The organism is Armatimonadota bacterium (assembly GCA_016223145.1).
Lineage (GTDB): Bacteria > Armatimonadota > Fimbriimonadia > Fimbriimonadales > Fimbriimonadaceae > Nitrosymbiomonas.
In genome coordinates, this window is sequence record JACRPN010000022.1 from 57672 (window position 1) to 151777 (window position 94106).

87 protein-coding genes and 1 tRNA gene (1 of these 88 only partly in view) are annotated in these 94106 nt (G+C 62.2%); 44 read left to right on the forward strand and 44 right to left on the reverse strand.

All coding sequences use genetic code 11. The features are described 5' to 3' along the window. The 4 genes in view from HZC36_16285 to HZC36_16300 are tightly spaced (each overlapping or abutting the next) and all read left to right on the forward strand, a layout consistent with a single transcriptional unit that may run on beyond the window. On the forward strand, nucleotides 1–521 hold the final stretch of the coding sequence (locus HZC36_16285; protein MBI5708544.1) for a hypothetical protein. The gene continues 790 nt to the left of window position 1, outside the view; the window shows 521 of its 1311 coding nt (coding positions 791–1311); its start codon lies off the left edge, out of view; the stop codon is at nucleotides 519–521. Beyond that, the gene (locus HZC36_16290) at nucleotides 521–2023 is read left to right on the forward strand and encodes a proteasome accessory factor PafA2 family protein (GenBank protein ID MBI5708545.1); all 1503 of its coding nucleotides are present in this window, start codon (nucleotides 521–523) and stop codon (nucleotides 2021–2023) included. The genes HZC36_16285 and HZC36_16290 overlap by 1 nt, the downstream gene beginning before the upstream one ends. Continuing rightward, a complete protein-coding gene (locus tag HZC36_16295; protein ID MBI5708546.1) occupies nucleotides 2020–2208 on the forward strand; it encodes a ubiquitin-like protein UBact in 189 nt (62 codons plus the stop codon). The genes HZC36_16290 and HZC36_16295 overlap by 4 nt, the downstream gene beginning before the upstream one ends. Beyond that, on the forward strand, nucleotides 2205–2960 hold the full coding sequence (locus HZC36_16300; protein ID MBI5708547.1) for a proteasome subunit alpha: 756 nt from the start codon (nucleotides 2205–2207) through the stop codon (nucleotides 2958–2960). Before HZC36_16295 ends, HZC36_16300 begins: the two co-directional genes overlap by 4 nt. 6 nt (nucleotides 2961–2966) lie before the next feature. Here the strand turns inward: HZC36_16300 and ftsY are convergent, their stop codons facing one another. Next, nucleotides 2967–3836 (reverse strand): signal recognition particle-docking protein FtsY, encoded by an 870-nt coding sequence (gene ftsY / locus HZC36_16305; GenBank protein ID MBI5708548.1) that lies wholly within the window; start codon nucleotides 3834–3836, stop codon nucleotides 2967–2969. A 226-nt stretch (nucleotides 3837–4062) separates the two neighbouring features. Between ftsY and tgt the strand changes: the two genes are divergently transcribed. Further along, nucleotides 4063–5232, forward strand: coding sequence for a tRNA guanosine(34) transglycosylase Tgt (gene tgt, locus HZC36_16310; protein MBI5708549.1), 1170 nt, complete (start codon nucleotides 4063–4065; stop codon nucleotides 5230–5232). Between the two features lie 17 nt (nucleotides 5233–5249). On the opposite strand, the gene HZC36_16315 is transcribed toward tgt, so the two are convergent. Further along, a complete protein-coding gene (locus tag HZC36_16315) occupies nucleotides 5250–5672 on the reverse strand; it encodes a hypothetical protein (GenBank protein ID MBI5708550.1) in 423 nt (140 codons plus the stop codon). Between the two features lie 50 nt (nucleotides 5673–5722). Between HZC36_16315 and HZC36_16320 the strand changes: the two genes are divergently transcribed. The 6 genes from HZC36_16320 to HZC36_16345 all read left to right on the forward strand — a co-directional run bounded on the left by HZC36_16320 (nucleotide 5723) and on the right by HZC36_16345 (nucleotide 12503). Beyond that, a complete protein-coding gene (locus HZC36_16320; protein MBI5708551.1) occupies nucleotides 5723–7453 on the forward strand; it encodes a DUF1957 domain-containing protein in 1731 nt (576 codons plus the stop codon). A 12-nt stretch (nucleotides 7454–7465) separates the two neighbouring features. Continuing rightward, nucleotides 7466–8446, forward strand: a complete 981-nt coding sequence (locus HZC36_16325) for a hypothetical protein (GenBank protein MBI5708552.1) — start codon at nucleotides 7466–7468, stop codon at nucleotides 8444–8446. A gap of 209 nt (nucleotides 8447–8655) precedes the next feature. Continuing rightward, a complete protein-coding gene (locus tag HZC36_16330; GenBank protein MBI5708553.1) occupies nucleotides 8656–9249 on the forward strand; it encodes a sigma-70 family RNA polymerase sigma factor in 594 nt (197 codons plus the stop codon). After that, a complete protein-coding gene (locus HZC36_16335; GenBank protein ID MBI5708554.1) occupies nucleotides 9239–9685 on the forward strand; it encodes a zf-HC2 domain-containing protein in 447 nt (148 codons plus the stop codon). Before HZC36_16330 ends, HZC36_16335 begins: the two co-directional genes overlap by 11 nt. A 50-nt stretch (nucleotides 9686–9735) precedes the next feature. Further along, entirely contained in the window at nucleotides 9736–10887 is a 1152-nt protein-coding gene (locus tag HZC36_16340) for a hypothetical protein (protein ID MBI5708555.1), read from the forward strand. A 23-nt stretch (nucleotides 10888–10910) separates the two neighbouring features. After that, nucleotides 10911–12503, forward strand: coding sequence for a trypsin-like peptidase domain-containing protein (locus HZC36_16345; GenBank protein MBI5708556.1), 1593 nt, complete (start codon nucleotides 10911–10913; stop codon nucleotides 12501–12503). Nucleotides 12504–12550: 47 nt separating this feature from the next. On the opposite strand, the gene HZC36_16350 is transcribed toward HZC36_16345, so the two are convergent. After that, nucleotides 12551–13045: a transcriptional repressor gene (locus HZC36_16350; GenBank protein ID MBI5708557.1), complete on the reverse strand. Its 495-nt coding sequence runs from the start codon at nucleotides 13043–13045 to the stop codon at nucleotides 12551–12553. 201 nt (nucleotides 13046–13246) lie between these two features. Here HZC36_16350 and HZC36_16355 point away from each other — a divergent pair, with 201 nt between their 5' ends. Beyond that, on the forward strand, nucleotides 13247–13441 hold the full coding sequence (locus tag HZC36_16355) for a hypothetical protein (GenBank protein MBI5708558.1): 195 nt from the start codon (nucleotides 13247–13249) through the stop codon (nucleotides 13439–13441). A 100-nt stretch (nucleotides 13442–13541) separates the two neighbouring features. Beyond that, entirely contained in the window at nucleotides 13542–15005 is a 1464-nt protein-coding gene (locus tag HZC36_16360) for a DUF1800 domain-containing protein (protein ID MBI5708559.1), read from the forward strand. A 61-nt stretch (nucleotides 15006–15066) separates the two neighbouring features. Here HZC36_16360 and HZC36_16365 read toward each other — a convergent pair whose 3' ends face one another. From HZC36_16365 to gcvT, 14 genes are all read right to left on the reverse strand, one after another. After that, entirely contained in the window at nucleotides 15067–17547 is a 2481-nt protein-coding gene (locus tag HZC36_16365) for a polyribonucleotide nucleotidyltransferase (protein ID MBI5708560.1), read from the reverse strand. A 111-nt stretch (nucleotides 17548–17658) separates the two neighbouring features. Next, complete coding sequence (gene rpsO, locus HZC36_16370) at nucleotides 17659–17940, reverse strand: 30S ribosomal protein S15 (protein MBI5708561.1); 282 nt, start codon at nucleotides 17938–17940, stop codon at nucleotides 17659–17661. Nucleotides 17941–18530: 590 nt separating this feature from the next. After that, nucleotides 18531–19046 carry a hypothetical protein gene (locus HZC36_16375; GenBank protein MBI5708562.1) on the reverse strand — a complete coding sequence of 172 codons (516 nt, stop codon included), beginning with the start codon at nucleotides 19044–19046 and terminating at the stop codon, nucleotides 18531–18533. Next, complete coding sequence (locus HZC36_16380; protein ID MBI5708563.1) at nucleotides 19043–19645, reverse strand: lytic transglycosylase domain-containing protein; 603 nt, start codon at nucleotides 19643–19645, stop codon at nucleotides 19043–19045. The genes HZC36_16375 and HZC36_16380 overlap by 4 nt, the downstream gene beginning before the upstream one ends. Before the next feature lie 10 nt (nucleotides 19646–19655). Further along, complete coding sequence (locus HZC36_16385; GenBank protein MBI5708564.1) at nucleotides 19656–20075, reverse strand: flagellar FliJ family protein; 420 nt, start codon at nucleotides 20073–20075, stop codon at nucleotides 19656–19658. Beyond that, a complete protein-coding gene (locus tag HZC36_16390; GenBank protein ID MBI5708565.1) occupies nucleotides 20062–21405 on the reverse strand; it encodes a FliI/YscN family ATPase in 1344 nt (447 codons plus the stop codon). Before HZC36_16390 ends, HZC36_16385 begins: the two co-directional genes overlap by 14 nt. After that, nucleotides 21405–22073 carry a hypothetical protein gene (locus tag HZC36_16395; GenBank protein ID MBI5708566.1) on the reverse strand — a complete coding sequence of 223 codons (669 nt, stop codon included), beginning with the start codon at nucleotides 22071–22073 and terminating at the stop codon, nucleotides 21405–21407. Before HZC36_16395 ends, HZC36_16390 begins: the two co-directional genes overlap by 1 nt. Next, nucleotides 22066–23079, reverse strand: coding sequence for a flagellar motor switch protein FliG (gene fliG, locus HZC36_16400; protein MBI5708567.1), 1014 nt, complete (start codon nucleotides 23077–23079; stop codon nucleotides 22066–22068). Before fliG ends, HZC36_16395 begins: the two co-directional genes overlap by 8 nt. Continuing rightward, the gene (locus tag HZC36_16405; GenBank protein MBI5708568.1) at nucleotides 23076–24680 is read right to left on the reverse strand and encodes a hypothetical protein; all 1605 of its coding nucleotides are present in this window, start codon (nucleotides 24678–24680) and stop codon (nucleotides 23076–23078) included. Before HZC36_16405 ends, fliG begins: the two co-directional genes overlap by 4 nt. 186 nt (nucleotides 24681–24866) lie before the next feature. Next, on the reverse strand, nucleotides 24867–25157 hold the full coding sequence (fliE, locus tag HZC36_16410) for a flagellar hook-basal body complex protein FliE (protein MBI5708569.1): 291 nt from the start codon (nucleotides 25155–25157) through the stop codon (nucleotides 24867–24869). A 14-nt stretch (nucleotides 25158–25171) separates the two neighbouring features. Then, nucleotides 25172–25381 (reverse strand): hypothetical protein, encoded by a 210-nt coding sequence (locus tag HZC36_16415; GenBank protein ID MBI5708570.1) that lies wholly within the window; start codon nucleotides 25379–25381, stop codon nucleotides 25172–25174. Between the two features lie 8 nt (nucleotides 25382–25389). Next, a complete protein-coding gene (gene flgC / locus HZC36_16420) occupies nucleotides 25390–25782 on the reverse strand; it encodes a flagellar basal body rod protein FlgC (protein MBI5708571.1) in 393 nt (130 codons plus the stop codon). Beyond that, nucleotides 25782–26186 carry a hypothetical protein gene (locus tag HZC36_16425; GenBank protein ID MBI5708572.1) on the reverse strand — a complete coding sequence of 135 codons (405 nt, stop codon included), beginning with the start codon at nucleotides 26184–26186 and terminating at the stop codon, nucleotides 25782–25784. The genes flgC and HZC36_16425 overlap by 1 nt, the downstream gene beginning before the upstream one ends. Nucleotides 26187–26270: 84 nt before the next feature. Then, entirely contained in the window at nucleotides 26271–27359 is a 1089-nt protein-coding gene (gene gcvT / locus HZC36_16430; GenBank protein MBI5708573.1) for a glycine cleavage system aminomethyltransferase GcvT, read from the reverse strand. Between the two features lie 441 nt (nucleotides 27360–27800). On the opposite strand from gcvT, the gene HZC36_16435 reads away from it, so the two are divergent. Both HZC36_16435 and HZC36_16440 read left to right on the forward strand, forming a co-directional pair. Beyond that, on the forward strand, nucleotides 27801–28700 hold the full coding sequence (locus HZC36_16435) for a phosphoribosylaminoimidazolesuccinocarboxamide synthase (protein MBI5708574.1): 900 nt from the start codon (nucleotides 27801–27803) through the stop codon (nucleotides 28698–28700). Nucleotides 28701–28707: 7 nt separating this feature from the next. Further along, nucleotides 28708–29979 (forward strand): hypothetical protein, encoded by a 1272-nt coding sequence (locus HZC36_16440; GenBank protein MBI5708575.1) that lies wholly within the window; start codon nucleotides 28708–28710, stop codon nucleotides 29977–29979. 478 nt (nucleotides 29980–30457) lie between these two features. On the opposite strand, the gene HZC36_16445 is transcribed toward HZC36_16440, so the two are convergent. From HZC36_16445 to HZC36_16460, 4 genes are all read right to left on the reverse strand, one after another. Beyond that, entirely contained in the window at nucleotides 30458–31135 is a 678-nt protein-coding gene (locus HZC36_16445) for a flagellar brake domain-containing protein (protein MBI5708576.1), read from the reverse strand. A 37-nt stretch (nucleotides 31136–31172) separates the two neighbouring features. Then, the gene (locus tag HZC36_16450) at nucleotides 31173–32714 is read right to left on the reverse strand and encodes a tetratricopeptide repeat protein (GenBank protein ID MBI5708577.1); all 1542 of its coding nucleotides are present in this window, start codon (nucleotides 32712–32714) and stop codon (nucleotides 31173–31175) included. 1 nt (nucleotide 32715) lies between these two features. Beyond that, entirely contained in the window at nucleotides 32716–34020 is a 1305-nt protein-coding gene (locus tag HZC36_16455; protein ID MBI5708578.1) for a tetratricopeptide repeat protein, read from the reverse strand. Nucleotides 34021–34092: 72 nt separating this feature from the next. After that, the gene (locus HZC36_16460) at nucleotides 34093–34557 is read right to left on the reverse strand and encodes a hypothetical protein (protein ID MBI5708579.1); all 465 of its coding nucleotides are present in this window, start codon (nucleotides 34555–34557) and stop codon (nucleotides 34093–34095) included. Between the two features lie 185 nt (nucleotides 34558–34742). Here HZC36_16460 and HZC36_16465 point away from each other — a divergent pair, with 185 nt between their 5' ends. Further along, nucleotides 34743–35519 carry an SDR family oxidoreductase gene (locus HZC36_16465; protein ID MBI5708580.1) on the forward strand — a complete coding sequence of 259 codons (777 nt, stop codon included), beginning with the start codon at nucleotides 34743–34745 and terminating at the stop codon, nucleotides 35517–35519. A gap of 474 nt (nucleotides 35520–35993) precedes the next feature. On the opposite strand, the gene HZC36_16470 is transcribed toward HZC36_16465, so the two are convergent. The 6 genes from HZC36_16470 to HZC36_16495 all read right to left on the reverse strand — a co-directional run bounded on the left by HZC36_16470 (nucleotide 35994) and on the right by HZC36_16495 (nucleotide 40452). Then, nucleotides 35994–37244: a Glu/Leu/Phe/Val dehydrogenase gene (locus HZC36_16470; GenBank protein MBI5708581.1), complete on the reverse strand. Its 1251-nt coding sequence runs from the start codon at nucleotides 37242–37244 to the stop codon at nucleotides 35994–35996. 18 nt (nucleotides 37245–37262) lie between these two features. Further along, on the reverse strand, nucleotides 37263–37742 hold the full coding sequence (locus HZC36_16475) for a hypothetical protein (GenBank protein MBI5708582.1): 480 nt from the start codon (nucleotides 37740–37742) through the stop codon (nucleotides 37263–37265). After that, the gene (locus HZC36_16480; GenBank protein ID MBI5708583.1) at nucleotides 37739–38425 is read right to left on the reverse strand and encodes a rod shape-determining protein MreC; all 687 of its coding nucleotides are present in this window, start codon (nucleotides 38423–38425) and stop codon (nucleotides 37739–37741) included. Before HZC36_16480 ends, HZC36_16475 begins: the two co-directional genes overlap by 4 nt. A gap of 116 nt (nucleotides 38426–38541) precedes the next feature. Continuing rightward, the gene (locus HZC36_16485; protein MBI5708584.1) at nucleotides 38542–39582 is read right to left on the reverse strand and encodes a rod shape-determining protein; all 1041 of its coding nucleotides are present in this window, start codon (nucleotides 39580–39582) and stop codon (nucleotides 38542–38544) included. Between the two features lie 16 nt (nucleotides 39583–39598). Continuing rightward, nucleotides 39599–39865 (reverse strand): DUF370 domain-containing protein, encoded by a 267-nt coding sequence (locus tag HZC36_16490; GenBank protein MBI5708585.1) that lies wholly within the window; start codon nucleotides 39863–39865, stop codon nucleotides 39599–39601. A 149-nt stretch (nucleotides 39866–40014) separates the two neighbouring features. Then, nucleotides 40015–40452 (reverse strand): hypothetical protein, encoded by a 438-nt coding sequence (locus HZC36_16495; GenBank protein ID MBI5708586.1) that lies wholly within the window; start codon nucleotides 40450–40452, stop codon nucleotides 40015–40017. Nucleotides 40453–40756: 304 nt separating this feature from the next. Here HZC36_16495 and HZC36_16500 point away from each other — a divergent pair, with 304 nt between their 5' ends. From HZC36_16500 to HZC36_16530, 7 genes are all read left to right on the forward strand, one after another. Continuing rightward, nucleotides 40757–42385, forward strand: a complete 1629-nt coding sequence (locus HZC36_16500) for a CTP synthase (GenBank protein ID MBI5708587.1) — start codon at nucleotides 40757–40759, stop codon at nucleotides 42383–42385. A gap of 183 nt (nucleotides 42386–42568) precedes the next feature. After that, the gene (gene pyrR / locus HZC36_16505) at nucleotides 42569–43102 is read left to right on the forward strand and encodes a bifunctional pyr operon transcriptional regulator/uracil phosphoribosyltransferase PyrR (GenBank protein MBI5708588.1); all 534 of its coding nucleotides are present in this window, start codon (nucleotides 42569–42571) and stop codon (nucleotides 43100–43102) included. Continuing rightward, nucleotides 43099–44082 carry an aspartate carbamoyltransferase catalytic subunit gene (locus HZC36_16510; GenBank protein MBI5708589.1) on the forward strand — a complete coding sequence of 328 codons (984 nt, stop codon included), beginning with the start codon at nucleotides 43099–43101 and terminating at the stop codon, nucleotides 44080–44082. Before pyrR ends, HZC36_16510 begins: the two co-directional genes overlap by 4 nt. After that, nucleotides 44079–45401 (forward strand): dihydroorotase, encoded by a 1323-nt coding sequence (locus HZC36_16515; protein ID MBI5708590.1) that lies wholly within the window; start codon nucleotides 44079–44081, stop codon nucleotides 45399–45401. The genes HZC36_16510 and HZC36_16515 overlap by 4 nt, the downstream gene beginning before the upstream one ends. Nucleotides 45402–45550: 149 nt before the next feature. Next, nucleotides 45551–46333 (forward strand): hypothetical protein, encoded by a 783-nt coding sequence (locus HZC36_16520; GenBank protein ID MBI5708591.1) that lies wholly within the window; start codon nucleotides 45551–45553, stop codon nucleotides 46331–46333. 2 nt (nucleotides 46334–46335) lie between these two features. Further along, on the forward strand, nucleotides 46336–47148 hold the full coding sequence (gene lgt / locus HZC36_16525) for a prolipoprotein diacylglyceryl transferase (GenBank protein MBI5708592.1): 813 nt from the start codon (nucleotides 46336–46338) through the stop codon (nucleotides 47146–47148). Nucleotides 47149–47190: 42 nt separating this feature from the next. After that, nucleotides 47191–47436 (forward strand): hypothetical protein, encoded by a 246-nt coding sequence (locus HZC36_16530; protein ID MBI5708593.1) that lies wholly within the window; start codon nucleotides 47191–47193, stop codon nucleotides 47434–47436. Between the two features lie 4 nt (nucleotides 47437–47440). On the opposite strand, the gene HZC36_16535 is transcribed toward HZC36_16530, so the two are convergent. From HZC36_16535 to HZC36_16545, 3 genes are all read right to left on the reverse strand, one after another. Then, nucleotides 47441–47623: a hypothetical protein gene (locus HZC36_16535; GenBank protein ID MBI5708594.1), complete on the reverse strand. Its 183-nt coding sequence runs from the start codon at nucleotides 47621–47623 to the stop codon at nucleotides 47441–47443. Between the two features lie 603 nt (nucleotides 47624–48226). Then, nucleotides 48227–49174, reverse strand: a complete 948-nt coding sequence (locus HZC36_16540) for a hypothetical protein (protein MBI5708595.1) — start codon at nucleotides 49172–49174, stop codon at nucleotides 48227–48229. Further along, nucleotides 49150–49491 carry a hypothetical protein gene (locus HZC36_16545; GenBank protein MBI5708596.1) on the reverse strand — a complete coding sequence of 114 codons (342 nt, stop codon included), beginning with the start codon at nucleotides 49489–49491 and terminating at the stop codon, nucleotides 49150–49152. The genes HZC36_16540 and HZC36_16545 overlap by 25 nt, the downstream gene beginning before the upstream one ends. A 141-nt stretch (nucleotides 49492–49632) precedes the next feature. Here HZC36_16545 and asnS point away from each other — a divergent pair, with 141 nt between their 5' ends. From asnS to HZC36_16590, 9 genes are all read left to right on the forward strand, one after another. Then, nucleotides 49633–51021, forward strand: a complete 1389-nt coding sequence (asnS, locus tag HZC36_16550; GenBank protein MBI5708597.1) for an asparagine--tRNA ligase — start codon at nucleotides 49633–49635, stop codon at nucleotides 51019–51021. A gap of 1 nt (nucleotide 51022) precedes the next feature. After that, a complete protein-coding gene (locus HZC36_16555) occupies nucleotides 51023–52945 on the forward strand; it encodes an ABC transporter ATP-binding protein (protein ID MBI5708598.1) in 1923 nt (640 codons plus the stop codon). A 99-nt stretch (nucleotides 52946–53044) separates the two neighbouring features. After that, the gene (locus HZC36_16560) at nucleotides 53045–53902 is read left to right on the forward strand and encodes an ABC transporter ATP-binding protein (GenBank protein ID MBI5708599.1); all 858 of its coding nucleotides are present in this window, start codon (nucleotides 53045–53047) and stop codon (nucleotides 53900–53902) included. A gap of 204 nt (nucleotides 53903–54106) precedes the next feature. Continuing rightward, nucleotides 54107–55648, forward strand: a complete 1542-nt coding sequence (locus HZC36_16565; GenBank protein MBI5708600.1) for a hypothetical protein — start codon at nucleotides 54107–54109, stop codon at nucleotides 55646–55648. A gap of 26 nt (nucleotides 55649–55674) precedes the next feature. Then, on the forward strand, nucleotides 55675–57216 hold the full coding sequence (purH, locus tag HZC36_16570) for a bifunctional phosphoribosylaminoimidazolecarboxamide formyltransferase/IMP cyclohydrolase (protein ID MBI5708601.1): 1542 nt from the start codon (nucleotides 55675–55677) through the stop codon (nucleotides 57214–57216). Between the two features lie 246 nt (nucleotides 57217–57462). Beyond that, nucleotides 57463–58416 (forward strand): UbiA family prenyltransferase, encoded by a 954-nt coding sequence (locus HZC36_16575; GenBank protein MBI5708602.1) that lies wholly within the window; start codon nucleotides 57463–57465, stop codon nucleotides 58414–58416. 9 nt (nucleotides 58417–58425) lie between these two features. After that, complete coding sequence (locus HZC36_16580; GenBank protein ID MBI5708603.1) at nucleotides 58426–58950, forward strand: hypothetical protein; 525 nt, start codon at nucleotides 58426–58428, stop codon at nucleotides 58948–58950. Next, nucleotides 58947–60353 carry an FAD-dependent oxidoreductase gene (locus tag HZC36_16585; GenBank protein MBI5708604.1) on the forward strand — a complete coding sequence of 469 codons (1407 nt, stop codon included), beginning with the start codon at nucleotides 58947–58949 and terminating at the stop codon, nucleotides 60351–60353. Before HZC36_16580 ends, HZC36_16585 begins: the two co-directional genes overlap by 4 nt. Beyond that, a complete protein-coding gene (locus HZC36_16590; GenBank protein MBI5708605.1) occupies nucleotides 60350–62011 on the forward strand; it encodes an amidohydrolase in 1662 nt (553 codons plus the stop codon). Before HZC36_16585 ends, HZC36_16590 begins: the two co-directional genes overlap by 4 nt. A gap of 179 nt (nucleotides 62012–62190) precedes the next feature. Here the strand turns inward: HZC36_16590 and HZC36_16595 are convergent, their stop codons facing one another. Further along, nucleotides 62191–63120, reverse strand: a complete 930-nt coding sequence (locus HZC36_16595) for an SDR family oxidoreductase (GenBank protein ID MBI5708606.1) — start codon at nucleotides 63118–63120, stop codon at nucleotides 62191–62193. Nucleotides 63121–63360: 240 nt separating this feature from the next. Here HZC36_16595 and HZC36_16600 point away from each other — a divergent pair, with 240 nt between their 5' ends. After that, on the forward strand, nucleotides 63361–64017 hold the full coding sequence (locus tag HZC36_16600) for a hypothetical protein (GenBank protein ID MBI5708607.1): 657 nt from the start codon (nucleotides 63361–63363) through the stop codon (nucleotides 64015–64017). Nucleotides 64018–64023: 6 nt separating this feature from the next. On the opposite strand, the gene HZC36_16605 is transcribed toward HZC36_16600, so the two are convergent. Beyond that, a tRNA-Gln gene (locus tag HZC36_16605) sits at nucleotides 64024–64099 on the reverse strand. A 189-nt stretch (nucleotides 64100–64288) separates the two neighbouring features. On the opposite strand from HZC36_16605, the gene HZC36_16610 reads away from it, so the two are divergent. Then, nucleotides 64289–64765 carry an MGMT family protein gene (locus tag HZC36_16610; protein MBI5708608.1) on the forward strand — a complete coding sequence of 159 codons (477 nt, stop codon included), beginning with the start codon at nucleotides 64289–64291 and terminating at the stop codon, nucleotides 64763–64765. Nucleotides 64766–64794: 29 nt separating this feature from the next. Here HZC36_16610 and HZC36_16615 read toward each other — a convergent pair whose 3' ends face one another. The 5 genes from HZC36_16615 to HZC36_16635 all read right to left on the reverse strand — a co-directional run bounded on the left by HZC36_16615 (nucleotide 64795) and on the right by HZC36_16635 (nucleotide 70196). Beyond that, complete coding sequence (locus tag HZC36_16615; GenBank protein MBI5708609.1) at nucleotides 64795–65820, reverse strand: hypothetical protein; 1026 nt, start codon at nucleotides 65818–65820, stop codon at nucleotides 64795–64797. 9 nt (nucleotides 65821–65829) lie between these two features. Next, entirely contained in the window at nucleotides 65830–66357 is a 528-nt protein-coding gene (locus HZC36_16620) for a DUF1697 domain-containing protein (protein ID MBI5708610.1), read from the reverse strand. Nucleotides 66358–66374: 17 nt separating this feature from the next. After that, the gene (locus HZC36_16625) at nucleotides 66375–66860 is read right to left on the reverse strand and encodes a DinB family protein (protein MBI5708611.1); all 486 of its coding nucleotides are present in this window, start codon (nucleotides 66858–66860) and stop codon (nucleotides 66375–66377) included. A gap of 267 nt (nucleotides 66861–67127) precedes the next feature. After that, nucleotides 67128–68894, reverse strand: a complete 1767-nt coding sequence (locus HZC36_16630; protein MBI5708612.1) for a glutamine--tRNA ligase/YqeY domain fusion protein — start codon at nucleotides 68892–68894, stop codon at nucleotides 67128–67130. Nucleotides 68895–69380: 486 nt separating this feature from the next. Then, the gene (locus tag HZC36_16635; GenBank protein MBI5708613.1) at nucleotides 69381–70196 is read right to left on the reverse strand and encodes a PEP-CTERM sorting domain-containing protein; all 816 of its coding nucleotides are present in this window, start codon (nucleotides 70194–70196) and stop codon (nucleotides 69381–69383) included. A gap of 342 nt (nucleotides 70197–70538) precedes the next feature. Between HZC36_16635 and HZC36_16640 the strand changes: the two genes are divergently transcribed. From HZC36_16640 to HZC36_16650, 3 genes are all read left to right on the forward strand, one after another. Further along, the gene (locus HZC36_16640; GenBank protein MBI5708614.1) at nucleotides 70539–71213 is read left to right on the forward strand and encodes a TlpA family protein disulfide reductase; all 675 of its coding nucleotides are present in this window, start codon (nucleotides 70539–70541) and stop codon (nucleotides 71211–71213) included. Between the two features lie 154 nt (nucleotides 71214–71367). Continuing rightward, nucleotides 71368–72486, forward strand: coding sequence for a cellulase family glycosylhydrolase (locus tag HZC36_16645; GenBank protein MBI5708615.1), 1119 nt, complete (start codon nucleotides 71368–71370; stop codon nucleotides 72484–72486). A gap of 113 nt (nucleotides 72487–72599) precedes the next feature. After that, on the forward strand, nucleotides 72600–74084 hold the full coding sequence (locus HZC36_16650) for a FecR domain-containing protein (GenBank protein MBI5708616.1): 1485 nt from the start codon (nucleotides 72600–72602) through the stop codon (nucleotides 74082–74084). A 114-nt stretch (nucleotides 74085–74198) separates the two neighbouring features. Here HZC36_16650 and HZC36_16655 read toward each other — a convergent pair whose 3' ends face one another. The 3 genes from HZC36_16655 to HZC36_16665 are packed head-to-tail and all read right to left on the reverse strand — an operon-like array spanning nucleotide 74199 to nucleotide 77687. After that, nucleotides 74199–75275 (reverse strand): hypothetical protein, encoded by a 1077-nt coding sequence (locus HZC36_16655; protein ID MBI5708617.1) that lies wholly within the window; start codon nucleotides 75273–75275, stop codon nucleotides 74199–74201. Between the two features lie 9 nt (nucleotides 75276–75284). Further along, on the reverse strand, nucleotides 75285–76970 hold the full coding sequence (locus HZC36_16660; protein MBI5708618.1) for a DUF4838 domain-containing protein: 1686 nt from the start codon (nucleotides 76968–76970) through the stop codon (nucleotides 75285–75287). 21 nt (nucleotides 76971–76991) lie between these two features. After that, nucleotides 76992–77687, reverse strand: coding sequence for a DUF1080 domain-containing protein (locus HZC36_16665; GenBank protein MBI5708619.1), 696 nt, complete (start codon nucleotides 77685–77687; stop codon nucleotides 76992–76994). Nucleotides 77688–77782: 95 nt separating this feature from the next. Here HZC36_16665 and HZC36_16670 point away from each other — a divergent pair, with 95 nt between their 5' ends. The 3 genes from HZC36_16670 (at nucleotide 77783) to HZC36_16680 (ending at nucleotide 82416) form a co-directional block, all read left to right on the forward strand. After that, nucleotides 77783–80038 (forward strand): FdhF/YdeP family oxidoreductase, encoded by a 2256-nt coding sequence (locus tag HZC36_16670; GenBank protein MBI5708620.1) that lies wholly within the window; start codon nucleotides 77783–77785, stop codon nucleotides 80036–80038. Between the two features lie 945 nt (nucleotides 80039–80983). Beyond that, on the forward strand, nucleotides 80984–81292 hold the full coding sequence (locus tag HZC36_16675; GenBank protein ID MBI5708621.1) for a hypothetical protein: 309 nt from the start codon (nucleotides 80984–80986) through the stop codon (nucleotides 81290–81292). Nucleotides 81293–81324: 32 nt separating this feature from the next. Beyond that, on the forward strand, nucleotides 81325–82416 hold the full coding sequence (locus tag HZC36_16680; GenBank protein ID MBI5708622.1) for an esterase: 1092 nt from the start codon (nucleotides 81325–81327) through the stop codon (nucleotides 82414–82416). Between the two features lie 86 nt (nucleotides 82417–82502). On the opposite strand, the gene HZC36_16685 is transcribed toward HZC36_16680, so the two are convergent. Beyond that, on the reverse strand, nucleotides 82503–83045 hold the full coding sequence (locus HZC36_16685) for a DUF3291 domain-containing protein (GenBank protein ID MBI5708623.1): 543 nt from the start codon (nucleotides 83043–83045) through the stop codon (nucleotides 82503–82505). Nucleotides 83046–83214: 169 nt separating this feature from the next. Between HZC36_16685 and HZC36_16690 the strand changes: the two genes are divergently transcribed. After that, nucleotides 83215–85644, forward strand: a complete 2430-nt coding sequence (locus HZC36_16690) for a glycoside hydrolase family 127 protein (GenBank protein MBI5708624.1) — start codon at nucleotides 83215–83217, stop codon at nucleotides 85642–85644. 187 nt (nucleotides 85645–85831) lie between these two features. On the opposite strand, the gene HZC36_16695 is transcribed toward HZC36_16690, so the two are convergent. Both HZC36_16695 and HZC36_16700 read right to left on the reverse strand, forming a co-directional pair. Next, nucleotides 85832–86431, reverse strand: a complete 600-nt coding sequence (locus tag HZC36_16695) for a UbiX family flavin prenyltransferase (GenBank protein ID MBI5708625.1) — start codon at nucleotides 86429–86431, stop codon at nucleotides 85832–85834. A 261-nt stretch (nucleotides 86432–86692) separates the two neighbouring features. Continuing rightward, on the reverse strand, nucleotides 86693–87688 hold the full coding sequence (locus HZC36_16700) for an NAD-dependent epimerase/dehydratase family protein (GenBank protein MBI5708626.1): 996 nt from the start codon (nucleotides 87686–87688) through the stop codon (nucleotides 86693–86695). Between the two features lie 482 nt (nucleotides 87689–88170). Here HZC36_16700 and gyrA point away from each other — a divergent pair, with 482 nt between their 5' ends. From gyrA to HZC36_16715, 3 genes are all read left to right on the forward strand, one after another. Next, complete coding sequence (gyrA, locus tag HZC36_16705) at nucleotides 88171–90642, forward strand: DNA gyrase subunit A (protein ID MBI5708627.1); 2472 nt, start codon at nucleotides 88171–88173, stop codon at nucleotides 90640–90642. Nucleotides 90643–90645: 3 nt separating this feature from the next. Beyond that, nucleotides 90646–91035, forward strand: coding sequence for a fluoride efflux transporter CrcB (gene crcB, locus HZC36_16710; protein ID MBI5708628.1), 390 nt, complete (start codon nucleotides 90646–90648; stop codon nucleotides 91033–91035). 248 nt (nucleotides 91036–91283) lie between these two features. After that, nucleotides 91284–91571: a hypothetical protein gene (locus HZC36_16715; protein ID MBI5708629.1), complete on the forward strand. Its 288-nt coding sequence runs from the start codon at nucleotides 91284–91286 to the stop codon at nucleotides 91569–91571. Between the two features lie 105 nt (nucleotides 91572–91676). Here the strand turns inward: HZC36_16715 and HZC36_16720 are convergent, their stop codons facing one another. Beyond that, nucleotides 91677–93971, reverse strand: a complete 2295-nt coding sequence (locus HZC36_16720) for a glycoside hydrolase family 9 protein (protein MBI5708630.1) — start codon at nucleotides 93969–93971, stop codon at nucleotides 91677–91679. Nucleotides 93972–94106: the final 135 nt, after the last annotated feature.

Sequence of the window (94106 nt, forward strand, 5' to 3'; positions counted from 1 at the left end):
TCAATTTCGCGGCCAAGGTCTCGCCTCCAAACGGCACGATTGGCGCCCCGGGCACCTTCACGGTCCGCCAGGTGGACCCCCGCGATCTGAGCGGCATTGCCGAGATCACGGCGATCCAGGGTATCTGGCGGTTGTGGTTCGATCCGGTGCACCCAAACAAGGGTTACATTCTAAATCCGCAAGCATTCGAAGCCCTTTGTCTTCCGACAACCGAAGATGACGGCATCCAGGAGCTCATTCTGGTGGCCAGAAACTCAAGCGGTGAGATCACAGACCTCTATTTTGGAGAAATTGACTATACGAACAAACTGAACATGCACTTTTCCGCATGGCCGATTGAGAACATAGACGATGGCTCAGATGACAACCGAATAGATGGCACGGTCAGCGGCCTCGTCTATAGAGCCGGCATTCAGGACCCAACAGACAAGGACATTCGATCAGGAACGATCACGATCACGTCTGGAACGCCCCCTGCGACGTTCCCCTCGATATCGACGTTCCTCGTCGTTCGTCTGTAATGCGGCCGATCCTCGCCGGCATCGAGACGGAGTACGGGCTCGAAGTCGAAGGCCAAGGGGCCGAGGATCAGATCGAAAACGCGAAAGCGCTTGTCCGGAGTTTTCCGGGCAAGCGCTTTTCTGGTTGGGACTACACCTATGAGAGCCCACGGGCCGATCTGCGCGGCTTCCAGGTTGGGCAACTGGCCATCGATCCTCAGGACGCGGCATTCGACGTCGGCAAGGACCATGGACCCTCGGCCGACGTCAGGGCGGACCAGGTGCTGCCGAACGGCGCGCGCTTTTATAACGACCATGGCCACCCGGAATGGTCTTCGCCCGAGTGCTGGACGCTCAAAGAGCTGGTTCTTCAGGACCTTGCCGGGGAGCAGGCTGCCATCCAAGCGGCCCGCGCCTACGGCGAAGCCAGTGGGCGAGAAGTACGGCTCTACAAGAACAACACCGACTTCCACGGCGCCTCGTTCGGCTGCCACGAGAGCTACCTCGTGCCGCGCAGGCACCGGTTCGAGGACCTCTATGCGGCGGTGATGCCGGTGCTGCTCGCCAGGACCCTGCTGTGCGGGGCTGGAAAGGTGGGATCAGAATCCGGGGGCAAGTGCGACTTCCAGCTCAGCCAGCGCGCCGACTTCATGTCGGTGGACGCGAGCGTGGACACCCTCTTCTGCCGCCCGGTCTTCAACACGCGCGACGAGCCCCACGCCGACGCCGCCCAGTGGCAGCGGCTGCATGTGATCTCGGGCGATGCCAACATGATGCCGACTTGCACGGCTCGAAAGGTCTGCCTGGTCAAGCTGGCCCTCTGGCTCTTGGACCTGGGCGAAGCGCCGCAATGGAAGATCAGGAACCCCGCTCGGGCGTTCCAAGAGGTCAGCCGTGACCTCACAGGTGCATGTCGTATTGAGCTCGAAGGCGGCAGTTGGACCACGGCCATAGAGATTCTGGAGAGCCTCTTCGCTGCGTTCGAGCGGTTCTATTTGGTGGGACACGACGCGAGGACAGTCTGGTCAGAAGAAGCAGCCCCTATCGTCTCCGAATCGAGAAAACTTCTCGACGCCCTTCAGAGCGATCAGACACAGCTTGTGCGATCCGTCGATTGGGCCGCGAAGAAGGCGATGCTGGAGGAGTACATGGAGGTCGAGCGTCTGACCTGGAAATCCAGGGACCTTCGCGCCTACGATCTGGCCTATCACCTTCTCGACTCCGACGAGGGGCTCTATTTCGCCTTGTTGCAGATGGGCCGCGTGGACCCAAGGCCGAGCCACGAGTCGGTGTTGGAACGGCTGGAGCGCTGCCACGAACCCTCGCGCGCCTTTGTGCGCGGCCAGGCCGTGACGGCGTTTCCAGAAGAACTAAGGGGCATCTCCTGGGGGGCCTTGAGCTTCGAGATGCAAGACGGCAGCCGCGAGGCGGTGACACTTTCGCCGGGACGGAGCTATTCTTGGGACCTGAAGGACTGCAGCGACGTAAAGAGCTTTATCGACGCTCTGAAGGAACAGCCATGATCATCCGATCCGACGACAGACTCCGAAGGGAAGTGGTGCCACAGCCCGGCCCCAAACACGGGGACGATTCGGGCCCGAGCAAGCCCGATGTCCGCAAACCGGGCGGCGAGAACGAGCTGCTGAAGCGCATGAAGCGGGTTGATCCGGACCGCGCCAAGAAGTACCGCCAAAGGTCGGGACAATGAACGCTCGCCCTTCCAGTTTTGCCGAGCTTGTGGGGTTTCCTGCCGGCACTTCCGCTGTGGGCGAGGGGGTCCAAGATACTCACGCCACGACGGTGCTTGCCCTCCGCTTCGACCAAGGGGTTGTGATGCTCGCCGACAGGAGAGCGACGGCAGGGAACTTGGTGATGTTCGACAACGCCGAGAAAATCCTCTCGCTCGACGACTCGACGCTCATTGCGATCAGCGGATCGTTCGCGCGGTCCGTCGAGATCGGCAGGTTCCTGAAGCACTCACTGAAGTACTACCGGCGTGTGACGCTTGGCGAACTCTCGTTGCAGGGCAAGCTGCAGGAGATTTCGAGGTCTCTGGTTTCCAATCTTGAAATGGCGATGTCCGGCATCGGGCTATTCCTGCCGATCGTCGCCGCTTACGACGCCTCGGCCGATAGCTTCGGCCTCTATTTCTTCGATGGCATGGGCGCCCGGTTTGAAAACCACGAATATGCCTGCGCGGGTTCGGGGTCTGAGCGGATTCGCGGCGTGTTCGAGTATCTCTCACGCGCCAAGGGCCCATGGGACTCGCGGCCCCTCGCCGACGTGCTTAAGGACGGCATGACGATGCTCGACATCGCAGCCGATCTCGACTCGGCTACGGGCGGATTCTCAAAAATCCTTCCTGCCGTCAAGGTGCTGGATCGAACGGGGACCTCGCAGCCGTCGGAAGAGGAGATCCGGGCCCTCGCCGAGTCGGTGCTTTCTGGGCAGAAGGGATAGTAGGGCCTACTCGAAAAGCTGCGCCGCGAACTGGTCCGGTTTGAAGTCCCTCAGATCTTCGGCTTTCTCTCCCACTCCGATCAGCTTGATGGGCACTCTGAACCGCTCGTAGACTCCGATGAGCGCCCCGCCGCGAGCGGTTCCGTCGAGCTTGGTGAGGACCAGACCCGTGACCCCAGCGTGCTTGATGAACTCCTCCGCCTGGCGGATGGCATTCTGGCCGGTATTCGCGTCGAGCACGAGAAGCGTCTCGTCAGGCTTGCGTCCAAGCGCCTTCTCGGTGACGCGGGCGATCTTCTGGACCTCCGACATCAGGTTGGTCTTGCTGTGCTGGCGGCCGGCTGTGTCGGCGAGCACAAAGTCCACATTGCGGCTCTTTGCGGCGTTCACGGCGTCAAAAACGACCGCACCGGAATCGGCGCCCGGCTGGCTGCGCACAATCTCGACGCCGACCTTGTCGGCCCAGATCTCAAGCTGATCGATGGCTGCTGCTCGGAACGTGTCGCCCGCTGCGAGCAGAACGGAAAAGCCCTTCTTTCTCAGCACCTGCGCGAGCTTTCCGATCGTGGTGGTCTTGCCGACCCCGTTCACACCCACGAAGAGGTAGACCGTGGGCCCTTCGTCGGCGACGATCAAGCCCCGCTCCTCCTGACGAAAGCGATCGGCGATGGCTTTTTGGAGGCGAGCTTTCATCGCGTGGGGGTCGGTGATTTTCTCCTCGCGCACGAACCGTCGCAGCTCCTCCAAAATCGACCGGGCGGTGCCGATGTGCGTGTCGGCCTGTAGCAGCGCCTCCTCAAGCTCCTCATAGAGCTGGTCGTCGATGACGCCCCGGCCAAACAGCCGGTCGACTTTCTGCATGAAGGACTTGAACATGGGATAGGAGAGGGTGAATGGTGGAGCGAGAACGGTGGTTGGTGAACCGTGGAACAGGGGTCACGTGCGTGGCTCAGGCCACCCAGATTGTCGACTGACTGTCATTGTGAAGCCTGGGGTTCCGAGAATGCAGGACACTACGCTCTTGACATGAACCATCTGCTGCTCACAGCGTTCCCGTGGCACCGAACACCGAACACCTCCCAACACGGTCCACAATATGCCCGTGGCCGCGCTTCGCTTCGAACTCGTCTCCCAATGTCCGCATACGGGTGCGCGGCGGGGAAGGCTGCACACCGCCCACGGGGTCATCGAGACCCCCGCCTTCATGCCCGTAGGCACCCAGGGGTCGGTGAAGACGGTCGGCAGTGATGACCTCGAGGCGCTCGGTTTTGGGCTGGTTCTCTCCAACACCTATCACCTCGGGCTCCGGCCCGGCGCGGATCTGGTGCAGCAGTTTGGCGGCCTCCACAAGTTCATGAGCTGGCCCGGAGCGATCCTCACGGATTCCGGGGGCTATCAGGTGATGAGCCTGTCGCAGATGCGCCAGATCGGCGAGGAGGGTGTTCGGTTCAAATCGCACCTCGACGGCTCGGAGATGTTCCTGTCGCCGGAGCGGTCGATCGAGATCCAGATGCAGCTTGGCGTGGACATCATGATGGCGCTGGATGTTTGCCCGCCGTACCCTTGCTCGCGCGAGGAGGCGGCCGAAGCGATGGAGCGCACGCACCGGTGGGCGTCGAGGAACCTGGGGGCTAGGGACAAAGGGACGGAGGCACGAGGGGACGGGAGAACGGAGGGTGGGTCCCTCTATCCCTTCGTCCCTCCGTCCCTTTGTCCGGCACTTTTCGGCATCGTACAGGGGGGCGTCCACGAGGACCTGCGCAGGGAATCGGCGCAGTTCATTTCGAGCTTGCCGTTCGATGGCGTGGCGATCGGGGGCGTCAGTGTGGGCGAACCCACCGAAATGCAGCGGCCGGTGGTGGAGTTCACCGCGCCGCTCCTGCCCGCGGAGAAGCCAAGGTATCTGATGGGGGTCGGCCACCCACAGGACATTCTGCACGCGGTCGCTTGCGGCGTTGACCTCTTCGACTGCGTACTCCCCACGCGGATGGCACGGCACCACTCGCTCTACACCCTTCAAGGGCGTGTGAACGCGCTCAACGCCAAGTGGGCCGACCACGACGGGCCGTTCGACGCGGCAAGCGTGTTTCCAGCAACCGAGCGGTATTCGGCGGCGTACCTGCGGCACCTGTTCAAGGCCGGCGAGCCGTTGGGGCCACGCCTGGCAACCCTTCACAATCTGGCGTTCTATGCTCGCTTGATGGAGGATATCCGCTTGGCGATTGAGTCGGGGGGATGGGACGCTCTGAGGTTGAAGTACTCCGAAGCGTAGAAAGCACCACAACCCCGTCAGTTCTTGACCAAATCGAACTTCCAAACGTCGCCGAAGCGGTCGGGGACCTCGGCGTGGAGCCGCGTCCCCGAGACCACTTCGAACTTCGCAGCCGCCGTCCAAGAGGCGCTCTCCGAGGTGCACTCCAGGTTCACCAAGATCGAGCCACCCCTCAGGTCTCCCTCGCCCGTGACCGAGCACTCCAGCAAAGCTGTACCCAACGTTCCGCGCACCTCCAGCTTGCCATCGGAGGAAGACTCGACGGTGATGCTTGCAGAACGAACCGGATTGTTCGCGGTCGGGGCATCCTCAAAGCTCCATGTTCCCAGGAAGGCCGCAGGTTCGATGGCTTTCCCAGAGGCAGCGTCTGGCCCGCTGCTGCCGCAGCCGACTGCCAGGACCAGGAACAGAAGCACCAGCGCCTTCACGGGAGCCATCATGCCTGCAGTATACGGTCCCTCGGGCTGCCCACCTGCCACAATGAACCCAGATGTCTCTCGGACGCGTGCTGCTTTGCCTTCACTCCCACATGCCCTATGTGCTCTCGCATGGCAAGTCGCCACACGGCACCGATTGGCTCATGGAGTCCGCCGCCGAGTGCTATTTGCCCATCTTGCGCGCGCTCAAGCGGCTGCACAACGAGGGAATCCGGCCCCGCTGGACCATCAACATGACCCCGATCCTCGCCGAGCAGCTCGCCGACCCGAGCTTTGCCGATGAGTTCGAGGGCTACTGCCAATCCAAGATTGACTTCGCGATCGAGGATCAGCGCCGGTTCGAGCTTGAGGGCCCGCTGTGGATGCTGGGGTTGGCGGCGATGTGGCAACGCTTCTATACGCGCGAGCTCGTCGAGTTCAAGCACGAATGGAACAGAAACATCATCGAGGCGTTCAAGTACTTCCAGGATGAGGGCTGCATCGAGGTCATCACGTGTTGCGCGACGCACGGCTATTTGCCCCTCCTAAGCACCGAGGAGTCCGTCCATGCCCAGGTCAAGCTGGGAGTCGACAACTACAAGAAGCACTTTGGCAAGCAGCCGAGGGGCATCTGGCTCCCCGAATGCGCGTACCGGCCTGGGTACGACTGGAAGTCGCCGGTGGAGGAAGGGCCGGAGGGACAAGGGGATGGAGGGACGGGAACGCCGTGGCCGAGGCGCGGGATCGAGGAGTTCCTCAAGGAAGAGGGCATCGAGTATTTCTTCGTCGATTCTCACATGATCCGCGGTGGCGCGCCTCTGGGAACCTATCAGAACCAGTTTCCACAGCTCGCCGAGCTCTTTGCGCGCAGTTCCAAGTTCTTCGCTCCCCCGCCGGAGGAGCGCAGCGAGTACGAGCACTATTCGCTGCCGAACGGCGTGACCTGCTTCGCCCGCGACCCGCAGACGACCGTCAAGGTGTGGTCCGGCGAGCACGGCTACCCGGGTGACCCGCACTACCTGGAGTTTCACAAGCAGCTCTATCCCGGAAGGCTGCGCTATTGGGAGATCAGCGAAGACAAGCGAGACCTTGGAAAGAAGGGCCCGTACGACCCCTGGAAGGCGTTCGAGAACATCGGAAACCACGCCGATGACTTCGTTCGCACCCTTAAATCCGCCTTGGCCCACTATCGCGGAGAGCACAACCGCGAGGGCACGATCGTCGCGATGTACGACACTGAACTCTTTGGGCACTGGTGGTTCGAGGGCCCGGAGTTCCTCTACGAGGTGGCGAAGCGGCTAGCGCACGACTCCGATCTGAGACCGGTTAGCGGTGGCGACGTGCTGGATGAGGAGCCCGCACGGCATGTGATCACCCTGCCGGAGGGGTCATGGGGCGAGGGCGGCTATCACTACGTCTGGCTGAACAACGACAACTTCTGGACCTGGAAACGCCTATATCCCGCTCAGAGAAAGATGGTTGAGCTTGCCGGGGTGAAGGCTGAGGGGTCGCTTGCGGAAGTGATCCAGCAAGCGGGAAGAGAGCTTCTGCTTGCCGAGGCTTCGGACTGGCAGTTCCTGATCTCGACCTTTGCCGCAAGGGACTATTCCGAGGTACGGTTCGTCGACCACATCGAGCGGTTCGAGCGCCTTGCGGGCATCGCGGAGGCGCTGAAACTGGGCGCGGATATGACGCCGGCTGATGCGGAGTTCCTGAAGGACTGCCAAGTCAAGGACGCCCCGTATCAGGATCTCGACGCCTCGTTGTGGCGCGCGACGAAGCCTTTGGCGGCCGGAGCCGTCTAAGCCAGGGAAGGGATGATCAAAGCCATGCGGATTCCGTCGAGACGTATCTGGGGTGCGGTGCTTGCGGCCGGGAGCATCTTGCTTCTGGCGGGTTGTTCGGGGACGAAAGAGCGGGACCCTGGCAAGGAGCCTGCTTCGGGAGGCCCGGACGCGGCAGCCGGCGGCGAGCCCAAAGCTTGGCCGGGGGTTCCTCCCGCCAAGGGAAAGGACCCCGAGCCAAAGCCGCTGGTGCCAGGAATGCCGGGACCCACCGCGCCGATGGGCAAGGTCACGATCCCGGAATCCGCCTCGAAGGGCTGGAAACCGTCGGCCATGGCTCCCAAAGAGCTGGCTCGGAAGGTAAGCGGCGCCATCGCGAGCCTAACCGACACCCAATGCACTGCGCGCGTCTTCATCAAGACCCCGGCGGGCCAGGCGCGGGCGGGCGCGATCCACAAGATTCAGGACGGCAAGCATTTCCGGCTGGACTACTTTAACCCCAAGGGCCTGCCGGAGAACGCTCGCGGCTTTATCCTGGCCAATGGGACCCAAAAACGCCAGATTACGCTCAAAGGCGATCCGAAGGTCGTCGAACTGAACAGGCCGTTTGCCGACAGCAAGCTCAAGCCCTCGGAGATCGTGCAGCGCTGGCCGCTGGACTTTTCCCGCATCATGCTGCTTTCTCTCACCGATAATGTCGATCCCTGGTCGCCGCTGATCGAGGGACTGGCCAAGGGTGAGGGCGGCTACAAGACCTCCATCGAGCAGCGCACGATGCAATACCAGGGCAGGACCGTCAACAGCTACCGCGTGCTCGCCAAGCGAACCGATTCCCAGGCCAAGAAGCTTGGCGCCTGCGAACTGGAGATGGTCATCGACGCCAGGCGGTTCCTCCCAGTAACCATCCGCGTGAAGTCAAAGGACAAAGCCGGAAAGGACTGGGACCAGCAATGGTCCGCGATCTGGGATTTCAAGAAGAAGTTCGTCAAGAAAGACTTCGAAGCGATCCAGTAGGGGCGGTTGAGAACAATGTAGCCCAGGCGTCCCGCCTGGGCAATCCGCGTTCAGCGATTGTCAAGCCAGGGCGCCAAGGCACCATTTTGCATGTGCCGCAGTAGGGCCAATTCACGTCTCTTTTGCGAGACCTGAGCTAAACTGGACGAACGTTGGGACCATTGGGAACCCGCGTTGCAGATTGCTCCGTACTGTTTGGCAGAGTCAACATGAACACGGAATCCATCACACTGAAGGCGGGATCGTTGCCGCGCACTCGGGAGAACTTCGAATCTCTGATGCGCGCCACGTTTCGACAGTCCTACGGTCTGGCCTATCGTCTGACCGGGAATGCCGCCGAGGCTGAGGACCTGGTTCAAGAGACCTTTGTCCGGGCATTTCGCTTCTTCGCTCGCTACAACGAGGAGCTCCCGTTCGCGAATTGGGTCTACCGCATCATGTGCAACGCCCACATCGACAGTGTCCGGCGCAGGGGAAGGCTTCAGACCACCAGCCTCGAGCAGCCGGTCGTGGGCGGAACGGCCACGATCGAGGTCCCGGATGCCGAGTCCTCGCCGGATCGCGAGCTTTTGGAGCGCGCCATGCCGGACCACATCCAGCAGAGCCTCGCGGAAATGAATCCGGAGTTCAGGATGGCCGTGCTTCTTGCCGATGTGGAAGGTATGGCCTACGACGAAATTGCCGATGTGATGAAGACCAGTGTCGGCACGGTGCGCTCGCGCATTCATCGTGGTCGAAAGCAGCTGCGGTCGTTTCTCATTCGTCGAAAGCCGAGGCTTTATGGAGAGCGCCATGACCTGTAGAGCCGTTCAGCAGCGCCTCGGGTCCTACGTCGATGGCGAACTCGCTGCCGCGGAGACCCGCTCGATTCGCAGCCACCTGGCCTCGTGCCCGGAGTGCCGCGCCGCGCTTGATGAGCAGAACGTCAGCAAGCTCTTTGTGGCGAACCTCTCGGCCCCCGAGCCTTCAGCAGATTTTGAGGAGCGCCTGGTTGGGAAGGTGATGGGCACAGGCAAGCAGAAAACGTTTCGCTGGCAGCCTGCGCTCGCCGTCGTGGCGATGGCCGCGGCCCTGCTCGTGTTCACCTTCCAATACCGCGAGAGCCTCCAGCGCCAAACCGAGGCCAAGCGGATGCTCGAGCGCCAGAACTTCGAGGTGGCGCGGCATCAGTCGGATATACAGAGGGGCGACCCCTTGATGGGCGGCTCCGGGCTGATCCTCGTGGGCCGCGCCGAATAGGCACCATCGCCATGAGACTTCACGCGTCCTTACGGTCCCGTTGGATTGGCATGCTTGCGCTCACGCTTGCAGCAGGTTCGTCCAGCGGCGCGCTTGAGCCGAGGGAAGCTCATCCGCAAGCGGCCGGATCAGATAAGGCCAAGCTCGTCCTCCAACGCTTTTTGGAGCGCAGCCGGACGGTGGCGATGACCTCGATCATCGAGCAGCCGATGCAGCCCGGCTCCAAACAGACCATGCAGCTCAAGATCGTGCAGGACGAGAAGGGCCGCCGCCGCACGACGGTACTCCAGCCGCTGAGCATGCAGAACATCACATCGGTGGCGGACGGCAAGAAGTGGGTGAACTACTACCCGGACGAGCGCAAGATGGTCGTCCAAGACGCGCCATCCCCGTCTAAGTGGGAGACCTCCACCGCCCGCATGGAGTTGGCCTCCAAGAACTACCGCTTCGAGATCGAGCAGAGCCCGGAGATCGCCGGGCAGCGGGTCACGACGGTGGTGGCGACGCCCAGATCGCCGGAGATGCCGGTGCGGCGCTTCAGCATTGAGCTCTCGCGCTACGTGCTGATGCGATTGGAGACCCAGGCGCCCAACGAATCTCAGCGGACCCTTTTTGACGTCAAGGCAATTGACTTCGACCCTCAGATCGCCTCCGGGTTCTTTGAGATCAAGCCGCTCGGCGACGTGAACGTCGTCCGGGTGGAGGCGCCGGCCCCTCTCGCGCCCGGAACCGACGCCAAGGCCCTGCTCGGGTTTCAACCCGTGATTCCCAAGGTCCTGCCGTTCGGATTCGCGTGCAGGACCCCCGAAGTCACGGGAGAAGAATCCCACCGAATGCTGGCCATTCAGCTCAGCGATGGGCTGGCAACCGCCACGGTGTACCAATTCCTCGCGACGATGGGGTCGGTGCGGGAAGGCTCTCTGGAGCGGCAGATCTCTGGAATTCGGATTCGCGTGATGAGCGATCTGCCCTTTGAAGTGGGCCGCAGGTTGCTGGACACCTTCCTCAAGGAAGCCGGTAAGGCCATGGGTCCCGGTCTGGAACTCTCTGCGCCCGGCCGTGCGTTGAAGCTCTCAGAATCGCGAGCCCGAAGCGAAACGGCGAAGCGGAACGGCGGCTTCAAAGACGAGCCCGAAGATCCGCTCGACCCCGTGGTCTTGGCCTTCATGAGCGCCATCGCTTCGACTTGCGAAAACCTCTAGAAGTACGAAGGAGAAACACCAACATGAGCAACCATTCCCCATTCAAGGGAAGAAAACCCTACCTTTGGCTCGCCGGTGGAATGGCGCTTGGCGCCCTCTTGATGGCGGCGATCCAAACCGGCAATGTCTTGCCGAACGCCTGGGCCCAGCGCCCCGCCAAGCTGCGCAATGTCGCCCACATCGACACCGCGGGCCTCGACACCCTCAAGTCTCTCGATAGCGCGTTTTCGGCCGTCTCGGAGTACGCCCTGCAAAGCACCGTGCAGATCCGGTCGGAGAACGCCTCCTCCCGGGGACCCAGCGGCCGCCTGTCCAACCTGACGCGGGGTGAAGGCTCAGGGGTCATTTACCGTTCGGACGGCTATATCATCACCAACGACCACGTGGTCAATGGCTTTGAAAAGGTGACCGTGCTTCTCGCGGACGGCAAGGAATATAAGGCCAAGGTGTTGACGGCGGAGGATTCCGACATCGCTGTTCTGAAGATCGACGCGACGGGCCTTCCTGCGCTTGAGTTCGCCGATAGCGGCGCGGTGAAGCCGGGACAATACGCCCTGGCACTCGGTTCGCCTTTTGGCTTGGAGAACACCGTCACGATCGGCCACATTTCGGCCATCGGCCGCCCCAGCGCGGTGCCGGACGGCCGGACCTCCAACGGCGCGCGGTTTTATCCCGACATGATCCAAACCGATGCCGCAATCAACATGGGCAACTCCGGCGGGCCACTGGTGAATGTGGACGGCCAGGTGATCGGCATCAACACAGCCATCTTCAGCCGCACGGGCGACAGCGTTGGGATTGGATTCGCCATCCCCGCGAACCAGGCTCGATTGATCGCCGATACGCTGATCTCCAAAGGCAAAATCACCCGCGGGTTCCTCGGCTTGGTGCCTGAGAACCTCAAGGAGTTCCAGAAGAAGGAGCTTGGTCTGGCCGGCGGCGCGATCGTGGGTCCCTATGGCGACGTTCCCTCAAGCCCTGCGAAAGACGCGGGGATCAAGCCCGGGGACGTGATCGTACGGATCGGGTCCGTCAACGTTCGCAACCAGATGGACCTACGCAACGCGATGCTTCGCTATGGGCCGGGCGAGACCGTGGACATCGAGTTTGTCCGAGGCGGGAAGCACGAGACCGTCAGGGTAAAGCTCGGCGAGCCGCCGAAGCCGGTGGCGCAGCAGGCTCCCCAGAATTCGCCGTTCAATGGCGACGGCCGAAACTTCAACTTCGAAGACTTGCCCAAGGAGTTTCGCGACTTCCAGAAGCGGTTTGGCAATGGAGGCGACGACAACCAGGACGTGGCGCCACTCAAGTCGGGTCCCGCCCGGCTTGGCGTCTCGGTCGATGCCACCAACAAGACCCTGCGTCAGCAGTACCGCATCCCAGATTCGGTGGCCGGTGCGGTGGTGACGGTAGTGGAGCCCGGGTCGGTCGCTGACCGGCTGGGTATCAAGGCCGGCGACGTGATCACGAAGCTCGGCGACAAGACGATCAAGGGTGCCGAGGACCTCGTGTCGGCGATGAAGGACGTGAAGTGGGGCGACAGCCGGCATCTATCTTTCACTCGCTATGGCGAGGGATCGATGGTGCAGCAATCCCGCGACATCACCTTCCGCTAGGCGCGATGGCCGGAAGGACACGGGGCCGCGAACGAAGTTCGCGGCCCCTACCCATTTCTGCAGTGCGAGCAGACGCCCAGCACTTCGACCCTCAGCGTCTCGCAAGTGAAACCCGCTTCGGCGGCCTGGGCCGGAAGCGCCTTGGACACCAGGGCGATCAGTGGAAGCTCCTCGACGCAGCCGCATTCCCTGCACACCAGGTGTTCGCAGCTTCCTTGGTGCCCTTCGGCCCGGCAGGCGTAGTAGCCGTCCACCACGCCCAGACGGTGGACCAGGCCCGCCTCCATGAGCGCCTGCAGCACCCGATACACCGTCACGACGTCCACCCTTTCGCCGGCCGCGACAATCTGGGCGTGGATCTCGTAGGCTGTAAGCGCGCCGTTGGTGCGACTGAGCGCCCGGATCACCTGGACGCGCGGGGCCGTGACGCGGAGCCCCGCCTGCCGGAGCTGGGCAACCGCCCGGGCTTCGAAGTGCTGGGCTAGCGCCTCGTCTGCGAGGTTACATTCAGGACGGTTTTCCGATCTCTGCGCGCGCGTCATGAGTTCACAGTATTCTAGTCGAACCTTGCCGGTTCAACCTTGCATACGCCGATCGCGGCGCTTCAAAACAGGTCTGGAGTCCCTCTTTTTTCAGGAAAGCGAAAATCTTAGTTCAAATGAACCTGGTTTTGTGTTATCCTGATACCGTGACATTTGCGGGGTTGGACCGCAAGTGTCGTGAACCTTGTTTGGAGGGATAAGATGAAGTTTTACAACCTGAAAACTAGATCTCATGTGGACGTGCCGGAATCGGCCGTCAAGAAGACGAAAATGGTCCGCAAGACCAAGTCTGGCCAGCAGGTGCGCTATGCCCTTACGGCCGATCATCAGGGCAGCAAGCTCTTCAAGTTCGTGAACGAAGCGACCTTCAAGTCCACGAACGTTCCCGAGGCGTAAGCCAAGGAGAACACGCTTTTGGGGCCAAACCCTTGCCGGGTTTGGCCCCTTGCTTTTGAGTCTTTGTGAACGAAAGGCGCCTTGGTCCGTCTTCTCGGATATGGCGGAAAGGACAGAAAGAGAGAAGGTCGCCCACCTGCTCAGGCGCTTTGGCCTGGGCGCCAGCGAGGCCGAGGTCGACTACTACGGAAACGGCGGGCTGAAGCGCGCCATCGACCGGCTGCTCGACTATGAAAGTGTGGACGAGCACTTCCCGGCGACGCTGGAGCACTTTCAGCAGCCCGACAAGAAGATCTTCAACGTGCGCGGCATCCAAGCCTGGTGGGTCACGCGCCTGCTCATGACCCGGCGGCCGCTCCAGGAGAAAATGACCCTCTTCTGGCACGACCACTTCGCCACCAGCGCCAGCAAGGTCAACGCCCCGCTGATGATGTATCAGCAAAACGAACTGCTGCGGCGGAACGCGACGGGCAGCTTCAAGACGCTGCTCTTGGAAGCCAGCAAAGACCCCGCGATGCTGTTTTGGCTGGACAACCAGTTCAACGTGCGCGGAAAGGCCAACGAGAACTTCGCCCGGGAGATCATGGAGCTTTTCACCTTGGGCATCGGCAACTACACCGAAAAGGACATCCAGGAGTCGGCGAGGGCCTTTACGGGCTGGACGATCCTGCGGCGCAGGCCCACCGAAGCCAACGAGCAGGACCCCTACAGGCAGGCGGACTTCCTTTATCGTCCGATGCTGCACGACAACGGCGAGAAGAGGTTCCTTGGAAAGAGCGGCGACTTCTCGGGCGAGGACATCATCGATATCCTCTGCGATCAAGCGCGAACCGCCTACTACATCACAGAGAAGATCTGGGAGTGGTTCGCCTATCCGAAGCCCGAGCTGAGCCTGATAAACCGGCTCGCCGGCAACTTTCGGAAGACGGGCCTCGACGTCAAGAAGCTTTTGCGCGACATCATGGAGTCGGAGGAGTTCTATTCTGAGAAGGCGTTCCGCGCCGTCTATAAGAACCCCGTGGACTTTTGCGTGGCGACGGTACGCCAACTGGGCCTCGGCGAGACAGCCGCCGCAAACGTGAGCCCGCCCCCCAAAGAGGGCGAGACCCCGAACCCCCGGGGGCAGGCGTTCCGCCTGATGGCCCAGGCCACGAGCCTCGGGATGAACGGCATGGGAATGGACCTGCTGTTCCCGCCAGACGTCGCCGGTTGGGATGGCGGAGCGGCATGGATCACGTCGGCGACGATGGTCGAGCGCATTCAGTGGGCCGACACCCTCTTCGACACCGCTCCGCCGGCACAGCCCCGAGTGAAGGGCGTGCGCGCGCCGGTCCGGCTCCGTTACCCTGCGATGACCCTCTTTGGGAATGACCCCACGCCTGAGGGCGTTGCCAAGAAGCTGGTATCGGTTTTTGACGTCCAGCTCTCCCAGAAGAAGATGGGCGAGCTTGCGGAGGCGGCAAGGAGCGTTTGTGGCGCGAGGGTAACTCAGCAAAACGCCAACGCCACGGCGGTCAAGGTCTGCCGGTTGATCTTCGGCTCTCCGGAGTTCCAGATGGCCTAACTGCAACAAGAAGGTGGGGCGTCGCAACTTGCGACGCCCCACCTTTATTGAAGCGAAGGCCCTATCGCCTCGGGCGGAAGCGGGTGTTCAAGCCGTCTTCCTCTTCGCGGTCCTTCTTCGGAAACGCGCTGGGGACTTCCGGCGCCTGAACGGCGGCCCGGTCCTCGACGTCTCGCTCGCGGGGCTCTCGCGGCTCGCGCTGCTCGCGGGGTTCGTCTCCGGGGCGCGGCTCGCGGTCTCGATCCCTGTCGCGATAGCCACCTCGGTCGCCGCCGCGGTCACGATCTCGGTAGCCGCCACGATCGCCGCCGCGATCGCGATCTCGATAGCCGCCTCGGTCTCCGCCACGGCCGCCATCGCGACCGCCGCGTCCACCTCGGTCGCCGCCGCGTCCGCCGCCGCCCATTCCAGGGGGAGGAGGCGTCGCGCCCTCGTTGTCCTCAAGTCCGGGCAGGGTCTGGGCGATGCCAAGCGCCGTGAAGTTCACTCGGCCCATGCTGTCGATCTCGTGGACCCGAACGCTCAACTCGTCGCCGATGTTGACGGCATCCTCGGGGCGTCGGATTGGCTTTGTGGTCAGGTGCTCAAGCGGCACCATGCCTTCTCGGCCAGGCACAAACTCAACCATCGCGCCACGGCCCATGAGCCTGGAGACCTTGCCTCGGAACTCCATGCCCACCGAAACCTCGTTGGTGAGCGATTTGATCTGGTTGATTAAGCCCGTTTCTGCGACTTCGTCGGCCACCGCGATGAGCACGCGGCCGTCCTGCTGCACGTCGATCTGCGCGCTGTACTCGTTGGTCAGCTTGCGAATCGTCGCGCCTCCTGGTCCGATCAGCGCGCCGATCTTCTCGGGGTTGATGTTGATTGTGATGACGCGTGGGGCGCTTGGCGCCATTTCGGATCGAGGCGCCGGGATTTCAGCCTCGATCACGTCGAGGATCTTCATCCGCGCCCGCTGAGCCTGCGAAAGGGCGTCGGCAAGCACCTTGTCCGGGATGCCCGTCAGCTTGGTGTCGAGCTGCAGTGCGGTGATGCCGTCGCGGGTTCCCGCGACCTTGAAGTCCATGTCACCGCAGAAGTCCTCCATGCCCTGGATGTCCGTGAGCACCTTGAACTTCTTGCCGTCCGACATGAGGCCCATCGCGATGCCGGCCACGGGGGCCTTGATGGCGATGCCCGCGTCCATGAGCGCGAGCGTCGAGCCGCACACCGAAGCCATCGAGGTGGAACCGTTCGATTCGAGCACTTCGCTCACGAGCAAGAGGGTGTACGGGAACTCGGGATCGTCGACCGGCACCACAGGGCGCAATGCGCGCTCGGCGAGGGCGCCATGCCCGACCTCCCGACGGCCCACGCCGCGCAAGGGACGCACTTCACCCACCGAATACGGCGGGAAGTTGTAGAAGTGCATGTAACGCTTGTCTTCGTTCTCGTCCAGCGTGTCCATGGTCTGGGCATCACCGGGCAGGCCAAGGGTGAGCACGGTGAGAACCTGAGTCTGGCCACGAGTGAAAAGGCCGGAGCCGTGGACGCGCGGCAGGAGTCCCGCCACGGCTTCCAGGTTGCGGATGTCCTCGGGGCCGCGCCCGTCGGGGCGCATGTCCTTGTCGATGATCAGCCGTCGGACGGTCTTCTTGACGACGTAGTCCGCAGCCTCGTGAAGTTGCTTCAGCATCTCGGGCTGCTCGGCGTAAACTTCGGCGTAGCGCTTGGCGATCTCAGAAACCACCTCGTCGAGCGCGCTCTCCCGACTCGACTTGTCGGGATTGATGAGTGCCTTCTCGATTTCGTCGCGGCACTCTTTGTCGATCCGAGTTGTGAGCTCTTCGGCGACCGCGTAGAGAGTGACTTCGCGCTTGGGCTTGGCGGCGGTCTTGGCGAACTTCTCGAACTCCAGGCAGATCGTGCGGATGGCATCCTGGCCGAACTTCAGCGCGGCAGCCATCTCCTTTTCGGTGAGCTCGCTCGCGCCGGCTTCCACCATCGAAATGGCGTCCTTGTGGCCCGCGACGACGAGGTCGAGGTCCGACTCTTTGATTTCGGCAAGCGACGGGAAGAGGATGAATTTGCCGTCGATGCGGCCGACTCGGACGCCGGCGATCGGAGCGTTGAAGGGGATGTCGGAGATCGTTAGGGCAGCGCCGGCGGCGCAGAGCGCCAGCACGTCGGTCGGGTGGCCCTCGTCGAACGCGAGGGGCATCGCGATGACCTGAACGTCGTTGCGCAGCCCCTTAGGGAACTGGGGCCGGATTGGCCGATCGATCAGGCGGGAAACGAGGATCGCCTTGTCGGAGGGTCTTCCGCCTCGCTTCTGGAATCCGCCGGGGATCCTGCCGGCGGCGTACTTGCGCTCTTCGTAGTCGCAGGTCAAGGGGAGAAAATCGATGCCCTCTCGGGGCTTGGCCGACATGGTCGCCGATGCGAGAACGACGGATTCGCCCATGCCGAGCAGAACGGAGCCGCCGGCTTGCTTCGCCACGCGGCCTGTTTCGATGCTGAGGGTCTTGCCCCCAACCTCGAACTCATGTGAATGTATCATGTTGCCTCCATTGCACGGACATCCTGTCCATGCGCCCTATGAGCCACGGGCTCACGGGCCGTGTTCAAAAAAGGAGATGCACACCCCAAAAAGCAGGGTGCCACCCCGGAGTTAGCGAGGCTTGACTTCGCGGATGCCGAGGCGCTTGATGAGTTCGCGGTAGGCGACCACATCGTTGGCCCGCATATAGGCCTCCAGGCGTCGGCGCTTGCCGATGAGGAGGGTCAGACCGCGCAGCGAGTGGAAATCTTTGGGATTTCGCTTCAGGTGCTCCGTGATCTGGGTGATGCGAGCTTGCATGACGGCGATTTGTACGGTCGTGGAACCTGTATCCCCTGTCTCCAGGGCATAATCGCCGATTACTTTTTGCTTGACTGCTTTATCCAGCGGCATCTTTGAGAGATTGGCCTCCAAGGGTCTTCCGGGCCAGAGGAGTTTGCCGCTCTAAGCAGCGTCCCGGGGGGCGCTCCGTACAACGGCACACGGCTCAGGCCTTTCGGGCACCAATGATACCACAGGTGAAGTGGGAATAGCGAGTTATGGCGTAGCCCCTCCCTTGGCTTTGACGCAGTCGAAACTGAGGGAGGGGTTGGGGAGGGGAGACGGGCCTTCACCTTTGGTCTCAAGCGGGAAGGCAGAGAGCTGGGTGGCGCGGGCACGGAACCCGCGGCTACGCATCCCCTTTGCCAGCTTCCTCTTTGCGCGCGGGCACGGAACCCGCGGCTACGCATCCCCTTTGCCATCGGCCTCCTTGCGCGCGGGCACGGAACCCGTGGCTACGCATCCCCTTTGCCATCGGCCTCCTTGCGAGCGGGCACGGAACCCGTGGCTACGCATCCCCTTTGCCATCGGCCTCCTTGTGCGCGGGCACGGAACCCGCGGCTACGCATCGGCTACGCATCCCCTTTGCCAGCTTCCTCCTTGCGCGCGGGCACGGAACCCGCGGCTACGCATCCCCTTTGCCAGCAGGGCCAGGAATACGGTTACGAGCGCTCGGACTTGGCTGCGATCTTCGCGTCCTCGACCCCGCGCTTCTGCAGCAGGATTGAGAGCTTCGAGGCGCGATCAGGCGGCAGCAGGGCAAGAATCTCTCCAACTTGTTTTGGGGACATTGCGGCGAACTGCCGGGCAAGCTCTTCATCCTTCCAGGTCCTTACCATGGGCGCAATCACGGCCGCGTCGAGTCCTTTCCAGACCCTCGCCAGGCTCTTCTCACCGGCGAGAGGGTCGATTTCGGGCTCGACGGGTGTTGGAGCTTTGGGCTTTTCCACGTCCTTGCTTGCCACTTCGGCGGTCTTCTCGGGTTCTGCGGCAGATTCTGCAGTCGGCTTTTCGTCGTCTTTGGTGACTCTGGCCGGGTCGGCGTCGGTGGCATACCCCTTGGCAGCTTGGCCTGCCTTCTTGGCCGGCGATAGGCCAGGAATATCCACGATTCCGGCTCTTGCGCCGATCACAAACATGCCCGCAAGGACAATCACGACGATGATGAGCAGCTTCATCGGTTCGGTCTCCGTTGGTTGTAGAGGTCGAGCACCTTCTGCACATAGGCCCGGGTCTCGCTATAGGGCGGGATTCCGCCGTGCTTCTGAACGGCGCCGGGCCCGGCGTTGTAGGCCGCCAGCACCAGCGAGAGGTCGCCATTGAACCGGCCCATGAGCTGGCTCAGGTACTTTGCGCCCCCGTTCAGGTTCTGGGCGGCGTCAAAGGGGTTGGTAACCCCAAGCGAAGCAGCCGTGGCGGGCATCAGTTGCGTCAGCCCCAGAGCGCCTGCCCGCGATCGTGCGTTCACGTCGTAGCCGCTTTCCGCTTGTACGATCGAGTGGAGCAACGCCGGATCGATGTTGTTCTGGTTCGCGGCGTCTTCGATGAGCGGCATGAGGGTGGCCAGTTCCGGGCTCAACCGTACGCCTTGAGCCGTCGGATCGAATGGCCTGGCAGAGCTGTTGTCGCCGCCGATGCTGCCTGCAAGCGGTGCGGGCATACGCGAGCCGGCAAGCGGCTCGGAGCCTTTATCGGGGCAGACTTCCCGCAATCGGGCGCGAAGCTCCTCGATCCTGGCGCGAACGCCCTCAGGTCCCTTGAGTCTCATCTCGATCATCGTTTTGCTCCTAGGCGGCTCGCTTCAGCACGGCCCACTCGTCGAGGGTTCTTTGCTCGTGGCGATTGGACTCGGCCTCCCAATCGGCAACTTCCTTCTCGCGCAGCTTGACCAGGGTCTCCAATTCCTGCTTGCGGTCGAGCCATTGCTGCCGGGCGGCCTCCTCTTCCTGGGCCAGCGTCTCGTTGGCGATCGCCTGAATCCGCTCTTGCTCGTCGATCACCTCCAGTCGTTCCTGCAAGTGTTTGCGAGCCGCAAGGGTGTCGGCTGGAAAGAAGAGCACTTCCTTTCGCGAGTCCTTGATCCTCTGAATCTCCGACTCTCCCGCGATTCGAGCGGCGCGCGCTTCGAGGAACCCCTCTTGAGCCGCCTCCTCGACCTTCACGCGGAAGTCGAGGACCCTCTGCAATCGAAAGCTAAACTTCTTCATGGGCGATCGCCTCGAGGACAGAGACCGTGTCCTCAAACGGGGTGGGCTCGGCGCGGCTCTGCCTCAAGTAAGCGTTGATGAGGTCCCACTTGGCGAGGGCCTTGTCGGCGATGGGCTTGGCTCCGGTCTTGTAAGCGCCGATGCTGACCAGGTCCTCCACGTCCTCATAGGCGCCAATGAGCTCGCGAACCGTGCGGGCGGCTTCGACATGCTCCGGGCTCGCCACCATCGGCATGAGTCGGCTCAGGCTGTGGCGGATGTCCACCGGCGGGTAGTGCCCTGCGCCGGCGAGCTTGCGGCTGAGGAAGACGTGTCCATCGAGGATCGAGCGGGCGGCGTCGGCGATCGGCTCGTTGGTGTCGTCGCCTTCGACCAGGATCGTGTACAGCGCCGTGATCGAGCCCTTGTCGCTGCGGCCCGCTCGCTCCATGAGCTTAGGAAGGAGCGCGAAGACGCTGGGTGTATAGCCCTTTGTGCTCGGCGGCTCGCCGATGGCGAGGCCCACCTCCCGCTGAGCCATGGCGAAGCGTGTGACCGAGTCCATCATCAGCATCACGTTCAGGCCCTGGTCGCGGAACGACTCGGCTATGGCGGTCGCGGTGAACGCCGCCTTGATGCGGACGAGCGCGGGCTGGTCCGAGGTCGCGCAAATCACGACCGATCGCGCAAGGCCCTCTTCGCCAAGGTCATTGAGGATGAATTCGTTAAGCTCGCGGCCCCGCTCGCCGACGAGTGCCACGACGTTCACGTCCGCCGAACTGCTCCGCGCGATCATGCCGAGCAAAGTGCTCTTGCCCACGCCCGATCCTGCAAAAATGCCGACACGCTGGCCCTCGCCTAGGGTCAGCATGCCGTCGAGGACGCGCACGCCGGTGACAAGCGGCTTATCAATCATTTGGCGCGTCACGGCGTTCGGCGCGGCGTTCTGGACGGGGTAGCTCCCGCTCGATAAAACCGGTCCCATGCCATCCATAGGCTCGCCCAGGCCGTCCAGAATTCGCCCCAACAGGCCCGGGCCGGTGGGGACTTTGAGGCAGGAATCGGTCGCTTGAACGTAAGCGCCCGCCCGAACTCCGGCGATGTCTCCCAGCGGCATGAGAAGAGTCTTGTCGTTTCGGAAGCCGACGACCTCGGCGGCGATGGGCTCGGCTTGGCCCGTGTCGATCAGGCAGAGATCGCCCGTCCGGGAGGCAGGGCCGTTGGACTCGATGACCAGCCCCACCACCTGGGAGACGCGGCCGTACACTCGATAAGGCTTGGCTCTTGCCAGGCGCGCCTCAGCCTTGCGAAAGCTAGGGGCAGGTTTGGCTGCGGCATCGAGGACCTGCACTATGCTGCCTCCTTGATCGCGCTCATCGTGAGCTCGAATTTCGTCCGCAAACGAGCGTCGATGGCGCCGGCGTCGGATTCGATCACACAGCCGCCCTCGATGGAAGGGTCGGAGGTGATTTCCAGTCGCTCGACAGTCGGCGCAAGCGAGAGCAGCTCAAGCTCGTGCTCCCTGACAACTTCAGCCTGAAAGGGGTTGATGCGTATCCGCACCTTGTCGGCAAGCGCGATCTCCCTGAGGGCCTCACGAACGATCGGAAGCACTGCCTCGGGGCGGATATCGAGCTCTTGCCGCACGACCTGGCTCGCGATGACGACGGCGAGTTCGGAGAGCTTCTGTTCCGACCGCTCATACCATTCCTCCATCGCGCGTTCCACCTGGTTCGAGGACTCCTTCAGGGCATTCCCGAAGCTTTCGATGTGCATCCGGCAGCGTTCGGCGACGTCGCGATAGCCGGTTGCCTGGCCCTCGAGAAAGCCCTCGTCATAGCCCTTTTGCCGGCCCTCCTCGACGGCAGCCAGACGCGCCTGTTCGAGCCAGGCAGCGGTTCGGCCAAGCCGCGAATTGCGCGCACCGCCGGCGGCTTCCACCGCGATGGCGGCGACGTCTTGAAGGTGGCTCGCGAAGGGGCTGGCCGAGCTTTCGGTTCGGATAGCCCGCCTAGACAAGCACTTCCTCCTCGCCATTGCGCCCAATCACGACTTCTCCGGCCTCTTCCAGCCTTCGGATGACGCTCACGATCTTCTGCTGAGCCTCCTCGACCACCCGTAGCCGCACCGGGCCCATGAACTCCATGTCCTCCTTGAGCATTGCCACCGCGCGCTCGGACATGTTGCGGAAGATCTTTTCTTGGACCTCCGGGTTGACGCCTTTCAGCGCTGTGGCGAGGTCTTTCATGTCGACCTCCTTCAGGATCTGCTGCACCGCGCGATCGTCGAGTTGGACGACGTCTTCAAAGACGAACATCATGTTGCGGACCTTGTCAGCCAGTTCTGGGTTGCTCTCCGCGAGCGAGTCCATGATGAGGCGCTCGGTGCCTCGGTCGACTCTGTTGAGCAGGTCGACGAGCGCCTTCGGGCCGCCTGCCTGGGCCATTTCCTGGTCCACGATGCTGGACACTTTCTTTTCCAGCACGCCCTCCACTTGGCGAATGACCTCAGGAGGCGTTTGATCCATACTCGCGATCCGCCCGGCAACGTCGGCCCTCAGGTCGTGCGGCAGCCGCCCGATGATCGCGGCGGCCGAGCCTAGCGGCATGTAGGCTAGAATCAGCGCGATGGTCTGGGGGTGCTCGTCCTGGATGAAGCTGAGGACTTGCGCCGGGTCGGCCTTCTTGAGGAACTCAAACGGCGTGACCTGCATCGCGTTGACGATGCGGAGCATGATCTCGCCTGCCTTGTCCTCGCCGAACGCCGCCATCAGCGCCGAACGCGCGTTGTCGATGCCGCCCTCGGCGATGAAATCCTGCGCGATAGCAAGCTCATAAAACTCGTTGATGATCCCTTCGCGCTGTTCCGGGGTGACGCGGTCCAGCCGCGCGACCTCCAGCGAGAGCGCTTCGATCTGGTCGTCGGGGAAGTTGCGGAGGATGGGGCCGGCAAGTTCGGGGCCGATGACCATCAGCATGATGGCGGCCTTCTGGCGGGCCGAAAGCTCTTCGCGGCGCTGCCTCATCGCCCGTCCTCCAGGAGCCAGCTTTTGAGCAGCATCGCGACGACGCCAGGCTTTTCATGGGACATCTTCTTGATCTGTTCGAGGGGGACGTTGAGCCGGTCCACGATGGAGCCCACTTCGACCTCGTCCTGGAGCTGTGCCTCCTGGATGCGCGCCAGAGCTTCATTGCCCGCCGGAGTTCCACCGCTCGTTGGTGCGGTTCCAGGCGTTCCGGCGGCAAGCGCCAATTGCCCGCCCGCGATCCGTCCGCCAGGCAGCGCCTGAACGACCACGTTCGTCGAGGACTTGGCGGCCTTTCCCAGCGCCTTGAGCACCAGGAACGCCACCGCGACGAGCGCCACGATCGGCAGGAGCGAGAATATCTGCTGCATCCGGTCGGAGGTGGCCGCCGCGTCTCCCGCCTTCTTCAGGTCCTCGGCGGCCTTTTTGTCGAAGGCGGTAGAGATCACGTTTGACGTGAACTTGTCGGCGCTGGCGCCCGCCTTCATGGGGGCGATGTAGGAGTCCAGGAACTTCTGCACGTCGCCGGCCTTGACCGATTTGGCTTCCGAATTTACGAACGCGCTCAGCGCCATGCTAAGCACCTTTCCCTTGGCGGGCGTTCGCTCCTCGTGGATCATCCCGTTGCCGAATTCTTCGTGCTTGATCTCTCCTGTGTAGCCAACGTCCTTGCCGGTGGTTGAGGAGCCTGCCGACCCCGCGGCCTTGTCCGGCGCCATGGTTTCCTTTTGCAGGGCCGTCGTGACGGGGTTCTCGCTGGCGATGGGCGTGTCTTTCTTGATGGAGGTCACGTCCATGTCCATCTCAATGCGGCAGGTCAGCAGCGTATTGCCGGGGCCGAAAGCGCGGTCCAGCGCCCCCTGAAGCTCTCTCTTGACACGTTTGGCCTCAGCATATTCGGCATCTCCCTTGGTGGCAAAGCCTCCGAGCTTGCCGGCCTCGTCCTCTCCGTCATACAGGGTCTGGCCGTCTTGATTGACAACCGTGATGTTCCGCATCGTGAGGCCGGTCGCCGAGCGCGAGACCATCTGCGCGATCGACTTTGCCTGCTCCGGACCGAGTTCGGCGCCGGTTTTTTGGGTGACAAAGACGCTGGCAGTTGCGGGCTCGTCTTCCGAAGCGAAGCTCGACTTCTTGGCTGGACTCAGGAACACTCGGGCCGCGGCCACGCCGGACATCTTTTCGATGGTCTTCGCAAGCTCGCCTTGGTTGATAGCCGCAAGGCGTGCCTCCTCGACACCCTGTGAGATACCTAACCCCATCTTGTCAAGGTTCTCCGCGCCGAGGTGGCCCGAGGTCGGGGACGCCCCATTCTGGGCCAAAGTGGCCTGGGCCTGGGCGACTTTGTCGCTGGGGACGCGCACGTTTCCCGCGAGATCATAGTCCACCTCGATGCCCAGTCGCTGGACCTCTTGCACGACCCTTCCGAGCTCCGACGGGGTCAGTCCGCCATAAAGCAGCGCCATCTTGGGCCGACTGGCAAACATGAAGGTGCCCGCAAGCAAGATCACGAGAAAGGCCGAGCCGAAGATCGAGACGACCTTCTGCGTTCGGTCCGCCGTTTCCCACCAAGTTCGAATGCGTAAGAAGATTCCGCCCATTCGCCGTCCTTAGCGTCCGGAGGGTTTCAGAGGGTCGAAAGAAGGCAAAGGCCCTAGGCTTTAGGCTTTAGGTGTTCAGGTGTTCAGGTGTTCAGGTTTTCGGGTTTTCGGGACGATATCCCAATGCCTCAATACCCAGTGCCTCAATACCCAGTGCCCTAATGCCTAATGCCTAACTCCCAACGCCTACACCTGCATCCGTGAGATCTCCTGATAGGCTTCCAGCACCTTGTTCCTCACCTGCTGGGTGAGGTTCAGGGCCAGGCTGGCCTGTTCGAGGGCGATCTTCACATCGGCGATGTCGGCATTTCGACCCGTCTGAAAGTCGGTCAATTTTTCGGCAGCGTTGAGCTGCGATTGGTTGACCTCCCTCAAGACGTCCATCAAAGTGCCTGCGAAGTCCTCGTCATTGCCGATAGAACCTGGCTTTTGAGTCAGGCCCGGAAGTGAAGTTGGGTTAAGTCCCTGAATGCGCATTGCTCGATTCCTCGTCAGCGGTTGGAGACGCCGCTGTGGGCGCGCCAGGCGTGTCCGGGCAGGTCGGGTCTTGCCGGAGGGACCTTGTTGTCGAGGGTGACGGCGGGTGGCTGCCAGATCGGCGCCTCGGTTTCCTCGGGGGTTGTCACGAAGTCCACGAATTGTCTTCGCCTTAGGAGCATCCGATTCCAGACTTGAGATGAAACGACGTTGCGATAGGGCATGGGGTTCCTTAGAGCTTTCCGATATTCAGGGCGCTGCGCACCATGCTCTTGGCGCTATTGAAGGCGGCGATGTTCGCCTCGTAGGCGCGGCTGGCCGAGATCATGTTCACCATTTCGATGACGGGCTCCACGTTGCTATAGAGCACGTTGCCTTCGCCGTCGGCCAAGGGGTTTCCTGGCTCGTAGACCGATCTGGGGGGAGAGTTGTCGGTGACGATCCCCGAGACTTCGACGCCGTTGTCTGCGGCGCGAAGCAGGGCATCTTGCCGTTTGTAGGGTTCTCGTCCGTTGGCCTTGACGCTGTTGGCGTTCGCTATGTTGGACGAGATCACGTCCATGCGGATGCGCTGCGCCTTGAGTCCGGACGCGCTGGCCCTCATGGCTGAAGAGAGGTTCTGCATCATCTACCCTCCCGTATAACGTTTCGCAGGCCCGAGATATGACTGGAGGCAAAATCGGTTAGGGCCTGATAGCGCAATTCGGTCTCGGACATCGCCAGCACTTCGCGCTCCAGCTCTGGCGGCTCGCCATTGCCCGATTCCGCGCTCCCGAGCCCGGTTCCATAAAGTCGCCGCCGGAGCTCCTGGACTCGCTGGGGACCTTTCAGCTTGGTTTCGAGCACCAATTCGAAGCTCGCGTCCTTGCGATGGTAGCCCGGCGTATTGACGTTGGCCAGGTTCTCGGCAAGGAGCGCGTGACGCTCGGCCGTGAGACGCATGGAGGTCTGCAGCCGGTCGAGTTGCGGTCCAAACAGTTCTTTGAGCAGCGGCACTTTGCTTTCCCCGTACCGCGCATCCGTTCGCATCGAAACTCGGGCTCGATCCTTAAGCCCGAGGGTCCGGGTTGTATTCCGGCCCATCAGTGGTATCGGCAGATTCACGGGGGTTCTTCAGGCCTTGAGGAAGCGCTTGTTCACGAGTTCTCCCGGCTCCATGGCGCCTCGGATTTCGATGGCGCAGGGCGTTCCCAGGGGAATCGAGGCATCGATGAGCGCGAAGGCGATCGCGCATTCGAGGGTAGGGGAATAAACGCCGCTGGTGACTTCGCCGGCGGATCGGCCGTCGACGAACACCGGCATGCCGGGTGTGAGAAGCCGCTTTGAAGCGAGCTTCACTCCATGGATCTTTCTCGGGACGCCTTCGTTTCGCGCCTTGTTGATCAACTCCGAGCCGATGAACGCCTTGGTCTTGGAGATCACCCATCCGAGGCCGGCGGCGATGGGGGAGAGGGTGTCGCTAAGCTCGTGGCCATAAAGCGGAAGACCCGCCTCCACGCGCAGCGCATCGCGCGAGCCCAGTCCGCAAGGCACGACTCCGGCGGCGAGGAGCGCATCCCAGAGTTCGGAGGCTCGATCGGTAGGGCAGATGAGCTCAAATCCGTCTTCGCCCGTGTATCCCGAACGTGGCGCGAAGCACGGCACTCCGGCGATGGAGACCTCATTCAATCCAAAAAGCGGCGCATCGAGCAGGGCCTGAGGGCCGTCCGAAAGCCCTGCGACGATCTGGGCTGCTTTGGGGCCTTGCACGGCGATCATCGCGGTGGCATCGGTCTCGTCGGTGATCTCCACGCCGAACCCCCCGGCCTGGTTCTGCTGCTTCATCCAGGCGACGTCCTTGGCGTGGTTTGCTGCGTTGACGACCATGCGGAAGGTGGTTTGGTCGACGCGGTAGACGATGATGTCGTCGACGATCCCGCCGTTCGGATTGGGGAGCATGGAGTATTGGCCGCGCCCGTCCTCCAGCTTTGAGACGTCGTTCGTGGTGATCCACTCCAGGAACTCAAGGGTCCGTACGCCGCGGAACCAAAGCCGTGCCATGTGGCTGACGTCGAACATGCCGGCGCCCTCGCGCACGGCCTTGGTCTCGGCGATGATGCCGGAGTATTGGACCGGCATGTCGTAGCCGGCGAACTCCACCATCCTTCCGCCGAGGGCGACATGCGACGCATGAAGAGGGGTTTTGAGGACGGTCTCTGGCATGATCTGAGTTTACTGGGTCGGGGCCGGAGGGGGTGAGGGTGGTGAGAGCAGTGAGGGTTGTGAGAGTGGTGAGAATGGTGAGAATGGTGGGAATGGTGAGGGAGGGCGGGGTTGTCGTATGGGATGGACGGCGGGGTTGGCGGATCGGATGGAGGGCGGGGTTTACCCCGCCTTTTCAGGGAAAGCGGGCCTATTGCTATTGACAAAGTGAGTTGGCATCCGTAGTTGGCGTGTGTGCCCCGGAAATGTCGCCTTAATCTGTCAATAGCCATCAGCCCGCGTCCAGGAAACCCGCGCAACACAAAGGCCGAACCCCGATAGACGTCTCTTCCGCGTTCGGCCCCGAGCCGAGTCCCTTCAAAGCACAATGAGGAGAGCGCCTCCAGAGCCGCCTTGCCTTGCCGCCGTCCAGGCCCGAAACAAAAGCTCCATAATCAAGGCGTGCCTGCACTCCTGACCACCTCGCTGCCCAATCTCCCGGCTCCGCGAAAGGGCAAAGTCCGCGAAGTCTACGACCTGGGCGACTCTCTGCTGATCGTGGCGACCGACCGCATCTCCGCCTTCGACGTGGTGATGGCGAACGGCATCCCGGACAAGGGGCGCATCCTGAACCAAATGAGCGCCTTCTGGTTCGAAAAGTTCGCCGAGGTGTGCCCCAACCACGTGATCAGCACCGACGATGCTCAGATTGCCGAGCGGGTGCCCGGACTGGGACCCGACTTTGCCGGCCGCTGCACGCTCGCCAAGAAGGCAGAGCCCCTTCCTATCGAGTGCGTGGCCCGCGGCTATATCGCCGGGTCGCTTTTCAAGGAGTATGTGAGCGATGGTCCTGGCGTTCACGGCCTGAGCCTGCCGGAGGGTCTGATCAACAGCGCCAAGCTGCCCGAACCGATCTTCACACCAGCCACCAAGGCCGAAACGGGCCACGATTTGAACCTCAGCTTTGCGGGGGCGTGCAATATCGTGGGCCCTGAAGTTGCCGAACAAGCCAGGGATTTCACACTTGAGCTTTATCGCCGCGCCTCGATCCATGCAGCCTCGAAAGGCATCTTGCTGGCGGACACCAAGTTCGAATTTGGGTTCGTGGATGGCGAGTTGACCTGGATCGATGAGGCGCTCACGCCCGATAGCAGTCGGTTTTGGCCCGCGGAGACCTATGAGCCGGGCCGCTCGCAGCCCAGCTACGACAAACAGTTCGTGCGCGATTATCTGGAGACCCTCGACTGGGACAAGCGCCCGCCGGGTCCGACGCTGCCCGAAGATGTGGTGGCGAAGACCCGCGCCAAATATCTGGAGGCCTTTCACGTTTTGACGGGGAGGGAGCTTCGCGGCGCCGGATAACGCCCCCATGGTCGCGCTCTACAACCTGCTGTTTTTCCTGGCGACGCCGATTTGGCTTCCCTGGATGCTGTGGCGGTCATCCCGTCGAAAGGAGAAGCCGAACTGGGCCGAGCGCTTTGGGCGGTACGCTCTCCGGCCTCATCCCGAGAAAAAGAGGATCTGGGTTCATGCTGTGAGCGTCGGCGAAGTGGTCGCCGCGATGCCGATTCTCGCCGAGTTCCGCAAGCTTAAGCCGGACCACGAAGTGGTCCTGAGCGTGACCACCAGCAGCGGACACCAGACTGCTCGAGAGCGGGCCTCCGAGCTCTACGACCATTTGGTGTATTTCCCCATCGACTTCCCCAAGTTCCAGCTCCGGGCGATGGCGAGCGTCCGGCCGAAGGTCGTCGCGGTGATGGAAACCGAGCTTTGGATGAATTTCCTTTGGGCGGCCAAAGCGCTGGGAGCGAAGACCCTGCTGCTCAACGGACGCATCAGCGACCGGAGCTTTCCACGAGCAAGAAAGGTGCGCCAACTTTACGCGGCCCTGCTGGGTTTCGTGGACCGTTGCCTGATGCAGACTCAAGGCGACGCGGAGCGCATCACGGCTCTGGGAGCGGGGAAGGCCGAAGTGTTTGGCAACTGCAAGTTCGATCAGGCGCCGGGAGGCTCGGGTGCGACCCCGGTCGATCCGGCGGTGTTGGGGGCCGAGCGCGCGGATCTGCCGGTGGTTGTGGTGGGTTCGACGCGCGGCGAAGACGAGGAGGCGTTCGTCATCGAGGCGCTGAGGACGTTTGCGGGGACACTGCCATCAGTCGACAGCCGGATCAGGATCGTGTGGGCGCCACGGCACTTGGAGCGTGCCGACGCCCTGGCCAGGGCGATGGAAGATGCTTTCGGGAGAGTTGCTCGGCGTTCTGCAGGTGCTTCTGGGAACCCGCTTCTCTTGGACACTTATGGGGAGTTGGCGGGCTTCTATGAAATCGCAGAGATCGCGATCGTGGGAGGCGGCTTCGGGGACTACGGCGGCCAGAACCTGATCCAGGCGCTGGCGCACGGGGTTCCCGTGCTGCATGGGCCGCACATGCAGAACTTCCGCGAGGCAGCAGAAGCCGCTCAGGAAGCTGGAGCCTCGATAGTCTGCGCCACTCCGGAATCGCTCAGCCTGATGCTGAAGGCGCTGCTGCACGATCCCGCCAAGCGCGAGGAGATGGGCCGGGCGGCGAGGGCGTTGGTGGAGTCCTCCTCCGGCGCAAGCAAGAGGTATGCCGAGGCCATCGCTGAGGCGTGCGAGCCCTAAGCGGCCAGCCCCCTCCCCTCATCCCTTCGCCGACTCGCCGGCTCGCCGACTCAGCGGCTCATCCCCTCCAACTCCCCGCTCACCCGCGGGGAGAAGTGGGTCCTTGGGCCTACCTCCTCGGTGTTCGTTGAGCCTGACGCGGCCAGGCGGCGGGCCTGTAGAAACTTCTAGGAACCCGGGGTGGGGCAAAGTCGTTTAACAATGTGACGCATATCCTCCTTCCCCAGCCGGCGCGCTCAGCCCACGAGGCGCCGGCGACCCAAGGACCCTCGCTCACCCACTCGGCGAGGGTTTCTTTTTTTGAGATGGTGGCCCATGAGCAGTGAGTTGTTGAAGGCGGAAGGTGCGAGCAAAGTCGCACTGTATGCCGAGACAGCCGGTCTCCACCTTCCACCCCCTCCTTCCCGACGAGCCGGGACCTGGAAGCATTTACGAACCAAAACGAGGAGGGGGCGAATTCGCCCTTCGCCTTTCGTCTTCAGGCGCTACGGCTAGAGCTTCCGGCAAGTGCGGCCGTCACCCGGTCCAGATCGATCGACTCTTCAAAGCACAGGCGCAATTCGCTGCGCGGCCTGCCCATGGGGTCGGGGTGGACGTCTAGGACCCATGCGGCAATCGGGTACTGAGGCCAAGGCATCTGAACCGCCACGCGCTCGCCTCGGGCGAATCGGTCGTCCGCAAGGGCCTTCGCGCCATGTTCCGAAAGGTCGACCAGGTCGGCCGCGCGCCCTTCGACTTCGATCTTGGCCCCCTCGAGAGCAGTCGATCTCCGCGCGTTCCTGCGCTCCACCCGCTGCCAACTCTCCGGCCGCTCGATCTCCAGGTAATGGGTCTCGATCTGTCGGGCGAGGATGATGCTCCGAAACCGGACGATCCCTCCGCCCTGGGGCGCCTGCACGAGCAGAGCCTCGTCGACGCGCAAGGGGATATAGGCGTCCCTTTGGAGCGGCGAGGCGATGAGCCAGCCCTTGGGTGTTTCGGCGATGATTCGCGAACGATAGGTGCTTTCGCCCGTGGTGATCCGGAGCAGGCTCTGATTGCCTAAGACCAGACGCCGCTTCTTCTGGCCGGTAAGTCGGTGAAAAGCGTAGGCGGCGAGGGCGGAGGCTGCAAAGAGCCCCGCAAGTTCCAAAACCGTGGTTGTTATGCCGCTCATCGAGTTCACCGTTTTCCGGCGAGTCCGATCGAGGCAGCTATGGGGCGGTCTGCTCGGCTTCGAGGGCCTTGCGCGCGTCCTTCAACTGCCGCAACGCTTCTCCCAGCGTGATCGAGGCTTGAGCCATGTCATCCTCGGACGCGGTTTGCAGAAGCGTTGTCAGCTCGCTTGTTGATTGACGCAGCAACTTCAGTGCCAATCCGAACCGATCGTGCGAACGCTGGTTAGCAGCCGGGGCCGTCAGGGCCTCCCAGACTCCGAGCGCTGCCACTGCCCGGCGCTCGATGTCGGCCACCGCGAGTTTGACGGCGGAATCTTTGGGATTGGACTTGGCGAGGGGAAGCTGAATCCGGATTTCAGATCCAAGGCCCTCGATGAAAATGGGGAAGATGCCGGAAGCCAGCCGATAACGGGCGAGCATCGCCGTCTCCGAGGGGGTGGGGTCGGCCTGGGCCGCGGCCTCCCAATCGGCCTTTCCCCCTGAGCCGTTGCCCTCGAACATCTTGGCCAGCCCGCGCTGCCAAAAGGCCTCCGAATTGGGGCTCTTGTCGAGCGCCTTGCTGAAGTGTTCGATCGCGAACGAGAAGCGGAGCTGCTTGAGCTGGAGTTCTCCCAGAAGAAGCCGCGTTTCAAAGGCGTCCGGGTCGTGGGCGACGGCCTCATTGAGTTCCGTTAGCGCTTCGTCCGGCTTTCCTGCACCCAGCCAGGCTCTGGCAGCAAGGACGTGGAGTTCGGGTCTTTCGGGAAAGAGCAGGGCCGCCCGCCGCGCTTCATGGGCGGCTTCGAGGTGGCGCCCAAGTTGCGCGCATACCTGGATCAGCGCCTGCCTGCGTTCGACGTTCAAAGGCTCCGCGTCGACCGCGTCGCGCAGCATGTCGATCGCTTGCGGCCCTTTGCCGCCGGCGAGCAGCTTCATGGCGTCCTGAATCACCTGGTTGTTGGGCGCCGGCTTGACGTTGGGTTTGTCTCCGTCTGGCGGCTTCACACCCGGCTCGGCATCGGGCTGGCGCACCGTCAGTTTGGGTGGGAGGTCTTTGAAGGCAGAGCCGTTCAGGAGCTGGCTCCAGGTCCGCGCGAGGGATTCCGCCACCATCTCCCCGTTGAACTGGCCACCCACCGCGCCGGTCATCTGCCGGTCGTCCCGCCAAATCTCCCGTCTCCCGTTCAGAAGCCTGGCGGACGCGAGGACCACTTCGCCTTCACGCCACGCCGTCACGAGCAATACGTAATCGCAGCGAAGCTTGTTGCGCGCGTCTTGGAGCAGATTCAAGGACGGATTTTGGGCAACCTCTTTGATCTTGCCCTCCTCGATCGCCGCGCGGATCATGGGGTCGCTGAGGGCCCAAACCACCGCAAAGACTCGCCCTTCCTGGTGGATCTCGTTCGCCAGCATATTCACGCTCGGCAGGTCGAGCAACCCGGGTTCCCAGTCTCGGCCGGGCGCGCGGTTGAAGACGCGCTTGAAGATGTCCGCCCGGGCCGCCTTCTCGATGGGAATCTGGGCGATGAGCACACCCGGAACGGCCTGGCAGAGTGCGCAAGCCAGGGCGAGAGCCAGGGCGACGCCTAACGGTTTCACGTTAGTCCGACCCCTTCAGTACTTGAAGCGCGGCTTTGCAGGCGTCGAGCGCCGACTGCGTTCCGGCGCTGCCCTTCCCAGATTTGATGGCGCCTTCAAGGGCCGAGATGGCGCGAGTGTAGGCGCTGATCGCATCGGCGGTCTGGCCGAGGTTTTGATAGCACTGAGCCAGCCGCTGGTTGGTACGTCCGGGGTCTGCGCCAGCTTTCAGGGCGCCTTGGAAATTGCGCGCCGCGCCCTGATAGTCCCCCAACTGAAACTGCCGAAGGCCCGTGCGGAACAGCGTGTCCGCCGTCATGGAGTCATTGCCGCCCGTCGATCCTCCCGAGTTGCCCTGTCCGCCTGAGCCGCTCACATTGATCTCATAGACGGCAGGCTTTCCGGTGCTGCTCGACCCTCCACGAGCGTTCCCTCCACCAACCACCGGATCGGGCCCGTCGGGCTGGCTATCGCCACCGCTGTTACCGCCGCCGGGGTTGGAATTCGCGCCTCCGCCCCCTCCTCCGCCTTGATTCGGCCGAGTCCCTTGATCGGTGCCCCTGCCAATGCCTGCGTCCGGCCGGATGCCGATGCCCAACGGGGGGACCGAGCTGTTGTCGCCGATTCCAGGGGGGGAGTCTCCAGGGTTGGTGAGGGGTCCCGGCGCAGCGCCTCCGCCGGTTCCGGGGGCGCCCGCCCCACCCGGTGCCTGAGCGCCGTCACTGGGGTTTGCGGTTCCTGGAGACGCGCCGGCCGCGTTCGGGTCGGCAGGGTTCTGGATAGGTGGCGAACTGTTTACGGGAGTTTGGGAGTCGGTGCCGCCTTTGCCGCTATTGGAGGCGACCTCTCCTCCTGGGTTGAGAAAGCCGGCGAGGGCAATGCCCACGGAAACGACCAAGACCGTCGCGGCGAGCGCCCCGATGATGGCGGTCCTGCGGTCCGGGGCGGGCGGCGCCGTCTGGAGTTTTGCCGCGATCAGACTGCGCAAGTGGGTGACCTTGATCTTGTCGAGCGCGGAGTCAGGCTTCAGGCTCACAACACGCTCAAAAAGCTCGAGCGCTTCGGCCAACTGGCCCTCGTGCTCCCGGCACATTGCCTTGAGCGAGAGAGCGGCGACCGAACCCGGGTCCTCCTCCAGCACCGCTTCGGCGATGAGGCAGGCCTCCATCACCTTTCCATCGTTGAACTTGCGGTATCCCTCCGCGACCAAACCGGCCTGATCGGTCTGCGCTTGGTCGATGGCCGCCTTTTCCAGCTCTTTGCCGCAACTCTTGCAAAAGTGGCTGTCGATGCTGTTTTTCGTGTTGCAGTGTGTGCAGGTCACCATGGGTGTTGGGCCCTCGTTCGCCTCCGAACTCCGACGGTAATGGCGCCGGGCCGTTTCTCAAGACGGGTCTATCTACCTAAGTACGTTCGAGGAAATTCTACCAGAGCAGGTTCGGGGGCACCCCCGATGGGTCTCGCGCCAATAGACTTCGCTCAGTCCTCTAAACGGATAGACGCGAAAAGACCGTGTCAACTTCTTGAGTGCTTGCACAAAAATGTGTTGAGCCCCCTGCTTGCTGTGCCCGCCAGACTGCCCGATCTCCTCGAACGTCCAGCCCTCCAGCCGCTTGTGAAGCACGTCCATTTGCCGGTCCGTGAGTCTGGCCTTGGCAAATACGGCTTCGCACTCTCGGCGAAGAAGCGGCTCGTCGCCCCGGGACAGAACGTGGTGGGCGTAAAGCGGCTCGCGAATGTCTGCTAGTTTTTGCTTGATTCGGATGCCCCTTTCGGAGTAGAAAGGGCGAGTGTCGTCGCGCTCGCAGAGGCTGAGAAGGGCGTCGGCCAGAAACGAAAGGTCCTCACAGGTCATAGCAATCACTCGTCTACTATATAGTAGATATTCGTCTACTATATTGTAGAAGAGGGGACCGGGTTTGTCAACCAACGCCCGCGAGGATTCGCGCTTTTTGCCGTTGCCTCGTCTTGGTTCGCAAACGAGGAAGAGTCTGGAATGCAAGGAGACGAGGGGATGAGGGGTGGGCTCCCGCCAAGTATCATTTCCCCATGGACTTCGGGATCTCCGGGCGCGTGGCGATGGTCGCGGCGGCAAGCAAGGGCATCGGGCTCGCCGTCGCCAAGGAACTGGCACAGGAAGGCTGTCGCGTCTCCATCTGCGCCCGGAATCAGGAAGCTCTCGGAGCGGCGTGCGAGGCGATTGGCGGCGCGCGGGGCTATCTGTGCGACGTCAGCCGAGCCGAGGACCTCGAGCGTTGGTATGAAGGCACCAAAGCTGAACTGGGCACTCCCGAAATCCTGGTGACCAACACCGGCGGCCCACCCGCGGGGGCGCCCTCCGAGACTTCGGACGACGAGTGGCAAGCGGGCTTCGACAGCACTCTGATGAACGTCGTGCGCCTGGTGCGGCTGGCTTCGCCCGGCATGATCGAGCGCGGCTGGGGGCGGTTCGTCCACCTCACGTCACTCTTTGCGAAGGAGCCTTCGTCGCTGCTGGCGATCTCGAGCACGCTCCGCTCGGGGCTGATGGCGCTCACCCGCCTGCAGGCCACCGAGCTCGCGCCGAAAGGCATCACGGTCAACGCCGTCCTGCCAGGGCACACGCTGACGGACCGGCAGGTTCATTTGGCGGAGATTAGGGCGGGGCTACTGGGTGTCACGGCCGAGGAGGCGCTGAAACTTCAGGCGGAGGCTGCCCCGGTCATGCGCCTTGGCAATCCCGACGAGATCGCCGCGGCAGTGGCGTTCCTGTGCTCCGATCGCGCCGGCTTCATCACCGGCGCCAACCTCCTTGTCGACGGCGGGATTGTCAAGGGGTTGGGGTAGGGAATGGAGCACCCAGACCCTGTAGGCAAAGCGTCTCGACTGGGTTGCTCAGCTTCAGAACCTCGGGTAGGGCTTTGGGAGTGCGCTGGCTTGCCAGCGCTTTGTCCCCGTAAACGCCGCGGCCAGTCCCTTTGGCACGGCAATTCACAATGGTTGCGCCCCGCAATCGCCCAGAACGTTCGGCAGACCCGCCGCCCTGTACGGGGGTGGCTCAATGCGCAAGTCCGTGAAACCTTTTGGCCGAGACACCTTGTGCTTTCAGCCGGTTCATGTCAAGGCTGCAAACAGGTCGCCCCAACAGGGCCTGTCTGGTGTGGTTGCCGCGGAACCAGTGCTTCGCCCTTCGCTTCAGCAGGTCAGCCTGTTGGCCCTCCAAGAGGGTTTGGTTCGCACTCCAGGCGAAGTCACAGGGTCTCCCACCCCAACCCCTCCCTCATTTTCGACTTCGGCAAAAACAAGGGAGGGGCTCGGAGCTTACGGGAAGATGCCGCGGGTGACCGTGGCGTCGGCAACGCGCTTGACGCCGATGATCAGCGCCGCCGTGCGCATGTCGGTCTTGTGCTGGCGCATCGTCGCCTCGACATGCTGGAACGAGTTCACCATCAGCTTGTCCAGCTTGACGTTGACTTCGGTTTCCTCCCAGAAGAAGTTCTGAAGGTCCTGGACCCACTCGAAGTAGCTCACGACCACACCGCCTGCGTTGGCCAGGATGTCCGGCACCACCATCACGCCCTTGTCGGCGAAAATGAGGTCGGCGTCGGGAGTGGTCGGGCCGTTCGCGCCCTCGACGATCAGCTTGGCCTTGATCTTGTCGGCGTTGTCCTTGGTGATCTGGGCGGCAATGGCGCATGGCATCAAGATGTCGCAGGGCAGTTCCAGCAGCTCCAGGTTCGAGACCGGCTCGGCGTCGGTGTAGTTCCTAAGTCCGCCGTCGCGGTTGGCGAAGCGGTCGTGTAGCTCGCGCGCCGGCAGGCCCTTGGGGTTGTAGATGCCGCCGGTCGCGTCGCTCAGTCCAACCACCGTCGCCCCGCGATCCTCGGCGATCATCGCAGCGATCGCGCCGACGTTGCCAAACCCTTGCACCACCACCTTCGCTCCGTCGAAGTTGAAGTTCATTTGCCTGGCAGCTTCGCACGCGGTGACGACGACCCCGCGGCCCGTGGCCTCATGCCGTCCCTCGGATCCGCCCAGTTCGACGGGCTTTCCGGTCACGATGCCCGGCATGGTGTGCCCGGCTGCCATGGAATAGGTGTCCATGAACCAGGCCATCACCTGGGCGTTGGTGCCGATGTCGGGCGCTGGGATATCTTGGCGCTCGCCGACGACGATGTTGATTTCGGTGGCAAAGCGGCGGGTCAGCTTCTCCAACTCGCGCTTGGAAAGCCTTCGCGTGTCCACCTTGACGGAGCCCTTTGCCCCGCCATAAGGAATATTGGCGACGGCGCACTTCCAGGTCATCCACATGGCCAGCGCGGTCGTTTCGTGCACGTCCACGTCCGGGTGAAAGCGGATGCCACCCTTGCTGGGGCCCCGGCTAACGTTGTGCTGCACTCGATAGCCCTCGAAGACCTGGACGCTGCCGTCGTCCATGACAACGGGGAAGTTGACGATAAGCTGCCTCTTTGGCCGGGAAAGAACTTCGTGAAGGCCTTCGTCGAGGTCGAGGTGCTTGGCGGCAATCTCTAGCTGCTTGCGCGCCATATCGAGAACGTGCTTGTGGCTCATAGCAGGGTCCTGAAGGGGCTAACGACGGAGTTCCGGCAGCCATCGCCCAAGCAGGAGCGATAGGGGAACCACGAGAACACCGTTGGTCACCGCAGACCCTATTGTAGCTCCCAGGAAGCCAAGGATATTGGCCGGCGGAGCAAGGAACATCAGCACGACCTGGGCAAAAAGCGTGGCGACAAAACCGGTCATGGCGGCGAGCGCCCATCCGGTCTCGAGTCGCAGTTCTCGCAGCGAGCCCACCAGGAACCCGGCGCTGGTCCTGCTGATGACGTAATGCGTCAGGTTGGCGCCCGCCACCGCGCCCTGGCAAAGCCCGGCGAAGAAACCGAACCAAGTCGCTCCGGGCCGGGTCAGATGGGGCCCGGCCGCGGCGATCGCAACCACCATGAAGTCGGGCTGAACGCCAAAGACGGAAAGACGATAGGCGAGCGCGAACTGCAGCCCCGTGGCCACCCAGAGCACGGCAACGAGCAAGAGTGTGGCGCCAGGTCTCATTTGAGCACGTAGACCGAACGCACCTCGCCAAGCACGACGTGCGGAAACACCTGGCACCGCCGGGAACCGGTCTCCGGGTCATCGTTGATTTGGGCGATTTTGCCGATCGGAATCCCAGGCGGCACGCGGTCCGAGTAGCCCGAGGTCACCACCTCGTCGCCCACCTGCACGGTGGCACGCATATCCAGGTAATCGAGCAAGACGGCTCGCGGAGACTCCCCGATGGCCAGCCCGACGGGCGGCGGGTCTCGCTGCACCATCGCGCCAATCCGAAGCCTTGGAGACGAGATCAGGAGCACTTGGCACTTTCCTCGCTCGACGGTTTGGACCCGCCCCACCAACCCCTCGGACGTCACCACGGGCTGTTCGGCCTTGACGCCTTGGTCTGAGCCCACGTTCAGGGTGATCCGGTTTTCCAACGGTGCGTAGCCGATGACGCCGGCTGCGACGCGCTCGCGGCCGGGGATTTTCGGAAGCGCTAGAAGTCGCCTGAGGCGGTCGTTTTCGTCCACCATCAGCTCGACCCTGGCGTTGTATTGGGCGGCGGCTTGCGCCAGGTCGTGCAGCCGTCGGTTCTCTCGGGTCAGTGCGCCGGCCCGGAACACGCCTGCCGTGAAATCCGAGGCCCCGTTCGCCATGGCCGTGAGTCCGTTGCTGAGCGGTGAAACCGCTGCGCGAACCATCCGGGAAGGGAAGTCCACCTCGCCTGCAGATCGAGCAGAAGTTTGAACTCGGCCCAGAACGGCCCCCGCCGCGCAGAGCAGCACCAACAAGATCCAGTCCTTTGCTTGATGCCTGCCTACCTTCTCGATGACTTCTCCAACATCCGTCGAATCTGGGGTTTCTCGTGCATGGCCTCCACGACCTTGCCCGTGCCCAGGGCGACGCAGCTAAGCGGGTCTTCGGCGATGTGGACGGGCATGCCCGTTTCCTGCGAGATGAGTCGGTCTATTCCTCGCAGGAGGGCGCCACCCCCCGCGACGACGATTCCGTTGTTCATGGCGTCGGCGGCGAGTTCGGGCGGGGTGGCTTCGAGGGTCAACTTGACGGCCTCGACGATGGCGGTCAGGGGCTCGGCGATGGCCACGCGCACCTCGTCGCTGGTGACGATGGCGCTCTTGGGCAGCCCGGTGACCAGATCGCGGCCTTTGATCGTCATTTGAAGCTCTTGGCCGAGCGGGAAGGCGCTTCCGATCTCCAGCTTGATCTGCTCGGCGGTGCGGTCTCCAATGAAGAGGTTGTAGGCGCGGCGCACATAGGCGGCGATGGCCTCGTCGATCTCGTCCCCAGCGATGCGGATCGACCGCGAATGGACGATGCCTGCCAGTGAGATCACGGCGACTTCGGTGGTTCCGCCTCCGATGTCCACGACCATCGACCCGATCGGCTCCTCGATGGGAAGGCCCGCGCCGATCGCCGCCGCCATCGGTTCCTCGATGACATAGGCCCTAGACGCGCCGGCGCGCTCGGCAGCCTGGATGACGGCGAGGCGCTCGACTTCGGTGACGCCGCTGGGAATGCCCACCACGACGGTCTGCCACACGAGTCCGCGACGCGAGACCTTGCTGATAAAGCGCCTGAGCATCATTTCAGTCTGGTCATAGTCGGCGATGACGCCGTCCTTGAGCGGGCGCACGGCCACGATGTTGGCCGGGGTCCGTCCCAGCATCCTCTTGGCCTCTTCGCCAACCTCCAGAACTTCGCCGGTGTCCTTGTTGATCGCGACCACGCTGGGCTCGCGTAGGACGACGCCTCGGCCGGCCACGTGCACAAGCGTGTTGGCGGTGCCGAGATCAATGCCTATATCTCGGGAAAACCGGCCCACGATCTGCTGCCAGATCGTCAGGTGTCCGTTGCTAATCTTCATCGCCGACCAACTCGCCGGTCATCAACCGCTTGGCGAGCGTTTCCTGGGAGATTGCGGAGAGAATGACGGCGGCTTCGGTGGTGAAGATAATGGACTTGGTCCGCCGGCCTTGGGTGGCGTCGATGAGATTGTTCGACTTTCGAAGCGTTTGCACCAGCCGGCGCATCGGGGCCGACTCGCTGGAAACGAGCGCGACGATCTTATCGGTCATCACGTAGTTGTAGAAGCCTACGTTGAGCACGGTGGGCTGAGGCATGGGCAGTTCTTGCGCGGGTCCCCGCGACTGACCCATGCATTATGGCTGATCCGGGTCCCGCTCCTGCCCCAATTGCCCCAATGCGAGGGGGCAACAGAAAAGGGGTGCAATCCAAGCGGATTGCACCCCTTTCGATTGGAGTCGAAGGACTATTCCTTGGGACCAGCTTTACCGCCACCGCCGCCACGAGCGCCACCGCCGCCTCCGCCGGGGCCGACCATCGCCGGGCCGCCGCTTGCAAAGGCTCGGCCCTTGGCGCCTTGGAGCGCTTGAGGCGGAGGACCGAACGAGCCGGCGCCTGGGCCAAATCCGCCGCGCGGGCCACCGGGACCACCGGCGCCGCCCGGAACGCTGGGAGCACCGCTGCCCAATCCACGCTGGGCGCCGCCCGCCACGGCTCCGCCGCCACCGCTCAAGGCGTTTGCGAAGGTGACCGACCCAGCGGGAAATTCAGGGGCCTTTGTCTCGACCGCTTCGGGTTCTGCCGGGGTAAGGGGCGTGGGCTTCATAGCGAAGCAGACTCCGGCGGCGATTAGGGCCAAAACCAGCGATACGATCGTGACGATCCAGTCCATTTGACTCTTCATATCAAGAATCCTCGTTTGCGTAGCTTTTGACGATACCCGACGTGGGGAGGTTACACGGGTTGCCCGGCAAGGAATTGACCCGCCCCCTTCTCTTCATCCCCTCATCCCTTCATCCCATCACCTCCCCCTCCACCTCGGCCGCGCCAAGAACAAGGAGGGGGCCGCAGACGCCAATTTGCTGCTATTGACCGTACAAGGCAGGGGGCCGAATGCCGTATAATCCCTAAAACCCCCTGGTTGAGAAAGACTGGGCGTCGTTGTGCCTGATGGTGGCGTCTGTATCGGCGGGGAGTTTCCAGAGGTTATCGTGGGCCAGACCAAGTACGTATTCGTCACCGGGGGAGTCGTCAGTTCGATCGGCAAGGGCATCACATCCGCCAGCCTGGGAAGGCTGCTGCGGAACCGTGGGTTCACCATCGCCCCGATGAAGCTCGACCCCTATATCAACGTCGACGCCGGCACAATGAACCCGTTCCAGCACGGAGAGGTTTTCGTGACCGAAGACGGCGCTGAGACCGACCTCGACCTTGGCCACTACGAGCGCTTCATCGACGTGGCCTGCACCGCAGGGTCCTCGGTGACTACAGGCAAAATCTACTCCAAGGTCATCGAGGCCGAACGGCGCGGCGACTATCTCGGCGCGACCGTCCAGGTGATCCCCCACGTCACCAACGCCATCAAGCAGAGCATTGTCCGAGTTGGCAAAGAGATGGAGGCGGACCTGGTGCTCGCCGAAATCGCCGGCACGGTCGGCGACATCGAGAGCTTGCCTTTCCTCGAGGCAATCCGGCAAATGCGCAAGGACGTGGGCCACGAGAACACCCTTTTTGTCCACGTGACCTTGGTGCCCCAAGTGGGGCCCTGGCACGAAATCAAGACCAAGCCCACGCAGCACAGCGTCATCAAGCTTCGCGAAATCGGCATCACGCCCGACCTCCTCGTTTGCCGAACCGAAGAGCCGCTTTCCAAGGACGTCAAAGAGAAGATCAGCCTGTTCTGCGACGTGCCCGAGCGGGCGGTGATCGAATCGCTCGATGCGCAGACGATCTACGAAGTGCCGCTGAACTACGAAGCTGCCGGCATGGGCGAGTACGTGGTGGAGAGGCTGGGCCTGGAGAAGCGGGATTGCGCCCTCGGCGAATGGGAGCGCCTGGTTCACACAATCAAGGAACCCGTGGGAGCGTGCCGAATTGTGGCGGTCGGGAAATACACGAGCAACGGGGATGCCTACAAGTCCATCAGCGAGTCGCTGGTTCACGCCGGGATCTCCAACAACTGCAAGGTGACCGTCGATTGGGTCGAAAGCGATTCACTTGAGAACGGGACAAACCCTTCCAATATCCTCGAGGGCGCCGATGGCCTGATCGTCGCGCCGGGATTCGGCAAGCGCGGCATCGAGGGCAAGATCGAGGCGCTCCGTTACGCTCGTGAGAACGGCATCCCGTTCCTCGGCATTTGCTTGGGCCTTCAAATGGCGGTCATCGAATTCGCCAGGAACGTCTGCGGCCTCGAGGGCGCGAATTCCGAAGAGATGGACGACAACCCGCCCTATCCCGTCATCCACCTGCTGCCCGAGCAGAAGGGCGTCACCGACAAGGGCGCGACCATGCGCCTTGGGTCTTGGCCCTGCAACGTGGTCGCCGGCACTTTGGCGCACCGCCTCTACGGCAATAGCCGCATTACCGAGCGCCACCGCCACCGTTATGAGGTCAACAACGACTTCCGAGAGCTGCTGGTCGAGAAGGGAATGGTCATTTCAGGCGTTTCGCCGGATTACCGGCTGGTCGAAATGATCGAGCTGCCGGACCACCCGTTCTTCATCGGCACGCAGGCGCACCCCGAGTTCAAGTCCCGCCCGAACCGTCCGCACCCGCTCTTCACCGGCCTGGTGGAAGCCGCCCTCAAAAAAAAGGCGAAGGTTAGCGTCGCGTAGGGGAAAGGCATTAGGCGTTAGGCATTAGGGGACGGTCTGACCAGTCCAACATGTGGACAAGTCAGACAAGTCGGACAGGTCAGACTGGACAGTTCACACCCCGCACCCCACGCCCCGCATCCCAAACTCCAACCCCCCCACGCCCTGCACCCTTCGCCCTCCCTTGGGCATAATGACTGCCGTATGGGCGCCGTCATCCTGGATGCAGCCGACATGCGGAGAACCCTGGGCCGCATGGCTCACGAGATTCTCGAAGCCAACCAGGGGGCCGAAAGCCTGGCGGTTATCGGGATCCTTCGCAGGGGTTGGCCCCTTGCCAAACGCCTTGCTTTCGCCATGGGCCAGATTGAGGGTGTGGCGATCCCCAGCGGCAAACTCAGCGTCGCCAGCCACCGCGACGACAGGCCCAAGAGCGAGGAGGACGACACCGAAATTCCGTTCGAGGTCACCGGCAAAAACGTTATCCTCGTCGACGAGGTGATGTTCACGGGGCGTACGGCCCGCGCGGCTCTCGAGGCGCTGTTTGCCTTCGGGCGGCCCGCGACTGTCCGACTTGCAGTCCTCGTGGATCGTGGGCACCGCCAACTGCCGATCCAGCCCGATTTCTGTGGCAAAGAGGTGGCGACCTCGCCCGGCGACCACATCCGCGTCCACTTTGCCGAATACGATGGCGAGGACGCCGTCATCCTTGAAGAGTCCGTAGGGAGCCCCGCATGACCCAGACACGAAACCTCCTCGGCATCCGGCATCTTGAGCCGTGCGACATCGAAACGTTGGTCGACCTCGGGCGCGAGATGAAGACCCGCGTGCTGGCGGGGTCGAATACCCTGCCCGATCTCAGCGGCAACGTCGTGGGGATGCTCTTCTTCGAGAACTCCACGCGCACCCGGGTGAGCTTTGAGCAGGCCGCGCACTACCTGAAGATGAAGACCGCCAGCTTTGCTGCCACCGGCAGCTCCATGAGCAAGGGCGAAACACTGAAGGACACCATCCTTACCCTTCGCTATGAACGGCTCAACGGCCTCGTCATGCGACACAAAATGAGTGGTACGCCTGTGCTTGCGGCCAAGTACTTCGGCGGACCGGTCCTGAACGCCGGCGACGGCGAGCACGAGCACCCCACCCAGGCCCTCGCCGACGCGCTCACGGTCATGGAGCGCCTTGGCACATTGAGCGGGCTCCGCGTAGCGATCGTCGGCGATGTTCTGCACTCTAGAGTCGCCCGGTCCAACGCCTGGCTTTTTTCGAAAATGGGCAGCGAGGTTCGATTTGTGGGACCCAGAACCCTGCTGCCCAACCACACCGCCAAGCTCCCGGGCGCGATCTACTACGACCTTGCGGCGGGCATCGAAGAGGCCGACGTGGTGATTTGCCTCCGGCTTCAGAAAGAGCGCATGGAGGGCGCGTTCATTAGCTCGGTCGGCGAGTACGCCAAGCTCTATCAGATCAACCGCGCGACCCTGGCCTATGCCTCAAAGGACTGCATGGTCATGCACCCCGGGCCCATCAACCGAGGGATCGAGCTCGACGACATGGCGGCCGATGGTGAGCGCTCGGTGATCACCTCTCAGGTTGAAAACGGCGTCTTTGTGAGGATGGCGGGCCTCTACTGGGCGTTTGGGGGCGAGCCGTTCTCCAAGCGGTCCAAAGCCCCGAAAAAGGCAGAAGTCAAGTCGAAAGGAAAGGTGAAGGAGTGAAGGCGCTTCTCAAGAACGGACGGATTCTCGACCCATCACAGGACCTGGACATGGTCGGCAACCTGGTGATCGAGGATGACCAGGTGGTGGCCTATGGCCCCGACCTCAAGGTCAAGGACGTGGACGAGGTCTACGACTGCACCGGGCTTTGGATTGCCCCTGGGCTCGTCGATCCGCATGTTCATTTCTGCGAGCCGGGCAAAGAGCACAAGGAGACTATCTCCACGGGCACCCAAGCCGCCGCGGCGGGTGGCTTTACCACGGTCTGCATGATGCCGAACACCGAGCCGCCGCTCGACAATCCGGCGCTGGTGGACTTCATCCTGGACCGCGCGGCCTCGCCCGAGGCGGGCGGCGTGTTCGTCGCGCCCGTGGGCGCCTTGACGCGCGGGCTTCTGGGGCGCGAGATCGCTGACTATGCTGCTCTCAAACGGGCGGGCATCGTCGCAGCCAGCGACGAGGGCTTCCCGACCCAGGACTCCAATGTGATGCTCAAAGCAATGGAGTTCTGCGTTCAGCTCGATCTTCCCGTGCTGGCCCACTGTGAGGACACATCGCTCTCCGTTGGGGGCTCGATCAACGACGGCGCGATCAGCGCCATGCTGGGCCTCAAGGGCATCCCCCGCAGCGCGGAGGAGATTTCGGTGGCGCGGAACTGCATCTTGGCCGCCGAGACGGGCTGCCGTCTCCACATTATGCGGGTCAGCACGTGGGGCGCGGTCGAGCTCGTCCGCCAGTTCAAATCGCTCGGCGCGCCGATCACCTGCGAGGTCACGCCGCAGCACTTTATCCTCACGGATGAAGCTGTGGGCGAGTTCGATGCGACCTGCAAAATGCTGCCGCCGCTGCGCACCCAAGTGGACATCGACATCGTGGTCCAGGCCCTGCAAGACGGCACGATCGACTGCATTGCGAGCGACCACTCGCCGCACGCTAGCCACGAGGTGCAAGCGCCGTTCGAGGAGGCCCCGTTCGGGATGGTGGGCCTGGAATCGGTGGTCGGCCTCACGTTGACCCATCTCACCAACCAAGGCCTTCTGACGCCGCTCCAGACGATCGACAAGCTCAGCACGGCCCCGGCGACCATTTTGAGGCTCGATGCGGGAACCCTGAGGCTCGGCGAGACCCCGGTGGCCCAGGTTACGGTCATCGACCCGAGTCTGGAATGGACCTTCGACGTCAACAAGACCTTCAGCAAGAGCAAAAATACGCCGTTCCACGGAGCAAAACTGCGTGGGAAATCGGTTCTAACGTTCTGTGGCAGCGAAATCTATCGGGACGCGATGTTCGACAACAAGCGCTACAGGACGGTGCTTTGAGGGGTAGGGGCGCTAAAGTGAGGTGGATTTGGGCGGTGTTCGGGATTGCGGGCACCTCGGAAGTCCGTCGCCAAGGCCCAAAGGACCGCCGAGTGAAAGCGAAGGGCGAAGCCCTGGCGCTAGTCGCAACTCGTGGAACGAGTCCTGTAGTGGCGACACTCCGACGCGGGATCACGCTCTTCTCTGCGATGTGCATGCTCCTGCTCGCAGGCTGCGGCTTCACCGCTCCCCCGGATCCTAACGACCCCTCCGACGTCGACGTGATCCAGATCGAGGTGCTCCGCCGCAACCTGAACTGGGCCTCCCAAGCCGTGAACGAGAGGGTTCTGCAGGGGGAGATCTCTGACGAAGAAGGAAAGAAGCTGCTCGCCGACTCGGCCAGACGCCTCCTCGCCAAGGTCAAGATCGACAAGATCAACCCCGCCGAGGCCTGGGAATACGGAGATGTCTTTCGCACGGCCAAGGAATGGGAACTCGCGATGCGCGCGTTCAACATCGCCGTCGACTTCGCGCGCAAAACAAAGGACGAGGACCGACGGGTCAACGACACCCTGCGCCTTGCCGAGGCCATGGGGCGGCTCGACAAGGTGGACGAGGCCATCAAGACGGTCCGACTGACCTTTGACACGATCCCAACCTGCAAGGCCCCAATCCTCCTGGCGGTGCTCTATGAGGTCGTGCCGGCCTGCGAGGACAAGAAGAAGGACCCCGAGCTGGCAAAGCTCCTCGAAGAGGCGATCCTGCAGCACGAGCAGGTGGTGGTGGACCCCAATTCCGAGCCAGGCAAGGCGTTCATGATGGCCAAAATGCACCACCTCAGGAACGCCTGGGACAAGGTAGTCAAGCTCCTTAGGGATGCCGGTGAGGAGGACAAGGCGCGCCAGGCGTTCGAGAGGGGCATTCAGAATCTGGCCTCGCACCCAAGGGTTTAGCGATGATCAGGATCCTGTTTGAAATCGGCCCCGTCAAGGTCTACAGCTATGGCCTGATGATCCTCGTCGCCTTCGGCGCGGGCCTGCTTTGGGCGCGCAAACGCGCGCCGAGGTTCGACGTCGAGCCGGGCCAAATTGGCGACGTGGCGTTCTTTGCACTGCTCTTTGGAGTGCTGGGAGCGCGGATCGGGTTCATCCTGCAGGAGCTTCCATACTTCCTCAAGAACCGGGACCAGCTCTTCACACTCCAGTTCCAGGGCCTGACCAGCTATGGGGCGTTCATCGCCGGAGCGCTTGTTTTCGTCTTCTATGCCAGGCGGCATCGTCTTTCGGCTTGGCGGCTTCTCGACGTCATTGCCGGCCCCTTCCTTTTGGGGAACGCGATTGGGCGAGTGGGGTGTCTGCTGAACGGCTGCTGCTACGGGGGCGTGTGCACGCTCCCTTGGGGCGTGCCTATCGAGTCCCCCTTTTCGCCGGGTAGGTTTCTCCCAGAGCTTCACCACCCGGCTCAAATCTACGAGTCGCTGATGAACCTGGCGGGGATATTCATCCTGCTTCGCTTGGAGCGCAAGGGGCTGAAATCGGGCCAGAGCTTTGCGGCCGCGATGGTGCTCTTTGGAGTGGGGCGGTTCATCTACGAGTTCTGGCGGATCGGGTCCACGTCTTCGACCCTCGGACCGCTACCGGTCACCGATGCCCAGCTGATCGCCCTCGCGGCCGCCGTTCTCGGAGCGATCTTCTATCGGCGGTTTGGGTATTCTTCCGGTTCGCCGGATTCGGACCCGCCCGCCGCACCCGCCTCAAGCGACACTTAACGCGCGGCGACACGAGGACGATTCGGTTCCCACAGGAGTTTTATGCGAGTCAAGAACAAAGAGCTGCGCCAGCGCAGGCATCGAAAAGCCAAGAAGATCAAAGAGACCATCAAGGAACTGAAGGCCGCCAAGGGCGCGGCTCCCAAGGCCGTGGTCGAGAAGCCGGCGCCCAAGCCCAAGGCCGCGCCGAAACCCAAGGCTCCAGCCGCTGAAGGCGCCGAAGGCGAAGCCAAGCCCAAAGCCGCCAAGAAACCCGCCACCCCAAAAGCCAAGAAGGCAGACGCGTGAGCTCCTATACGCCTTCTAGTTCTGCCTCTGGCACGAACGGGCGCCCGTTCAATATCATTAGGACGTCCGCCATCTTGCGCCAAGTTGCGCCGATCTTGAGATCGACTCCTCCCCATGGGATGAGCACCGTGTTTCCGGCTCGGCCGAACGAGTTCTCAGCCTCCGTAGTTCCCGTCGAGATTGCCATTTGACGAGCGGTCGCCCATTCGTGGAGGTCCAGATATCTGGTTTGTGTACCTGACGCGAGAAACGAAGAGACCGTCTTCCCGTTGATGGTGGTACTTGAAAAAGCTGTTGCTCTGCGACCTGCAAATCGCGAAAGTGCCGTGCGAGCGAGGCGCTCAACGAATACGGAGTCTTTCGCCACGTCAAGCTGTTGGTACTGTCTATCCGGGCGCTCTGCTAGGCGCGCCGCGAATATCGACACTTGGACCATCTCGAGCTTATTCACGCTCGTGATTACAAGTGACCTAACGCCGCTTGACGTATGGTCGCGACTGAACCAGCACCGAAGGCCGAACGGCCTGCCGGATGGAGCTGCTGTTTGTTCGACCACCATCGGCTTCCTGGTATCGGGATCCTGGTTCGAGGGGACTGCCTCCAATTGCAGAACAATTCGTGCCCGGTCACTCTTACGTACTATCGCGACTGAGTTTGGGCGAGCGAGGCTGAACCTTGGTTCACCATATCGGCCAATATCTCCTAGTTCGGGGGGAAGCCACTCAGGGAGTGTCATCGATTGCCCTAAAGACAAGAGCCAAACTGTCAACGCAGGAGTCATCTGTATTCCTCACTTTATGACGTCAATCGCGTAGGACATCGCGTCCATGAACAATAGTCCTTGGGATAGGGGAGGCGGGCTTGGGCCGTAAACTAATCCAAGGATGCTAGGAGGCACTCCTGTCTGCCAGTACCCGCCGAGCACCCAGGAGGCAGGGGGGTTGTAATAGCTGTCACCATTGAGATCCAACCTCTGCGCTGCGGCTGAATCATACATGAGGACCGAATTGGCGGCTATCTGGTGGTGTGTCCAGTTCACGAAGCCATACGCAGAGTCGTTCATCGCTGAACTCCCCATTCCCGCAACTGGATTTGTCCAGAAACTACTCCATGACTGCGCCTTCAACCTAACTGGAATCGCATTATGTCCTAGAGCAGCGAAAGCTAGAGTTAGAAATCCCGAGCAGTCCTTACAGTCCATGTTCGGACTAATGCTGGAAACCGCGTCAGACAAGTAATATGTGACCGTTGGATCCGAGGGATCTAGCGGGTTGTCGTAAGCCTCGGACCAGAACCAAACTCCGGAACCGCTATAGTCCCAGGGACTCGCCCAAAACATGCCCTTGGTACATTGCACTTTCACTGGCCACTCATATGCCTGGAAGCACGCCCAATCGCAGGCATACTCAAGCAAGTCTGTCCAGGGAACTTGCTGCTTTCCGAGTGGTGCCTCGTCGACAAGGTAGAGCCGAACCGTTTGGTAGCCGCCGCCGCCGTAGGGGTCCTGAAGCACATCCAGCCCGGGTGGCGCTCCTGCAGTCGCATAGATGTGCATGAGGTACTCAAGATTGCCATATGCCACGCTATCGGGCACGCCGTCAATCGTGATCGTTAGGTATGTGTTCGACAGGGGAGGAAACGATACGGTTCTGGACTGAGGAGGAGTTAGGAAGGCAATCGACGACGCTGGCCTGTTGTATCCGGCGGGAACTGTCAGCTTCGCGTAACAAATGTCCATGTTCCCGAAACGGTGACGGACCGGTGGTTGTAGAACCTGAACCGAACCTGGATGGGGGTGCCGCGGTGGTAGACAACGCGTCCAGGACTTTGAAAGGATTGTGGGGAATCGTATTCGATCGTGGGATAGACGCCGCCACCGACTGGTGGATTCTGGTAGGAACCGTCCAGGTTTCGATAGAACCAGTCGGAATCCGTAGCAGCATAGTTTCCTTGGTAGTCCACTTGAGTGACAAAGACGAAAAGCAGAGCATGTGCGCAAACGACAGCCCCCAGCAACATTGTCGCCGCCGATAACGCTCTCAATGAGACTCTCATGTTTCCCTCATCGCCATTGTGCAGGTCTTCGGCAGAACCAATCTATGAATCGCAGTCAGGATTGCATTCTAGACGTCATCGGAATGGGACCCGTGGGCGAGATGTCACCCCGCGAGGTTCTCCCGGTAAACTCCACCCTCAATGGACTATCGGCGGACCTCCCTCAGTGACCTTCTCCAGGCGGAGCCTGGGACGCGCACGTCCGCCTATGGCTGGATCAAGACCCGCCGCGACAGCAAGGGCATCAGCTTCGTCCAGCTCAGCGACGGCTCATGCTTTCGCGACCTTCAGGTGGTGATCGCCGAAGGCTCGCTCCCTGAGGACACCCTGAAGAGCCTCACCACTGGCGCTGCGGTTCGGTTCGATGGCGAGATCGTCGCCTCACCCGCCCCCGGCCAGCCGGTCGAACTCGCCGCCAGCGGCGTCGAGGTCTACGGCCCCGCGGACCCCGCCGAATACCCCCTCCAAAAGAAGGGAGCGTCCTTTGAGTTCCTGCGCGAGATCGCCCACCTGAGGGTGCGCGGCAACACCTTCGGTGCGGTGTTCCGCGTGCGGTCCGAGGCCTCGTTCGCCATCCACAAGTTCTTCAACGAGCGCGGCTTTCGCTACATCCACACGCCGCGCATCACCGCCAGCGACGCCGAAGGCGCGGGCGCGATGTTCCACGTCACCACCTTCGATCCCTACGCCTCAAACCCCCAACCCCAGACCCCAGACCCCGCCAACGACTTCTTCGGCCAGCCCACCTTCCTCACCGTTTCGGGCCAGCTCGAAGCCGAGTGTCTTGCCCTGGGGCTGACCAACGTGTACACCTTCGGGCCCACCTTCCGGGCTGAGAACAGCAACACGCCGCGCCACCTCGCCGAGTTCTGGATGGTCGAGCCGGAGATGGCGTTCTGCAGCCTGGAGGGCAACCGCAAGCTGGCTGAGGAGTTCCTGCGCTATGTCATCGCACACGTGATGGACGCCTGCGCCGCCGACCTCGAGTTCTTCCACCAGCGCATCGAACCCACACTGCTCGAAACCCTGGCTCACGTCGTGAACTCCGATTTCGAGCACCTGACCTACACCGAAGCCATCAAAATGCTCGAATCAAGCGGTGAGAGCTTTGAGTTTCCGGTTTTCTGGGGCGCGGACCTGCAAAGCGAACACGAACGCTGGCTCACCGAGAAGAAGGTCGGACGGCCCGTCGTGCTCACCGACTATCCCAAGGAGATCAAGGCCTTCTACATGCGCGCGAACGACGACGGCAAGACCGTCGCCGCCATGGACGTGCTCGCACCGCGCATCGGAGAAATCATCGGCGGCTCCCAGCGCGAGGAGCGATTGAACGTGCTTCAGCGTAAGATCGAAGAGATGGGCCTGCCGCTCGAACACTACAAGTGGTATCTCGACCTGCGCCGGTTCGGGAGCGCCCCGCACTCGGGCTTTGGATTGGGCCTCGAAAGGCTGCTGATGTATATGACCGGGATGAAGAACATCCGCGACGTGATCCCGTTCCACCGCACGCCGGGACACGCGGAGTTTTGATTTGCGGAACCCGTTTCGCCGGTTCGATTCCAGGCTGACCAAAGAGTTGAGGGCTCAGAGAGGGCCCATCAGGCTTGGTTTGGCTTGCGCCATCGCGACTTCGGCCCTGACGACGCTGACCATCCCGCTGATCAAGCTGACCGGCGCAGCCATCTCCGACGCCACGCCCACGCTTTCCCAAAAGGCGCCCCCAACGCCTCAACTCCGAGGCATCGACGCCGACCCCGCTCGCACCGCCCGAGAGATCGTGGCAAAGGAGGAGGCCGCCAAAGAAGAGAAGGAGCGTCGGGAAGGGGCGATCCGGCGGCTCGGCTGGCTTAGCCTTCTCGTGATCGGCATCTACTTGGTCAAGTACGGCTTTACACGGGGGCAGGCCTACTACCTGAGCGAGGCCGCGGCAAGGCTCGCCGCCGACTTGCGCCTCCAGATGTTTCGCAAGCTCCAAAGGCTGCCGATTTCGTATTTCAACGCCCGGCGAACCGGCGCCATCCAGAGCGTGCTCACGAACGACGTCAACGTCTACCAGAGCGCCATACAAACCCTCAAAGACATGATCGACGCGCCGATCAAAGCGGTTGGTGGGTTTTTGGCGATCTGCATCATCCAGTGGCAGCTCGCCTTGGTTTCGATCCTCTTCATCCCGCTGCTCGCCAAAGTGATCCAGGCCAACGGCCGCAAGGTGCGGGACGCTCAAGCCACGGTCCAGGAGGACCTTGGCGACCTGAGCGCGATGACCCAGGAGGCGATTCACGGCACTCGCGTCATCAAGGCCTTTGCGGCCGAAGAGCGGATCGAGCAAACCTATAGGGGGTTGGTCGGCCGATCGCTCAAGAGCCAGCTTCGAGCGGCAAGGCGACTTGCCAGCCTACGCCCGCTGGTGGAGCTTCTCGGCGCGGTGGCGCTGGCGGTATCGCTCTATCTCTGCGGGCTTCTTGCCTTCTCAGGAAAGCTCATCCTCGCCGACATCATGGCGCTCTTCTACGCGATGGACGTCATCAACCAGGGCTTCAGGACGCTCGGCAACGTCAACAACACCTTGAACCAGGTTCAGGCGGCGGCGGACCGCGTTTACGGCCACGTGCTCGAAATCCCCGAGGAGCACGCCGAGCTTCCTGGCACTCAGACGCTCCTCACCCCTACAGGCAGGCTCGAATTCCAGAACGTCAGCTTTGATTACCCCGACGGGACCCCCGCCCTGAAGAACGTCAGCTTTTCGCTGGAGGCTGGAACGAGTTTGGCGTTGGTGGGTCCGAGCGGGGCGGGGAAGAGCACCATCGCCGATCTCGCGCTGCGGTTTTATGATCCAACCGCAGGCCGTGTCCTCTTTGATGGCGTGGACCTTCGCGAACTCGACGTGAACTGGTATCGCAGCCTCATCGGGGTCGTCCCGCAGCAGACCTTCCTCTTTGCGGGCACCATCGCCGACAACATCCGACTTGGAGCGCCCAACGCAGCTGATCAAGAGGTGGTGCAGGCCGCTCGGATGGCCAACGCCGCCGACTTTATCCATCGAATGCCGGAGGGCTTTGAGACAGAGCTTGGGGAACGCGGCGTAAGGGTCTCCGGCGGCGAGATGCAGCGGATCGCGATCGCCCGCGCTCTGGTGAGGAAGCCCACCCTGCTCCTGCTGGATGAGGCCACGAGCAACCTCGATTCGGTCAGCGAGAAAGCCGTCCAGACCGCCCTCGACGAGTCAATGAAGGGCCGTACGACTCTTTTCATCGCCCACCGGCTCACCACTGCGGCCAGGGCCAACCGGATCATGGTGCTGAGGCACGGCGAGGTGGTCGAAATGGGCACCCACGCCGAGTTGATGGCGATGGGCGGGGCCTACACCGGCATGATGCGCGCCTTCCAGAGCGGGGTCATGGAAGACCCGCTGCGGGACGCGCGGGAAAGGGACGATGACGAGATGAAGAGTTGAAAGGATGAAGGGACAATGGGACGTGGAGACGAAGGGGCAAAGGGACGCGGTAGCCGAAGGTATCGTGCCTGCGTCCTCGGCTGACCCCCGTAGGGCTGAATGATGAAGGGTAAGGCAATGGGAAGCGCGGTAGCCGCAGGTTCCGTGCCTGCGTCCTCGGCGGGCTTAACGCCCGGCGACTCTCTTCTCGCCTCCTGCCGCGACCTCTCGTGCGGCTACCCAGGCCGGGTCGTCCTGGAGGGTGTCAGCCTCGACCTGCGCCCGGGCGCCAAAATCGCCCTTCTGGGCCCGAACGGCAGCGGCAAATCCACCCTGCTCAAGACACTCTGCGGAGCGATTCCCTCCCTCAAGGGAACGGTCGACCTCGCCGGGTCACCTGTTGAGGGCCTCTCAAGCTCCGAAATCGCCAAGCGCGCCAGCTACGTGCCCCAGGAGGAGGCGCCACCTTTCCGGTTCAGCGTCCGCCAAGTTGTCGTCATGGGCAGGCTGCCCCACTCCACGGGCCTCTTCGACACGCCCGAAGACCTGAAGGTCGCCGACGAAGCGATGCGCATGGCCGACTGCCTTTCGCTCGCCGATCGCCCGATCACCGAGATCAGCGGCGGAGAGAAGCAGCGGGTTTTGGTCGCGCGAGCCCTGGCCCAGCAAGCGCCCGTGATGCTGCTCGACGAACCCACCTCTCACCTCGACGTCGCCCACCAGATGGCGATCTCAAAGCTGATCCGGGACCTGGCCGCGCGGGGCTACGCGATTCTGGCGGCCGTTCACGATCTGAATCTCGCGGCCGAATTTGCGGAGGAGGCGATCCTCCTGAGCGGAGGGCGGGTGGCGCTTCAAGAGCCCATCCGAGAGGCCCTCACGGACCCGCGGCTCGATGATGCCTACGGGGTGACGTTCCGAAGGATCGAAGACGGCGACACGCTCCGCGTGTTCCCGGAAGCGCTGCGCGTGCCGTAGCTTCCTGCCTGCGCCGCGCCGATACCGCTCGACGGAGCGCCGACATCCTTAATCGCCCCCGCCCGGAATGGATGATGCGGAGATGAAGGGACAAAGGGACATAGGGACGGACCGCGGACACCCTTGTCCGCGGGAGCGAAACAGCTTTGGGCAGGTCCCACGCTGCAACAGTCCCGGACCCTTCATCTGCTAGAATTCGCACCGATGAGCTTCACCGTCCGAATTGGGGCGGACATTGTTCCCGTCGAGCCTGGCGCAACCGTGCCGGTGGGCTTCGAGATCGCCAACCGGTCCGATGATCCGGACCGCTTCGAGGTGTCCGTCGAAGGGCTCGACCCCGAGTGGATCGCAGTCCCCGTGCCTACCTTCTCGGTCGAGGCGCGCGACATTCACCAAGAAAAGGTCTTTCTCAAACCCCCGCGCCAGAGCGAAAGCATGGCCGGTGACTATCCGTTCGTCATCAAGGTGCGGTCGCTGGAAACCGGGGAGTCGCGCACGGTGCAAGCCATCGTGAGCGTGCAGGCGTTCAACCACCTGAGCATGGAGATCTCGCCCAAGAAAGGGATCATTTCACCCTTCCGAAAGGCGAACCGCTTTGAAGTGACGCTCATGAACCTGGGCAACGTCGAGCAAACCGTCCAACTCCGCGGCAGCGACCCCGAAGACGAACTGACCTACGACTTCGAGGAGCAGCAGCTCGACCTCGGTCCCGGGCAAACAAAGGTGGTCTCAGTGACGCCGCACTCCGCCAAGGCGAGGCCTTTTTCCAGCGTCCGCTTGCACGGATTCCAGGTTACCGCCAGGTCGACCCTCACGCCCTCCCTTGCGTCCTCCGCGACGGCCCAGCTTGAAGAGCGTCCGGTCTTGTCGCCAGGCATGTTGGCATTGGGCCTCCTCATGCTGATCGTCTTTGCGGGATGGTGGCTGTTGCTTCCCAAGCCGCCAACACTCGACAGCCTGAGCCTGGACAACGAGAATCCGATGGCCGGCGAGGTCGTGCACATCCGCTGGAAGGCGACCAACGCAAACGGCGTGGATATCCGTGTAAATGGCATACCCATCGTCCAGGGCGGTGAATTGGAGGGTGAAAAGACCTTCACGGCGGACGTGAGCGGCGAGGTGGTCGGCTATGCGTTCCGCGATTCGCGTCAGGGCTCGCGGGTGACGCGGATGTTCACCGTCCATGTGCCGCCCGAAGTCATCGCTCCCAAGATCACCCGGTTCGACATCACCCCGCGTGAGGTCAAATTGGGCCAGCCGATCCTCGTGCAGTATGAGGTGGCGGGCGCCGTCACGAGCCTCACCCTGGCGCCCGGCGGCATTGCGCTCGACCCCAAGGTGAGCCAGCTCAAGGTCATTGCGGACGTGAAGGGCGATATCGAATACCAGTTGGTGGCTGAGAACCAGGGCAAGCTCGTGAAGAAAACGGTCCGGGTCCACGTGGTCGAAGGCAGTAAGGCCTCCATTGTGGTGTTCCGCTCCGACGTGAAGACGGTTCCCGAGGGCGGTGGCCCCGTGCACATCACCTGGCAGGTCACCAATGCCGAAAGGGTCGAGCTCTCTCAGGACCTGGACAACCCGCAGACCGTGGGTGTGCAGGGCGAACGCGATATCTCCATCACCGGAGAGACCGAGTTCACACTCACCGCCTACGACGATCAGGGCGCGACGGTCACCCAGAGGATCCGCATCAAGGTCGAGCCGCCGAGCACCGATCCGCCGGTTAAGTCGGGCGGCGGAAACTAGGGCTTTCCCTTCAAAATGAGGGCACGATGCCACGTGCCCTCCTCTCTCTCACCGATAAGTCCGGCGCTGCCGATTTCGCCCACGGGCTGGCTGATCTTGGGTTCGAGCTGATCAGCACGGGCGGCACGGCAAAGGCTCTGCGAGAGGCGGGCCTGGCGGTCCGCGACGTGAGCGACGTCACCGGATTTCCGGAGATGATGGACGGGCGCGTCAAAACGCTGCACCCGATGGTCCACGGAGGGCTGCTGGGGGATCGGCGCAATCCGGGCCACGTTGCCGCCATGGCTGAGGCCGGCATCACGGGGATCGACGTGCTCTGCGTCAACCTCTACGCATTCGAACAGACCGTCAGCGGGCCCCACGAGTTCGAAGCCGCCGTCGAATCCATCGACATCGGAGGTCCCGCGATGGTGCGCTCCGCCGCCAAAAACCATGCGTCGGTGCTGGTGGTGGTGGACCCTGCCGACTACGGCGCGGTTCTGGAGGCCCTCTCTGGCGAGGTTCCGGATTCGCTGAGGATCAGCCTTGCGGCGAAGGCGTTCCGGCACACGGCCTATTACGACTCGATGATCTCGCGCTACATGACCGAGCGCGCCGGCGGGTCGGAATGGCCCGAGAAGCTCACGCTCGGATGCCGCTGGGACGGGATGCCGCTTCGGTATGGAGAGAACCCGCACCAGAAGGGCGCACGCTACATCGACCCGTTGAACGCTCAGAGCGCGCTCACGCTGATCGGCTCCCAAGAAAAAGGGGTCAGCTACATCAACTGGCTAGACGCCCAAGGCGCTTGGGACCTGGTTTGCGAGCTTCCAAAGGGCGCCTGCGCGATCATCAAGCACGCCAACCCGTGCGGCGCGGCGCTTGGGGCGAACTTGGGGGATAGCTACCGGCTGGCAAAGGCCTCCGACCCGGTTTCGAGCTTTGGCGGGATCGTGGGATTCAACCAAGTCGTGGATGAAGCCGCCGTTGCCGCCATGACCGAGAAAGGCAACTTCCTCGAGGTCATCGTGTCGGCGGGATGGGAGTCGGAGGACCTGATCGAGCGGTTTCGAGCGCATACCCAGTGGGCCGCGAATTGCAGGCTCTTGGTGGGAGATCCGGCAAGGCCGTACCGTGGCCGGTCCTTCCGAACGATGGGTGGCGGGGTGTTGGTGCAGGACGTGGACGTCGATCCCGGCGAGGCGGACTGGAAGGTCGTGACCGATCGGCAGCCGACCTCGGAGGAGTGGGAGGCCCTTCGGTTTCAGTGGAGGATCATACGTCACGTTTCCTCCAACGCCATCGTCATCGGTTCGGCAACAAGGCTATTGGGAGTGGGCGCGGGCCAGATGAATCGCGTTCAGAGTGTCCGCCTCGCCTTGGCTCAAGCAGGTGAATCAGCCAATGGCGCAGCGCTCGCCAGCGACGCGTTCTTCCCGTTCCCGGACAGCCTCATCACCGCCGCCGAGGCGGGTGTGAGGGCCTTCATCCAGCCCGGCGGAAGCAAGAAGGACGACGAAGCCATCGCCGCCGCCAACGAGCGTGGACTCACGATGGTGTTCACGGGAGTCCGGCACTTCAAACACTGATCCCGAAGTCTCCCACCCTCCCGACTTCGTTCCCTTCGCTTCGCTCGGCGGGATCTGCGACAACCCCTCCCTTCCCGACAAGGCGGGACTCGGAAGCATTTTCGACTGCGTCAAGAACAAGGGAGGGGCCCCCGACCTCATATCCCAAACCCCATATCCCAAACCCCATACCCCATCCCCCATCCCCCAAGACCTCGGACCTCAGACCTCGCACCAGTAAGCCGACGCTTAAGTACACTCTCCGGCATGGCGACCGCCGCCCGGGGATTCGGCGCGCTCCGGGTCTATCTGGAGATGATCAAGATCGAACACTCGATCTTCGCGCTGCCGTTCGCGATGATCGGGATGATGTGGGGTAGCCGGACGGTCGAGCGGGAGCCGCACGTCGTTTACCAGTTGCCGGAAGGGGCCACCTATGTTCCACCTGGGTACCCGGGGAGCCCCTGGCCTGGCTGGCCGACCTTCCTCTTGATCGTGCTCGCGATGGTGAGTTGCCGCAGCGCGGCGATGGCGTTCAACCGGATCGCGGATCGGGCGATAGACGCGGACAATCCGAGGACCAAAATGCGGGCTTTGCCGGCGGGGCTGCTGCAGCTTAGGCACGCCAACCTGTTCTTCTTCGGATCGAGCGCCGTGTTCGTGACGGCGGCGGCACTGCTGAACCCCCTCTCGCTGATGCTGAGCCCCGTGGCATTGTTGGTGACGCTCGGTTACAGCCTGACCAAGCGCTTCACGCCGCTCTGCCACTTCGTGCTGGGGCTGAGCCTGGGGATCGCGCCGGCCGCAGCGTGGATCGCGGTGACGGGGACGCTAAGCTGGGCGATCCTGCCGATCACGTTCGCGGTGCTCTTCTGGACCGCGGGGTTCGACATCCTCTATGCGCTGCAGGATGTCGAGTTCGACCGGGGGCATGGGCTGAGATCGCTCCCGGCCTGGGTGGGGGTTCACCGAGCTCTCCTTATTAGTCGTATGTGTCATATAGGAGCGGTGCTGGCATTGGCTCTGGGCGGAGTCCTGGTCGGCGCGGGGCTGTGGTTCTATGTGGGGGTGGCGTTTGCGGCGGCGCTGCTGGCGTATGAGCAGAGCCTGGTGAAGCCGAACGACCTCTCTAGGATCAATCTGGCGTTCTTCACGCTCAACGGATACGTGTCGCTGGGCGTATTCGTGTTTGCTCTAGTGGATGTGGTGGTTGGTTCCTAAGGAGAGGTCATGGAGGTTGTTACGAGAGAGTTCTCCTTGCCGGCTGTTCAGGCGAAATCGATAGCTCGGAAACTGATCGTTAGGAACGGGCTCTGGAAGGTGCCAGTGGTCATCGGAGTACAAGGTCCGGTGTGGTTCTTAATCGTGTGGAGGCACTCTCTGTGGTGGGCGTTTGTCTTCGCGGCCGCATACATCCTGGGGGCGCTCCACCTATCCCGACGTCTCTTGGGAATGTATGAGCGTTCACTCCAGCAAATGGGGTTCGGACAGAACTCTCCGATGTACGTTAGGTTCTCGGACACTGGTGCTGAGGCGTTTTCCGACGGCAAAAGAGGACTGTCGCTCCCTCTTTCGGACATTATCAGCTGCGAACGGCTTTGTGGAGTTCTACTCATGGGGACTTTGGAGGGAAAGAACTTGGCAGTTCCATTGGCGGCGTTCTCCGCAGAAACAGATCTCCTTGCCGTCGAACACCAACTCAATCTAGCAGTCACTGATAACCGTGGGCTGAAGCTAAGCGGAGCTGCCTCGTGAAAGTCGCCGTTGTCGGAGCAGGGATTTCGGGGCTGTATGCCGCGCGGAGGGTGGAGGCTTCCGGCGCGGAGGTGCGCGTCTTTGAGGCCACCGACCGCCTCGGCGGGCGCATCCAGACCGTCCACCGCGACGGCCTGGTCTATGAGGCCGCCGCCGAGTGGATCCTCCCCGAGCACCAGCGCGCGCTGACCTTGGCGCGCAGCCTCGGGCTGCCGCCCATCGAGAGCCCCACCGGGCCGAACACGCTGTTCTACAAGGGCGAGACGAACTCCGGCGCGAGCCTCTGGGAGGACGCCGCTCTCGACGACCAACGCCTGAAACAGGAGCTCGACTCGCTGCTGGAGACCCTAGACAACCCCAAGGTCACGGCGTTCCAGGTTGGGCGGCTGGACACCCTGAGCCTGCAGATCCTCATCAAGTCCAAAGCGCTCAGCGAGCGCGGGGCGTGGTGGCTGGAATCCAAACTCCGCGCCGAGATGCGCGAGGACCCCGGGCGGATCAGCGTCTACGGCTATCTGGTTCAGGCCAAGCGCGATCGGGCACGCGCCGCTTCCACCACGGCGTTTCGTATTCCTGGAGGCATGTCGGAGCTGGTCGCAAAGCTCGCCGCCAGCCTGAAGAGCCCAGTCCAGACCGGCAAGCGCCTCGTGAATACCGAATGGAAGGAAAACCAGGTGTTCCTGACCTTCGCCGACGGGACGAGTGAGAACTTCGACCAGGCGGTCCTCGCCATGCCGCCCAAAGCGCTGCTGCAGGTGGCCATCACTCCATCCATCTCCCCCAAAAAGCGAGCGGCCTGGGAGGCGGCGGTCTACGGCCGGGCGGTCAAGGTGTGTTTGGAGTTCAGCCGGGACTGGTGGACCGAGATCGGCTGGAACGGCCGGTTGATGACGAATAGGCCGATCCAGCGGACTTGGGACGGAACTCTGGGGTCTGGGGTGCAGGGTCTGGGGTCTGGGCCCGACAAGGCAGCCGTGTCGGACATGTCGGACCGGTCGGACAAGGCTGACAAGTCAGATCAGACGAACACCGGAAGTTCTGCCCCCCCAACCGCAACAGACCGCCCCTCGGTCCTCAACGTCTGGATCTGCGGCAAGGCCGCTGAGAGTTGGGCCCGGTTCTCCGACCCCGTTCGCGGGTGCCTGGAAGACCTCGCCGGCCACTTCCCTCAGGCGAAGGAGCACTTCACAGGTGGGACCTGGACCGCGTGGCTGGCCGATTCACCCTCGGGCGGGGCCTACATGTTCCCCTCGACCGGATTCGTGCTCGCTCACAGCGAGAACCTCATCACGCCGGAGGGTCGGCTTCACTTTGCGGGCGACTTCTGGGGAGAGAGCGCCGGCCGCATCGAGGGTGCGCTGGATTCGGCGGAGCGGGTGTCCACAGAGGTATCGCTCTCTTGACCTTGCTGAACAACTTCCTCTGGGCCTTTGATGGTTCGCCGCAAGAGATGCTCATCGAGCATGGGCGCGTGGTCTGGCGTCGCGGGCCAAGCCCCGAGCGCCCCGAGGGAGCACAGGTCCAGGACCTTGGTGGCCAACTGCTGATGCCCGCCTTCATCGACGCGCACTGCCACTTTCTGCCGACCGGGCTCGACCTTTTGAAGTTGAACCTCGGCGGTTGCGGAACGCGCGATGAGGTGCTAGCGAGGCTCAGGGATTGGGAGCGCAACATGGAGCCGGGAAAGTGGCTGCATGCGGTCCACTACGATCAGACGCGGTTTTCGGACGGAGTTCACCTGACGCGCTGGGATCTCGATCGGGTGATTCCCAGCCGGCCGGTGTTGCTGCGACACGTGAGCGGGCACGCCAGCGTGGCGAACACGGCGGCGCTCCAGGCGGCGGGTGTTCCTGATGGAGCCCCGGACCCGAAGGGCGGATCGTTCGGGCGGGACGCCTCGGGCAGACTGGACGGCACGCTCTTTGAGAGGGTCCACGAGGAAGTCACCGCCGGGGCGCCGGACCCCAGTTTCGAGGAGATGGTGCAGGGGATCCTGCTCGCGGGCAAGCGAATGAAAGAGCTGGGAATCGCCTGTGCCACCGACATGATGACCGGGCGATTCGGGCTCGCGCAGGAGCTCGACGCCTATGAGGAGGCGGTGAAACGGGGCTGCGAGGCAAGGGTGCGGCTGTATCCGGTGTGGTCGGCGGTGTTTGGGGGTCGAGGGATGGGCGACGAGGCGCTGCGGGAGCGGACCCGGCACTGGAATGCCGATCTGATCAAGCTGTGTGGCGTGAAGATCTTTGCCGATGGGGCGGTAGGCGCCGGGACGGCTGCAATCTATGGGAGGTATGTGGCATCTGAGTTGTCTCCCCCCCCAACCCCCTCCTCAGTTTCCGCCGGAGCGAAAACCAAGGAGGGGGCTCCGGAGTCTCCCACCCCAACCCCTCCCTCAGTTTCCGCCGGAGCGAAAACCAAGGGAGGGGCTTCCGGAACCTCCACCCCTCTGCCCACTCCCCCTATCGCCTCGCTACAAGGGGAGGGGGCTCAGACTTCTGGGCAGCTCCTTTATGCTCCTGAGCGGCTGAACGAGATGGTGCGGACCGCGCACAGCTCGGGATTTCGGATTGCGATCCACTCGATCGGGGATTACGCCACGGACCTCGTGATGGATGTCCTGGAGGCCACCGGCGAGCCAAGCAGACACCGCATCGAACACGCGATGCTGCTCTCAGATTCTCAGATCGAGCGTTTGGCGGGCCTTGGATGCCACGTCTCGATGCAGCCCGAGTTTCTGATCCGGTTCGCCCACGCCTACAAGCGGCAGCTTGGCCCCGAGCGAGCCTCGAAGATCAAAAGAATGCGCTCAGTGGTGGACGCGGGAATCGCGCTAAGCCTCAGCTCCGACCGGCCGATCGTCTCGGGCGACCCTTGGGTGGGGGTTCGGTGTGCATCGGATAGGCCGGAGGGGTTCGACCCTGCCGAAAACCTGACACGCATGGAGGCACTGCTCGGCTACACCCAGAAGGCCGCGGAAGCCAACGAGGACGGCGGCCGCATGGGCTCGCTCAGTGAAGGCCAGCTTGCGGACTGGATCGTCTGCGAGGGCGATTCGCGATAGGCGATGCGCGATGAGAGAAGGGCGCTGGGCGAATCTGGGATAGAGGATAGAGAACTCCAAGAAACTATCCTTTATCCCTGACCCACTTATCCCTTATCGAATATCACCAAACACCTGAGGACCTAAAAACCTGACCACCTGACAACCCAAGAATCTCAGCAACCACGCACCTGCGCAGCTCACACCTTGCTCTTGAAGTACTCAATCGTCCTTCTTAGCCCCTCTTCGACCGACGTTTTCGGCTCCCAACCGAGGACCGTGCGCGCACGCGTAAGGTCGGGGCGGCGCTGCTTCGGGTCGTCAATTGCCGCCTCAAGGTGGACGATCTCGCTGTCTGAGCCTGTCAACTTGAGGATGAGCTTGGCGAACTCGAGGATCGGAAACTCGAACTCGGCGCCGATGTTGACGGGCTCCTGATAGTTGGATTCCGCCAGCATCAAGGTGCCCTCGATCGTATCGTCCACGTAGCAGAAGCTCCGTGTGTGCAAGCCGTCGCCATACACCGTGAGAGGTTCGCCGCGCAGGGCCTGGGCGATAAAGTTGGGCACCACGCGCCCATCGTCAAGCCGCATTCGGGGGCCGTAGGTGTTGAAAAACCGCGTGATCCGCGTGTCCACCTTGTGGAAGTTTCTATAGGCCATGGTCATGGATTCGGCGTAGCGTTTGGATTCGTCGTAGACGCCCCTTGGGCCGATCGGGTTGACGTTGCCCCAATAGGTCTCCGGCTGCGGAGAGACGAGGGGGTCGCCATAGACCTCGCTGGTGCTGGAGATGAGGAACTTCGCGCCCTTGGCCTTGGCAAGGCCGAGCGCCTTGTGGGTTCCCAGAGCACCAACCTTGAGCACCTGAATCGGAAACCGCTCGAAGTCGACCGGGCTTGCCGGGCTGGCGAAGTGGAAGATGAAGTCCACCGGGCCATCCAGGTAGAGAAACTCGGTGACGTACTGCTTGATGAAACGGACCTGCGGGTTGCCGAGGTGCTGGACCAAGTTGTCGGTCGAACCGGTGATCAGGTTGTCGATCACGACGACGTCCCATCCCCGCTCAACAAGGCGATCCACCAGGTGGGAGCCGAGGAACCCCGCCCCTCCCGTCACAACGGCGCGCATGGCCTGATTATGCGTGAGGATGAACGAAGGCGCGTAAAGGCTATGAAGGCTGCCCGTGGGGCAGACCCTCAGTCTGCCGGGGGCAAGCATGTCCTGCACAGGTGTGAAGAAGGCCGAGGGTTCCCTAAGAACAATGAAGGTGTCCCGTGGGGCAGACTCTCAGTCAACCTTTGGCCGCAGGACCGAGCTTGGACTCTGCCGGGGTATTGAGGTATGCCTGAGGGCGAGGCAGAACCAGAGATGAAACCGATCCTCAACACCGATTCGATGGCGCAAACCCTGTGGTCGCTTGAGCGGGCAAGGCTCGAAGGGCGCCCGCAGAACGAACCTGCCGTTTCCGAAACCCTTCGGTGGATAGCGGGCCGACAAGGGTTGCCGGGGGCCTATGCGACGCACCTGTTCATGCCCACGCAGCACGATGTTGAGTCCCGGAACGGGACGCCTACCTACGAGGACAACTCGATGAGTCGGGTCGGAGTGATACACGTCTTGGGTGAGGAATCGACCAGGGCGCTGGCCCTTTGGGGAGTCGACACGGGATGGGACCGCGAGAAGGCGAGCCGGGTGATCGCTTCATTCGATCGTGGGTCGGCGAGGTTCTGCTGCTATCGGTGCTCGGTGGCTTGGTGGCGCGCTCTCTCCGCGACCCGGATACCAGCGTGTGAGGCGATTTTGGCAAGGGCGGTTCGATGGGTCGAGGACTCGATGGAGAGGAGTAGGCCCTATGGCTTTCCGTTCTTCTATCTGCTGCTGGCGCTTTCCGAGATGCCGATTCCCGAGGTGGAGCGGCTGAAGCCGCTGCTCCGCCCGCCCGCCGAGAGGGCCTTGAAAGGGCTTGTCGGGAACGACACCCGAACGTTCTTCCGACGCTGCGCAGCCGAGTGGGCGGTGAGCTAAGGGAGTTGGCTGCCCGATCAGGTCTCGAACCTGAAACCTCCTGATCCAGAGTCAGGCGCTCTGCCAATTGAGCTATCGGGCAATGGGATGGATATGATACCCGCGGGGGGCAATGGGGAGTTCTCAGGTGCTCAGGCATTCGTCAGTCGTGTCTCCACCCCCAACCCCCTCCTCATTTACGAACCAAAACGAGGAGGGGGCTACTTGCCCTTCGCCCTTCGCCGTTCGTACCCCCTCCCCCGACCGTGTCTTCCCGCGACACAATGGGGCCATGCCATACAAGCGAAAATCATGGACCCAGAAGTGGGCCGAGGCGAAGGCCAAGCCGGGCTTCCCAATGGTCTTCGACTGCGACAAGACGCACAAACGATGGGTGGTGCCGGCGCCCTCGGAAATCGAGGAGATTGTCAAGACGATCCCAAGGGGAAAGGTGATGCCGATCGGTGAGATCGCGGCCCAGATCATGGCCAAGCACAAGACTGAAATGTGTTGTCCGATGACCACGGGCATCTTCACATGGCTGCTTTCTTACGCAAGCTGCGAGGCCGAAGGGCTGAACGTGGCCGAGGACTGTGGCAAGAGGATCAACCCCAAGGCGGCGCACCGGGGCGTGCCCTGGTGGCGGGTGGTCAAGACCGGCGGCGAACTGAACCCCAAGTATCCCGGCGCGCCGGAGCTGCAGAAGGCGCTGCTGGAGTCGGAGGGCATCAAGGTGGTGGCGAAGGGGAAGAAGCTGGTCGTAGCGTGATCCCAAACTGGGAGTGCTAGTTCACGTTGCTAGTGAGCCGCGCTCTTATGGAGCAGCTGTTCGATCTCAGACCGAAAGGCGATGAAGTCGAGATCAGCGTCCGATCGCTGATAGGCGCCAACTTGGGCCAGCATCTCGTCTTGGTCATCGTTGAAGTAGACGCGCCACATGGCGCCAAACCAACCTTCGGACCGAGTGCTCTCGTCATCGAACTGTTCTACCAAAGTCGGCCCTGAGTTCTCCTTGCGAGTCCTTTCTCTCTTGCTCGCCTCGACCTCTCGGTAACCCACTTGCACGCGGAAGCATCGAGTTTCAGATTGATTCAAGAAGACCTCGAGCTTTGGGCCCGATTGCCTCTCCGTTTCACTGGAACGGAATTCGAGCGGCAGGGGAAAGACAAAAGTCGCGCTCGTATTGGAGGCCCAGCGACAGCCTTCGGGTGGTGAGCCCAGACTCGTAGAAAACCTGTTCAGCATCCAGTCGTCTGGCTTCATTGCAAACGAGTCGCCTTCGATGACACCGTCACTCATTTCGTCAGGCTTGAGCCATCGGCCACGAATCCTCAGTCCGAGGCTCTTCCAGTCAGCGACGCCGATGGCGAGGCGGGCTTTTCGTTCGATCACCCATTGTTCTCCGGGCCAAAGCTCCCATTCCTGTCGATCAAAAGGACTCAGGTAGTAGGCCACATTGGAAGTTTCAAACGCCTCGCCATCCCAGGTCTCACGCCATGTGGCTGCAAGTCGTTCTCCTCGTTTTGCGACCACGGTACGTGCTTGTCCGCAGAGGAGCAGCTTTGCGGCAGTGAGAGCATCTGCCGCGGATTCAAAGTGCCCGTGCCATTCATCGGTTTCCACAACCCACTGTTCGTCTCTATGGAGCACGGAGATCCCGGTGGGCTCGTTGTGCGCGAGGATAGACAGGACTCCGTCGTCCAACTGGACCCCAAGGTATGGGACCTTGACGATCAGCTTATGAAGGCCGAGGGCCCTGGCAGCAGCACTCAGGTCCATCTTTGACAGATCCAATGGCTCAGGTTTCGGTCTGGGAAGCAACATCTGTGACTCCTACCCCACCTTCTCTATAAAGTCCTCGACCACGTTCCACCAACGCATCGTGGCCGGGGTACGTATGGGGCCGGAGGCGAGCTTTCGGAGGTCGATGTTAAGCGGTACTCCCCGGCGGACGACCGCATAGAGAACCTCGGGCTCAGTCCCCACGATTGACCAATCGCCCTGATCTCCAAGGGCGGCGGCATGATTCTCCAGTGGGTTGCGCAGGAAGATGGCCATGCTGCGGTCTCTCTCAGTCACCTTGCCTTCGAAGGGTCTGGAGTCGACGAGTTGCTTGAGCCGGTCCCAGGAGAGCGGCACTGCGATCGGTTCCTTGAGGCCATAGACGGACAGGGCGTGTTCGACGACCCCCGCTGCGATTTCCGGCTCATGCTTCGTCTCAATTCGCACGTTTCCCGACTGCAAGAAGGTGGATGCCTTGCCAAGGCGCGTCTTCTCGATCACCTCGATGAGCTCCGCCATCGTGATGCGGTTGTGCTTTCCGACGTTGATGGCTCTTAAGAACAGTGCGCAAGGGCTCAATTCAGGCTCCTTTGAAATCACCACTTGTAAGGGTTGTCGCCACGGGACCAAAGGTAAGAGACGAGTTGCCCGGTGTGATACCACTCATGTTGGGCGAGGCTGCGCAAGGCCTCGGCACGCGGCGTGAATGGCTGGCGGAGAGACTCGAACCACCGCTCGGGGAATGGGAATGGCTGTTCGAGTTCCTCGGCGGTCAAAGAGTCGATGTACTCAAGCGTCTGCATCCGGGTGTCTGCAAGAGCCTGCTTGAGCCCTTCGATCGTCTGAGATCGGCTGCCGAAGTCCCCAGCCTCTTCGTAGCTTAGTTTCTTCTGGTCGGTGATCCAGGTCATCAGTTGCCGCTCGGTGGCGCCGATTTCGATGAGCTGGCCGCGCACGGTGCGCATGCCTGGGGTAGGCGCCCAATCAAGGTCGGCATCCGAGAGTCTGGAGATGGCCTCATCGAGGTCCTCGCGGACGAGGGCGAGCCGGGCTTTGAGGAGGTCGTGAAGGGTCTGGTTCATTGGTTAGGGGATTATCCTCTATCTATGCCCACTGGGGGAGCAGGAAAGCAGCCGCCGGTTCTGTGCCAGCGCCTAATGGGGGCTTTCACGCAGGGAGCGCGGAGATGCACAGAGTTTATCCTCACCCGGTTCGCTACGCTGACCGGTCTCTCCCTGTATGGGCGAGGTGGTCTCCCACCCTCCCGACTTCGTTCCCCTCGCTTCGCTCGGTGGGATCTGCGACAACCCCTCCCTCAGTTTCCACCAGAGCGAAAACCAAGGGAGGGGCTATCCCCCTCCCGCTTTCTGGATGTTTGCCCAGGCGTCGCGGAGAGTCGCTGTTCGGTTGAAGACGAGGTTGCCGGGAGATGAGTCCTTGTCCACGCAAAAGTAGCCCATGCGCTCGAACTGGTACCGAGTGCCCGCCGGTGCATCCTTGACGCTGGGCTCGACGAACGCCTGCACCACTTTCAGCGAGTTCGGGTTCAAGTTGTCCAGATAGCTGCCGCCTTCGGGCGCCTCGTCGGGGTTCGGCTTGCGGAACAGGTGGTCGTAAAGCCGGACCTCCGCCTTCACCGCCGTCTCCGCAGCCACCCAGTGCATCGTCGCCTTGACCTTGCGTCCATCTGGGGCATCGCCGCCCTTGGTGGCCGGGTCATAGGTGCAGCGCAGTTCCGCGATCTCGCCGCTGGCGTCCTTGACGACCTCTTGGCAGGTGATGAAGTACGCATAGCGGAGACGAACCTCGCGCCCTGGGGCGAGGCGGAAGAACTTGGGAGGGGGCTCCTCCATGAAGTCCTCGCGCTCGATGTAAAGCTCGCGCCCAAACGGGACCTTGCGCGTCCCGGCTTCGGGGTCCTCGGGGTTATTGACCGCGTCCATCTCTTCGATCTGGCCCTCGGGAAAGTTGGTGATGACGACCCTCAGCGGGTTCAGGACGCCCATCACCCGGCTCGCGTGCTTATTCAGGTCCTCGCGGACGCAATCCTCGAGTACATGCGCCTCGATCACGCTGTCGGCTTTGGTCAAACCCACGCGAGTCACAAATTCCTTAATCGCCTCGGGCGTGTAGCCGCGACGGCGCATCGCCACAAGTGTGGGCAAGCGCGGGTCGTCGTAACCGGACACGTGGCCGCCGTTCACCAATTCGATGAAGCGGCGCTTGCTCATGACGGTGTAGGTGATATTGAGCCTGGGGAACTCGATCTGCCTGGGATGGTAGATGCCTAGCTCGTCGAGGAACCAGTCGTAGAGTGGACGGTGGATGACGTATTCGAGCGAGCATAGCGAGTGGGTGACGCCCTCGATCGAGTCCTCTAGGCCGTGCGCCCAGTCGTACATGGGATACACGCACCACTTGCCCCCCTGGCGGTGGTGCTCAGCGTGGAGGATTCGATACATCACAGGGTCCCGCATGACCAGGTTGGGGCTTGCCATGTCGATCTTCGCGCGAAGCGTCCGAGTTCCATCCGGGAACTCCCCGTCCTTCATGCGCTCGAAGAGGTCGAGGTTCTCTTCAACAGACCGCTCGCGAAAGGGGCTGTTTGTGCCCGGCTCGGTAAGGGTTCCGCGGGTTTCGCGGACCTCATCAGCCGTGAGGTCGCAGACATAGGCCTTTCCCTTGCGAATGAGGTCCTTGGCCCACTCGAACATCTGCTCGAAATAGTCGGAGGCGAAGAGAGGACCCATGACTTCAGGCCGGTAGTTGTCTCCCTCCCCAACCCCTCCCTCAGTTTCGCTTCGCAAAACCAAGGGAGGGGCTTTCAATGAGAGAACCCAATGGACGTCCTCGATGATGCCGTCGACGAACTCCTGCTCCTCCTTCTCGGGGTTGGTGTCGTCGAAGCGGAGGTTGAACTTCCCGCCAAAGTCCTGAGCAATCCCGTAATTGATCCAGAGCGCTTTGGTGTGTCCGATATGCAAGTAGGCGTTGGGCTCCGGAGGGAAGCGCGTGTGTACACGGTCGAACCTGCCTTCGGCGAGGTCCTGCTTGATGGCGTCTCGGATGAAATCGCTCGGGATGGCGGCGAACTGCTCGGGGGTCAAATGGCACATAGAGTCGGGGTTTCCCTTGGCTCCTGAGTTTACTGCGTAGGTTTGCAGGTTGTTAGGTTCGTAGGTTAGGGGGCACTGCAGCCGCCGGTTCCTTGCCGGCGCGGTTGGCGCTTTCTCGCTATGGATGCAGAGATCCGCAGACGAACGCAGAGGAGTTCAGTAGCCGCGGGTTCCGTGCCGGCGTCGATGGTGATTTCTCGCCAAGTCGCAAAGGCCCCAAGGTTCGCAAAGGCCAACTCATGCTCCTGGATCCCCCTCACCCGGTTCACTCCGTTCACCGGCCTCTCCCCAAGGGGGCGAGGTGGAACGCCCGACCCAATCGCGCATCGCGCATCGCGTATCGCGCTGCTCCCCCTCACCCGGTTCACTCCGTTCACCGGCCTCTCCCCAAGGGGGCGAGGTGGAAGCGCCACCTCCTCGTCTTGGTTCGTAAATGAGGAGGAGGTTGGGGGGTGGAGACTCCGGGCGCAGGCAGGTCGGACCGGATCAGCGACGGCTTCGCAACATTCCAAAGAGTCCGAGACTGAGCACTGCCAGCGCGCCAGGCTCAGGCACCGGGTTCACAATCGCATCGTCCATGACGAGTTCCGAGTGGAAGAGGCCGTTCGGATCGTAGTAATGGCCCCAGTTGGTCCAGGTCAGCGTGACAGATGACGCGGTCGGCTGAAACACGACGTAATAGCGGAGCCAGGGCCCAAGCGAGCTGCCAAACGTCGGGCAAGTGAGGTAGATCGTGCTCTCGCCCGTGATATCCAATCCGAAGAATCCATCGAGCCATCCGACGTTGAACGCCGCATCCTCTGCGGAAGCCCAGAAATCGAGCCGGTACTGCTGAGAGGTGCTCAGCCCCGTGAGCGTCTGGCTGAGGGTCACCGGGCCGTACAGCGGGTCGGGCACGATGCCGGGAGTGCCAGAGAAGGTCACAAGTCCGTTCGCATGGTAGGTGGGCTGGGTGCCAAGGCTGGACATATAGAGCGCCCCGAAATAGAGGGCTTCCGTGCCGTGCGGGATCGGCGCGCTGCCAGCAATCTCACCCGGTGAACCGTGGCCCCACATGGCGTAGCTGCTCGGCTTTCCGGTGGCGGCCCAACCGGTGAGGGGGACGAAGGGGGTGTTTGTGGTCCCGGTAGCCCAGAAGCGGAACGGCTCGCTGTAGAAGCTGCGATCGAACTCGAAGCTGCCGTTCGTCAGCAGGTTGTTTGGACGGTTGCCGAGCACCGAATAGCCGCTGCTGACGGAGATGACCGAGCCAAAGGACGACGCCGTTGCCAGCAAGATTGCGAGGCCGCAGAGACGCTTCATATCAGATCAGTTGTCGAAAAGTGTGCCAATCGTGACGAAGATGCAAAGATTGGCACCCATTGTTCCACTGAGGGTCCAGAGGTGGCCGGCAGGTTTCGCCGGTGCTTGCACAAGAGATTGCCTATCAGGCACTCACCCCGGTGGCGGTATCGTAACAACAACATGTTGCGGCGTCACCTCGTTCTGTTGTCGGCGATCCTCGTTGTTCTGGTCTCCCATCCCATCGCGGCACACCTGCGGCCAGATGAAAAATCTGTCCGGGAAAGCCTTGGCAAGCTCCGCTCCCTCGAAGAGCCGGAGCGCGGGAGCCTGACCAAGACGCTCGCCTTCGAGATCCGGTCGATGCCGGGAGGCGCCTCCAAGACCGGCCTTGCCAGCAGCCTCGCGACCCTTTGCACCGAGAGCGACAGCGGCAGAGAGACGCTGCAGGCAGTTGCCGATACTCTGGTCCAGGCCATCCAGCAGTCGCCTCCCAAGGCCCAGGGGTCGGAGCCCGCCTATGCCTATGTGCAGCTTGCTCAGTTCTCGCGCTACGAGAAGCTGAAGGTGAATTTGGAGACGCCGGAGTTCAAAGCGGCGATATCTCATCTGATCGCGCTCGAGAAGTCTCGCGACAACGCCAACTTCACGCTCAGCGACCTCTCAGGCAAAGAATGGACGCTGAAGAGCATCAAGGGAAAGGTGGTGCTCGTGAACTTCTGGGCCACTTGGTGCCCGCCTTGCCGCAAAGAAATGCCCGACATGGAGAAGATCTACCGGAGGTTCAAGGACAAGGGTCTGGTGATCCTGGCGATCTCCGACGAGGAGGAGAGCAAGGTGCGTCCGTTCATCGAGGAAAAGGGATACACCTTCCCGATCCTGCTCGACCCGGGCCGGAAGGCCAACACGGCGTTTGGCATCCAAGGCATCCCGAACAGCTTCGTGTTCGACCGATTCGGGAGGCTGCAAGCGGTGGCGATTGACGGACGCTCCGAGCGGCAGCTTCTCGACCTGTTGGCGAAAGCCGGGCTGAAGTAGGTCTGTGGAATTGCAGGTCTGTAGGGCCTGTAGTCGCCGGCTCCGTGCCGGCGCATTTGGGGGGCTTTCACGTCAGGAACGCGCTTCGCCGTTCGCCGCTCGCTTCCCTTGGGGGCCACCCCACTCCTCCTCCGCCTCAGATAGTCTCCGATTCATGGCAGCCACCTTCTTAACCCTTTCCGCCATGCTGGCCGCCGCAATCCCTGGAGCCACCAATCTTCAGGCCGAAAACGGCGTCCCCAAGTCCATTCTCAACCGCCTGACGAGCGGCGTCAACATCACTCGCTGGATGTGCTACCTGGCCAACCCAAACGACCAGGAGCACTTTCGTAACTACATGAAGCCCGCCGACTGGCAGAACTTCGAGAGGCTGGGCATCAAGTACGTTCGCCTGTGCGTTTCTCCCGAGGCGATCTATGACAACGGCAAACCCAAAGCCGCGAATCTGCCCGCGCTCGATGCGGCGCTCAAGGCGCTCGTCGACCACAAGCTCGCCGTCTTTCTCGACCTTCACGACAACGGGCAGCTGAAGCTCGACTCGCCGGGGCAGAACAACACGGGCCTGATCACGTTCTGGGAAGCCCTATCGCAGCGCTACAAGGGCAAGTACGAAGGCGACGTGGTTTTCGAGATCGTGAACGAGCCGATCTTCAACCAGAAGAACGAAGCGGTCTGGTGGGAGCTGCAGGACAAGGTGGCGAGCGCGATCCGCAAGATCGACCCGGCGCGGAGCATTTTGGCGACGGGCACCGGTTGGGGAGGCATCGACGGGCTGGTGGCGATGCAGCCGCTCAAGCTGAAGAACGTGATCTACTCCTTCCACTGCTACGACCCGTTCTTCTTCACGCATCAGGGCGCGAGCTGGGTGGGCGAATGGCCGCGCGACATGAAGTCGGTGCCGTTCCCATCCACTCCTGAGAACGTCGAGGCGATCCTAAGCAAGAACGACGCAAAGTTCCACGACGCGCTGCGCCAATACGGTAAGGAACGCAACGACGCGGCCTACCTGCGAAGGCGCATCAAGCTGGCGATGGATTGGGCGCGGAAGAACCGGGTCCCGGCGATTCTGGGAGAGTTCGGGGCCTACCCGCCGGTGGCGCCGGTTGATTCCCGAGGACGATGGTTCCAGGCGATGATGGCGGCCTGCAAGGCCGAAAAGGCGCCCTATTGCCTGTGGGGCTATGACGACGCTCTTGGCCTCGGCCGCAAGGTCAGTCCCGACGGCGGCATTTGGCTGGATGAGGTGACACTGAAGGGGATGTACGGGAGGTAGGTTAGCGGCTGCAGGCTCCTGAAACAGCCCTGATACATGTGTTGAGCAGGTGGACAGCGCGCACCGACTACACAATTGGTGTTTTTGGGCAAAGCGTGTTGTAACATGCTCCCATGCCCATACATCGAGCTTTCAACAGGCTGCTTTTCGCCGTAGCCTTGTGTTGTGCTGCAAACCTCAGTTGGGGGCAGTACTCGATCATCTCGGGCGAGTACCGAGGTGAGGGCTCGACGGGCGGCTCGCTGTCGCTGCTTGTCGCAAGGCCCTCTGGCAAGAACTGGACAGTAAAAGGGACGCTGAAGACGTACAAGAAGTCCAAGGGGCTCCCTGTTTCGGGAACGCTCTACTCAGCGACGAACAAGCTCTCTCTCCGTGTCACCGGCATTCCCCAGAACGCCGTCCTGGATGGCCACTTCGACCCTGAAACCGGGACGATCGAGGCCGACTTCAAGGCAAAGAGCGCGACGAGCGAGCTCCATATACAGTCCTTCTCCTGCAAGAACAAGAACCAAAAGGCCGAGATGGAAACGGTTTGGGTTCTTGAAGCTGGCTATCCAAAACGATGCGAGTCGTTCACCGAGGAAATGGCAAAGGGAATCACCGTCGATCCCGAAGGCGGAACTGTTACCTGGAAGAACATCCCCAAGCATGACGGCAGCAAAGTGGACCAGGTCATCAAGTTCACGGTGCCAAAGAACGAATACCGGCAAGGCGAAAAGCTGCTGTGGACACTTGATGCCAGTGGGTGCGCCCACGACACCCCTGTTGTGGAAGGTCTACACATGGCCTTGGGTTGGGACGGCCAAGGTTGGGCTTTTGCCATAGATTGGGGCGATAGCTCCTACGGCAAAGCGGTCGGATGGCGTCCAAAGTGGGAGCCCGTGTTCAGCCCTCCCGCCCGCTCTCGGGTTCGGTTCGTCGTCCGCCAGCCCTATGACCTCTATGAATGGTGGTATGCACCGGTTTCCCGGCCCAAGAAGCCTGCCGTAAAGCCTGAGGAAAAGCCGCCCGTCAAGCCCCCAAGCACCACAGGCTCAGGCGGAACGCCTGGAAAGCCGGCAGGCGGCGGCGGAACGGGCCCGGCAACAACGGCGCCGAAACCCCCTACCCTCAGAGTCGTTGCGATGACGGGCAACGTTCAAGTTCGAAAGAACAACAGCCTCCAGTGGGTCGACTTCAAAGACGCGCTGCCCCTCAAGGTTGGCGATATGATCACGACCAGCTTTGACGAAGAGATCGAGTTCGCCCTGCCCGATGGTGCCACCTTGCGCATGGAGCCGAACTCGACGATCAAGGTCGGACCCTTGCTGCAGGCGGGTGGGCAGCGGACCCAAGCGATCATGGATATGGTCGCGGGACGCGTCTTTGTTAGGGCCACCTCCAGACCCGGCTTTGCCGGCGGAGACTTCGTCCTGCGCCGCAACGAAACAGGGGTGTCACCCCGAGGCACCGCATTCTCGGTTGCGTTTGACGAAAAGAGCAAGATGATGCAAGTTCATGTTGACGAGGGAGAAGTCACGATCACCAACAAAGGCGAACAGCCGATCATCCTCAAAGCAGGAGAAACCTGGGCGCGGCAGTACCTAGACGGTGGCTAAGTTGTTGAGGTAGAACAAGATGTTGAGGCAGGCAAAGGGGATGTACAGGCGGTAGACCGTTCGCTCTAGCGGGTTAAGCTGCTACCCCACTACCTCAACTTGCTGAGGCAGTAGCTATACACCAACTTGGCAGCCAGCCGGCGTAAGTGCCATGATGGACTTGACGCCGTTCGTTCCTGGCGGCAAGGTGTGGTTGGTTCTGATCTTGCTTAGGTTAATGTAACCGGAAGCAGCATCAGAGTTTGAACCCGGACCGCAGTCATACAAATAGAATCGCTCTCCTTGCGTAAGCAAGATCCTCTTGCATCCGCCGAGATGGCGATCGCGAACGTAATTGCGAGCTTGCTGGATTGCACTCTGCATGCCATGCCCAAATCCCTTCGCTTCACAAACCAACACGCAGTTGTGCTCTGTTGTTGGGGTGCCAGTGAAGCCAGCGAGATCGATTTTCTTCCATTCGACAGCAAGAAGCTGTTCGGACCAGCCCAATGCAAGCAGAAGAGGAAGAACCATGTGAGCTATGACTTCGTGTTCGCCCGGTCGACTGCTTGCTCCACCGAAATGCTCATACCATTGCCAGAGTCGTCTTTGGCGCTCAATTGCTTTGACCGCTTGCTCGACGTGCGCGTTTGGGAGACCGAGGCCAAATAGATGCGTGGCTAAGTCCTCCAAACTGAGCGGCTCGGGCGGTTCTTCAGGAAGTGGTCGCAGTTCACGACTCTCGATGCGTTCCAGAAGTGGCTCGAGCAAGATGGACGTCGAGTTCTGATGATGCCTCGTGAACTTCACGATCTGTTTCATGTATGAAAAGAGTGGTCGGTCTTTCTGGAGGTCTGCGATGGCGTCCACAAGATGGTCCTGCCAGATGACCCGATGATAGTGCTGCAAGTCCCAACCGAAGACGTCGTCAAAGGATGAGGACCAACCGTAGCCTGGACCGGCCACCACGCCAATGCCTACGAGCGTGTGGCCCTGGCGGGCAAGCACAATGTCTCCTTCACACACTTCCTGCGAGAACGCCCGAACTCGTGCAATATGATGACTGGGCCAGTCAGCAACCTTGTAATCTGGTTCATGGTAGTAGCCGAATCGGCCAGGACCAAGAAACATCACGTCATGACGAAAGAAAACGTCGCCATAGAACCTTCCGGTGTCTCCAGCAGCTATTTGCCATATTCGGCGCTCACCCATCGGAAGAGACTACCCCTGCCCAATCCTCTTCAAAAACTCACTGCTTGCGCCGCCCTCGGAGGTCTGCGTCACCCCAAACCGCTTGATCGAGGCGGCCAGTTCCTTGGCGCGGCCCGGCCACAGCGGGTCTTTGCGGTCCATCCGCAGGACCTCCAGATAGAGCAGGCCCATCTTGGCCCTCTGGACCATTTCGTGCGCCACGGGATCGGCGGTGGTTCGGAATTCCGCCGCCGAGAAGAGCTCTCGACCCTGGTCGAGGAGGTCTTGTGGGAAGTAGGGAGCGGTCGGCGGGTCATAGATCGTCGCGTGCACGTTTTGGGTGCGCGCGGCGCGGTGGGTCAGGTCGAGCCACTGCTGCATCAGGGGCGCGGCCGCTCCATAGACCCCCTCCAGAAACTCTGAGATGATCGGCTTGGGGTCGAGGTCCGGGTTCCACATCAGGCGCGCCAAGAGGTAACTCTTGAGCTCGGCCATATCGGCGCCGCCGCCCGGAGGATAGGCGCCCTCGTCGAAAAGACCGACTACACCCGAATCACGGAACAGCTTCACGTCGCCGATGATCTCGTCGATGCAAGGCAGAGGCTGGAGGTAGCCCGCAAAATCAGTGCAGTAGTGCCAGACATAAAGCTGGTTCGTGATCTTCGACCAAGCTTGCAGGTTGGCCAGCGGGGTCTTGTTCTTGTCGCAGGCATTGAGCGGGTGTGAAAAGCACGCGCCGATCGGGGCGATGCGTACACGGACGTTCTTGTGCGGCTTCTCCAGTTTGGGAGGCTTCTCGCTCCACTGATAGGCGAGGGTGTCGATGAGTACGTTCGGATACGTTTTGCCGACCTCATCGGCGACCTTGTTGACGAACCTGAGCAGCGGCCCCGCGGGCGATTCCTCTTCCTTCTCGACCTTCAGGCAGTTCTCGCATTGGCAGTTCGAGTAGGTGTCGTTCTGCGAGACCGAGAAGATCGTGGCTTTCGGATTCTCTTTGATCCACTCTTTGACCTTGTCGATCGAGAGCTTGAGCACGTCGGGGTTGGTCAGGCAGAGCTGGGTGTAGCCATCCTGGCGCTTGCCGTTCACGAACGAGAAGTACTCGGGGTGGTCTTTGAAGTAGTCCTTCGGGTTGATGATCTCCCAGAACGTGTGGACGAACTTGCCGTAGGTGACCTTGCCTCCCCGCTCGTCGCCGACCGTGATGAAGGCGCCGTTGACCTTGTTGCGGGCGGCCCAAGTGCCGTCGAACGCCTCGGTCCAATAGGGGTCGCGGTATTCGAAAGCAGGCTTCTCGTGGAGGTTGAGCTTATCCACGATGAGCGTGGGCTTCTTGGGGATGCGTGCGATCTTGCTCGTGAACCAGCGGCAGCCAAGGACGTCTTGAAGAAAGGTGTAGCAGCCGTAGAGGGGCCCGCGTTTGCCCCCGCCGGAGATAACGAGGTTTCCACCCGTCGTCTTGATGGTGTATTCCTCCTCCTTGAGCTTGGGGTCCGAGAAGATCAGAATGCTCCCCGAGGCCGACTGGGGTTGGTTAACGATCTTCAGTTCGGCGCCCGAGATCTGCCTGATGGTGGTTTGCAGTTCTTGAGCGCCGAAACGTGCGGAGGGCTCGGTGCTCAGCAGGCCAATGGAGCATTGGGCGACGCCGTCTTTCGCGATGGTGAAGCCGGCAGAAGGGAAGAGGAATGCCGCGGCGATGAGGCTGACCATGGCCCCAGTATGTCGAATCCCTTAGTGAAGTGGGGTGAGCTCGATTCTCCGAAACTCCACTTCGCTGCCCTCAGCCTGAAGGGCGATTTGGCCCCTGGTTGCCGTGCAGTGATCGCCTGCATTCACGAGCACCCCATTGACCCAAACCAGGATCGTGTCCTTTCGGCACAGCACCACCATCTCATTCCAATCGCCAAGGGGCCTTTCCAGGCCGTCATAGAGGTTCACGATCCGGCGCGACTTGTTGCCGTCTACGCCCCAATTCTCTCTTGGCCCGCGGCGCCTTTCCATGTTGGGCACCGCGATGTCCTCGCCGATGCACCAGAAGTCGCCGGCATCGCCCGACTGCATTTGAACTTCAAGCGACTGGGGGAACATATCGTAGAGCCGTCTCGGTTTGGAGGCGTGAACCAGCACCCCACAGTTCCCTGGGCGAGCCGAGAAGCGGTAGGAGACCACCAGGCGGTAGTCGGAGAAGGTCCGGTCGGTGATCAGGTGTCCACCCGGGGTGCCGAGGCTCACCAGGACGGTTCCTCCCGATTTCGTGCTCTTGCGGACGATGAAGGGCTTTGCGCCCGCGGGATTGTTGTCCAGAGCGGGGACGTCCATGTGCCAGCCCGCGAGGTCCTTGCCGTTGAAGAGAGACACGGTCCCGCCCTTTGCCTGGGGCAGCCAGGGCAGCGAGGCGAGCGCGAGGAACGCGGGTAGTGGGCCCATGAAAGCCAGTCTATCCCAACTCATCTCAATCGCTACGGCCGGAGAAAACCAGCCACCCGAATCTGGAATTGATTGTAAACTTTGATTCGAAAGCGATGAGAGCACCCGACCACGGCGGAGGATGGCAGGCGCTGCGCTATACCTGGCGCAAGGGCCGTCAGGTGGGTTTTGGCAGGCTCTGGAGGGCCATGCGCTCGCGAAACGCCTGCAAGACTTGCGCGCTCGGAATGGGTGGCCAGAAAGGCGGCATGGCCAACGAGAGGGGGGCATTTCCGGAGGTCTGCAAGAAGTCGCTGCAAGCGATGGCCGCCGATATGATGGGCCGGATCGACGAGCGGTTCTTCGCGAAGTACTCGATTCAGGACCTCCAGACCTTCTCGCCGCTGGAACTCGAAGCCTGTGGACGACTGGCGTTCCCGGTGGCCGCCGAGCCTGGTGCGACCCACTTTCGGCCGATCGGCTGGGGGGAAGCGATCGATGCCGCTTCAGCCGCGCTCAAGGCGACGGACCCGGAGCGAAGCTTCTTTTACGCCAGCGGGCGAAGCTCGAACGAAGCCGGGTTCCTGATGCAGCTTTTCGCACGGGTCTACGGCACCAACCACGTCACCAACTGCAGCTACTACTGCCATCAGGCGAGCGGTTACGGGATGAAGGACTCGCTGGGGACGCCCGTGGGAACGGTGGACCTGGAGGACGTGGAAAGCTGCGACCTGATGTTTTTGATCGGCGCAAACCCCGCCTCGAACCACCCACGGCTGATGACCCAACTCATGAAGCTCCGCAACCGCGGCGGCCACGTGATCGTGGGGAACCCCGTGCTCGAGACCGGGCTCGTGCGCTTCAAGGTGCCGTCGAACGCCCGCAGCATGGTGTTTGGGACCGAGATCGCGAGCCTCTACCTTCAGCCTAAGATCGGCGGCGACATCGCTCTGATGACGGGAATCGCGAAGCGGCTTTTTGAGACCGGGAAGCTCGACCGGGGCTTCATCGAATCGGCGACAGAGGGTATCGAAGAGCTTTCGGCCATGGTCGAGGGTGCCTCCTGGAGGGAGATCGAAGAACAGTCCGGGCTTGGAAGAGACGAGATCGAGGCTGCCGCCGACCTTTTCGCGAACGCGAACAAGACAATCTTTGGCTGGACCATGGGCATCACGCACCATGAACACGGGGTCCAGAACGTCCAGTGGATCGTCAATCTGGCCCTGTTGCGCGGAATGGTGGGCAGGCCGGGCGCGGGGCTCCTGCCAATCCGTGGGCACAGCAACGTGCAGGGCATGGGCACAGTGGGTGTGATGCCGTTTGTGGCGCAGGCGGCCGCGGAGAAGCTGGAGACGATGGGAGTGCGAGTGCCGAAGAACCGGGGCCATGACCCGCTTCAAGCACTGGAGCTCGCGCATGAAGGCGGCGTGGACCTGGCGTTCTGCATGGGTGGCAACCTACATGGCGCTTCGCCCGACGCGAGGTTCGTTGGGGAAGCGTTCGAGAAGATCGGGACCACCGTCTACCTGAGCACAACCCTAAACACCGGCCATGCGCACGGCCTCGGCAAGACGACGCTGATCCTGCCGGTGCTCGCCCGCGACGAAGAAACGCAGTCCACGACACAAGAGTCGATGTTCAGCTACGTGCGGCTCAGCGACGGCGGCCAAAAGCGCTTCGAGGGTCCTCTGCCCGAAACCGAGGTGCTGTGCTCGATCGCGCTGGGCGTGTTGGGTGCGGGCGGCGCCTTCGATTGGGAGCAACTCAAGAGTCACGACGCGATCCGGGCGCTCATCTCCCAACTCGTGCCCAGCCTCAAGCCGATCGTCGACATCGGGGAGACCAAGCAGGAATTCGAGATCTCGGGCAGGATCCTGCACCGTCCTGAATTCCCGAGGCCAGGTGGGAAGGCGGCGTTCCGTGCCCATCCCATGCCTGCTCTCCCACCGCTTGGCGAGGGCGAGATCCGGCTGATGACGGTGCGATCGGAAGGGCAGTTCAACACGATCGTCTACGAGGATGCGGACCCCTATCGCGGGCAGGAGCGGCGCGATGTGATCTTGATGTGCGCCGCCGATTTGATGCGGCTAGGCTTGAAGCCGGATGACCCCGTGGACGTTATCGGCCCAGCAGGCACGATGCGGGGGCTCCTTGCCCGCGAGTGGCGGATCGCCGAGGGCTGTGCGCTGATGTACTACCCCGAGTGCAACGTCCTGCTGCCGCGCACGGCAGACCCCAAATCGCGCACGCCTGCGTTCAAGTCGACGGTAGTGAGAGTGGCGCCCAGCTTGGGCGAACCCCAAGGGCGATCTGGCGAGCGGCTCAAGTCATTGAGGATTGCGGAAAGTCGCTCCACGATGAAGGCGTGCTAGCAGTTCATGGAGCCAGTAGGGCGGCCCTTCAGGCCTTGTGGATTCTGGTGCGCCATGTTTCAGGGCTTCGCCCTTTGCTCCAACAGGTCGGCCCGATGGGCCTGGCAGAACGGTCCTTGGGATGTGCGAGGGCTTAGGGACACCCCCTCATCTTGCCGCGCTGAGAGTGGTAAGGGCCTCAGAGTCCAGACGTGTGGGGAGCGTAGGGGGCGGCAGCTCCGACCGAAAGGTCCTCGTGGCCGTAGCCGCCGGTTCCGTGCCGGCGCGTCAAGGCTTTCACGCAAGGAACGCGAAGATTCGCGGAAGGACACGGAGATGCGCTGGTCTGCCACACTAGAGTGAAAGCGACTTCGACTAGTATCTGTGCCCGAATTTGGGTTCTGAGAAGGTCACGCACACGACCGGTTCCAGAGTGTTCTCAGGAGTGCAATAGCCATGATGAACGCACTGCTTCTGTTAGCTGCCTCGTTAATCACGCCTATTCTTACAGGCGGTGTTATGGATGACCTTCGTCCCGAGCTATCCGCCTTTTCAACGCAGTTTCTACATTATCGAGACGGAGGGCTTGTTGTTCGGACCTCGCTGTTCAAGCGCGCGGATCAAGCTTCTCTTTCTGTCAGTACTGCCACGTACCCTTCGGCCAACGAGCGTCGCTCACGTGTCTCTGAGTTTCGCAAACGGACGTCGGCTCTCGTGAGGCCCGATAGTCGAGCTCGAACATCAAATCTTGGCTTCAGCGGGCTGCCACTCGGTGATGTCGTGGGCAGATCCGTGGATCCAGGCTCAAAGACTGTGGTCTTTAGCGCGGGCGCTGAGCTGTCACGGGTGTATATCCAACTAATGTATCGTGGGACCGGCGCACCCGGACAAATCGTGTGGGAGGTCGGAGATGAAACTCAAGACCGACAGCTGGTCGAAGACATCGCCCGCCGCGTGCTAGGAAGAATGCTGGCCTGGCAACACGTTCAATCGGTCCGCGACAGAACCCTTGCGTCAAGTGCCACCGAAGTTACCGATAGCGCCGGCAAGCGCTTTGTCTCGGTCGCCAGTTGGGTCGCCGCCCAAGGTGGAGCCTCGACCTCCGAGCGCAGCGTGGGAAGACGCTTCACCCACAACGGGCGTGCAGTCTTGGTCTTGACGGGCACCGACAAGATCAAGGTTGGCAGTCAGTGGATTGGTCTAGGTGGGTATGTGATGGAGGTTAACAACAAGCCGTTCGTCCCCCTCCAGGGCCTGATTTCTGCTCTCAATTGAAAGGCAGAAGAAAGAGATAGACTGCAAGGGAAATGCTAAGTCCGCTGCTGTTCATTCTCTGCTCTGTTCCACAGCAAGGCGGAAGGATCGTCTCGCCGGAGGTGCATCCCGACCGCACCGTGACCTTCCGGCTCCGAGCGCCGAACGCCCAGCGGGTGGACCTCTCGATCGAAGGCTCGGCAAGCGCTCTCATGGTGAAGGACGAGAACGGGGTTTGGAGCTTTACCACCAAAGCGATGACCCCGGACATCTATGGATACAGCTTCTCCGTGGACGGCACCGCCACGCTCGACCCGAACAACATCGAGGTCAAGCCGAACCTCTTCTGGGCGAGCAACATGGTCACCGTCCCTGGAAATCCGCCGGAGGTTTGGGAGGTCCAGAACGTGCCCCACGGCAAGCTGCACCGCCACTTCTATCGGTCCGAAGTCGTCGGCGATCAACGCGATTACTTCGTCTACACGCCGCCCGGCTATTCGGCATCGGGACCGAAACTGCCGGTTCTTGTGCTGCTTCATGGGTATTCAGACACGGCCGTTGGGTGGACGGAGGTCGGGAAGGCGCACGTCATCCTGGACAACCTGATCGCGCAGAAGAAGGCCAAACCGATGCTGGTTGTGATGACGCTGGGCTATGGTGTCCCAGACTTCTCCAACCCCGGCACGGCCGGTTATCGAAAGCCCTTGGACTTCAGAAGGAGCTATGCCGGCTACCGGGATGCGCTCTTCAAAGAGGTTCTTCCAACGGTGGAGAAGGACTACCGGGTGCAGCCCGGCAAGGCTTCCCGGGCCATCGCCGGGCTCTCGATGGGGGGCTCGGAGAGCTTGCTGGTGGGGCTGAATGCGCTCGACCGGTTTGCGTATGTGGGCTCGTTCAGCGCAGGGGGGCTCGTCCAATCTCACGACGCCAACTTCCCGGGCCTCAAGGCGGAGGAAGCCAACAAACTCAAGCTGCTCTATGTTCGTTGCGGAACCGACGACGGCCTGATCGGGGCGAATCGCGGGCTGCGGGACTGGCTCGTGGGCAAGGGTGTGAAGCTGGAATACGGCGAGACCGGCGGCGGGCATGTGTGGATGCTTTGGCGGCGGAATCTGGCGGAATTTGCCGGCCGGTTGTTTCAGTAGTTGTTGAGCCCCTCCCTTGGTTTTGCGCAGCGAAACTGAGGGAGGGGGCTCTATCCCCCATCGCCCTTCGCACTTCGCTCTCTCGCCTACCCGCCGCGCGAGGCGTTGAGGGCGCGTTTGGCGTTAATCTTGGCCTTGTCGATTTCCATGGGACGGCCATCGGCGTCGAAGGGCGCCTTGAAATCAAAGGCGAACGCCGTGGAGCCGTTCTCATGAAGGTGGTCGATTCGGTCGCCGGCCTCGTTCCAATCGGGAGTGTGGCCGTCCGCGACCCACCAGGCGACATACGTGGGCGCATTGCGGTCCTTGAACCACTCCCGCCGCTTGGACATCGCTTCGCCGTGTGGCCCGCGATAGGCGTAGGCGATTACAGACTCAAGATCGGTCCAAAGGGAAAGGGTTGAGGGAAGCATGAGCAGGTCGTCGACGGGCTGAAAGCACTTGGGGCAAACGACCTCGCCCCAGCCGTGTTGGTCCAGCATCGTGTCGCGGCGCGACCGGTCGATGAATCCGTCGCTGGTCTCGACATCGGCGAAGACGTCCGCGATGCGGTCGAAGAAGCCCTGAACGGTCGGGTGGCCGTAGGGCTCCCGGAGTTCTCCCATCGTCATGAACGCAAGTCTTGCCATAGTTAAGCGGCTAGTATTATGCATCCAAGGTACGCCCTGTCTCGGTTTTCTGCGCTTACCGGCCCCACCCATAGGGCGAGAAAAAAGCCCCTCCCTTGGTTTTGCACAGCGAAACTGAGGGAGGGGTTGGGGTGGGAGACATCCCGTAATCCTCCTCCATAATCAACCCGTGATCCCCATGATCCTTGCAACCGTTGCCGTCAGCGCGCCGGAGACAGTCACCGCGCAAGACTTCCTCAAGACGGGAAACCCCAACGACTTCTATGCGAACCAAAGGGCCCCCCTCACGCCTAGTCCCCTTCAGAAGCTCCCGACCGGGTCGGTGAAGGCCGCGGGCTGGCTGAAGACTCAGCTCGACCTCCAGCGCGACGGCTTCGCGGGAAGGCTCCCGGAGATCAGCAAGTTTCTGGACCTTAAGAACAACGCCTGGATGGGCACGGGAACGCAGGACCGCGCAGGTTGGGAAGAGTTGCCCTATTGGCTGAAAGGGCAAGTCTCGCTGGCCTATGTGACGGGCGACAAGAAGCTGATCGCCCAGATTCAGCCCTGCATCGACGCGGTGCTGAAGAGCCAAGAGCCGAGCGGCTGGTTCGGCCCGGACACCAACCGCGACACCAAGCTGGGGACGCCGGACCTGTGGCCGAACATGCTCATGCAGATGGTCCTGCAGACCTACCAAGAGGCCACCGGGGACCCGCGCGTGGTTCCGTTCATGCTCCGGTACTGCGATTACCTTTTGTCCTTGGAGCCCAAAGAACTGATCGACCCGCGTCACTATTGGCATCATCAGCGGGTCGGCGACCAGTTGGCGAGCCTGGTCTGGCTCTACAACCGGACCGGCGAAAAGAAGATCCTCGACCTTGCCGCGCGGCTCCATAAGGCTGGCGCTCGGTGGGACCTCGGCGTCGCCAATCATCACGGGGTGAACTTTGCGCAGGCCTTCCGGGAGCCGGCGACTTTTGGGCTGTTTTCGGGCAAGTATTCGGATTGGCAAGCTACCGAGAAGGACCTGAAGGCGTTTCGCGACGAGTTCGGGCAGTCTCCCGGTGGGATGTACGGCGCCGACGAGAACGCACGCAAAGGCAAGACCGACCCCCGTCAGGCCGCCGAGACCTGCGCGGTCGTCGAGATGATGTTCTCCCATGAGCTGCTGTTTCAGTACAGCGGGGGCGACCCGCAGTGGGCCGATCACGCCGAAGATGTCACGTTCAACTGGCTGCCCGCGACGATGACCCCCGACCTCAAAGCCCTGCGCTATCTCACCTCGCCAAACTTGGCGGTTTCGGACGCCCCAAGCAAGAGTCCGGGCGTGGAGAACGGCGGGCCGATGTTCCTCATGGACCCGAACGACCACCGCTGCTGCCAGCACAACACGGGAATGGGCTGGCCCTATTTCACCGAGCACCTCTGGTTCGCCACCGACGGCAACGGTCTTCTGGCGGGCATCTATGCGCCGAACAAGGTCACGGCGAAGGTTGGGCCCGGAGTCAAGGTCACGATCGCTGAAGACACGAACTACCCGTTCGAGGAGACGATCCGGTTCAAGGTCGATCCGGCGAAGCCGGTTCGCTTCCCACTTTCCCTGCGTGTGCCTGGTTGGTGCAAGTCGGCCAGCGTTAAGTTGAACGGCAAGAAGCAGAGGGTGAAGCCCAAGGCAAGTCAGTTCGTCCAGATCGATCGAACCTGGAAGAAGGGCGACGTGGTCGAGCTGAGCCTGCCGATGCAGGTTAGGACCGAGACCTGGAGCCAGCGACCCGGCACGCTCAGCGTGTATCGCGGACCGTTGGCCTATTCGCTCAAGATCGCCGAGGAGACCAAGCGCGTGCCGAGACGCAATGGCTGGGACGCGTTCGAAATCCTGCCGAAGTCGGCCTGGAACTATGGATTAGCGCCGAAGCCCACGTTCACTTTCGCTTCGAAGCCAGCCCCGAAGTCTGGGCAAATATGGGAAGCCGCTCGCGTGCCCGTGAGCCTCACCACCCAGGCAAGGCGCATCCCCGAGTGGGGGCTGGACCATTTCGGGCTCGTCGGCGTGCTGCAGAAGAGCCCGGCCCGTTCTCTTGAAAAACCCGAGACGATCACCCTGATCCCGATGGGGGCCGCGCGCTTGAGGATCACGGTGTTCCCCACGGCGACGCCGACCGGCAACAAATGGGTCGGCCAACAGAAGCCTCGCCCGCCGTTGCCGACGACCTATTCCCACGTGTTTCGCGGCGACTCTGCGGGGGCGCTCAGCGACGGGCTCGAACCCAGAAATTCGCACGATGAGGAGATTCCCAGGTTCACCTGGTGGGACCACAAGGGAACCGAGGAGTGGGTGGCCTACCAGTTCGAGGCGCCCCGCGCTTTTCTGAGCAGCAGGGTGTATTGGTTCGACGACGCGGCGATCAAGGGCGAATGCCGAGTGCCGGAGAGCTGGAAAATCCAGGCCAAGGTGAACGGCGAATGGGTGGACGTGCACGCCCCGGCGGGCTTTCCGGTGAAGAAAGACGCCTGGAGCGAGGTCCGCTTCGATACGGTGGTGACGGCGGAACTCCGGCTAGTCGTCATGCTGAAGCCTGGGTTCTCAGGCGGAATTTTGGAGTGGGAGTTGCGGTAGCAAGGGACAAAGGGACACTGGGACTTACGGACAAATGGGACGAAGGGACTCCCCCTCACCCGGTTCACTTTGTTCACCGACCTCTCCCCAAGGGGGCGAGGTGAAAACGGCCCCCTCCCCTTGTCCCGGTGATTGGGATAGGGGGAGGGGTTAGGGGGAGGGGGTTCGGGGCCGCCCACCCAGCGCCTCAGTCCTCCGCCATCCACTGCGTCAGGATCCTTTGCTCGATTCCGAGGCATTGAAGCACCCGGGCCACGACGGTGTCGGCAAGGTCTTCAAGGGTCTTGGGCTGGTGGTACCAGGAGGGGCTCGCGGGCAGAATGGTCGCGCCGGCCTCTGCGAGTTGCGTGAAATTGCGGAGATGGATCAGGTTCCATGGCATTTCGCGCGGGACCACGATCAGCTTGCGGCCCTCTTTGAGGCAGACGTCGGCGGCGCGGGTCATCAGGTCGGCGCTGATGCCGTTGGCGATGCGTCCTGCCGTGCCCATGGAGCAGGGGATGATCACCATCCCGTCATGCCGGAAAGATCCGCTTGCCGGGGGCGTGAAATAGTCCTTGTCGTCGAGCAAGTGGAGGTTGGGCAGGTTCTCGCCAAGCCAGGCGCCCGTCGAGAAGTTCTCCAGATCGATCGGGACGCGCAGCTCAGTCTCAGCCACGAGCGGCGCTTGTCGGCTGAGGATGAGGAAGATCTCCGAGTAGTGCCGCGCGGCCTGTTTGAGAAAGCGCTGAGCGTAGATGGCTCCGCTTGCTCCTGTGACTCCGACGACCAGCTTGCCCGTGGACATATCGTTAGTCTACGCGTGATGGGCGATGCGCGGTGCGCGACGGGCAATCTTCGAAGTCTGTAGCCGCCGGTTCCGTGCCGGCGTCCCGGGGACGCCGTTCCGCCACGGAGATATCCGTCGAACTCGTGTCATCTGGCTTCAGCCACTTCTCCCTTTGGACCTGGCCAGGACGCCGGCACAGAGCCGGCGGCTACAGACCTAATTGAGCCACCATCTCCGGAATTCGCCGTCCGTCATCCATCTGCCATCGCCCTTCGCTTCTCACGACCACCAGAGGCTGAGAAGCTCTTGCTCACGTTCCTTGGTAAGGCCCGCTCGCCATTCGTGGGGTTGAGGACGGGAATGCGCCCAAGCCAACGTATCCCGTGTGGTTTCCTCTATTGGCCGCAGCCTGAGACCAGACTCCACGGCCCTTTGGATGGAGACGGCCATCATGCCATCGTCCCCTGACTCCAGCCCCAGGTAGAGGGGCAACTGGATCCAAGGCTGGACCTCCCATTCGGCGAGCTTCGCAGGATCGACCCACTGGAGCTCGGCTTTGGCCTTTGTGGTGTCACGGATCGTTTCGAGCAGCGGCCCCAACTGATAGGGTTCCGCAGGGCCCGTCAGATTGTAAGTCCCTGCGCATCCTTGCTCCAGCGCTCCGACACACCATGCGGCCAAATCGCGAACGTCGATGATCTGGACGGGCTGGCTCTTTCGCCCCGGAACAAGCACATCGCCACCTTCGGCCATGCGGCAGGGCCAATAGGTGAAGCGGTCGGTGGGGTCGTGGGGGCCGACGATGAGCCCTGGGCGGGCGATGATGGAGGTCTGCGGGAAGACCTCACGCACGGTGTCCTCGCACATGGCCTTTAGCGGTCCATAGGTGTCGCCCGTGATCTCTTCGATTGCGGTGTTTTCAAGTGTTGCAACGGGCCAGCTTTCGTCGGCGCCGGCGGAAGGCTTGTCGTAGACCGAAATCGAGGAGATGAAGAGGAACGCGTTAGCGATGCCTTCGTCCTTGATGAACCTCGCCGTTTCTTGTACGACTCGGGGCACGTAGCCGCCGGTGTAGACAACGGCATCCCAGTTCTTTCCGGCCAGGCCCCGGACGTGCTCGGTCCAATCGCCAAGGATGCGTTCGACCTGGCCCGCGAAGAGGTCCGCTCCGGTCTGGCCACGATGAAAGAGGGTGATCTGGTGGCCGGTGGCCAGTGCGGCTTCGACGATGTGTCTGCCGAGGAACTTGGTCCCGCCGAGGATGAGGATACGCACAGTGGGATTGTGGCTCAGTACGGGATGACATCGCGGTCGTGGCGATCGAGGGGGTCCAGGCCTTCGCTTCAACAGGTCAGCCCTTCGGCCCGCAAGGGAAAGATCCTTGGCATCCTCAAGGTTCCACACGCTCCTCACCCGGTTTCGACACGCTCAACCTCCGCTGAGGCAAGCTCAGGGCAGGATTCTCCCGTGAACGACAGGGCGGCTTTATGATCGGGTCGCGCATCGCTCATCGCCCCTTGCGCATCGCGTCTCCTCCCCCTCACCCGGTTCGCTACGCGCATCGACCTCTCCCCAAGGTGGCGAGGTGGTTCCGGACCTCAGACCTCGGACCTGAACACCTGAAAACCTGAGAACCTCGCACCTCGCACCTCAGCCCAAAACCCCTGCCCCGAACCCCCACCAAAAAGGTACACTTTGACCTGATTTCCACCCTGAGCGACCCCGTGGCCCGCTCGTTCGTCTGGAACTAAGAAACCGTGGCTGAAAACGATCCCCATTTGGCATATATCAACGTCAACGACGAGCTTGCGAGAAGCTATGTCAACTACGCGATGTCGGTCATCATCGCGCGCGCCCTGCCGGACGTTCGCGACGGACTAAAGCCAGTCCAGCGCCGCATCCTTTACGCGATGCGTACCCTGAATCTGACTCCCGAGAACCCGCACACCAAGTGCGCCAAGGTGGCCGGCGAAACCCAGGCGAACTACCACCCGCACGGCCAAGAAGTCATCTATCCCACGCTCGTCCGCCTCGGGCAGAGTTGGTCCATGCGCTACCCGCTGGTCGATGGCCAGGGCAACTTCGGTTCCGTCGATGGGGACGAGCCCGCCGCGATGCGTTATACGGAATGCCGCCTGACGCGACTCGCCATGGAGATGCTCGAGGACCTCGACCGCGAGACGGTCGACTGGATGACCACGTACCTCCAAGGCGACCTCCTGGAGCCAACTTCGCTTCCGGGCAAGTTCCCAAACCTCCTGTGCAACGGCGCGCAGGGCATCGCCGTCGGTATGGCCACCAGCATGCCGCCGCACAACCTGCGCGAGGTATGCAACGCGATCCTGCGACGTATCGAGAATCCAAGCTGTACGCTTGAGGATCTGATGGAAGACGTCCAGGGGCCCGATTTCCCGACCTACGGGATCATCATGGGCACACAGGGACTCAGGAACTGCTACACCACCGGGCGTGGCAGCATCGTGATGCAGGCCAAGACGATGATCGAGCCCGCCGAGATGGGCAAGTCCAAGATCGTCATCACCGAGCTGCCCTATCAGGTCAACAAGACCAACCTGGTCAAGAGCATCGCCGAGATTGGCAAGCTGCGCAAATTCGACGGCATCACCGACGTTCAGGACTACTCGGACAAGCGAGGCATGCGCGTCGAGGTGGACCTGCGCCGCGATGTGAACCCGAACAAGGCGCTGAACTACCTTCTCAAACACACGAACCTGCGCACCACCTTTGGCGCGACGATGCTCTCGCTCGTGGACGGCGCTCCCCGCGTGGCGCCGCTCGACCTCATCATCGACGAGTACATCCGGCATCGTCGAGATGTGATTGAGCGCCGGACCCGGTATGAGCTTTACCGCGCGCTCGAAGAGGTGCACCTCAACGAGGGCTTCCAGATCGCGAGGCGGTTCCTCGACGAAGTTATCGCCACGATCCGCGCCGCCGAAGACGTGGGTGTGGCTCGCGCGGAACTGGTCCGAAAGTTCGAGCTTTCGCCGTTCCAGGCCAACGCGATCCTCAACATGCCGCTGCGCCAGCTTACCAAGCTCTCTCAGCAAGAGCTGGAGAACCGCTACAAGGAGGCGTTGCTCAAGGTCCAAAACCTGATGGACATCCTAACGGACCCGATCCGATTGACCGGCGTCATGAGGGACGAGGTCACGGCGATGCGCGACAAGTTCGGGGACGACCGCCGAACCAAGATCATCACGCGCGAAGCCGGCGACTTCAGCGAAGAAGACCTCATTCCCGAAGAAGAGGTCATCATCTCGATCTCGCGCGACAACTACATCAAGCGCGTGAGCCTCGACGCCTATCGCGAGCAGAAGCGTGGCGGAAAGGGCCTGAAGAACGTGATGAAGTCCGAGGATGAGCCGGCGCACCTGTTCCAGGTGAACACCCACCATTTCATCCTCTTCTTCACGGACCGGGGCCGCGTTTACAAGCTCCGGGCTTACGACCTGCCCGAGAGCGGCCGCTACGCCAAGGGCATGCCCGTCATCAACTACATCCAGATTCTGGGCAGCGAGCGCGTAACCGCGACCGTGAGCGTGAAGGACATCAAGAGCGACGGCTACCTGACGATGATCACGCGCATGGGCGAGATCAAACGCACCGAGATGGCCAAGTTCGAGAACATCCGCTCGAACGGCCTCATGGCGTTCGATATCGAAGAGGGCGACGATCTGAACTGGGTGCTCAAGACCCGCGGCAACGAGGACGTGTTGCTGGTGACGCGCGAAGGGCAGTCGATCCGGTTCCCGGAGACGGCAGCGCGCGGCAGGGGTCGCGCCGCCGGCGGCGTACGAGCCGTTCGCTTCAAAAACGACGAGGACCACGTGGTTTCCGCGCACATCGTTCGCCCTGGCGCTTACCTGCTGGTCATCGGCGAGCACGGGTTCGGAAAGTTGACGGACCTGGAGGAATACCGCGTCCAGGGCCGTGGCGGCTCGGGCATCTTGACGATGAACGTCACCGACAAGACGGGCAAAATCGTCACGGGCAAGGTCGTGGACCTGGATGACAAGCTCTTGGTGATGACGACTCTCGGCCAGTCGATCCGTTGCCCAGTGAAGGATATTCGTGTCACCGGACGCATCGCTCAGGGCGTGAAGATCATCAACCTGAAGGACGCCGACACCGTGAAGTCCGTTGCCCGAGTGGTGAAAGACGCCGACGACGGCGACCTGGAGATCAGTCCGGAGCCCGAAGAATAGCCCATGGACGCCTATTCCAGGATCCTCGCGATAGGTTCTGGAGCCTTCGTGGGCGCCAACGCGCGCTATTGGCTCGGCGGCTGGGTGCAAGAGCGCACGGGCACGGTTTTCCCCTGGGGCACGCTTCTTGTCAACATCTCGGGGTCTCTGCTCATTGGGCTGGCGATGGGTTTGGCGCTGGAGCAGAACTGGGCACTAGGTTGGCGGCTGTTTCTCGTTGTGGGTGTTTTGGGCGGCTACACCACCTTCTCCGCGTTTGCCTACGAAACGGTGCAACTCCTTTCCGAGGGAAACTTGGCGTCCGCCTTCGGCCATATGGCCGGGAGTCTCGTGTCCACAGTGTTGGCGGCCTGGCTGGGCCTGGCGCTGGCGCGAGCGCTTGTTGGGGGGTAGGGGTTCCGGACCTCAGACCTCGGACCTATGGGAGGCGAAGGGCGAAGGGGGACCCATTTCGGACCCCAGGCCTCGCACCTCGGACCTGAACACCCGAAAACCCGAAAACCTGAAAACCCGAGAACTTCCGGTCCCCAGACCTCAGACCTCGGACCTCGCACCTCGGACCTCTCCCCTCCTCCCGGGACCTTCGACTATGCCCGGTTCGATTCTGTTGGTAGGATGAGAGGGTGGAGCAGCCGCCATTTATGTCGCCTGAGACCCTGAAGACGGTCCTCATCGTGGGGCTTTTCTTTGGGCTCTTCGTCGTGGTGCCCATCGTGGCCATCCTTGCCGAACACCAGCGCAAGATGATGCGGCTGATGCGCGGCGAGAAGGAGGGGCCAAGCGAGACGGCTGAACTCTTGGCCGTGCTCAATGGCCAGGCGCCGCCCAGAACAGCAGAGGTCGAAGCGTTGAAGGCGCGAGTCAACGAACTGGAAGAGAAGCTTTCCGAACTCCAATCCTCGCTGCCCGCGCCGACGAAGAGAGACTGACAGGCTCGGCGACAAGATGGAGGCACCACCTCAGACATTACAAGACGGCGGTTGACCTGCACGGGCGGGACGCCCGCGCTACGCCCGCGAGAGGATCGCCTTTCGCTACTTCCTGAACGCCAAATACCCCCAGACGTGCGAGGTCGGGCCGAGCGACTGCATGACCGTGAACTCGTTCATCATGATCGTCCAGAACGAGTCGAACCACGTCTCAGCCTGCGGCCACTGGGAGCCGTCGGGGTACATGAACGGCCTCGCCAGCGTGAACCAAGGGCCTTCCTTCTCGACGTTGTAGTAGAGCGGGCCGTAGACCGTGATCCCTTCGGGCATGCGTCCGCCCCCCGAGTACCGGGGGTCGAGCATGAAGGGTCGCTTCACCGGATTCGAGCCCACACCACTCGTGAACACCGTGTTCGTGGGGTTCATGCCCACCAGGAAGCCGTTCGAGCGCAGCAGAGCGGCAAGGTACTTGGAGTCTCCCGTAACCTCGTGCGCCCAGATGAGGAACTTGCCTCCCAATGGGCTGACGTCACGTCCGTAGCCTGGGTACGCCCAATCGCCGGCATGGCCCTGGCGCAACGAGTTGGTCTGGGTTTGCTTGATCACTAGGTCCGCGCGGTCTAGAATGGCCCTCTTTGCTTGCTGGGCCAGGGAGAATGGAAGCCCTGTGCGGGCTATCAAGGCGGCCGCCTCTCCCTGAGCGCCCATCAATGAGCCCTCATTTGCCAGGTTGAGGTGTCGACTGAGGTCCTGCGCGTATCTGTCTTCTTTGGTTGTCGCGTAGAGCTCCGTAGCGGCGAACACTTTTGCGTCGAGCACGTCGGGCGGAAGTTTCTGCCGGTTGAGCCGCGCCAACTCTGAGACTCCCCAGTCGTAGGCTTTCTTTGCCGACGCCAGATACTCGGCCGACCGGGTGGCGTCGATAGCTTGGAGGACTCGCGACAGCCGTGTCGCCGTGGCGGCATAGAGCCAGGAGCACCAGGGGTCGGGCGCATAGGCGAACAGCCGAAGGCGCGTGGTCCAGGAGACCTCGCCGTAGTTGGGGTGCTCCTCAAACTCCACGCCGCCCCGAATGCCGCCCTCGGGGGTCTGCATCCGCTTGTAGTGGTCCACGTTCCACATCGCCTCGGCGATCAGGTCGGGGATTTTGCCCTTGCTCTCCGGGATGTTCAGCTTGAGCTTCCTGATCGGGCCAGGGAAGAGCTCGGCCAGTTCCAGGAGCATCCTCGATGCCTCCAGGTGCTGGATGCGGCTATCCCAATCGCCCGCGTCCTTGTAGCCGCCCCAGGCGTTGGCGACGGTCCGGTTGGTCGCGCCTTTGACCAGGTTGCCAAAATTGTCTTTGTCGGTGCCGAGGGCGTTCAGGCCGTTGCCCGAGTCCATCAAGCTGCACGTCGAGGCGTGAACCGCCGTGCCCGAATCCGGATGAAAGGCACGGGGCGCGGTGTACCAGGAATAGGGTTTGCCGTGGGCGATGCCGTTGCGCTGAAAGTAGAAGCCCTTGGCAGCGATGGCGAATGCCCTTTCCCACACCGAGGGGCTGATCTCGAAATCGTAGCTGTAGCCGACGCCGGGAAGAACGACACGGTACTTGCCGGGGGTCTTCAGCGGGGAAAAGTCGAGCACGTAGACCGGCGCCTTGGCGCCGTAGTCGCCGTGCAAGGAGTCCTGTTTTGAACCGTCGTGAAACAGGGTGGCGGTCCCCGCAAACGCAGCCTTAGAGGTCAGGGCATCCACGACCTCGAAGCGTGTCGGCACATAGCTGGACCCTCCGACCGAGCCCATCCAGAGGGTGAACAGGGCGCTCTTGTCGGGGTCGTCGGCGCGGTAGCCGACCTGGTTGACGCGCAGGCCCTCTGTTCGGGTCTTTCGCGGGTCGAGGGTGCCGCGCCAAGAGCCGGCTCCCGGAATCGAGAGTTCAACGACTCCGACATCGGCTCGGTTCGGAAGGCGGAGATAGAGCCGGTGGACCGCCTCGCCGTCGAACTTCCAGCTTCCGATGCGGCCCAGATTGCCCGGGAAGGACTTGCGGGCAATGGTCTCTGGCACGATCGGCTTACCTGCGATGCGCAAGCTGATTTCGCGGGGCTCGTCGGCATGCGCCGGATCCCACTTGCGTCCGATGGCGCGCTCGGCGGGTTGGATGAATTCGCCCTTCTTGCCGACGATCGCCCCGGCGTCCTCGCCGTTCTTGCGCCAAATGTGGTCGGCGGGAGGCAAGTAGCCGGGTTTGAAGTCCGGGTTCTTTTCGAGGGGTGGGGTGATCACGCCGCCGCCTCGGATCTCGACGGAAAGGACCGTCGGCTCGGCCAGGCTGACGACGGTGATGTGAGGATCAAAGCTGTCCTGGGGACTCTGGAGGAAGACGGCGTAGAGAAGCATGCCGTAGGCGGCGCTCATACCCGGTTCTACGGGGTTAGGTGGCTGAAAGTGGGGCGTTCACGCAGGGACCACAGAGAACGCCAAGGCTTGCAGAAAGACCCCCTCACCCGGTTCGCCAAGGCTCACCGACCTCTCCCACAAGGGGCGAGGTGG

Coding starts and splice junctions, on each gene's coding strand:
- HZC36_16415 (MBI5708570.1), bottom strand. CDS start 25,381: ATGCCCTATCGCAACGTCGTTTCATCTCAAGTCTGGAATCGGATGCTC.
- HZC36_16440 (MBI5708575.1), top strand. CDS start 28,708: ATGGTCGCGCTCTACAACCTGCTGTTTTTCCTGGCGACGCCGATTTGG.
- HZC36_16300 (MBI5708547.1), top strand. CDS start 2,205: ATGAACGCTCGCCCTTCCAGTTTTGCCGAGCTTGTGGGGTTTCCTGCC.
- HZC36_16380 (MBI5708563.1), bottom strand. CDS start 19,645: ATGATCGAGATGAGACTCAAGGGACCTGAGGGCGTTCGCGCCAGGATC.
- HZC36_16660 (MBI5708618.1), bottom strand. CDS start 76,970: ATGGTCAGCCTCATCGCCGCGGCATTCCTCTTCCCTTCTGCCGGCTTC.
- HZC36_16355 (MBI5708558.1), top strand. CDS start 13,247: ATGAAGTTTTACAACCTGAAAACTAGATCTCATGTGGACGTGCCGGAA.
- HZC36_16480 (MBI5708583.1), bottom strand. CDS start 38,425: ATGGTTCGCGCAGCGGTTTCACCGCTCAGCAACGGACTCACGGCCATG.
- HZC36_16530 (MBI5708593.1), top strand. CDS start 47,191: ATGCGAGTCAAGAACAAAGAGCTGCGCCAGCGCAGGCATCGAAAAGCC.
- HZC36_16655 (MBI5708617.1), bottom strand. CDS start 75,275: ATGGGTGAGCGCCGAATATGGCAAATAGCTGCTGGAGACACCGGAAGG.
- HZC36_16425 (MBI5708572.1), bottom strand. CDS start 26,186: ATGCGAACGGATGCGCGGTACGGGGAAAGCAAAGTGCCGCTGCTCAAA.
- HZC36_16475 (MBI5708582.1), bottom strand. CDS start 37,742: ATGAGACCTGGCGCCACACTCTTGCTCGTTGCCGTGCTCTGGGTGGCC.
- HZC36_16445 (MBI5708576.1), bottom strand. CDS start 31,135: ATGAGCGGCATAACAACCACGGTTTTGGAACTTGCGGGGCTCTTTGCA.
- HZC36_16695 (MBI5708625.1), bottom strand. CDS start 86,431: ATGTCCACGGGCAAGCTGGTCGTCGGAGTCACAGGAGCAAGCGGAGCC.
- HZC36_16675 (MBI5708621.1), top strand. CDS start 80,984: ATGCTGGCCTGGCAACACGTTCAATCGGTCCGCGACAGAACCCTTGCG.
- fliG (MBI5708567.1), bottom strand. CDS start 23,079: ATGAGGCAGCGCCGCGAAGAGCTTTCGGCCCGCCAGAAGGCCGCCATC.
- HZC36_16625 (MBI5708611.1), bottom strand. CDS start 66,860: ATGAACCAGACCCTTCACGACCTCCTCAAAGCCCGGCTCGCCCTCGTC.
- HZC36_16330 (MBI5708553.1), top strand. CDS start 8,656: ATGAACACGGAATCCATCACACTGAAGGCGGGATCGTTGCCGCGCACT.
- gcvT (MBI5708573.1), bottom strand. CDS start 27,359: ATGCCAGAGACCGTCCTCAAAACCCCTCTTCATGCGTCGCATGTCGCC.
- HZC36_16560 (MBI5708599.1), top strand. CDS start 53,045: ATGATGAAGGGTAAGGCAATGGGAAGCGCGGTAGCCGCAGGTTCCGTG.
- pyrR (MBI5708588.1), top strand. CDS start 42,569: ATGGGCGCCGTCATCCTGGATGCAGCCGACATGCGGAGAACCCTGGGC.
- HZC36_16595 (MBI5708606.1), bottom strand. CDS start 63,120: ATGCGCGCCGTTGTGACGGGAGGGGCGGGGTTCCTCGGCTCCCACCTG.
- HZC36_16320 (MBI5708551.1), top strand. CDS start 5,723: ATGTCTCTCGGACGCGTGCTGCTTTGCCTTCACTCCCACATGCCCTAT.
- HZC36_16610 (MBI5708608.1), top strand. CDS start 64,289: ATGCCATACAAGCGAAAATCATGGACCCAGAAGTGGGCCGAGGCGAAG.
- HZC36_16340 (MBI5708555.1), top strand. CDS start 9,736: ATGCTTGCGCTCACGCTTGCAGCAGGTTCGTCCAGCGGCGCGCTTGAG.
- HZC36_16600 (MBI5708607.1), top strand. CDS start 63,361: ATGAAACCGATCCTCAACACCGATTCGATGGCGCAAACCCTGTGGTCG.
- HZC36_16685 (MBI5708623.1), bottom strand. CDS start 83,045: ATGGCAAGACTTGCGTTCATGACGATGGGAGAACTCCGGGAGCCCTAC.
- HZC36_16290 (MBI5708545.1), top strand. CDS start 521: ATGCGGCCGATCCTCGCCGGCATCGAGACGGAGTACGGGCTCGAAGTC.
- HZC36_16325 (MBI5708552.1), top strand. CDS start 7,466: ATGATCAAAGCCATGCGGATTCCGTCGAGACGTATCTGGGGTGCGGTG.
- HZC36_16385 (MBI5708564.1), bottom strand. CDS start 20,075: ATGAAGAAGTTTAGCTTTCGATTGCAGAGGGTCCTCGACTTCCGCGTG.
- HZC36_16580 (MBI5708603.1), top strand. CDS start 58,426: ATGGAGGTTGTTACGAGAGAGTTCTCCTTGCCGGCTGTTCAGGCGAAA.
- crcB (MBI5708628.1), top strand. CDS start 90,646: ATGGACGCCTATTCCAGGATCCTCGCGATAGGTTCTGGAGCCTTCGTG.
- HZC36_16565 (MBI5708600.1), top strand. CDS start 54,107: ATGAGCTTCACCGTCCGAATTGGGGCGGACATTGTTCCCGTCGAGCCT.
- HZC36_16470 (MBI5708581.1), bottom strand. CDS start 37,244: ATGAGCCACAAGCACGTTCTCGATATGGCGCGCAAGCAGCTAGAGATT.
- HZC36_16345 (MBI5708556.1), top strand. CDS start 10,911: ATGAGCAACCATTCCCCATTCAAGGGAAGAAAACCCTACCTTTGGCTC.
- HZC36_16455 (MBI5708578.1), bottom strand. CDS start 34,020: ATGGTGACCTGCACACACTGCAACACGAAAAACAGCATCGACAGCCAC.
- rpsO (MBI5708561.1), bottom strand. CDS start 17,940: ATGCCGCTGGATAAAGCAGTCAAGCAAAAAGTAATCGGCGATTATGCC.
- HZC36_16405 (MBI5708568.1), bottom strand. CDS start 24,680: ATGGGCGGAATCTTCTTACGCATTCGAACTTGGTGGGAAACGGCGGAC.
- HZC36_16645 (MBI5708615.1), top strand. CDS start 71,368: ATGGCAGCCACCTTCTTAACCCTTTCCGCCATGCTGGCCGCCGCAATC.
- HZC36_16630 (MBI5708612.1), bottom strand. CDS start 68,894: ATGTGCCATTTGACCCCCGAGCAGTTCGCCGCCATCCCGAGCGATTTC.
- HZC36_16650 (MBI5708616.1), top strand. CDS start 72,600: ATGCCCATACATCGAGCTTTCAACAGGCTGCTTTTCGCCGTAGCCTTG.
- HZC36_16635 (MBI5708613.1), bottom strand. CDS start 70,196: ATGAAGCGTCTCTGCGGCCTCGCAATCTTGCTGGCAACGGCGTCGTCC.
- HZC36_16665 (MBI5708619.1), bottom strand. CDS start 77,687: ATGGGCCCACTACCCGCGTTCCTCGCGCTCGCCTCGCTGCCCTGGCTG.
- HZC36_16540 (MBI5708595.1), bottom strand. CDS start 49,174: ATGGACATTTGTTACGCGAAGCTGACAGTTCCCGCCGGATACAACAGG.
- ftsY (MBI5708548.1), bottom strand. CDS start 3,836: ATGTTCAAGTCCTTCATGCAGAAAGTCGACCGGCTGTTTGGCCGGGGC.
- HZC36_16670 (MBI5708620.1), top strand. CDS start 77,783: ATGAGAGCACCCGACCACGGCGGAGGATGGCAGGCGCTGCGCTATACC.
- lgt (MBI5708592.1), top strand. CDS start 46,336: ATGATCAGGATCCTGTTTGAAATCGGCCCCGTCAAGGTCTACAGCTAT.
- HZC36_16360 (MBI5708559.1), top strand. CDS start 13,542: ATGGCGGAAAGGACAGAAAGAGAGAAGGTCGCCCACCTGCTCAGGCGC.
- HZC36_16575 (MBI5708602.1), top strand. CDS start 57,463: ATGGCGACCGCCGCCCGGGGATTCGGCGCGCTCCGGGTCTATCTGGAG.
- HZC36_16365 (MBI5708560.1), bottom strand. CDS start 17,547: ATGATACATTCACATGAGTTCGAGGTTGGGGGCAAGACCCTCAGCATC.
- HZC36_16335 (MBI5708554.1), top strand. CDS start 9,239: ATGACCTGTAGAGCCGTTCAGCAGCGCCTCGGGTCCTACGTCGATGGC.
- HZC36_16545 (MBI5708596.1), bottom strand. CDS start 49,491: ATGAGAGTCTCATTGAGAGCGTTATCGGCGGCGACAATGTTGCTGGGG.
- asnS (MBI5708597.1), top strand. CDS start 49,633: ATGGACTATCGGCGGACCTCCCTCAGTGACCTTCTCCAGGCGGAGCCT.
- purH (MBI5708601.1), top strand. CDS start 55,675: ATGCCACGTGCCCTCCTCTCTCTCACCGATAAGTCCGGCGCTGCCGAT.
- HZC36_16465 (MBI5708580.1), top strand. CDS start 34,743: ATGGACTTCGGGATCTCCGGGCGCGTGGCGATGGTCGCGGCGGCAAGC.
- fliE (MBI5708569.1), bottom strand. CDS start 25,157: ATGCGCATTCAGGGACTTAACCCAACTTCACTTCCGGGCCTGACTCAA.
- HZC36_16615 (MBI5708609.1), bottom strand. CDS start 65,820: ATGTTGCTTCCCAGACCGAAACCTGAGCCATTGGATCTGTCAAAGATG.
- HZC36_16495 (MBI5708586.1), bottom strand. CDS start 40,452: ATGAAGAGTCAAATGGACTGGATCGTCACGATCGTATCGCTGGTTTTG.
- HZC36_16720 (MBI5708630.1), bottom strand. CDS start 93,971: ATGAGCGCCGCCTACGGCATGCTTCTCTACGCCGTCTTCCTCCAGAGT.
- HZC36_16350 (MBI5708557.1), bottom strand. CDS start 13,045: ATGACGCGCGCGCAGAGATCGGAAAACCGTCCTGAATGTAACCTCGCA.
- HZC36_16680 (MBI5708622.1), top strand. CDS start 81,325: ATGCTAAGTCCGCTGCTGTTCATTCTCTGCTCTGTTCCACAGCAAGGC.
- HZC36_16535 (MBI5708594.1), bottom strand. CDS start 47,623: ATGGCAATCTCGACGGGAACTACGGAGGCTGAGAACTCGTTCGGCCGA.
- HZC36_16490 (MBI5708585.1), bottom strand. CDS start 39,865: ATGCCTCAGCCCACCGTGCTCAACGTAGGCTTCTACAACTACGTGATG.
- HZC36_16295 (MBI5708546.1), top strand. CDS start 2,020: ATGATCATCCGATCCGACGACAGACTCCGAAGGGAAGTGGTGCCACAG.
- HZC36_16510 (MBI5708589.1), top strand. CDS start 43,099: ATGACCCAGACACGAAACCTCCTCGGCATCCGGCATCTTGAGCCGTGC.
- flgC (MBI5708571.1), bottom strand. CDS start 25,782: ATGCAGAACCTCTCTTCAGCCATGAGGGCCAGCGCGTCCGGACTCAAG.
- HZC36_16715 (MBI5708629.1), top strand. CDS start 91,284: ATGTCGCCTGAGACCCTGAAGACGGTCCTCATCGTGGGGCTTTTCTTT.
- HZC36_16315 (MBI5708550.1), bottom strand. CDS start 5,672: ATGATGGCTCCCGTGAAGGCGCTGGTGCTTCTGTTCCTGGTCCTGGCA.
- HZC36_16640 (MBI5708614.1), top strand. CDS start 70,539: ATGCCGGGAGGCGCCTCCAAGACCGGCCTTGCCAGCAGCCTCGCGACC.
- HZC36_16375 (MBI5708562.1), bottom strand. CDS start 19,046: ATGAAGCTGCTCATCATCGTCGTGATTGTCCTTGCGGGCATGTTTGTG.